The organism is Fusobacteria bacterium ZRK30, assembly GCA_024628785.1.
GTDB lineage: Bacteria > Fusobacteriota > Fusobacteriia > Fusobacteriales > Fusobacteriaceae > Psychrilyobacter.
Genome location: CP102405.1, coordinates 346,030 through 461,372 on the forward strand (window position 1 = coordinate 346,030; position 115,343 = coordinate 461,372).

A 115,343-nucleotide genomic window follows, 5' to 3' on the forward strand; every position below is an offset into this window, starting at 1 on the left:
CGTATTTTTTAGCTTTCTTATTTGCCATTATTACTTTTCCTCCTTATGTGGCTTAAGCGAACTCTCGTCCTACCACTTAATTATCAACAATGTGATATATATTGAAATTTAAAATATCGAATTAAAATTAACCTTCTATTTTGATTCCCATTGATCTTGCAGATCCTGCAATGATACTCATAGCTGCTTCTAATGATCCAGCGTTTAAGTCTGCCATCTTAGTTTCAGCAATCTCTTGAACTTGTGCACTAGTTACTGTTCCAGCAACTTCAGTCTTTGAATTTCCAGCTGCTGATTTGATTCCAGCTGCTTTCTTTAATAAGTCTGATGCAGGTGGAGTTTTTAATACGAATGTGAAAGATCTGTCAGAATAAACTTTGATCTCCACTGGTATTATGAATCCAGCCTTATCTTGAGTTTTTGAGTTGAATGCTTTACAGAATTCCATAATGTTTACACCATGTTGACCTAATGCCGGTCCAACTGGTGGTGCTGGGTTTGCTTTCCCTGCTTGTAATTGTAATTTAATTAATCCGATTACGTCTTTTGCCATTTTTTGCTACCTCCATAATTTCCTTGTGGTTTTAATGATTTACTCTCCCACCTTTGAAAAGATCTAGTTATTCTATTAAGACAATACTTTCTTAACTTCATTAACCCCAATCTCTACAGGAGTCATTCTACCAAACATATCTATCATTATTTTTACTTTTCCATGTTCCAAGTCAATACTATTAACTTCTCCAACACTTCCAACAAAACCGCCTTCAAGCAGTTCTACCATATCCCCAATTTCGAAATCTAATATAATCTCTTCCTTAGGTTCAGGCTTTTCTTCTCCCTCTTCTCCTAAGAATCTAAGGATAGTTACTACTTCCTCATCTTCCATAGGGATAGGATCAGATCCAATACCAACAAATCCTGTAACACCGTTAGTGTTTCTGATTACATACCATGCATCAGAATCAACACTATACCATATACCGTCATTTGTCTCTTCTCTAACTGCTTCCATTTCTATCATTACGTAACCTGGAAATAATTTTCTGAAAACGATTTTTTCTTTACCGTTTTTAACTTCTTTTATTTCTTCTTCAGGAACCACAATTCTAAAAACTTTATCTGTTAATTCAAGTGTCTGAATTCTTTTTTCTAAGTCAGCTTTTACTTTCTTTTCATAACTGGAATATGTATGAATCATATACCATTTTTTTTCTATTGTTCTTTCCATAAATTACCCTCCAAAAAAGGTACCTATCATCCTAAGTATCCTCGAAGCTATCACGTCAAAAGCACCTACATAGACACTCACCGCGACACTCATAGCTGCAACAAGTAATGTTGACTTAACAGTTTCATCTTTGTTAGGCCATACAACTTTCTTATATTCAGTCTTAACGTTCTGTAACAAAGTATTCATATTAACCACCTTAAAGTATAAAATGGCAGTCCAGTAGGGACTCGAACCCTAAACCCACGGTTTTGGAGACCGTTACTCTACCAATTGAGCCACTGAACTGCATGTTGTTAAGCTATGTATTTCCAAGAATTACTTCTTAGTTTCTTTATGCATAGTTACTTTTTTGTCCCACTTACAGTATTTTTTTAATTCAATTCTACCATCCGTGTTTTTTTTGTTTTTAGAAGTACTGTAGTTTCTTCTCTTACATTCTGTACATTCCATTAAAATGTTTACTCTCATTTCTTTACACCTCCACTCATCATATCGGAATTGCTATCCTCCCACAACTTAATTGTGGTGCATGAGCCAAAAATTCGCTCACAAACATAGATAATGATATCATACATAATACAAAAAGTCAATAATTTTCAAAGTTTTTTTATATCTTTTTTGTATTATTTTTATGACCTTAAACTCCCCCTTGAAAACCCACGTTTCCTCGTGGTTTCTTATATGTTTTTAGCCTTAAAAATTAAAAGAACCCTTGAAAACATCAAGGGTTCGGAGAGAGTTATGAAAAAGTTACTACTTTTCATGTACACATATTACCACTGTTATCTTAGAACATCCTTAGAAAAAAATTAGTTTACTGTTAATTTTTTTCTTACCAGAAATTATACCCTAAAGTCAGCGACACCATCTCTACATTATCTTTTCCACTGGGATTATTTTTCACTTCAGAGATTGAGTAAAGAAGTTCTCCCTGGAAGGAATCCAAGAATTCTACTCCTACTCCTACAGCTCCGTAGGCGCCTCCGTCAGCTTCAGATTTCCCATGGTAATCTGTACTATCATTTACCACAAAGTTTTTCCCTAGTCTAGCCACTACATAGGGCTTTACAGCTACCGGTATGATATTAAATTTCGCAAATACATATACAGGAGCCAGATCATATCCAATATTTTTTTGATCAGAATTATCATCATATTTTAAGTTTCCATTATAAGCCACACCTGCTCCCAGGTCTACAAAACCTAAGAATCCCTGACTAAGTTCCAACCCGGCATTATAGCCCGGATCTTCCATCTGTTTACTTCCTGTACCTTGAATAACCCCACCTTTTACCCATATGTCTAAAGCCAGAGCATTTAACGACATTGCAGTAAACATCAACACAACTAAAATTCTCTTCATAACTAATTCCTCCTTTTTTTATTTTACTACTATATTCACTATTCTTCCTGGAACGACTATCTTTTTAACTATAGTTTTCCCCTCTGTAAACTTAATCACATTAGGAGCCGCTAAAGCTAAAGCTTCTAATTCTTCCTTTGTAATAGTTCTAGAAACATCCAAAGTTGCTCTCAGTTTACCATTCACCTGAACACCGATCTGTACATCATCAGAGATAGTCAGTTCTTCCACATGAGTAGGCCAAGCCATCTCAAACAGGTGACCTGTTTCTCCTAATTCTGCCCATAATTCATCGGTAATATGAGGAGCAAATGGCGATAACATGATTATCATAGTTCTTACAGTTTCTGTAAATACCTTTTTAGATTCACTGGTTGTTTCTCCATTATCTAATATATTCGCTTTAAAATCCTGTAACTCATTTATAAGTTCCATATTAGCCGCAATAGAGGTATTGAAGTGATAGTTATCCTCGATAGATGCAGTTACTTTTTTAATCGTCTGGTGTAACTTCATAATCACATTTTTATCGGCTTTAGAAACTTTCTCTAAATCTATACTTCCAGTTTCAAAATATCCTTTATTTTCCACAACCATTCTCCAGACTCTATTTAAGAATCTAGATGATCCAGCTAATCCATTTTCATTCCACTCTAACTCTTTTTCCGGTGGTGCAGCAAACATTGTAAATAATCTGGCAGCATCTGCTCCATATTCATTAATTATATGTAACGGATCTACCCCATTATTTTTAGATTTAGACATCTTTTCTACCTTAACAACTAACTCTTCACCTGTAGTTTTAGAATAAAATTTTTCATCCTTTGTCTCAGTTTCGTTCGGGAATAGATATGTTCCTGTACTCTTTTCATAGTATGACGGTCCCAATACCATTCCTTGAGTCAATAATCTCTTAAAAGGCTCATCCGTAGATAATAATCCCATATCTCTAAGAACTTTATGGAAGAATCTAGAATACAACAGATGCATTACAGCATGTTCTACTCCTCCAATATATTGATCTACAGGAGACCAGCTGTCAGCTATATTTTTATCGATTGGTAGATCTGTATTTTTTGGATCACAATATCTTAAGTAATACCAAGATGAATCTACAAAGGTATCCATTGTGTCAGTTTCTCTTTTGGCAGCTCCTCCACACGTTGGACAAGTTGCATTTTTAAATTCTTCTGAAGTTTCCAATGGATTTCCATTTCCTGAGAATTTAATATCCATAGGCAGTTTAACAGGCAGATTTTCATCTGATTCCATTACTATTCCACATTTATCGCAGTATATAGCCGGAATAGGAGTTCCCCAATATCTTTGTCTGGATACTCCCCAATCTTTTAACCTGTATTTTACTGTTCTTTCTCCAAATCCTAGCTCCTCTACATGTTCCGCTACTTTAGTCAGTGCTTCTTTAGAAGGTATACCATCAAATTTATCAGAATTTGTCATTATCCCTTTCCCAACAAATGCATCTTCCATCTCTTTTACATCTATTTTTATCTCTTTTTTAGTTTTCTTCTCTATTGGGTTTATTACCACTTTCATAGGAAGATCATATTTCTTCGCAAAGGCAAAGTCTCTTTCATCATGAGCAGGTACAGCCATAACAGCTCCCGTTCCATAGTTCATAAGTACATAATCCGCTATCCAAAGTTCCACTTTCTCACCATTTATTGGGTTGATCAGGTATCTTCCTGTAAACACTCCATTCTTTTCTTTCCCTTCTGCAGTTCTAGCTATCATATCTTCATTTTTCATAGCTTCTACCGTATCTTTGATCTCAGGTTTTTCAGCCAAAATCTCTGCTACCATCGGATGTTCCGGAGCTATTACACAATATGTTACACCATATAAAGTATCTATCCTAGTGGTAAACATCGGTAATTTCTCCTCAGATCCTTCTAAATTAAAAGATATCTCAGTACCAAAAGATTTTCCTATCCAGTTTTTCTGCATAGTAATTACCTTTTCCGGCCACCCTTCTTTTATCTCTTGGTGTCCCTTTAATAATTCATCTGCATATTTAGTTATCTTAAAGAACCACTGTGTTAAATCTTTTTGAATTACATCTGTGTCTCCATGTCTCCAGCACTTACCATCTTCTACCTGTTCATTGGCTAATACCGTATCACACTTCGGACACCAGTTAACTGTAGATTTTTTTCTATAAACCAAATCATTTTCATACATCTTTTTAAAGATCCATTGATTCCACTTATAATAATCCGGCTTATAAGAAGCTATCTCCCTATCCCAGTCATACGAAAGTCCTAACATCTTTAACTGGTCCTTCATATATTCTATATTCTTTACCGTCCATTCAGCTGGATGTGCACCATTTTGAATAGCTGCATTTTCTGCAGGCAGCCCAAACGAATCCCATCCCATTGGATGAAGGACGTTATAACCTTTCATTGTTTTATATCTGGCGATTACATCACCTATAGTATAATTTCTTACATGTCCCATATGCAGTTTCCCTGATGGGAACGGCAACATCTCTAACACATAATAATTTTCTTTTCCCTCAACTTTATTCTTTGTTTCAAATATTTTTTTCCCGTCCCATGTTTTTTGCAAGTTCTTTTCAATTTCATTAAACATATATTCTCTCATCTACTACGCTCCTACTCTATATTTATTATATTTTTTATTTATATCACAAAGGATTAAGGTAGGTATAAACCTAACTTAATCCTTTATATGTATCCAGCCATAACTCACTTTTTCTTTTTATCCTTTGGATGGCATTATCAACTGCCTTTACTTTTTCACCCATTTTTTCCGCAATCTCTTTATAGGGATATCCCTTCACCATATATCTAAAAACAGAAGTTTCCAGCGGACTCAACTTTCTCTCTAAATAAGTTTTCAATCCATTCATCTGCTCCTTAGACAGGGCCAGTTCTTCCGGGTTATAGGATTGATAAGACTTTAGTCCCCTAAAATATTCTATCTCTCTATTGGTCTCTTTATTTTCATTTTCTATACCAATAGATGTATTCAACGCTTTATTCTTGTTGGAGTTGGCTTTTTTTATAGCCGTAATTATCTGCCTTTTCACACAAATCGTGGCAAAAGTTTTAAATGACGCAGCCTTCTCAGTATCATATGCTCTAATAGCCTTTAATAGTCCAATCATTCCTTCTTGAATAAGATCGTCTCTTTCAGCACCCAGTAAAAAATAGTTCTTGGCATTCATCATAACAAAACCTCTATAGTTTTCCACTACCATCCCTACAGCTTCCTCATTTCCACTTTTTGCTTCCTCTAATATTTCTTCAGTAACTTCAAATCTCGCTCTCTCTCCCAAAATTTTTACCCCCGTTAAAATCCTATTAAAGACAATCTTCTATTAATATTATGATCGATTTTTATTATCGATTTTTTGATATCTCCGATAGTAGAATTCCACCTGCAACCGACACATTCAATGAGTTTATCTTACCTTTCATAGGTATTTTTATTAAAATATCGCAATGCTCTTTTACCTTCTTCCTTATACCAAATCCTTCACTACCTAAAACTAAGGCTGTTTTAGCAGGATAGTTTTCCTCGTGATAATATTTTTTTGCACTCCCTTCTGCACCATAGATCCAGAAATCGTATTTTTTTAACTGATCAATTGTTTCAGCTATGTTTTTTACCTTAATGATACTAACATGTTCGATAGCTCCTGTAGATGTTTTTACCACAGTTTCATTTATCTTTACTGAATTTCTTTCTGGTATTATTATTCCCTTCACACCAAAAATTTCTGCACTCCTGATAAGTGCACCAAAATTTCTAGGATCCTGTACACCATCTAGGATAAGTACAGTAGACTTTTCTTCCTTCACAGCGCTTTCCAAAAACTCTTTAAACGTTATATAGTAGTCATAGTCACTTATATAAGCCACTACTCCCTGAGAATTTTCAATCTTTTTCTTACCTGTCTTGACGATTATATTTTTCTTGCTGGCTTTAGTTTTCAGCTTAGCTACCTGTTCAGGTCTAACTCCTGTAAATATCTCTATATATTCAATATTTACATTAGATTCTATCGCTTCATTTACAGCGTTGATCCCTATTATTTTTTCCATTATTACATCTCCACCTTAATCCTTTCTATATCTGCACCTATCTTTTGCAGTTTCTTCTCTATCTCTTCATACCCTCTGTCTACATGATATATTCTCGTTACTATCGCTTCACCTTTAGCTTTTAACGCTGCCATAATCAGTGCTGCTCCTGCTCTCAGGTCACTAGCCATTACTTCTGCACTACTAAACTCTTCCACACCCTTTATAATAGATACATTGTTATCTATACGAATGTCAGCCCCCATCCTGTTTAATTCCGGGACCTGCATAAATCTGTTTTCAAATATTGTTTCCTTTATCTCACTAGATCCCGAAACCAATCCTAATAATGTCATAAATTGAGCTTGTAGATCGGTAGCAAATCCTGGATGAGGAGCTGTTTTTATAATTACAGGTTTTAAATCCTTCATCTTAGCCTCTATAGTAACCAAGTCACCGTCAAAATTAACTTTTACTCCCATCTCTTCAAGTTTTGCAACAAAACTTCCCAAATGTTCCTTAACAGCTCCTTTAACTTTGATCTTTCCATCAAATAAAACTGAAAGAACCATATAAGTTCCAGCTTCTATCCTGTCTGGCATGATAGAGTATTCCACTGGAGTTAATTTTTCTACACCAACTATTGTAAGTTTCCCTGTACCAATCCCTTCAATTTTCGCTCCCATTGCAACCAAGTAGTTACACAGGTCATCTATCTCAGGTTCTCTGGCTACATTCTCCAAAGTGGTTGTCCCCTCTGCTTTTACAGCAGCCATTATAATATTTTCAGTAGCTCCTACACTTGGGAAATCTAAAACAATATGCCCCCCAACTAATTTTTCAGTTTTAGCTTCTACATATCCATGGGTAATTTCAATTTCAGCTCCTAATCCTTCAAATCCTTTTAGGTGTAAATCTACAGGTCTAGAACCAATTGCACATCCTCCCGGAAGAGACACTTTCGCATTATTTGCATGGGCTAACATAGGTCCCATAACTAAAAATGATGCTCTCATTTTCTTTACCAGGTCATATTCTGCTTCTAAATTAGTTAATCCATTATTTATAATTTTATAGCTGTTGCTCCCAATTTTTTCAGTTTCTAACCCTAGGCTCTCCAATAATTTCATCAAAGTCCCGATATCTCTTAAGTTTGGTACATTATGTAAAATATGAGTTCCTTTTTCTATTATTGTTGCTGTTATTATTGGCAGTGCCGCATTTTTCGCTCCACTTACTTCCAGTGTTCCACTGAGTGGATTTCCACCCTTTATTTTAAAAGCTCCTATCATCTTTATTCATTTCCTCCTAATTTCTTCCGATCTCTACATACCGGACAGTTAGTTCCTAATAATTTATCTATAATATTAAGCCTTTTAAATTTATCTAAATAACTAGGTAATTTGTCCTCAATTCTGAGATAACACTCATTACAAATACTCTTATTTTGATTTTTAGAAAATTCATATCCCAGTCCCACATCTAAAAAATCCTGATCCATATCCCTTACAACCAATTCCTTGTCTTCATTATCTAAAGATTCATTTGAAACCACTATAAGTCCTATATCACCTAAATAGCTGAGACCATCTATAAGTTCATATCTAAAGTCCAGCTTTTCTGCTTCCTTTATATATGGTTTTAGATATTTCAGTCCCACATCTCTCCTTAATTTTAAAAGTTTAGCACGGTCACTTTTCATAGCTTCTATTATTTCCAAATAGATCTCATCTTCCACCAATTGATCTATCTTTAAAGCTATTATTACTCGCTCCCTATATTCATCTAAATAATACTTTTTTTCGTGCTGAATACTATATAATTGATTCATTTTTTTTTCTTTTTCATCCAACAAATCCAAATGATTCATTTCTTTCATAGTTATCATCCTTTTTTTTTAAGTTCAATTATAATTATACCACATTAAGGTCTTTTTTCAATCCTTCCCAACAAATTAGTTATTTTTGATGCCTATTAATTATTCTTTTCTAATATCCACAACAAAAACCATCAAGATTTTAAAATATTATTACTCAATAGTGTATATATAATGTATAATTTAATAAAACAACCTAATGTGGAGGCACCTATGAAAAAATTAATATTTTTATTTATAGTACTATTCAACATCACTTGTTATTCTATCACCATAACAATAATTGGGGAAGATCGATCCCCCCTAAAAGAAGTTATTGCAAATATCAATAATCAAGTTAAAATCAGTGATTCAAAGGGCCACGTCGCCTTCAATATCTCGGAAGAGATCCTAAACATTTCCATCTCCAAAGAGGGTTACAAAGAGGAAGTTCTCACCCTGAAAAAATCCAAAGATGAGGTACAAAACCTTACCCTTGTAATGAAAAAAATAAATACTTCCTATGTTACATTTGAATTTCCTGTAAGCAGTGGATTGATCGAGTATCGCGAGGTCGGGACAAGCAGATACACCAAGGTTCCTTTCTTAGGGGGTTCAAAGTCCATTGAATTTTTATCGGGTACCTATGAATTTATATTTTCAGCAAAGGACTCTAAAAAGAATAAACAAATATTAAATTTTAAAGACAAGTCCGAACATCTCTTGATAGATATCAATATTCCTAAAAACAATTTTTTTATCCTGGGAAATATCTCCAAGAATAAAGGGATAAAGTTCTATAAAAATAATATCGGCAAAGTTGTTCCTCCTAAAGATCTCACTCTTGTAATCTTTAAAAATGGTGAGTTTAAAACAAAAATCAAACTTAAAAACACCTTTGTCCCTGTTGAATTAGAGGATGGAATTTATGATTTTATGATTGAAGGCAGGTTTTATTCCAACCTCTATTTCAGAGGCCTTAAAATAAACTCCTCTGTAAACAAAAATATAGTGATTTCTATTCCATCTGTACAGACTACTATCCGTGGTGTTGTAAAAAATAATGACCAATTTATTGGTGGATCCAAAATTTTATTTACAGATGTCGATAACAATTCCTACGAAACTATGAGTACCTTTGCAGGTGAGTTTTCTATAAATTTACCTCCTCAAAAATATAAAATAACCCTCAATAAACCTGGGTTTGTTTTGAAAAAAAGTCAAAATTTAATATATGACTTCAGTGCACCTAATGAAACTTATAACCTCAACCTCAACACAAGAGAACTTCTCAGTAATGTCGAAGGTCTAGTCACGGATGACAAAGGTATACCTATTTCAAATGCCGATGTTATGGTCAAAAACGGAGATAAAATAATATATTTAAAAAGTGATGACTTTGGAAATTTTTCTACATCCACACTTCCTGGTCTATTGTTTATAAAGGTAGAAAAAGATGGATATAAAGCCTTTGGTGTTGTAACAAAATTAGAGCGTTTTTCCACCCTTTCCGGTTTAAAAATTTCTCTGACGCCATACCTGTCTAATATCTCGGGGATAGTAGGTAATAGTTTTACTCCACTAAGTAACCTCCACCTGACCCTTAGAAATAGCCAGGGAGAAGTTGTGGCCAACACCATTTCTAATCAAAATGGATACTACGAATTTTCTGACATCAAGATAAATAACAACTATTTTATCAGTGTAGGGGTACAGTCCTACAAATATTATTATTCTGATGTTTTTACCCTGACAAAGGATGACATAATAAATAAAAATATTATCCTGCAGGGTAGAAAGATCCGAGTCCATTTAGAACTTTTAAGCAGTTCTAATACACCACTCCGTAATCAGGAAGTCATTGTAGAAGGTACAGTTTATAAGACTGATACCAACGGTTTCTTATTATTAGAGCTTCCTGAAAATAAAAAAAATATAGACATACAAGTAAAGTCCTATGGCTATCAAAAACAGATCGATCTAAGTACCATGTCTACAAATCCAAATCAATTGACTTTAATCATCAAATAATAATTAGAGAGGTGACCTATTAGGTCACCTCTCTTTTAATTTTTAATCTTCTTCTATTCCCATATTTGCTACTCCATTTAATTTTAAATCAGCAAATATTTTATCTGAATCTCCATAGGTCAACTTATAGTATCCTGCTGCTGCAATCATCCCGGCATTGTCGGTACATAATTTCATAGATGGATAAAAAACTTCTATTCCCTCTGATTTTGATCTCTCCAACAGCTCTTTTCTCAATAATGAGTTAGCCGCTACTCCCCCTGCTATAAGGATATTTTTAACCCCTTTTTCCTTGGCTGCTTTAATTGTTTTCTTACACAATATGTCCACTACTCTATTCTGAAAAGCCGCTGCTACATCGGCAGGATTATACTCCTCTTTTTTCATATTCATCTTATTTACATAGTTTATAACAGATGTTTTTACTCCTGAAAAACTAAACTCATAACCTCCAACCTTGGGTTCCGGCATAGGAATCTTATTACTATCCCCCTCATATGCCAATTTATCTATTACTGGTCCACCAGGATATCCTAATCCCATTACTCTTGACACCTTGTCATAAGATTCTCCTACTGCGTCATCCAGAGTTCCTCCCAGATTAAAGAATTTATGATTTTCATCGATATATATTATATTTGTATGGCCTCCAGATACTACTAATGCAATTGCAGGAAGTTCTACCTTGTGCTCTAAAAAGTTAGCATAGATATGTCCCTTTATATGGTGTACCGGTATTATCGGTATATCTCTTCCATAAGATATCCCTTTGGCAAAAGAAATCCCCACTAAAAGTGCTCCTATAAGACCAGGTGCATAGGTTACTGCTATATAATCTACATCATCCAGAGTTATCCCGGCTTCTTTTAAACTAACTTCCATTATCGTCGCTATATTCTTAATATGGTGCCTCGAAGCTATCTCAGGGACAACTCCTCCATATTCTTTGTGTATATCTATCTGTGATGAGATATGATTGGACAACATCTCCTTTCCATCTTTCAAGACTGATATAGACGTTTCATCACACGATGTTTCTATTCCTAATATAATCATTTTTTCTCCCTTGTATCATCTCTATTTTATTTTTTCCTCAAATTTATATCAAATCGAAACCTATTTTTTGCAGCAAATATTTTATCTGATTTTTATCAACTTTTTTTATAGCTATCTTTCCCATTTTTTTTTCAAACATAATATTTTTATCCTCTTTTTTATCATCGTACATAAGCTGTGCTTCTCCTATTCTTACCTTAGGAAATTCAGCTTCTTCTATATATACAAAACTAGTTTGATGTTTGTTAAAATCACATCCGGCATGGAGAGTCCCGTGAGCTTTTCCATAAACAAATATATTTTTCCTGCTCTGTACATATGATCCGGGATTCAGGTTTCCTAATATCACTACATTGGTCTCTGAATTAATTTTTTCCCCTGACCTTAAATTTCCATAATGAAATTTATAATCAACTTTTTTCTCCGCCACCTTATTTGATTTATCAGCTTTTTCCAGTGATTTTAAACTTACAGTAGATTCTATTATTTTTTCTAACTGTAATATTTGACTCTCACTAAAATTTGAATTTATTATCTTATAAAATTTTAACGTCTTCAGTAATTTATAGTTTTTTATAACTATACTTTTTAACTCTACCTCTATCACCTCAAAAACTGTAGTTGAAGGTATTTTTATTCCTACTAAATTTCCTGATATATTTAATTTTATCTTCTCCATACCTCCTCCTATTTTATTTAAAGATATATTTTTTCACTTTATATTCTATAACTCCATTTAACCCTTTGTCAATACAATTTTTTTTAGGCTCGATTCAATATATTTCAATATGTGTCATATATTATTTTTTAAAGGATTTAATCTTTTAAACGGTATAGTATAACGATCAAATTTATTTTTAGGAGGTAAAGTTATGAATTACGTAGATTATTTTTCTACTCTTTTTATCACTTATGGAATTAAACTTCTCTACGCTCTATTAATATGGGTTGTTGGAAAGTTTATCATCAGTAAATTAATGCTGTTGGTAGACAAGAAAATGGAACTCGCTCATACTGAAATTACGTTAAAGAAATTTTTACATTCTATAGTTAATACACTTTTTTATACTTTTTTATTTATTATTATCATCTCTACACTGGGGATCCAAACAGCATCCTTTATAGCAGTACTAGGTGCAGCTTCTTTAGCTATTGGATTTGCACTTCAAGGCAGTTTAGCTAACTTTGCTGGCGGAGTATTAATTATTCTCTTCAAACCATATAAAATTGGAGATTATATCGAAGCTTCTGGAGTTGCTGGAACGGTTATTGAAATTCAGATTTTTGCTACTCTTTTAAATACTGTAGATAACAAAAGAATTGTTATTCCCAATGGAAAATTATCCAATGATACCCTTGTAAATTACTCTAAAAACCCAGTTAGAAGGGTCGATATTGTATTTGGAGTAGGTTACAACGATGACATCGAGAAAGCTAAATCAGTTCTTGTTGAAATTGCAAATTCACAGGAAAAAATATTAAAAAATCAAAAAGCTTTTGTTGAAGTTGTCGAATATGGAGATTCATCTGTTAACTTAGTATATCGGGTTTGGTGTAATACTGCAGACTATTGGGATGTTTATTTCTATTCTATGAAAATGGCAAAAATTGAATTTGATAAGGCTAATATCTCTATTCCATATCCACAAATGGATGTACATGTAGAAAAATAAAATTATTCTTCAAACAAAAAATCAGGGATTTTCCCTGATTTTTTTATTTCTTTATCTATGTTATAATTTATCTATATTAAATTACAACAAAGGAGAGAGATATGGCAAAAATAAAAACAATAATTTTTTCTACCATACTTGTTATGGCGTTTTTTTTTATCTTTAAAAATAAAGATGATTTTTTTTCCAAAAAAGAAACAATCAATAAGACAGAGTTATCTTTACCATCTACTATGTATATTTCAGAATTGACAACTTTAAGGGAGAATATCGATGGAAAACCTAAAAATTCGTTGATAATGGGTACTTCAGTAAAAGTTTTAAAAACCGAAAAAAATTGGGTATATATATCTACTGATAAATCTGATTATAAGGGATGGGTCGAGCAAAAATATCTCACTGAGGTTAGATTAGAGGATAAAGATATATTTCAAACTATCAAAGTCTTAACTGATATACCAGTAGATAAAGATGGAAATGAAGAAATAGATCCGGATCCAAATAATAGTGACCAAAGATTTATAAAGAAGATGGTAGATACAGATTTCAATATCAAAGAACTATATCAATTAGGAGATGTGCAATTTAAATCTATTCAAAAACAGCTCTATAAAAATAACCCTAAAGGAAACATCAAGGCTATTTATATCTCCCTCAATGGAATGTATCATGTAGATGATTATATTGATTTGGCTAAGAAAACAGATATCAATGCATTTGTTTTAGATATAAAAAATGATCATGGAAGGATATTATTCGAGTCCCCTACAGCACGAAAAGTTTTAGGAGATTCCTATATTCGTCCTAGGATAAAAGATATTGAAACCTTTATAGAAAAACTAAAGAAAAATAATATCTACCTTATCGGGAGGATCTCTACCTTTAAAGATGAAGCATATGCAATTTCCAATAAAAATGATGTCATCTTAGATAAAAGATATAACCGTGCATATCAAAGTTCAGACAAGATCCCGTGGTTATCAGCTTACAATAGAAATGCCTGGTACTACAATGTAGAGTTGGCAAAGGAAGCTGCTAATTTCGGATTCAATGAAATTTTATTTGATTATGTCAGGTTTCCTGACAGGGTACAGAACCTGGAAAAAAATTCAAAATTAGTCTATAACAACACCTATTCAGAAACAAAATCAGAAGTTATACAAAGATTTTTAAAATACGCCCATGATGAACTGTCTAAAAAAGAAGTTTATACAGCTGCATCTGTTTTCGGCCAGATTGGTATCTCAAAAAATGATGAAAATATCGGTCAGCATTGGGAAACTGTCTCCAATGTAGTTGATTTTATAAACCCTATGGCTTATCCTTCCCACTATGCAAAGGGAACATATGGACTAAAAAACCCAGATAACAATCCATTTATACTCTTAAATAATTATACAAAAGATGTGATTTTAAGAAATAATAATTTGGAAAATCCCGCTATTATCGAAACATGGATTCAGGGATTTAGTGCTCCTTGGATTAAAAATCATAGAAGTTATAAAAAAGAGGAATTAAAAGAGCAGATAAAAGCTCTTAAGGTAGAAGGTTTAAACAGTTATCTTGTTTGGAATGCATCCAGCCGTTATTATTGGGATGGTTTAAAATAAATAGTTTCGAAGGTTAAAGACCATCTAACCAGATGGTCTTTTTTATTTGTTACTAATGAGTGAGTATGCTCTAACCTTCTTTTTATTTTTGATAGTATACATAAAAAAAGATCTATCGATAAAATCGATAGATCTTTTTTATATAAATCAGAATAGGATCTGATTAAATTTTATTTGGTGGAGATAAGCGGGGTCGAACCGCTGACCTCCGCAGTGCAAGTGCGGCGCTCTCCCAACTGAGCTATATCCCCTGAATAAAAAAGACTTGGCAAGTTCCTATCCTCCCAAGGGGCTGCCCCCTAAGTACTTTCGGCGTTTACGGACTTAACTTCTGGGTTCGGAATGTGACCAGGTGTACCCCCGTAGCTTTTCTTACCAAGCTTACTTTCTTATTGAATATTGTTAAACATTCAAAACTATATAATAATGTTTCATAAATTAACTTTCTAAAAATCATTTTCTTTAGGTAAAGTGTTCGTCATATTAGTATTGGTCAGCTAAAGACTTCACAGCCCTTACACCCCCAACCTATCAACCTCCTAGTCTCGAAGGTGACTTATCAATGATAGAATACTTATCTCTGAGTTGGCTTCCCGCTTAGATGCTTTCAGCGGTTATCCATTCCAAACGTGACTACCCAGCTATGCCATTGGCATGACAACTGGTACATTAGAGGTTTGTCCATCCCGGTCCTCTCGTACTAAGGACAGATCTCATCAATATTCTTACGCCTACAGTGGATAGGGACCGAACTGTCTCACGACGTTCTGAACCCAGCTCACGTACCGCTTTAATGGGCGAACAGCCCAACCCTTGGGACCTTCTCCAGCCCCAGGATGCGATGAGCCGACATCGAGGTGCCAAACTTTGCCGTCGATATGGACTCTCGGGCAAAATCAGCCTGTTATCCCCGGGGTAGCTTTTATCCGTTGAGCGATGGCCCTTCCATTCGGAACCACCGGATCACTATGTCCTGCTTTCGCACCTGCTCGATGTGTCTATCTCACAGTCAAGCTCCCTTATGCCATTGCACTCTTCGGTTGATTTCCATCCAACCTGAGGGAACCTTTGAACGCCTCCGTTACTCTTTCGGAGGCGACCGCCCCAGTCAAACTACCCACCTAGCACTGTCTCCATGATTACACATCACAGATTAGAATCAAAATGTTATATGGTTGGTATTCCACCAGCGACTCATATACAGCTAGCGCCATATAATCACAGTCTCCCAACTATCCTATACACATAACATCTCAACCCAATACCAAGCTATAGTAAAGCTCCACGGGGTCTTTCCGTCCTACTGTAGGTAACCGGTATCTTCACCGGTAGTACAATTTCACCAGGCCTCCCGCCAAGACAGCATTCGAGTCATTACACCATTCGTGCAGGTCGGAACTTACCCGACAAGGAATTTCGCTACCTTAGGACCGTTATAGTTACGGCCGCCGTTCACCGGGGCTTCAATTTGAGTCGCTAAACCCTCCTCTTAACCTTCCGGCACTGGGCAGGTGTCAGCCCATATACATCGCCTTTCAGCTTAGCATAGACCTGTGTTTTTGCTAAACAGTTGCTCGAACCTCTTCACTGCGGCCATCAAAAGCTCAAAATCGCGTGTATTTATCACCTTTAATGGCACCCCTTCTCCCGAAGTTACGGGGCCATTTTGCAGAGTTCCTTAGCGAGAGTTAGCCTGTACGCCTTAGATTTCTCATCCTAACCACCTGTGTCGGTTTACGGTACGGGCACTATAATTCTCAATAGAAGCTTTTCTCGGCAGCGTGGGATTTGTACCTTCGTGTTCATTACAAACACTCCGCATCACACCTCAGATCTAAAACCGTGGATTTTCCTGCGGTTCCATCCTACATGCTTACACAGACATATCCAACAGTCTGCGCACATACCCTTCTGCGTCCCTCCATCTCTCAAACAAATTACAGTGGCGCAGTAATATTAAACTGCTTTCCATTCGCCTACGCAATCTAGCCTCGGCTTAGGTCCCGGCTTACCCAGAGAAGACAAGCTTTACTCTGGAAACCTTGGTTTTCCGGCGAGAGGGATTCTCACCCTCTTTCTCGCTACTCATTCCTGCATTCTCACTTCCGATACCTCCAGATTGGGTTACCCCTTATCCTTCAACGGCCTACGGAACGCTCTCCTACCAGTCTACACATAGTGTATACTCCACAACTTCGGTTTATATCTTAGCCCCGTTACATTGTCGGCGCAGAGACTCTCGACCAGTGAGCTATTACGCACTCTTTAAATGTATGGCTGCTTCTAAGCCAACATCCTGGTTGTTTCAGAATCTCCACCTCCTTTCCCACTTAGATATAATTTGGGACCTTAGTTGGTGGTCTGGGCTGTTTCCCTTTTGACCATGGATCTTAGTACCCATAGTCTCACTCCTGATCTCTTGAAATATGGTATTCGGAGTTTGATTGATTTCGCTAAGCAATATGCCCGCTAGACCATTCAGTGCTCTACCCCCATATTTAAACAATCAAGGCTGCACCTAAATGCATTTCGGAGAGAACGAGCTATCTCCTGGTTCGATTGGCTTTTCACCCCTATACCTACCTCATCCCCCGGCTTTTCAACGACGGTGGGTTCAGACCTCCACTGTGTCTTACCACAGCTTCATCTTGGACAGGCATAGATCACCAGGTTTCGCGTCTACAACCAACGACTAATTCGCCCTATTCAGACTCGGTTTCCCTTCGGCTCCGTTATACTTAACCTCGCCATTGATCGTAACTCGCAGGATCATTCTCCAAAAGGCACGCCATCACACGCCCGAAGGCTCTGCTCTGACCGCTTGTAAGCACACGGTTTCAGGTTCTATTTCACTCCCCTCCCGGGGTTCTTTTCACCTTTCCCTCACGGTACTATTCACTATCGGTTAGTAAGAGTATTTAGCCTTACGAGATATGGTCCTCGCTGATTCACACAGGGTTTCTCGTGTCCCGTGCTACTTGGGATTACAGTGACTTGCTAACATAAGTTCCCTATACAGGACTATCACCTTCTACGGTTGAACTTTCCAGTTCATTCTAGTACCTTTGTTAGTCAAGCGCATACCTTGCAGTTCTGCCGCTCTGTATCCCACTACCCCCAACAAGCAACGCCTGCATGCTATCACACTTGTTCGGTTTGGGCTCTTCCCCGTTCGCTCGCCGCTACTTAGGGAATCGTTTTTACTTTCTCTTCCTCGGATTACTTAGATGTTTCAGTTCATCCGGTTCCCGTTTCCACACTAGTTCTTCAAACTAGTAGGTTTACCCATTCGGAAATCTAAGACTATTACGCTCAATTGCAGCTTGTCTTAGCTTATCGCAGCTTATCACGTCCTTCATCGGCTCTTACTACCAAGGCATTCTCCGTGCGCCCTTAATTTCTTAACCTATTATTAAAATAGAATTTTAATATTTTTTGCTTAATTTGTTTTTAGAATTTTTGAAATCTAATTATCGTTCAGTTATTTCTAACTCTTCGTTAATTATTGTTACACTCTCGTGTAACTGAAGATCTAATAAAATTGTTAATTTATTATTTCATTACTATATAGTTTTCAATGTCCAACTGGTATTTTCTCTCAAAAAAGAGAACATTACCAAATAAATAGAGAAAGAGCAGTATAAATATTCTTTATGTAATACCATTTGCATGGTCTCATAAAGTGCTCCTTAGAAAGGAGGTGATCCATCCGCACCTTCCGGTACGGATACCTTGTTACGACTTCACCCCAATCGCTAATCACACCTTAGGAACATCCCTCCATAAATGGTTAGGCCTGCTACTTTAGGTGCAACCAACTCTCGTGGTGTGACGGGCGGTGTGTACAAGACCCGAGAACGTATTCACCGCGACATTGCTGATTCGCGATTACTAGCGATTCCAACTTCACGCAGTCGAGTTGCAGACTGCGATCCGAACTAAGATTGGCTTTCTGAGATTTGCTCCACGTCGCCGTATTGCTGCTCTCTGTACCAACCATTGTAGCACGTGTGTAGCCCAGCACATAAGGGGCATGATGACTTGACGTCATCCCCACCTTCCTCCTGCTCGTCGCAGGCAGTCTCGCATGAGTCCCCAACTTAATGATGGTAACATACGATAGGGGTTGCGCTCGTTGCGGGACTTAACCCAACATCTCACGACACGAGCTGACGACAGCCATGCACCACCTGTATCAACGTTCCACCGAAGCGGCACCAAGTCATCTCTGACGAGTTCGTTGTATGTCAAGTGCTGGTAAGGTTCCTCGCGTTGCGTCGAATTAAACCACATGCTCCACCGCTTGTGCGGGTCCCCGTCAATTCCTTTGAGTTTCACACTTGCGTGCGTACTCCCCAGGCGGTTCACTTATCGCGTTAGCTTCGGCACAGAGGTTCGACCCCCTACACCCAGTGAACATCGTTTACGGCGTGGACTACCAGGGTATCTAATCCTGTTCGCTCCCCACGCTTTCGAGCTTTAGCGTCAGTATCTGTCCAGTGAGCTGTCTTCACTATCGGCATTCCTACAAATATCTACGAATTTCACCTCTACACTTGTAGTTCCGCCCACCTCTCCAGTACTCTAGCCTGCCAGTTTCAAACGCAATACGGAGTTGAGCCCCGCATTTTCACATCTGACTTAACAAGCCGCCTAGACTCGCTTTACGCCCAATAATTCCGGATAACGCTTGCGACATACGTATTACCGCGGCTGCTGGCACGTATTTAGCCGTCGCTTCTTCTGGTGGTACCGTCACTTTCTTCTTCCCACCTGAAAGCACTTTACAATCCGAAGACCTTCATCGTGCACACAGAATTGCTGGATCAGACTTTTGGTCCATTGTCCAATATTCCCCACTGCTGCCTCCCGTAGGAGTAAGGGCCGTGTCTCAGTCCCCTTGTGGCCGTTCACCCTCTCAGGCCGGCTATCCATCGTCGGCTTGGTAGGCCATTACCCTACCAACTACCTAATGGAACGCAAAGTTCTCCTCCAGCGCATATAGCTTTCATAAGTTCTTGATGCCAAGATCTCATAATATCCGGTATTAGCTAACCTTTCGATTAGTTGTCCCAGTCTGAAGGGCAAATTCTTTACGCGTTACTCACCCGTCCGCCACCGTACTATCTTCCGAAGAAGAATTCCAGTCGACTTGCATGTGTTAAGCATTCTGTCAGCGTTCATCCTGAGCCAGGATCAAACTCTACATTCAAATTTATATCCTAACTTCATAAATGAAGTTTAGCTATCTATTAAAAGATAATTATTTTTATAGTGGTTCATTCCACTGTACACCTTAATCGATTGTTTGAAAACAAAGTTTCAAACGACAATTGAGTTTTTAATTTACACTTTCTTTCTCTATTTAATTGCTAATGTCCTATTAAATGTCTCGCTTCAAGTCGCTTTCGCTTTCCCTCGCGGACAAGAAGAAGTATACCGCGTTTACAAGTTTTCGTCAACACTTTTTTGGTTTTTTTATTGAATTTTTTTCCAACATTTCCCAAAATAGACGTTAAAACACGAACACCCTCTATTTACATCTGTTTTTATTGACTTGCAGCCAATAAAACACATATGTTATCACTTGAGAAAACATAATAATAATAATATTTCTCCTCAACATCAAAATAACTTTAACGTTATTTAAACAGGAATTTTATCTTGAGTTTATACAAGTAAACAATATTATAGTAAATGAAAAATCTTAGAAAAATCAAAAACTATAAATAAAAGATCTCCTAATTGTACTGTTAATACAATCAGGAGATCTTTTATTTATACTACGCTTCTTTCAACACTGTTTCTTTTTTGTTATTTTTGTCCATATACACACTTAATATTCCCGCTAAAACCGTCGGAATCACCCATGCAAATCCAGCTGATGATAAAGGAATACTATTATATATACTATCTATAATTTGCATATCTGTCCCTTCTGATGCAACCTGTAATATAGAAACTAAACCTGAAACTATTATTGTATTTTTCCTAATAGGTCCCTCTAATATCCCGGCTATTCCTACAAAGATCAATACAATCGTTATTGGATAAAGGATAGCTAATATCGGTTCTGCTACTCCTACTATTCTATCTACCCCAAAGTTAGCCATGAATGCTGATATAGCACAAGATATATAAGCTACCTTCTTATAACTAAATCCATATGTATCCAAGAAAAATTGTGAAACTACCATAGTTAAAGCTGTGGCAGTAGATAAACACGCTACCGTTACACAAACTCCAAAAATTAAGTTTCCATATTGTCCAAGGAACATATTAACAAAATTTGACACTAATGCTGATCTGCTTATATCTGCCGGGAAATACTGATTTCCTGTAGCTCCTAAATAAAATAATCCCATGTAGATAACCAGCAAACCTGTTCCAGTTACAATACTTGCTTTTTTTATTATTTCTGCTTTCTCACTCTTTTTATTGTAACCTCTAGCTCCTAAATTAGATAAGATTACCATACTAAATAATCCTGCCATTATTCCATCCATTGTCTGGTACCCCTGTGAAAATCCGAATCCAAACGGATTTGTATCCAGATGAGGAGTTCCTGGAGCTCCAATTTTATTTGTAACCCCCATATAGATGATTGACAGAGTTATAACCACTATTGTAGGAGTCAGTATCTTTCCTATACGATCTATTGCTTTAGATGGATTAAGAGCTATATAAAGAGTCAATCCAAAAAATATCAATGATACAACTACAGGGCTCAGATTGAAACCTCCTAAATTTGGAACTATACCCAATTCATAAGCAGTTGCAGCTGTTCTAGGCGTATTTGTGAACACTACTGAAGTCATTAATAATAAAGAATACAGTGTAAAGAATAATTTTGATACTCCCCCTGAAAAAGCCTTAAAGCTTCCTACTTTATTCATTGTTAAAACACCCAATACAGGTAGTCCTATTCCTGTTAACGCAAACCCAAATGCCGATGGCAACCAATTTTCTCCCATTGAAAGTCCTACACTAGGTGGAAAGATCAAATTCCCTGCTCCAAAAAACATTGAAAACAATGCCATTCCTACTATTAACCAATCATAATTTTTTTTCATTTTTCCCCCTAATAATTTTATGTTTTATTAATTTAATTTCTTCTTAAGTTTGGTGACACTTTATCAAACATATTGACCTAATGATAATTTTTTATCCCTAATGATCAACACATTCTCAAAAATAAAAATTAATTATCATTATAATACATTATTTTTCATAAAAAGTCAACAATTATGTACTTTTTTATAGTTTTATATTCAATTTCAGTCCAATAAACACCACAATTTGATAATAATTTATTATTATCAAATTGTAAAAAATAAAAGAAGATAAAAAAAGGAGATAACCAAATGGTTATCTCCTCTCTATATAAAAGTTGTTGAACTCTTACATCTAGTCATAAGAAATACTAATTACTTAGTGATTTGTCCTACTACACCTGATGCTACTGTTCTTCCACCTTCTCTTATTGCGAATCTTAATCCTTCTTCCATTGCGATTGGATGGATTAATTCTACTGTCATTTCAATGTTGTCTCCAGGCATTACCATTTCTACACCTTCTGGTAAATGTACTGCTCCTGTGATATCAGTTGTTCTGAAGTAGAATTGTGGTCTGTATCCTGTGAAGAATGGAGTATGTCTTCCACCTTCCTCTTTAGTTAATACATATACTTCTCCTGTGAAGTTTGTATGTGGATTGATTGTTCCTGGATGACATAAAACTTGTCCTCTTTCTACGTCTTCTTTCTTGATTCCTCTTAATAATGCTCCGATGTTATCTCCAGCTTGTCCTTGGTCTAATAACTTTCTGAACATCTCTACACCTGTACAAGTAGATTTTACAGTATCTTTGATTCCTACTATTTCAATCTCTTCTCCTACTTTTACTACTCCTCTTTCTACTCTTCCAGTTACTACTGTTCCTCTACCTGTGATAGTGAAAACGTCCTCTACTGGCATTAAGAAAGGTTGGTCAATTGCTCTTTCTGGAGTTGGGATGTATGAATCTACTGCATCCATTAATTCCATGATCTTGTCTACCCATTGTTGCTCTCCATTTAATGCTCCTAATGCAGAACCTGTTACTACTGGTGCGTCATCTCCGTCGAATCCGTACTCAGTTAATAATTCTCTTACTTCCATTTCTACTAATTCTAATAATTCTTCGTCGTCTACCATGTCAGCTTTGTTTAAGTATACGATGATGTAAGGTACTCCTACTTGCTTAGAAAGTAAGATATGCTCTCTTGTTTGAGGCATTGGACCGTCAGCTGCTGAAACTACTAAGATAGCTCCATCCATTTGTGCTGCTCCAGTGATCATGTTCTTTACGTAGTCAGCATGGCCAGGACAGTCAACGTGAGCGTAATGTCTTGCTGCTGTTTGGTACTCGATATGAGCCGTGTTGATAGTGATTCCTCTTTCTCTTTCTTCTGGTGCTTGGTCGATGTTAGCGAAATCTACTCTTTCTGCTAATCCAGCGTCTGCTAATACTTTTGAGATTGCTGCTGTTGTTGTTGTCTTTCCATGGTCTACGTGACCTATTGTTCCAATATTTACATGTGGTTTACTTCTGTCAAATTGCTCTTTTGCCATTGTTAAAGCCTCCTAAAAATTTTAATTTATTTATTTTAAATTACCCTGAAGCGTCTGGGAACCCAGACACTCAGCTGTTATAGTCATTAATAATAATATTAAATCAAGTTCATTACTCTATGTTTATGAAAAAAGAAATATTAGTTTCTCTCTTCCATTATTGTTTTTTGGATAGCTGCTGGAACTGGTAAGTATTTCTTGAATTCCATTGCATAGTTTGCTCTTCCTTGAGATTTAGATCTTAAGTCAGTTGAGTATCCGAACATTTCTGATAAAGGAACTTCAGCTTCAATGATTCTAGCTCCGTTTCTTTCAGTCATTCCAAGAACAACTCCTCTTCTTGAAGAAACATCTCCAATTAAGTCTCCCATGTACTCTTCAGGAGTAGTTACTTCTACTTTGAATACAGGTTCAAGTATAACTGGGTTACACTCTCTAGCTGCTTTCTTCATTGCCATTGATCCTGCAATTTTAAATGCCATCTCGTTTGAGTCAACATCATGGTAAGATCCATCATATAATGTAACCTTAACATCTTCCATTGCGTATCCAGCGATAACTCCGCCTTCAAGTGCTTCCTTACAACCTTTTTCAACTGCAGGAATATATTCTCTAGGGATTGCTCCACCAGTAACTTTATTCTCAAATGTGAATCCTTCACCTGGATTAGGGCATACTCTGATCTTAACGTGTCCGTATTGTCCTCTTCCACCTGATTGCTTCGCATATTTCATGTCAGTATCAGTTTCAGTTGTGATAGTTTCTCTGTAAGCAACTTGTGGTTTACCTACGTTTGATTCTACCTTAAATTCTCTCTTCATTCTATCAACTAGGATATCTAAGTGAAGTTCACCCATTCCAGAGATGATAGTTTGTCCAGTTTCTTCGTCTGTTTTAACTTGGAAAGTAGGATCTTCTTCAGCAAGTTTGCTTAAAGCGATACCCATTTTTTCTTGGTCAGCCTTTGTTTTAGGCTCAACAGCTACTGAGATAACTGGCTCAGGGAATTCCATTCTTTCTAAGATGATAGGGTTAGCCATATCACATAAAGTATCACCAGTTGTAGTATCTTTAAGACCTACTGCTGCTGCGATATCTCCACAGTATACTACTTCTATCTCTTCTCTTTTATTTGCATGCATTTGTAGGATTCTTCCTACTCTTTCTTTTTTACCTTTTACAGAGTTTAATACATATGAACCTTTTGCTAAAGTTCCAGAGTATACTCTGAAGAAAGATAATCTTCCTACGAATGGGTCAGTCATTATTTTAAATGCTAACGCAGCGAAAGGTTGGTCATCTCCAGGCTTTCTTTCCATTGCTATAGTCTCATCTTTAACGTCAGTACCTGCGATTGCACCGATGTCTACTGGTGAAGGCATGATGTCAACGATTAAGTCTAATAATGGTTGAACTCCTTTATTTTTAAATGCAGTTCCACATGTTACAGGAACGATTTCATTTGCAATTGTAGCTTTTCTTAATCCAGCGATTACTTCTTCTACAGTTAACTCTTCTCCACCAAAGAATTTTTCCATTAATACGTCATCTGTCTCAACGATAGATTCGATCATGAATTCTCTAGCAGCTGTAGCTTCTTCTAATAATTCTGCTCTGATGTCAACGATTTCCATGTCTTGACCGTCTTTAGTATCTAAAGGCCACTTCATTTCTTTCATTGTGATTAAGTTAATGATTCCTTCGAAGTTCTCTTCTGCACCAATTGGTAATTGTACAGGAACTGGGTTAGATCCTAACTTTTCTTTGATGTCGTTTACACACATCTTGAAGTCTGCACCTGTTCTGTCCATCTTGTTAAAGAAAGCCATTCTTGGTACGTTATACTTGTCAGCTTGTCTCCAAACTGTTTCAGATTGTGGTTGTACTCCATCAACTGCAGAGAAAACTGCAACTGTTCCATCTAATACTCTTAATGATCTTTCTACTTCTACAGTAAAGTCCACATGTCCAGGTGTATCGATGATGTTTACTCTATGATTTCTCCAGAAACAAGTTGTTGCTGCTGAAGTGATTGTAATTCCTCTTTCTTGTTCTTGCTCCATCCAGTCCATAGTAGCTGCACCGTCATGTACCTCTCCAATTTGGTGAGTTACACCAGTGTAAAGTAAGATTCTCTCAGTTGTAGTTGTCTTACCAGCGTCGATATGAGCCATGATTCCAATATTTCTAGTTTGATCTAAAGAAATTTCTCTAGCCATTATGGTATTCCTCCTCGAACGTTTATATATATATATATGAAAAACTAAGTTAAAATCAACTTAGTTCTTACCACTTGTAATGTGCGAAAGCTCTGTTTGCTTCTGCCATCTTATAAGTATCTTCTTTTTTCTTGATAGTTGCACCTTCGTTGTTAGACGCTGCGATTAATTCGTTAGCTAATCTTTCAACCATAGTGTACTCTTTTCTGTTTCTAGTATAAGTAGTTAACCATCTTAAAGCTAATGCTTGTTGTCTAACAGGTCTTACTTCTACTGGTACTTGATAAGTAGCTCCACCAATTCTTCTTGATTTAACTTCTAATGCAGGTTTGATGTTCTCGATAGCTTTCTTGAAAGTTTCGTATCCCTCTTCACCTGATTTTTCCTTTATTAAATCCATAGCTCCATAAAAAATAGACTCTGCTAAAGATTTCTTTCCATCTAACATGATAGAATTTATAAATTTAGTTACAACTTTATCTCCATATCTTGAATCAGCTAAAACGTCTCTTTTAACTGCTGCTCTTCTTCTTGACATATTTTTTTGCACCTCCTAATTTGTTTAAATAATTATCCTTTTTTTACTCCGTACTTAGATCTTGATTGCTTTCTATCTGCTACTCCTGCAGTATCTAAAGCTCCTCTAATTACTTTATATCTTACACCTGGTAAGTCTTTTGTTCTTCCACCTTTTAAAAGAACAATTGAATGCTCTTGTAAGTTATGTCCGATTCCTGGAATGTAAGCAGTAACTTCGATTCCGTTAGTTAATCTTACTCTGGCAACCTTTCTTAAAGCTGAGTTTGGTTTCTTTGGTGTAGAAGTATAAACTCTTACACAAACTCCTCTTTTTTGTGGGTTTCCTTTTAATGCTGGTGATGTTTTAGAAGACTCTAAAGTCTTTCTTCCTTTTCTTATTAATTGGTTAATAGTAGGCATCTTTACCCTCCTTTTCTTTTTTTCTCATCATCTAAATAATTTGAAAATTAATTTTATTTCACAACTAGATTAGTATATCAGAGTTTTAAAACTACGTCAATACTTTTTTTGATATAATTCTAATAAAAATAAGGCTAGAATTGCGAACCACAAGGCAGTGTGGTCTTTATAAAATAAGAGCTAGGATAAATACCCCAGCTCTTAAATATTTTTATATTTTTTTTAAATATTTTTTACCATGATTAAACAAGGATTATCTTCTCCCCATATTTCTTTTATTTCTTCTAATGGAAGGAAACCTACTGACCTATAAAATTCTCTAGTTTTAGAATAAGCTTCATTATCTAATGATTCTCCTACTGTTTTCACCATAAGAAGTTTATATCCCTCTTCTTTCAAATCTTCTACTATTTTTTTCATCACTATTTTCCCATATCCTCTATTGTGATATTTCTCTAATATTCCATTCACATAAAGCTCTGCTGTATATTGATTGTTTCTTTTAATTGAAAAAAAACCTATATTTTCTTCTCCTAGATTTAATAAATAAAATTTCTTTCCTTCTAAATTATCTACATAATTCAACAAAGAATCTTCCTTCCCAAACCATTCATAAAGATCTTTCAACACCTTTAAAGCAAGCCTTCTTTTAATTTCTAAATTTTCTATAACCTCTATAGTCATAATTTTTTCTCCTTTCACTCCAACCTAAATGATTATAGTCAAATCAAAAATAGAAAAGTTCACTTTAAGATTCTCTGATTTAAATTGACAACTCGTATATATAAATCTATTATTCCTTTGGTATTTTCTTGTAAATATATCTCATATCCGGAAGCTCAACAGTATAATAATGAACCCATATATATACATGATTAAAAAAAGCAACTAAAATTGCAGCTTTGGACAACAACAATAATCCCGGTAAATAAAGAATTGCTAAACCAAAAATGTACATCCCATTATTGGTATATCTAAAAATTCCCTTCTTAACATAGGGGACGTCATATCCTTTATCGAAATGATCAATTCCAAAAGCCCTCTCAAATGTAAAATATTTTTTCACAGAATAAAAAAGGTATATTACAAAGGGGGTAATAACCACTGCAATAATATGCATATAGATTGGGTTAATATCCAGAGTCTTTCTATTGCTGAATGCTAAAACTATAACAGTAATGAACCTTAGCACAAAAAGAATTGAAAAACCAGCTGCATAAATTTTAAATGCTTTTTTCAATCCAAATTTTCTTGTAAATATCCTTGTATAAAGCTCCAAACGCCAAACTATAAAAACATATATCTGATGTATAATTGGTATCAATATAGCTATCCAAAACCACCTATTGGTGCTTACACCAAATAGAGATCCTCCAATGATCCCCTCATCACAGTTTATTATAACCTGAAGGACAATCACTGCAATGATTATTGATATTAAGTGCCATACTTGATTTTTAAATATTTTCTTATACATCTATATTTCATCTCCTTCTATAAAGCCTCAGGAATACTCTATGTAAACTAAATATTACATTTTTAACCTTTCATATTCTTTCTATAAATCCACTTTTGAATCAACCGCTATTCTAAATATCATCTTTGGCGTCTAATTTTTTCCCTTTATAAAATTCACATTTAAAGTTGAAAAATCCATATCAAAATATCCTTCTAAAAAACTCCACTATTTCATCCCTGAATCCCCAGCTGAGAAATATCGTCATCTTGTTCATAGCCAAAAGTGTTCCCATTATAATAAGAATTACTCCGCTGACTTTGTCTGAAAATAAAAAGTTCTTCTTTATAAAATCCAGTTTATTAGTTTTATCCATAAATAGTGCAAAGATTATAAAGGGCACTCCCAGTCCAAAAGTATAGATCCAGATATAAAACATCCCCATCCATACGGTGTTTGCACCTGCCAAATATGACATCACTGTAAATAGGACAGGTCCCATACAAGGGGTCCATCCAAACCCGAAGGCAAAACCGAAGAGGTAGGATGTCCCTATATTTCTCCGGATAAAGTTAAAATTCATCCTAGTTTCAGAGTACATCTTAGTTATCTTAAAAATCCCTGTCATATGAAGACCCATTATTATTATTCCACCAAAAACCATATTCAATATGTTGTTTCCAATGAGTTTACTGGCAAGGTTAGTAAAATTAAAAAGCAGTATCTGCAAGGCTGAAAATGCAGTTCCGAATCCCAGTATAAAAAATAATGTATGAAGGATAACTTTAAACCTCTGCTTACCGCTATGCTTTTCTCCCAATACTATTCCACTTATATATGAAAGATAGCTAGGCACCAAGGGAATAATACAGGGAGCCAAAAAAGTCCCCATCCCAGCAAGAAAAACTATCAATATATTTATTTCCATATTTTTCTCCTTTTTTTACTAATTCATACCTGCTGTACTACCAACCGGCCAAATCAATTCCTCCAAATCCTCTGCTTTTAACTGGCTCCAGTCTAAAGCCCCGTGGATTCTCTCTAAAATTATCCCGTTTTTATCTACTATATAAGTTGTAGGCACAACTCTTATTAAAAATTTTTTCGATAAGATCTGATCCACATCAAAATAGTGGGGAAAATCCATAGGATTATCCGCAAAAAACTTATCCACAGCTCCTCCATCGTCATCGATCATTACAGACACTACATTTATCTCATCTTTATTTTCATTATAAAATTTATTTAACAGAGGTTTTTCCACCTTACAGGGAGGACACCAGCTGGCACCAAAATTGTATATAGTAATCTTTCCCAGATATTTTTCTGAAGTCCCCTCCAATTCCCCATTTGTGCTATATAGGTTTATAACAGGGAATTTATTTCCTGTCTCCAACCCTTCTTTTGCACCAAAAGATAAAACACCAACCAGCAGCAACAATATAAATATTAATTTTTTCATAAATGCCCTCCTTTTTGTCACGAATTACACAGATTATCACGAGTGAACTTTTTAGTTTTTTCTTTACCGTAGATTTTTCATACCATCACTTAAAAATAGAACCACTAAATACTCCTAAAAAACATTCAATGCAGAGACGCAAAGCTCGCTGAGCTACACAGAGTTTTATTATCCGTATCTTTGGTGTCATTCGCGGTAAAAAAACTTAAAGTCCTTTTAATTCCTCTAACTCCTCATTGATCTCTTCCCATTCATCCATCTTTAACATTATTTTTTCGTCCATCTCATCCAATTCTACCTGGAGATCCATTAACTTATCTATCTCATTTTTTATTCCAGCATCATTGTGCAATTCCTCTATTTCAGCCTTCTTTTCCTCTAATTTTTCAATTTCTTTTTCTACTACTACAAACTTTCTCTCCAAATTAGAGGTCCTATTTTTCCTTCTTTTTTGTTCCTCATAGTCCCTATTGACTTCCTTTTCCTTTTTAGGCTCGGTAGATTTTTTCATATATTCCTCGTAGTTTCCATCGAACACACTGCTGCCTGTAGGAGTTATCTCGTATATTTTATTTACAACACTTTCCAAAAAGTGTCTGTCATGGGATACAACTACCAAAGTCCCATCATAGTCTTCCAACGATTCTTCCAATACTTCCCTTGCATAGATATCCAAATGGTTTGTAGGTTCGTCCATTATCAATAGGTTAGGTTTATTCAAGATCAACTTCATCAACGCTATCCTGGATTTCTCCCCTCCACTGAGGTCATCTATACTCTTAAAGATCTCATCCTCTGAAAATAAAAATCCCCCTGCAAGTGTCCTGGCCTGCTCCTCTGACAATGGATAGTTATACATCAGTTCTTCCAAAATATTCTGTTTCCCTTCTAAACCTGTATGATTTTGGTCATAGTATCCGATATCTAACTTTTCTCCTAACTCTACTTTACCACTGCTCTGTTTTTCCAGATCATTTATTATCCTAAGTATAGTAGATTTCCCTACCCCATTGGGTCCCATTATCCCTATCTTATCTCCACGATATATATCTAGGTTGATATTTTTAAAGATCTCTTTCTCTCCAAAAGCCTTGGATAAATTAGTAATTTTTACTACCTTGTCAGTAGTAACTCTTTCTATTTCAAACTTTAATTTCATCTTTCTCATATTTACAATGGGATCTCCCATCTTCTCCATACGATTTAGGAGTTTTCTTCTACCCAATGCCTGTTTAGTCTTTATGCCACCCATATATTTAGTGATATAGTCTTCCATTTTTTTTATCTTATCCTGTTCCTTTTCAAATCTTTTTACTGCCCCTGTAAGATATGCTTCTTTTTGAATGGTATATTCAGTAAAGTTACCCTTATATAGATTTATAGTTTTATTCTCAATTTCAAATACCCTGTTAATTACATTATCTAAAAAATATCTGTCATGAGATATCAAAATAAAGGCTTTATTATATGAATTTAAATATCTCTCTAACCACTCAATGGCATTTAAGTCCAAATGGTTTGTAGGCTCGTCTAATATCAATAATTCTGGTTCATCCAATAATATTTTCCCCAAAGCTACCCTTGACTGCTGACCTCCACTGAGATCATCAACTTTCTGTTTCCATAGATGTTCAGGAAAATTCAGACCATTTAAAATCTGCTTCACCTTATATTCCACTGCATAGCCGTCTTCTTGCTCATATCTGGTGTTTAGTTTTGCTAGTTCCTCCATAATACTGTCAAAATTATCCATATCAGTAGCTAACCTTTCATTCAACAATTGGATCTTTTTATAGTCCTCCTTCAGGTGTGAATATACACTCATCAACTCATCGAATACTGTGTTTTCCAAATTCAAATCAAAGTTTTGAGACAGGTAACCAATCCTTAAGTTTCCCTTTTTTCCAATCTTACCCATCTGTTTAGTTTCAAAACTTTCATCGTGGGTCTCCATCCCCATAAGGATCTTTATCAAAGTGGTTTTCCCAGCTCCATTAGCTCCTACCAATCCTATCTTATCCTTTTCATCTATTGCAAAGTTTATCTTTTTTAATAAAGTTTCCCCTGTAAACTGTTTCCATAAATCTGTAACACTAAGTATCATAATTCTTCTTCTCCTTACCCTATTTAAAGTATTTATATTTTTTTATTCCATTATATCATATAAATTTAGGTTTCTATTATTTTTACATCTATGTTATACTTTCCTTATGATTTAAATAAAGAATGGGAGATAATATTATGAATATAAGAGATTTTATTAATAGAGAAATTACATATGAAGAAGCTATGGAACTTACTAATATAAGTGGCAGCAAGATGATGGAGTTATTTGCTGTAGCCAATGAAATAAGGGAAAAATATTGTGGAAATAAGATCCATACCTGTACGATTTCCAATGCAAAATCAGGAAGATGTGAGGAGGACTGTAAATTTTGTGCTCAGTCAGCTCACTACAATACCAATATCACCAGTTATGAACTAAAAGACAAGAAAACCCTTTTAGACGAATATACCAGAGCCGAAGAATTGGGCAGCTCAAAATTTGGGGTAGTTACCTCTGGTAGAAGTATCAATAAGGGAACCAGTGAATATGATGATATAAAGGAATTTTTAAAAACGGCTAAAGTTTCTGATAACGATGTAGACCTATGTTGTTCTATCGGGCTCTTATCTAAAGAAGAATTAATGGAGTTAAAGGACGCTGGGATCACCAGATTCCACAGTAACCTCCAGACATCTATTAAGTCATACAATGAAATAGTAGCTACAACTCACGGGATTGAAAACAGGTTAAAAACTATAAAAGCTGCCAAGGAAATAGGATTAGATGTGTGCAGCGGAGGAATAATAGGGATGGGAGAATCTTGGGAAGACAGGATCGACATGGCATATACCCTAAAGGAGTTAGGAGTAGATGGAATTCCTGTTAATATTTTGAACCCTATTCCTGGAACTCCCCATGGAGATCGTAAACACCTGGCTATGGATGAGATCTTAAAAACTATCGCTATATATAGGATAATATTTAGAGATAAAGTCATCAAAATAGGTGCCGGCAGGGAAGGTATTTTAAAGGACTTTATGGGAATGGCATTTATGTCCGGTGCTAACGGAATGTTGGTTGGAGGATATCTCACTGTAAGAGGTAGAAGTGCACAAGAAGATTTTAAATTTATTGAAAATGTTAAAAAGATGTGGAAATAAAAAAAGCAATGTGACGTTGTATCCAGACAACCACAATTCATGTTTTTATAAACTTTTATTCATTTTATCTTAAGATTCTTAGATTATCTAATAATCTCTAGAAGCATTGGTGATGCCACTTGCTGGTATAATTTACTAGATAATAAAAAAAGGAAATTCATTACGGATTTCCTTTTTTTTACTTTATCATATTTAATTTTATAGTTTAGTATGAGTTATATAATAAAAATAGCATGATCGCCAAAAATAAAAGTTAGAATTATGTACTTTTAAGAGTCAATTTATTCGAACCTATAACACTTCTTTACTTTTTATAGAAAATATAGTAATATTTTTAGTGGGTATTAAAAATATTTAATACACAATTAACGTTTTATTATTTTTTTAGGAGGAAATGATATGAGAAAAGCATTATTAGGATTAACTTTGTTGACAACTGGTTTAGTTGCCAATGCTGAGCATTACTCTCAAGATGTAAATAAGAACGATAACTTATTTTTCAATTTTAAGGTTATGCAAGGTTTAGATCAAAAAAATCCAGGTGGACAAAAAAATGACACTTATTTAGAGTTAGAATTTGGTGGGAGAAAGGGAATCATGGACCTCTATGGTTATGTAGACTTAAAAAATGTATTTGGTTCTACAGACAACGACTCTTACAATGGAGATAACTTCTTTGCAGAGATCAAACCTAGATTCTCAATCGACGGAATGACTGGAAAAGACCTGTCAATCGGGCCATTTAAAGAATGGTATATCTCTACCTGGATCAAAGCAGGAGATAACTCTTTTGATGAAGATGGAAATGGACAAGGCGGATTATGGCATAACGGAATTGGTCTGGGTACCGATGTGGAAGTTCCTTGGTTTGGAACTACCGGATTAAGTTTATTGGCAGTATATAAAAAGGAAGATTTGGGTTCTAGAGCACAAGGACATTGGGACGGGTATTCATTACAGTGGAACTGGTTTAAGCCATTGCACTTCTTTGAAAACGGATCATTTGTATCTTACCAGGGATATGTTACATACGATTTCGGTGCAGACGAAATCGCTAAAAATCCAGGAAGAACTAAGGATTCATTACAATGGTACAATGGATTCTACTGGCATAACAACGACTGGGCAATCGGTTACGGGTTAAAAGTATTCAACAATATGGCTAACTTTAAGGATGGGGAGGCTCCATTTGGTTCAACAGAAGATACCAGTGGTGTAGGTCACTACTTCGATATTGGGTATAAGTTCTAAAGATTATTCATTGATCTATATAGATATAACAAAAGGGTGATTCATAGGATCACCCTTTTTTAATTTTATCTGAATATTATATCCATTACTTCTACCTGAATCAAATATATAATATGTTTAACCTTATATATCATCCCCCGTCTGTCTCCTCCAACTTCAATGAGTTTTTCTTTAATAGATTCAGCAGGTTCCGCCTCTCTCAACAATTTAAAACTATCTACACCTACTTTATAGACATTTCCCTGTTCTGTAGTCAATATCAAACTTTTCTCATCCTTTGTAAAGGCTACTGCCTCATATTGATTTATTCTAAAATCCCATTTTAATGGATGATAATACACTTTCCCATCAAAAAAATTAGTATTTTTTTTATTTCTTTTAAACATATAGATCCCTTTATAGGTATTGAAGACCATGGTCATCTCATCCCTTGAGATATCAGCACCAGTTGCTGCATCCATATAGTTAGCCATTTTAGATCCGCTTGAAAATTTAAATTCCCCTACATAGTCCGCTATGTTAACCCTTCCTGTATCGACATTTTTATCCATCAAACGGTACATTACGGTTTTTCCGTATTCTTTATTTAAGATATAGATACTCTTATCCCCATAGAATACAGCTTCATTGTTTAGCTCTTCCCCACCTGGGAATCTAAATGTTATCTTATCTATATCATTTTTTTCTACTTTTTTCTGACCTGACTTAGGTTCTTCAAATCTGTAAAAAACAAAATCTCTCCGAACAAGGTTATCCCCGGTATCCGCCACTATTAAGTTTCCACTTTTATCCTTGGCAATATCACCCCAATCCAGGTTGGTTACCCCATCTAAAACTACCTCGTGATTGTCTCTTACTCCATCACTGTCAAATCTAAAACCATGGATACTGGTTCTGGGAGTCTCACCATAATCTACCGAATCTCCGTGGGTCCAATAATAATCTTTTTTATCCCCTGATAAGATTATACCTGAGGATTCCTCTATCCCCATATTCAATATATTAGCTACAGCTTCTGGTCCATTTTCCCTGTTGTATAAGACCTCTTTCCTTACTTGTCTGTATTGAAAAATTGCAAATAATAAAACTATCCCTAGAAATGTTAAAATAATTTTTCTAAATATATGTCTGTTCTTTTTCCTTAACATATCGGCCCCCTTCGGCAGTAATTTTTATTCATTATAACTTAAATGCCAGACTTGTGCAAAAATTCTTTAATAAAAAAATTATATAATAAAAAAGCGACAAGGCCGAGACCTTATCGCTTAATTTCAATCAATTATAAAACTTCAATGTTTGAAGCTTGAGGACCTTTTGCACCTTCAGTTACGTCGAAAGTTACTTCTTCCCCTTCTTTTAAAGTTTTGAATCCTTCTTTGTTGATTTGAGAGAAATGTGCGAAATAATCGTTTCCATCCTCACCTTGAATAAATCCAAATCCTTTTTCTTCGTTGAACCATTTAACTGTACCTTTTAACATGTGTTGTACCTCCGTGTATTTTTTTCAGATAGAATCCTAGAATCCCATTAAATACAAACACACTTTGGTGGTATTAATGAAAGTTCTGCTTTAAGCCATCTGTTTCTTCAATCAAGTATATTCTATTTATAACCTTTTGTCAATATTATCTATGCCAATATTTTCCTATGGTTTTATTTTTTTTTCTAAATTCACCTTATTTTTTTCGTATAAATTAAATGCTCAATTCCATTATAATTTTTTTTCTCACTCAATAAAAAACCAAAGTTAAGAAACATCTTCTTAGAGATGTCATTTTCCTCTAAAATATAAGCTACAATCAATTTTACATCTTCTTTTTCTGTTTTTAATTCCTTGATAGACCTTTCTACAAAAATTTTCCCCAGCCCTTTACCTCTATTTTCTTTATCCAGGTATATGCTGATTATAGATATCTCTCCATCTATCTCATATCTTATCTGACCTATAACTTTTCTTTTTGGGTCTTTTATAACATAGATAAGATAATATGGAGATTTAAGCCAAAATTCATACCATTTCTTATGTTTTTCCAACTCTTCTTTTTCCGAATTAAGAGAATACTTTTTTACAAATTCCCTGTGGAGTAGATTATATATTCCGACAATATCGTCTTTTGTTGCTTTACTGATTATATAATTTCCTTCCAAATCTCTACTCCTCCAAATTTAGCTTTCCTTATTGTCACTATAGATGATTATACCACATTTTTTTTAGGAATATAATTTTAAAATATTTCATAAAATAATTAGAAAATGTTAAACTAATCATAAATCATAACTATTAAATCTAAATCTTAGGTAAATTTATGCAAATTGGAAAAGATATTTCATCCTTGTTTCCAGTTTAAAAATGGGATTAGTTCCTGTTATGGTTGCTATCATTGGATTTGTTTTAGATAAGGTCGATATAAAAATCATTGCAATTACATTGGTTTCAATCTCTTTTACAATACAATATTATTTTGTGAGATCAAAAAAATTAAAATTAAGATATTATCAATGATTCTAAACTTGAATTGTATAATTAAATGCAACAAAAAAAATTCATAAATATTTCCTTGGTATAATGTAAGTGCGACCAAACATTAAAGGAGTATTTATGAATCATAAACATTTTACCATTGAAGAAAGAGAAAGTATATTTAAATTTTTAGCGCAAAAAAAATCAATTAGTTTTATTGCAGCTAAATTAAAGAAAAATAGAGTTAGTATTTATAGAGAAATTAATAGAAATTCAGTTGATGGTGAGTACACTCCTAATAAAGCCCAGTTTTTATACAAAAAAAGAAAACAACTTTGTGGAAGAAAGCACAAATTAAGAGATTCGATCCTTTTGGTAGATATTCAAGAAAAGTTAGAATCAGGTTGGAGTCCAGAACAAATATCAGGAAGAGCTAAATTAGACAACCAATATTCTATTTCATTTAAAACAATTTATAGAGCAATATATCTTGATTTTCTTACGGAGAGTCCTAAATACCTTTTAACTAGAAAAGGCAAACAAAAGCCTAGAGGATTGAAAGAAACAAGGGGTAAAATCCCTAATAAAAAGATGATAGAAGAAAGGTCTGAAGAAGCGAATGATAGAAGTGAGATTGGTCATTTTGAAAGCGATACTATCGTTGGCGCAGGAAAAAAGGTGCTATGATGACTTATGTTGATAGGAAATCAAGATATCTTGTAGCGGAGCTAATGATTAATAGAAAATCAGATACTTTTAATGAGGCAACAATAGAGAATTTTAAATATATACCTAAAGAATACATAAAAACATTTACATCGGATAACGGGAAAGAATTCTCTAAATTTAAAGAATTAGAGGAAGCATTAGGTATTAAAGCTTATTTTGCTAACCCTTATCACTCATGGGAGAGAGGAACAAATGAGAATACAAACGGTTTATTAAGGAGAACTTTCCCTAAAGGGACTATTTTTAGTAAGATAAAGAGATGTGAATTTTATAAAGCGGTAAACAAAATTAATAATAGACCAAGGAAGTGTTTAAATTGGAAAACCCCAAAAGAAGTATTTTGGGGTGAAATTGAAAAGTGTTGCATTTAATTTGACAACGTAAGAAATAAAAAACCTAGGAAAACTTATATTTTCCTAGGTTTTTTATTTATTTAATTATTATCAGTTCCTTAGTTGTATTGTTTAAGATTTCATATCCGTCTTTTTTCACCACTACATCGTCTTCGATCCTTACTCCTCCAAATCCATCTATATAGACTCCAGGTTCAATAGTAATAACCATATTTTCTTCCAAGATAAAATCTTCAGATTTTCCAGATACATTTGGTAACTCATGAATTTCAAGTCCTACACCATGACCCAATCCATGACCAAAGTTTTCACCGTATCCCTTAGACGTTATATGATCTCTTGCGATCTTATCCAATTCTCTGGTACTTACTCCTACTCTTACTGCATCTATTGCTTTTAGCTGTGCTTCTAAAACCGTATTATAGATATCCAGATGTTTCTCACTGGGCTGATCTCCAAAATAAACTGTTCTCGTCATATCTGAAGCATACCCCTTATAAAAACATCCAAAATCAAATTTTACAAATCCATCTCTGTCTATTTTTTTCTCACTGGCTACCCCATGAGGCATAGCAGATCTATAGTTAGAAGCAATTATTGTGTCAAATGACGGCCCCTCTGCTCCTAATTTTTTCATCTCATATTCTAATTCTGTTTTTATATCATTTTCTACTGCACCTTCTTTTATTAAAGGAAGTATCTTAGCAAAAGCTTCATCAGCTATATCTGCAGCTTTTTTAATATTTTTGATCTCTGCATCTGTTTTTACCATTCTAATTCTTGTAAAATTATCTCCCAAAGAGATAAATTCTACATCTTTAAACTTTTCTACATATCCATTGTAAGCCGATAAAGTTATATTTCTATCCTCTATCCCTAGTTTTACTATATTTTCATCCTTTAAAATTTCAGAGATCTTATTTTCTGCCGGTCTTTCGATTACAACCACTTCAAATCCGTTAGGAATTACTTCTTCATTAGCCTGGGCTACATATCTGAAATCAACAAAAAAATATTTTCCTTTTTTAGTTGCCAGCGCTATACCTGTTGTTCCTGTAAATCCTGTAAAATATCTTAAATTTACAAGGTCTGTTATCAATATACCATCTAATTTTTTCTCTTCCATCAATTCTCTCAACTTCATCATTTTCCCCCTATTTATTTTGTTCTCGATTATAATCTTACATCATTATAGGATTTATAGCAATATGAAAAACCAACGTAACGTTACATCCAGTGAAGAATAATTCATATATTTAATTTTTTTTATCGATTCCATAAATTTTATCTCAAAATTCTTAGATTATGTAATAATCTTTAGAAGTCTTGGTGATGCTCTTTGCGGGTATAATTTTATATACTATAAAAAAAGAGGAGTTTGACAGCTTTCAGCCATCAAACTCCATTTTTTTTTAGTCATTTTCCCAATCTTGTGATCTAGTTACTGCTTTTTTCCAACCTTTATACATCATTTGTTTTTTCTCTTCCTCTAACTCAGGTTCATATAATCTATCTAAACTCCATCTTTCCATTATTTCATCTTTGTCATTCCAGAATCCAACAGCAAGACCAGCTAGATAAGCCGCTCCTAAAGCTGTAGTTTCAGTTACTTCAGGTCTGAGTACCTCTGCTCCTAAGATATCCGATTGAAATTGCATCAAGAAGTTATTTGCAACTGCTCCTCCGTCAACTTTTAAGCTAGCCAATTTAATTCCTGAATCCTCCTGCATAGCTTCTATAAGATCCTTACTTTGGTATGCTATAGCTTCTAAAGTTGCTCTTATGATATGGTTTCTATTAGCTCCACGAGTAAGACCTACAATACATCCTCTTGCATACATATCCCAATATGGAGATCCCAGTCCTACAAATGCAGGTACTACATAGACACCATTACTATCCTTTACTTTATTGGCAAAATACTCAGTATCTGCTGCATCTTTAATTAGTCCCATCTCGTCACGAAGCCATTGTACCGATGCTCCTCCTACAAACACACTTCCTTCTAAAGCATATTCTACTTTCCCATCAATTCCAATGGCGATAGTAGTCAACAATCCATTTTTAGATTCCACCATCTCTTTTCCTGTGTTCATCAATAAGAAACACCCTGTACCATAGGTATTTTTTGCTTCCCCAGCTTTAAAACAAGCCTGTCCAAATAACGCTGCCTGCTGATCTCCTGCTATTCCGGCAATAGGAATTCTGAATCCACCTTTACCACCCAGGTTAGTTTCTCCATAGATCTCACTTGAATTCTTTACTTCTGGTAACATAGATTTTGGTACATCTAGTATTTCCAATAATTTTTCATCCCACTTTAATTCTTTTATATTAAATAACATAGTTCTAGATGCATTTGTGTAGTCGGTCACATGAGCTTTTCCATTAGTTAATTTCCAAACTAACCAACTGTCGATAGTTCCAAAAAGTAACTCTCCATTTTCTGCTTTTTCACGGGCTCCCTCTACATTGTCTAAGATCCACTTTACCTTAGTTCCACTAAAGTAAGCATCCACCACTAATCCTGTATTTTTTCTTATATAGTCTTCATGTCCATTTTCTTTTATCTCATCACAGATAGAAGCTGTTCTTCTACACTGCCATACTATAGCATTATATACTGGTTTTCCAGTATCTTTTTCCCATACTACCGTTGTTTCCCTTTGGTTTGTGATTCCAATACTTGCTACTTCTTCAGGCTTAATTCCTGTTTTAGCCAAAACTTCTGTCAACATTGAACTTTGAGTAGCCCATATTTCCATTGGATCGTGCTCTACCCATCCTGCTTTAGGATATATTTGAGTAAATTCTCTTTGAGAAGATCCCACAGTATTACCGTTTTTATCAAAAATAATTGCTCTTGAGCTTGTAGTTCCTTGGTCTAATGCTATAACATATTTCTTTGCCATCTTTTTAAGCCTCCTATTTTTTAGTTATTAAATACTCCGATCTCTTCCTCGTCATTCTCTAATTCATAAGCTGATTTAGGTAGATTTTTTGAGATTACTTTATCATACACTAATCCCCCAACCTGTGCTCCTACTATTGGTCCTAAGATTGGCACCCAGAAATATGGATTTGCCAAACCACCTGTAAATGCTACTTTTCCCCATCCTGCTAAAAATGCAAATAACTTTGGCCCAAAATCTCTAGCCGGATTCATTGCAAACCCTGTAAGCGGTCCCATAGATGCTCCAATTACTGCAATTACTATACCAACTAAGATAGCTGATGTATGTCCTTTAGGAGCACCATTTTGGTCATCTCCAACTGCAAAAATTGTCATCATAAGTACTGCTGTTATTACCACTTCCACTACAAATGCTTGAAAGTTATCTATATGTGGATTTGGGTATGTAGAAAAAATTCCTGCTGTAGATAAACTTTCTACACTTCCTCTGATTATACCATGAGCTTTGTCATAAGCTACAAATAGATGTCTGTAAAGGAAATAAACTAATCCTGCTGATGAAAAAGCTCCTAAAATTTGAGATACAATATAAGGTAAAACCTTAGATTTTTCAAATCCTCTACGAGTCATTAATGCCAAAGTTACTGCTGGATTTAAATGTGCTCCTGATACTCCAGCCGTTACATATATTGCCATAGTTACACCTAATCCCCAAACGATACTAATCTCCCATTGTCCCATGTCCACACCTGCTACTACCAGTGCCGCTACACAACCTACTCCAAAAAATATTAGAATTCCCGTTCCCAGAAATTCAGCTAAACATTCACCTATAATTCCTTTACTTTTCATCCACAAACCCCCTTTATTTATAACGATACAACTGTCAAAACTTCGTCAAAAATTATAAATCCAACAAAAAAGAAGATTAAAAAATGTATCCCTTTAACAGGATAGTAATTAATCTTCTCTCGGTCTCTAAGATTTATATTTCTTTCTACTAAGAGAATACCTTTTTATTTTTATAATGTCAAGTTTTTGCTTCATTTTTAAACATAAAGTTTGCTTATGAAACGTTTCACAAACTCCATATCTCTGATTTAGTTGTAGATATGCCTATAGCTCCGGCTTTTAGTGCCAAGATAACATCCTCTTTATCCATTATTATTCCACTTGCTATTAGAGGACATTTATAGTTATATAAGAATCTTTTTATTAATTTTGGCATAGCTCCTGGTAGGATCTCTACGATATCTGGTTTAGTTGCTCTAGCGTATTTTAAACTGTTTTTATATGAGATAGAATCCAATATAAAAAACCTTTGGATTGTCAGTAATTTTCGTTTTTTAGCTTCCTTAATCAAAGCTGATTTAGTACTTATAATTCCGTCCAATCTTGTCTTTTCATTTAAATAGTCAAGTGCATCTACTGTAGGAGACATCCCATCGATCAAATCTATATGTACAAAAACTGTCTTACCTGTTTTCTTTATTTTTTCCACCATTGTCTCAATGGTTAATATAGTTGATTTCAAGAGAAAGATTACCTCTATATCACTATTTAAAGCTTCTCTCAATGTTTTTTCATCCTTTACCGCTGCTATTATTGGATTTAACTCCAATTTTTCAATCAATCCCATCTCTTCCTCCTACATATTTTCCACTAAATTTGTAACCCATTTTTTTGAAATAACTCTCCTGATACTAAAAATAAATTTTATAACTTCCTCACTTCCGGCCAGCCCATAAACTATATAGATAGGCAGCCCCAAGGTCAATCCTCCATATATTACAAGTGGTATTCCCACTAGCCAAAGTGCTGTTATATCTAAGACCAAACAATATTTTACATCTCCTCCAGCCCTTAATATTCCTACTACTGTAGTTGCTGTAAAACTTTTAAACGGTGTCAGAACTGCCAACATATAAGTGGTTTTTACCACTAAGTCATAAACCTCCACCTCTAAATTATAAAAACTCAACAAAGGTTTTATAATTATAACCATTATTACTCCTGTTACTATTCCTATATAAACAGATATCTTCCCCAATAGATATGCATATTTAATAGCCTCTTCCTCTTCTTTTTCTCCAATTTTATATCCTATCATTACTGCCGTTGCACTGGCAATACCAAAGAACCCTGTAAATAATATTTTGGCAATACTATCCACAATATTTATTACCGCTACCGACTCGGTACTCATTCTGGCGTATACCATGGCATAAGCAGTCATTCCAAGAGCCCAAAGCATCTCATTTGCTATAACCGGTGCAGTGGTCAGGATAAATTTTCTCAGAAATTTTTTATCAATTTTCACCATCTCTTTTATCTTACAGGCTAATGGATATTTATTTTTGTATACTAAAGTTACTATTATTGTCATCTCTATAATTCTGGCAATCAAAGTAGCTATTGCAGCTCCCTCTATCCCTAGTTTCGGAAATCCTAAATTTCCAAATATTAATACATAATTAAAAAACACATTAACTATCAAGCTGACTACACTGGTATAGACACCTAATTTCAAGATCCCTACACTCCTAAGCTGGATTCCATACACCATGGATATTGCTGTTATTATATATGACCAACTTACTATCTTTAAATACGAGGCTCCTAAGTTTATTACCTCTATATCCGGTGAATATATCTTTATCAAAATTTTTGGAGCAAATTGCCCACCTGCAAAAAAAGTTGCGCCTACAAATATACTGGCTATAAGAGCTATTCCCAATACCTTATATAAACTTTTTTTATCTTTTTTTCCCCAAAATTGCGACATAAAAACCGCAGATCCACTATTAATTCCATATAATAGGAGTGCCATCAAAAACATTATTTGATTGGCTAATCCCAAGGCAGCCAACTTAGTTGCGCCTAGCTTTCCAATCATAAATACATCTGCCATATTTACCGAGGAGGAGATCATACTCTGCATAGCTATGGGGACAGCTATAGTTATCAATTGCTTATAAAACTTTTTTTTACTTTCCATTCCTTTTCTTTCCCCCTTTAGATCTATAGATTTTAAACTCATAAAATATAATTAAGGATTAGCTGTTATTTATTATATCACATAAAATATTATTACTTTTGTCTTTTTATTCCCCTTATAATTTTTTCCTATTTTTCTATAAATTATAAACAAAAAAAGCCATCAAAATTAATTGATGACTCCGGTATTTATATTGGTTATGGTGCGCCACACAGGGTTTGAACCTGTGACAACTCGATTAAAAGTCGAGTGCTCTACCAGCTGAGCTAGTGGCGCATATTTTTACAAAAAATAAAAAAGACTTGGCAAGTTCCTATCCTCCCAAGGGGCTGCCCCCTAAGTACTTTCGGCGTTTACGGACTTAACTTCTGGGTTCGGAATGTGACCAGGTGTACCCCCGTAGCTTTTCTTACCAAGCTTACTTTCTTATTGAATATTGTTAAACATTCAAAACTATATAATAATGTTTCATAAATTAACTTTCTAAAAATCATTTTCTTTAGGTAAAGTGTTCGTCATATTAGTATTGGTCAGCTAAAGACTTCACAGCCCTTACACCCCCAACCTATCAACCTCCTAGTCTCGAAGGTGACTTATCAATGATAGAATACTTATCTCTGAGTTGGCTTCCCGCTTAGATGCTTTCAGCGGTTATCCATTCCAAACGTGACTACCCAGCTATGCCATTGGCATGACAACTGGTACATTAGAGGTTTGTCCATCCCGGTCCTCTCGTACTAAGGACAGATCTCATCAATATTCTTACGCCTACAGTGGATAGGGACCGAACTGTCTCACGACGTTCTGAACCCAGCTCACGTACCGCTTTAATGGGCGAACAGCCCAACCCTTGGGACCTTCTCCAGCCCCAGGATGCGATGAGCCGACATCGAGGTGCCAAACTTTGCCGTCGATATGGACTCTCGGGCAAAATCAGCCTGTTATCCCCGGGGTAGCTTTTATCCGTTGAGCGATGGCCCTTCCATTCGGAACCACCGGATCACTATGTCCTGCTTTCGCACCTGCTCGATGTGTCTATCTCACAGTCAAGCTCCCTTATGCCATTGCACTCTTCGGTTGATTTCCATCCAACCTGAGGGAACCTTTGAACGCCTCCGTTACTCTTTCGGAGGCGACCGCCCCAGTCAAACTACCCACCTAGCACTGTCTCCATGATTACACATCACAGATTAGAATCAAAATGTTATATGGTTGGTATTCCACCAGCGACTCATATACAGCTAGCGCCATATAATCACAGTCTCCCAACTATCCTATACACATAACATCTCAACCCAATACCAAGCTATAGTAAAGCTCCACGGGGTCTTTCCGTCCTACTGTAGGTAACCGGTATCTTCACCGGTAGTACAATTTCACCAGGCCTCCCGCCAAGACAGCATTCGAGTCATTACACCATTCGTGCAGGTCGGAACTTACCCGACAAGGAATTTCGCTACCTTAGGACCGTTATAGTTACGGCCGCCGTTCACCGGGGCTTCAATTTGAGTCGCTAAACCCTCCTCTTAACCTTCCGGCACTGGGCAGGTGTCAGCCCATATACATCGCCTTTCAGCTTAGCATAGACCTGTGTTTTTGCTAAACAGTTGCTCGAATCTCTTCACTGCGGCCATCAAAAGCTCAAAATCGCGTGTATTTATCACCTTTAATGGCACCCCTTCTCCCGAAGTTACGGGGCCATTTTGCAGAGTTCCTTAGCGAGAGTTAGCCTGTACGCCTTAGATTTCTCATCCTAACCACCTGTGTCGGTTTACGGTACGGGCACTATAATTCTCAATAGAAGCTTTTCTCGGCAGCGTGGGATTTGTACCTTCGTGTTCATTACAAACACTCCGCATCACACCTCAGATCTAAAACCGTGGATTTTCCTGCGGTTCCATCCTACATGCTTACACAGACATATCCAACAGTCTGCGCACATACCCTTCTGCGTCCCTCCATCTCTCAAACAAATTACAGTGGCGCAGTAATATTAAACTGCTTTCCATTCGCCTACGCAATCTAGCCTCGGCTTAGGTCCCGGCTTACCCAGAGAAGACAAGCTTTACTCTGGAAACCTTGGTTTTCCGGCGAGAGGGATTCTCACCCTCTTTCTCGCTACTCATTCCTGCATTCTCACTTCCGATACCTCCAGATTGGGTTACCCCTTATCCTTCAACGGCCTACGGAACGCTCTCCTACCAGTCTACACATAGTGTATACTCCACAACTTCGGTTTATATCTTAGCCCCGTTACATTGTCGGCGCAGAGACTCTCGACCAGTGAGCTATTACGCACTCTTTAAATGTATGGCTGCTTCTAAGCCAACATCCTGGTTGTTTCAGAATCTCCACCTCCTTTCCCACTTAGATATAATTTGGGACCTTAGTTGGTGGTCTGGGCTGTTTCCCTTTTGACCATGGATCTTAGTACCCATAGTCTCACTCCTGATCTCTTGAAATATGGTATTCGGAGTTTGATTGATTTCGCTAAGCAATATGCCCGCTAGACCATTCAGTGCTCTACCCCCATATTTAAACAATCAAGGCTGCACCTAAATGCATTTCGGAGAGAACGAGCTATCTCCTGGTTCGATTGGCTTTTCACCCCTATACCTACCTCATCCCCCGGCTTTTCAACGACGGTGGGTTCAGACCTCCACTGTGTCTTACCACAGCTTCATCTTGGACAGGCATAGATCACCAGGTTTCGCGTCTACAACCAACGACTAATTCGCCCTATTCAGACTCGGTTTCCCTTCGGCTCCGTTATACTTAACCTCGCCATTGATCGTAACTCGCAGGATCATTCTCCAAAAGGCACGCCATCACACGCCCGAAGGCTCTGCTCTGACCGCTTGTAAGCACACGGTTTCAGGTTCTATTTCACTCCCCTCCCGGGGTTCTTTTCACCTTTCCCTCACGGTACTATTCACTATCGGTTAGTAAGAGTATTTAGCCTTACGAGATATGGTCCTCGCTGATTCACACAGGGTTTCTCGTGTCCCGTGCTACTTGGGATTACAGTGACTTGCTAACATAAGTTCCCTATACAGGACTATCACCTTCTACGGTTGAACTTTCCAGTTCATTCTAGTACCTTTGTTAGTCAAGCGCAGACTTTGCAGATCTGCTACTCTGTATCCCACTACCCCCAACAAGCAACGCCTGCATGCTATCACACTTGTTCGGTTTGGGCTCTTCCCCGTTCGCTCGCCGCTACTTAGGGAATCGTTTTTACTTTCTCTTCCTCGGATTACTTAGATGTTTCAGTTCATCCGGTTCCCGTTTCCACACTAGTTCTTCAAACTAGTAGGTTTACCCATTCGGAAATCTAAGACTATTACGCTCAATTGCAGCTTGTCTTAGCTTATCGCAGCTTATCACGTCCTTCATCGGCTCTTACTACCAAGGCATTCTCCGTGCGCCCTTAATTTCTTAACCTATTATTAAAATAGAATTTTAATATTTTTTGCTTAATTTGTTTTTAGAATTTTTGAAATCTAATTATCGTTCAGTTATTTCTAACTCTTCGTTAATTATTGTTACACTCTCGTGTAACTGAAGATCTAATAAAATTGTTAATTTATTATTTCATTACTATATAGTTTTCAATGTCCAACTGGTATTTTCTCTCAAAAAAGAGAACATTACCAAATAAATAGAGAAAGAGCAGTATAAATATTCTTTATGTAATACCATTTGCATGGTCTCATAAAGTGCTCCTTAGAAAGGAGGTGATCCATCCGCACCTTCCGGTACGGATACCTTGTTACGACTTCACCCCAATCGCTAATCACACCTTAGGAACATCCCTCCATAAATGGTTAGGCCTGCTACTTTAGGTGCAACCAACTCTCGTGGTGTGACGGGCGGTGTGTACAAGACCCGAGAACGTATTCACCGCGACATTGCTGATTCGCGATTACTAGCGATTCCAACTTCACGCAGTCGAGTTGCAGACTGCGATCCGAACTAAGATTGGCTTTCTGAGATTTGCTCCACGTCGCCGTATTGCTGCTCTCTGTACCAACCATTGTAGCACGTGTGTAGCCCAGCACATAAGGGGCATGATGACTTGACGTCATCCCCACCTTCCTCCTGCTCGTCGCAGGCAGTCTCGCATGAGTCCCCAACTTAATGATGGTAACATACGATAGGGGTTGCGCTCGTTGCGGGACTTAACCCAACATCTCACGACACGAGCTGACGACAGCCATGCACCACCTGTATCAACGTTCCACCGAAGCGGCACCAAGTCATCTCTGACAAGTTCGTTGTATGTCAAGTGCTGGTAAGGTTCCTCGCGTTGCGTCGAATTAAACCACATGCTCCACCGCTTGTGCGGGTCCCCGTCAATTCCTTTGAGTTTCACACTTGCGTGCGTACTCCCCAGGCGGTTCACTTATCGCGTTAGCTTCGGCACAGAGGTTCGACCCCCTACACCCAGTGAACATCGTTTACGGCGTGGACTACCAGGGTATCTAATCCTGTTCGCTCCCCACGCTTTCGAGCTTTAGCGTCAGTATCTGTCCAGTGAGCTGTCTTCACTATCGGCATTCCTACAAATATCTACGAATTTCACCTCTACACTTGTAGTTCCGCCCACCTCTCCAGTACTCTAGCCTGCCAGTTTCAAACGCAATACGGAGTTGAGCCCCGCATTTTCACATCTGACTTAACAAGCCGCCTAGACTCGCTTTACGCCCAATAATTCCGGATAACGCTTGCGACATACGTATTACCGCGGCTGCTGGCACGTATTTAGCCGTCGCTTCTTCTGGTGGTACCGTCACTTTCTTCTTCCCACCTGAAAGCACTTTACAATCCGAAGACCTTCATCGTGCACACAGAATTGCTGGATCAGACTTTTGGTCCATTGTCCAATATTCCCCACTGCTGCCTCCCGTAGGAGTAAGGGCCGTGTCTCAGTCCCCTTGTGGCCGTTCACCCTCTCAGGCCGGCTATCCATCGTCGGCTTGGTAGGCCATTACCCTACCAACTACCTAATGGAACGCAAAGTTCTCCTCCAGCGCATATAGCTTTCATAAGTTCTTGATGCCAAGATCTCATAATATCCGGTATTAGCTAACCTTTCGATTAGTTGTCCCAGTCTGAAGGGCAAATTCTTTACGCGTTACTCACCCGTCCGCCACCGTACTATCTTCCGAAGAAGAATTCCAGTCGACTTGCATGTGTTAAGCATTCTGTCAGCGTTCATCCTGAGCCAGGATCAAACTCTACATTCAAATTTATATCCTAACTTCATAAATGAAGTTTAGCTATCTATTAAAAGATAATTATTTTTATAGTGGTTCATTCCACTGTACACCTTAATCGATTGTTTGAAAACAAAGTTTCAAACGACAATTGAGTTTTTAATTTACACTTTCTTTCTCTATTTAATTGCTAATGTCCTATTAAATGTCTCGCTTCAAGTCGCTTTCGCTTTCCCTCGCGGACAAGAAGAAGTATACCGCGTTTACAAGTTTTCGTCAAGGATTTTTTTGTTTTTTTATTGTATTTTTCCCAAACTTTTCCTAAAAGAGGATTAAAAAACGAACAAAACCTTCTACACCAACCTATTTTATTGACCAACAGCCAATAAAACACATCTGTTATCGAACGTTTAAAAATTTTAAGACAATTCTTATAATAAATATAATTCCAACACTACTTTAAATTGTAATGAGGGGTTTTAATACCATTTTCTCCAAGTTCAGGTTTAATTGATTTAAATTTTGAATCTTTAGATTAGGAAAACTGTAGATCTAATTTTTCATAAATAAAGAAATTGTTAAATCATAAGTATATATATACTTAATTTAAACTCTTCTAAAATTTGCGACAAAACTTTAATTAGAGATCAACTCCAAATCGTTCTTCCTATCTATAATAATTAAGAGGAGTTCAAGGAACAAGTAAAATAATCATAAAGTTGGACAAAGCACCATAACCTAAATTATCAAATAAAAACTACTGATCTTTTATTTTAATATCAATACTATGTTATTTTCTAATTTTATAAATGATTTTTGATTTAATCACTTATATAGGTTAGTAGATTATAATATCATTAATATCTATTGATTAACTTCATAATACAGCTTTTTATAACACTGACAGATTATAATCTGTCATTTCAGCTTTCTATACATTAAGCCAAAACTAATCAATAGTCTTTAAATGGAAAGTTTTTATCACACTTAATTCTTTTTTCCTTAATATCATCAAATGAAATACTTTCTTCAATCTTAAAAAAATTCTCAGAATATTTTTACCCTAATATTTTATTAATCTATTGTTAACACCATAAACAATTTTATTTATTCTATTTTCGAGTTTTATAACAATTTAAAGTTATATAATTTTTTTGTTTTTAGAATTCTAATATTCTCCCTAAGAATAAATCTAAAAAATCAGTATGGACCAGCAAGAAAGACAAAAAAATTTAATTCCTATCTGAGATTAAGCTAATATTAGAAATTAAGCCTCCCCCTCTTTATTCTAAAAATAATTATAAATTGTTATCAAAAGTAAAATCAAAATTTGTGTCTCCACGTTAGGTTAATTGCCATTGCATATATATAGTAAACAAAACTAATCGCGATTAGTTTGTTTTTTTGCGACGACATCTAATCGCGATTAATAAAAAATAAAAAAATAAAATAAAGTGTTGACAAAACACGAGAAATGTAATAAATTAGTACTAGATAAAACAATTGAATACAAAATCGGACGAAGGTATGTGGAGAGCCTCTAGAAAATTAGAGCACCGAAGAAGTAAAACTTTCAGGTTTTCACTCATGAGTGAATAAGTACACCTACTGGACGAACCTCTGGAGAGACTTTTAAATAAGTCACCGAAGGAGCAAACCTAATTTAGGCGAATCTCTCAGGTAAAAGGACAGCGGAAATATAAAAAAACACGAAAAGTTTATTTTTTTATTTTAACCAATTCTTAATTCAGAGGTCATACAATAGTATGACCTTTTTTGATATATTTTGCTTTTTTAAACAAAACTTAAATATTATAAATTCTATAAAATTATGATCCCTCAGTTGACTCTAGAAGGTTTTCATTTTTTCAATCTAGCTTTTATAAATTTATAAAAAACTAAATAATAAAAACTACTAACATAATGGTCTATCAAAAAAATAATCTATCAAACTTAAACATTATTTCTAATGCAAAAGTTCAATAGATTATAATTAACTATGCTTGTATCATATTTCTTGATTCTTTCTTCGCTTTAATCGCAAGGAAGATTGTTGACATTAAAAATCCACCAGCTATACCACCTATCATAGCAAATAACATAGCTAACGCAACAGTTCCAGCTGGATTAAATGCAAATGGAGTAAGTAAACCAGGGATAGGAGACGCAGTTCCCGGAGCATCAGCAATAATATTAAAATATGCAGCAGATAAACCTGCAAAAGCTCCACCAACAAAACTAGAACTGAATATAGGTACTGGATTGGCTGTAACTATGTCAGCTTGTGTAAGAGGTTCTAACATCATTGAGATAGCCTTACTTTTACTTCCTAATTTAAGTCTATAGAATGTTATACCGTTTGCGAAACAACCACCGAAGCAAGCGACACATGCTATTCCCATAGGAAGCCCTGTCAAGCCTAAAATAGCTGTAAGAGCCATGGAACTGAGAGGAGCTGTACAAATAACCTTGATAAGCCCTCCTAAAAGAAGTCCCATAAGTATTGGAGATTGGTTGGAAGCGTTTAATATCATTTCTCCTAATTGATTAAGAGTAATAGTAACAACAGGTGAAACCGCTTCTGCGATAAATCTTCCTAGAGGAGCTAAAACAAGTACACCAACAATAGTGTCTACTCCTTCAGGTAAATATTTTTCTAAGATTGGAACTAAGAATGAAAGGGCATATCCTACGATAAATCCTTCTAAGATTCCCATTCCAGAGAGTGCGAGACCAGTAGCTAGAGCAAATACAGGATTGATACCAAGAGCCAGCATAACCAAACTTCCTGATGCTACGCCTCCCAGACCACCTACGATGCTACCTACATTACCTAAAAAAGCAATACCAAGCATATTTCCTGAAATAAATTTGTGTAAAGCTTCGACTAAAAAAGTAGCGACTGCAGCGTTTGCTAAACCACTCATAGCTTTTTGACCATTTGGTGCTTTAAGACTGAATGCTGAAAAACATGATAGTGCCAATAATAGTAGTGCCATTCCTTTTAACATTTCCATTGTATAAATTCCCCCTAAAAAACATTGAACGATATTTGTGAAAAATTTCACCATAATCCGAATGATTCACACGTAAACAAAATAATTCTTATTAAACCTTGGTTTTGAGCCGTTTGATTATTTAAATAATTGTGAATCTTATAATTTATAACCTTTTAATGGACGTTTGTCAATTAAATTCTAATCTTTTTTTGAAAACGGTGTATTTAAAGCAACTGTTTTGTTTCGTTTCAAAACTCATTTTTTGATTTTTCCTAAAAAAATAAAAAAAATTAATTTCTAACAACATTTAAGTTATACCATCGATTGAATCACCTCTTAAATAAAGGGATGATAAAAATTAGAATAACATAATATATGTTTGTATACAAAACAAAAAGTAAAAAAATTAACTTTAGTGGTTGACTTTTTTTTATAAAAGGAGTATAACTAAATTGGAAATAGACGAGACGCTGGTGTGCTTACCGATATTAAAATCGAGTTTCAATATTAAGTTATTGTAGGTGGGTTCGATTCCCTCATAATTCCATCAAATTAAGTGTCAATATAATCAAAATAAATAAAAATTAAAAAGTATCTATATCTATTGAATACTTTTTATTTTTTTGGAAAAAAATGTGAAAAAGAGAACAACTGCTCTTGTTTAGGAGGGAAAAATGAAATTTAGAATAATAACTAACAATCCTTTGGTTAACTTAAAATATAAGGATCTGTACCCTATGGATTACCATGAAGATGCTACCTTTTTAGAAACAATGGAATTCACAAGATCAAAAGTTCACATTGGTCATGAAATTTTAACTCATCCATTGACAGGGAGTATCAAACCTGGGGAAACACCTTTTAAATCAATAATAATATCTGAAGAAGCCACTAAATTAAACTTTGATTCTTTGAAGCTTATCGAGGATGCAATCATAACTACTAAAAAATTTGTCTTAAAGAGAGAGTGGACAGACAAAATTATAGGTGACTTCAAATTAATCGATTGCGATATCATTACTAGTGGTATCGAAAGTATAACTCAAAATAATTAAATAAAATATATATATATCAGGAGGGTACAATGTCAAAAATATACGACCTTATAGTAATAGGAGCAGGGCCAGCAGGATTATCATCGGCTCTATATGCAGGAAGATCAAAATTATCTACATTAGTATTGGAAAAGAGTAAAACAGGAGGACAGATTGTTATAACTCATGAAGTAGCAAACTATCCTGGATCTGTAAGAGAAGCTACAGGACCATCTCTAATCGCTAGAATGGTAGAACAAGTTGTAGAATTCGGTGCAGAGATCAAATCTGACGATGTAATAGATGTAGATTTTTCTGGAGACATCAAAATTGTTAAAGGTGAAAAAGAAGAATATAAAGCTAAATCAGTTATTATAGCAACTGGAGCTACACCTAGAAAGATGGGTTGTCCTGGAGAAGCTGAATTTACTGGTAAGGGAGTTTCATACTGTGCTACATGTGATGCTGACTTCTTTGAAGATTTCGAAGTATTCGTAATCGGTGGAGGAGACACAGCAGTTGAAGAAGCAATGTACCTAACTAAATTTGCTAGAAAAGTAACTATAGTACATAGAAGAGATGAATTAAGAGCAGCTAAATCTATTCAAGAGAAAGCATTTAAAAACGACAAGTTAGAATTTATGTGGGATTCAACAGTTGAAGAATTAAAAGGTGACGGAATATTAGAAACAGCAGTATTCAGAAACTTAAAAACTGGAGAATTAACAGAATTCAACGCTGATGAAGAAGATGGAACATTTGGATTATTCGCATTTGTTGGTTATGTACCACATTCAGATACATTCAAAGGTCATATCGAAATGGATGACTGGGGATATATCAAAACTGATGACGAAATGAGAACAAATGTAGAAGGAGTATTTGCAGCAGGAGATATCAGACCTAAAGCACTTAGACAAGTAGTAACAGCAACTGCTGATGGAGCAATCGCAGCAACGTTAGCTGAAAAATATATGGAAGAAAAATTTTAAGGAGGATCAATTTATGTTAGTAGTAGATAAGGGAACATTTGAAGAAGAAGTACTAAATGCAGAAGGTTATGTATTAGTAGATTATTATAGTGACGGGTGTGTACCGTGTAAAGCGTTATTACCTGAATTAGAAGTAATAGCTGAAAAAAATGCTGATAAAGCTAAATTCGTAAAATTAAACACAAGTAAAGCAAGAAGAATGGCAATAAAGCAAAAAGTATTAGGATTACCTACAATTACTTTATATAAAGGTGGAGAAAAAGTAGCAGAATTAACAAAAGACGATGCAACAGCTAAAAACATAGAAGCTATGTTAGCTGAAAACATCAAGTAGATATTTTGGCAATAATCAAAGTTTATTTTATAATAATTTAAGGGGGTGTGATATTTGCGTTTAGAATTAGGAGAAATTAATATTTCAGATATAAAATTTGCAGATGTCTCAAAAGTAGAAAACGGTGTTTTACATGTAAATGCGGAAGAAATTAAGGCAATTGTTTTAGAGGATGACAGAATCATTGACGTTAAACTTGAATTAGCAAAGCCTGGAGAAAGTGTTAGAATTACACCTGTTAAAGATGTAATCGAGCCTAGAGTAAAAGTTGGAGGAAAAGCTGGTATTTTCCCTGGAATGATCTCAAACGTAAAAACTGTTGGAGAAGGTAGAACTCATGTATTAAAAGGGTCTGCAGTAGTAACTTGTGGTAAAATTGTTGGATTCCAAGAAGGAATCATCGACATGACTGGTGTTGCAGCAGATTATAGTCCTTTCTCAAAGTTAAATAACTTATGTATGGTTATCGAACCTAAAGAAGGAATCGAATCACACGCTTATGAAGCAGCTGCTAGAATGGCTGGATTAAAAATCGCTGCACACTTAGGTAAATTAGGAGAAAATGTTACTCCTGATAATATCGAAGTATTCGAAACTAAACCTTTATTAGAGCAAGCTAACGAGTACCCTGAGTTACCAAAAGTAGCTTATGTATACATGTTACAAACTCAAGGTCTTTTACATGATACTTATGTATATGGTGTAGATGCTAAGAAAATAGTACCAACTATCTTATATCCAACTGAAGTTATGGATGGAGCTATCTTAAGTGGTAACTGTGTATCAGCTTGTGACAAAAATACAAGTTTCCATCACTTAAATAACCCAATCATCAAAAACTTATACAAGCAACATGGAAAAGAAATCAACTTCATGGGAATCATCATAACTAACGAAAACGTATACTTAGCAGATAAAGAAAGATCATCTGACTGGACAGCTAAATTTACTAAATACTTAGGATTAGATGGTGTAGTAATCTCTCAAGAAGGATTCGGAAACCCTGATACTGACTTAATCATGAACTGTAAGAAAGTAGAAGCTCAAGGTGTTAAAACAGTTATCGTTACTGACGAGTATGCTGGTAGAGATGGATCATCTCAATCATTAGCAGATGCAGACGTAGCAGCTAACGCAGTAATAACTGGTGGAAACGCTAACCAAATGATAACTTTAGCTCCAATGGACAAAGTTATCGGAATGTTAGACTACACTGATACATTATCAGGTGGATTTGACGGTTCATTAAAAGCTGACGGAACTATCGAAGCTGAGATCCAAATAATCACTGGTGCAACAAACGAATTAGGATTCAACAAATTAACAGCTAAAATGTACTAGTTTTAATTAATAAAACTTCTATAAGGATAGCGTTTAAAAAATCAATAAAACAATTAGGAGGCATCACATGTTTAATTATGAAAATAAAAAATTAATCATCGTCGGAGATAGAGACGGTGTACCTGGAGAAGCTATAAAGGAGTGCGCTGAGACAATGGCAAACGTAGAAGTAATATTTGCTTCTACAGAATGCTTTGTCTGAACGGCTGCTGGAGCAATGGATTTAGAGAATCAAAAAAGAATTAAAGATTTCGCAACTGAATATGGACCAGAAAACTTAGTAGTTATATTAGGAGCAGCAGAAGCAGAGGCATCTGGATTAGCTGCAGAAACAGTAACAATGGGAGACCCTACATTCTCAGGAGTACTAGCTAACGAAGCGTTAGGATTAACAGTATTCCACGTATTAGAAGATCAATTCAAAGGTGCTGTAGATGCAGACAAATTTGAAGAGCAAGTAGGAATGATGGAAATGGTATTAGAAGTAGAAGAGATCGTAGAAGAAATGAACGAAATCAGAGGAGAAGGTTGTAAATACCTTTAATTTCTCGCAAAACTTGTAATAACTGAACCAACAACAAAAATAAAAATAACTAAAAAACTAAGAGATCATATTCAGAAACCGTGTCCTATGCAAGGCACACACAAAATCTTTAATTAAAATAATTCTCAGAAAAAATCCATTGAACATATGGCTCAGGTGAGCCTATATAATAGAAACAAAAGTAACAAATTTAACAAAATCAATTATCAAAAATTTATAATATAAACTAGGGATTTAATAATCCCTGGTAATACAATATCGATGCAAGATAGTCTTAATTACGGGGGATTTGAATGAATAAAATAAAAGTAGTTCACTATATAAATCAATTCTTCGCCGGAATTGGTGGAGAAGAAAAAGCTGATATCAAACCTGAATTCAGAAATGAAGTTGTAGGTCCTGGTTCAGCTCTTATGCAACAATTTGGTGAAGAAGCAGAAATCGTAGGAACAGTAATTTGTGGAGATTCTTATTTAAATGAGAATGTTGAAGAAGCTACAAAAGAAATATTAGAAATGGTAAAAGCTGCAAAGCCTGACTTATTTATCGCAGGACCTGCTTTCAACGCAGGAAGATACGGAGTTGCTTGTGGAACTATTGCAAAATCTGTAAAAGAGGAATTAGGAATTCCTGTAGTTACTGCTATGTACATTGAGAACCCTGGTGTAGATATGTACAGAAAAGATCTTCATATTGTTTCTACAACTAACTCAGCAGCAGGAATGAGAAAGGCTATAAAGCCATTAGCAGCTCTTGCTTTAAAGTTAGGTAAGAAAGAAGTTGTTGGATCTCCAGCTGAAGAAGGATACCATGTAAGAGGAGTAAGACAAAATTACTTCGCTGAAAAGATCGGTGCTGAAAGAGCAGTAGATATGTTAGTAAATAAATTAAAAGGTGAGGAATTTGTAACTGAATATCCAATGCCATTATTTGATAATGTTGAACCTGGAAAGGCAATCAAAGATTTATCAACTGCTAAAATAGCATTAGTTACTTCTGGTGGAATGGTTCCTTCTGGAAACCCTGATAGAATTGAAGCTTCATCAGCTCAAAAATATGGTAGATATGAATTAGACAACATGGGAGAAACTGCTCATGGAGGATTCGACCCTACATATGCTAACGACAATCCAAACGTAGTAGTTCCTACAGATGCTTTAAGACAATTTGAAGCTGAAGGAGTAATCGGATCTATCCATCCTTACTACTATTCTACAACAGGAAACGGAACTTCAGTAAAGAACTCTAAAGCGTTCGCAGCTGAATTCACAAAAGAACTAGTTGCTGCAGGAGTAGACGGAGTAATCCTAACTTCTACATGAGGAACTTGTACTCGTTGCGGTGCAACGATGGTAAAAGAAATAGAAAAGAGTGGAATACCTGTAGTACATATTTGTACTGTAGTTCCTATCTCTCTAACAGTAGGAGCTAACAGAATAGTTCCTGCAATAGCAATTCCACATCCATTTGGTGACCCTGCATTATGTGCGGAAGACCAAATGAAAATAAGAAAAGACATAGTTAAAACAGCTTTAACTTCTTTAACTACTGAAGTTACTGAACAAACAGTATTCCAAGTTTAATAATTAAACTTAAATAAGGGGAAGAGTTATTGTCTCTTTCCCTTATTTTTTATAACTTTAAAAATAAATAAATATAATAATAAAAATCGGAGGAATAAAAGATGAATTTTGCAGTTTTAAAAGGAGCAGCATATTGTTTAGTGCATACTCCAGACATGATCTTACACAATGGAACTACTCAAACAGTTGAAAAACATACTAACCCGGATTCTGAATATTTAAAAAATATCAGAGACAGCTACAGAACTTATGAAGAAGTAGTAAACTACGGACCTAACCAAACTTACATCGGAAACCTTACTCCTGAAAAATTAAAAGAAGTTGGAATGCCATTCGTAGGTAAAAATATTGAAGGTTCTTCAAACAAAGGTAAATTTGGAGAGATCTTAGCTCAAAAAGAATTTATCGTAATGGTTAAATTAGCTGACGTTTTCGACTTAGTATTATTAGAAGAAAAATTCTTAGCTGACGCAGTAGAAGCATATAGAAACTATGAGTTCTATTCAGAAGCTGACGAAGCTCAATTAAATAAAGGTCATGAATTCTCTGTAATCGAAGCTTTAGTAAATGAAGAGGGAGCAGAAGGGTTATACCATGAAGATAAATTAGTTGGATGTGTAAAAAGAGCCCATGATGTAGACTCTAACTTAAGTTCACATGTAATATTTGAAAACTTAGTTGTAAAAGCATCTGGAATCTTAGCATTTAAAAACTTAATTGCAAGAAACAACATCGATCCTACAACTATCGACTATGTAATCGAATGTTCAGAAGAAGCTTGTGGAGATATGAACCAAAGAGGTGGAGGAAACTTCGCTAAAGCTATCGCCGAAGCATCTGGAGCAGTAAATGCAACTGGATCAGACCTTAGAGGATTCTGTGCAGCACCTACTCATTCATTGATCAACGCAGCATCATTAGTAAAAGCTGGAACATACAAGAACGTTGTAGTTGTTGCAGGTGGAGCTACAGCTAAGTTAGGAATGAACGGTAAAGACCATGTTAAAAAAGACTTACCTATCTTAGAGGATACATTAGGAGCATTCGCTATCTTAATCTCTGAAAATGACGGAGTTAGCCCGGTAATCAACACTGATTTCGTAGGTAGACATACTGTAGGAACAGGATCTTCACCTCAAGCAGTTATCTCATCATTAGTAATCGAGCCATTAGAAAAAGCTGGATTAAAGATTACAGATGTAGATAAGTACTCAGTAGAGATGCAAAACCCAGATGTTACAAAACCAGCAGGAGCAGGAGATGTACCAGAAGGAAACTACAAGATGATCGGAGCTTGTGGAGTTAAGAAAGGACATATCGAAAAGAAAGCTATGAAAGATTTCGTTGTAAATAACGGAATGGTTGGATGGGCACCTACACAAGGTCATATCCCTTCAGGAGTACCTTACTTAGGATTTGCTATGGATGAGTTAACTAAAGGTGACTTAAACAGAGTAATGGTAGTAGGAAAAGGATCATTATTCTTAGGAAGAATGACTAACTTATTCGATGGTGTATCTATCATGGTAGAAAGAAACACAGGTGTTACAGAGGAAGCAGGATCAGTTTCTAAAGATGAAATTAATACAATGATTGCAGAAGCTATGAAAAACTTTGCCTCTCAATTCTTAGGTTAAGGGGGGATTTCTTATGTCTTTAGATATTAAACAAATGATAGGTGAAACTTTTTTAGATATAGCCAATGCCATGGAAACAGGGTCGTTTGGTAAGAGAATATGTGTAGGAATAACTACAATAGGTAGTGAGCATGGAGTAGAAAACATCGTTAAAGGTGCAGAAAAAGCAGCTTTAAGTGGTGACTTTGATGTAGTTTTAATTGGACCTAAGGTAGAGACAGCTTTAAGAGTTGTAGAAGCTAACACTGAGGAAGAAGCGCATAAAAGAATGGAAGAATTAATCGATTCAAAAGAGATCAATTCAGCTGTAACTATGCATTACAGTTTCCCAATAGGTACTTCTACAATAGGTAGAGTAGTAACACCTGCTTTTGGAAATGACATGTTAATAGGAACTACAACAGGAACATCAGCTACTAACAGAACAGAAGCTATGTTTAAAAACTCACTTTATGGAATAGCAACAGCCAAAGCAATTGGAATAGCTAATCCTAGTGTTGGAATCTTAAACGTAGACAGCTCAAGAGCTGTAGAAAGATCTCTTAGAAAATTAGCTGACAACGGTTATGCAATTAACTTTGGTGAATCTAGAAGAGCAGATGGTGGAACAATCATGAGAGGAAACGACCTTTTAATGGGATCATCAGATGTAATGGTAACAGATAGTTTAACTGGAAATATTCTTATGAAGATGTTTTCTTCTTACTCAACAGGTGGAAGTTATGAAGCAAACGGATATGGATATGGTCCAGGAGTATCATTTGATATGAAGAGAACTATATTAATCTTATCTAGAGCATCAGGAGTACCTGTAGTAGAAGGAGCAATAAAATATGCTGCACTATTAGGGAAAAATGATCTTGCTGCAATAGTAAGCAAAGAATATGAGATGATAAAAAAAGCAGGATACGAAGAGATCTTAGCTGGTTTTGTTGAAGCACCTAAAAAACCAGTAGAAGAATTTGTAAAGCCTGAAAAAGAAGTAGTAACAGCGCAAGTATCAGGGATAGATATCATGGACTTAGATGATGCAGCACTAGAACTTATGAGAAATGGGATCTATGCAGAAGCAGGAATGGGTTGTACAGGACCAATCATCTTAGTAAATGAAACTAACAAAGAGAAAGCAATTGTTATCTTAGGAGAAAATGAATATATCGCAGTAGAAAAAACAAGCTGCTAATATTTAATCTAAAGAGAAGTCATCAATTTATTGATGGCTCCTTTTTTTATGTCTTGAAATCCCTCTTCTTCTTTCAACTATAGCTTGTCACTCCAATATCAGAAATCTCCTATAAAATAAGAACACCATATATGATCCTCATAGGGAGTAATTTTCATATTTTATCTTAAAAATGCTCGTGTCTCTGGTTATTCTATTAAACTCAAAAGTTTCATCGAACTAGCACCTCTATAAGACCTCCCTCTAGGAAACCAGGATCTCTTGGCTTTTACCTACTAAGACAAGATGGCTTTAGCTTTAGCTTCGGTTTCTCTCAGTTGAGATTCATATTTAAAATTAATTTTGATACTCATAAAATCTCTATAAAAATGAGGAGTCAGAACCTTCATGAATTTTGGTTGCTACAAATATTTAAAGAATATGGATTGTTTTCTCCCTTTATTTTTGATAGTATACATAAAAAAGAGCCATCAACATTAGTTGATGACCCTTCTTCCTCTTTGAATTTCTTCAAAAAATAAAAAAGACTTGGCAAGTTCCTATCCTCCCAAGGGGCTGCCCCCTAAGTACTTTCGGCGTTTACGGACTTAACTTCTGGGTTCGGAATGTGACCAGGTGTACCCCCGTAGCTTTTCTTACCAAGCTTACTTTCTTATTGAATATTGTTAAACATTCAAAACTATATAATAATGTTTCATAAATTAACTTTCTAAAAATCATTTTCTTTAGGTAAAGTGTTCGTCATATTAGTATTGGTCAGCTAAAGACTTCACAGCCCTTACACCCCCAACCTATCAACCTCCTAGTCTCGAAGGTGACTTATCAATGATAGAATACTTATCTCTGAGTTGGCTTCCCGCTTAGATGCTTTCAGCGGTTATCCATTCCAAACGTGACTACCCAGCTATGCCATTGGCATGACAACTGGTACATTAGAGGTTTGTCCATCCCGGTCCTCTCGTACTAAGGACAGATCTCATCAATATTCTTACGCCTACAGTGGATAGGGACCGAACTGTCTCACGACGTTCTGAACCCAGCTCACGTACCGCTTTAATGGGCGAACAGCCCAACCCTTGGGACCTTCTCCAGCCCCAGGATGCGATGAGCCGACATCGAGGTGCCAAACTTTGCCGTCGATATGGACTCTCGGGCAAAATCAGCCTGTTATCCCCGGGGTAGCTTTTATCCGTTGAGCGATGGCCCTTCCATTCGGAACCACCGGATCACTATGTCCTGCTTTCGCACCTGCTCGATGTGTCTATCTCACAGTCAAGCTCCCTTATGCCATTGCACTCTTCGGTTGATTTCCATCCAACCTGAGGGAACCTTTGAACGCCTCCGTTACTCTTTCGGAGGCGACCGCCCCAGTCAAACTACCCACCTAGCACTGTCTCCATGATTACACATCACAGATTAGAATCAAAATGTTATATGGTTGGTATTCCACCAGCGACTCATATACAGCTAGCGCCATATAATCACAGTCTCCCAACTATCCTATACACATAACATCTCAACCCAATACCAAGCTATAGTAAAGCTCCACGGGGTCTTTCCGTCCTACTGTAGGTAACCGGTATCTTCACCGGTAGTACAATTTCACCAGGCCTCCCGCCAAGACAGCATTCGAGTCATTACACCATTCGTGCAGGTCGGAACTTACCCGACAAGGAATTTCGCTACCTTAGGACCGTTATAGTTACGGCCGCCGTTCACCGGGGCTTCAATTTGAGTCGCTAAACCCTCCTCTTAACCTTCCGGCACTGGGCAGGTGTCAGCCCATATACATCGCCTTTCAGCTTAGCATAGACCTGTGTTTTTGCTAAACAGTTGCTCGAATCTCTTCACTGCGGCCATCAAAAGCTCAAAATCGCGTGTATTTATCACCTTTAATGGCACCCCTTCTCCCGAAGTTACGGGGCCATTTTGCAGAGTTCCTTAGCGAGAGTTAGCCTGTACGCCTTAGATTTCTCATCCTAACCACCTGTGTCGGTTTACGGTACGGGCACTATAATTCTCAATAGAAGCTTTTCTCGGCAGCGTGGGATTTGTACCTTCGTGTTCATTACAAACACTCCGCATCACACCTCAGATCTAAAACCGTGGATTTTCCTGCGGTTCCATCCTACATGCTTACACAGACATATCCAACAGTCTGCGCACATACCCTTCTGCGTCCCTCCATCTCTCAAACAAATTACAGTGGCGCAGTAATATTAAACTGCTTTCCATTCGCCTACGCAATCTAGCCTCGGCTTAGGTCCCGGCTTACCCAGAGAAGACAAGCTTTACTCTGGAAACCTTGGTTTTCCGGCGAGAGGGATTCTCACCCTCTTTCTCGCTACTCATTCCTGCATTCTCACTTCCGATACCTCCAGATTGGGTTACCCCTTATCCTTCAACGGCCTACGGAACGCTCTCCTACCAGTCTACACATAGTGTATACTCCACAACTTCGGTTTATATCTTAGCCCCGTTACATTGTCGGCGCAGAGACTCTCGACCAGTGAGCTATTACGCACTCTTTAAATGTATGGCTGCTTCTAAGCCAACATCCTGGTTGTTTCAGAATCTCCACCTCCTTTCCCACTTAGATATAATTTGGGACCTTAGTTGGTGGTCTGGGCTGTTTCCCTTTTGACCATGGATCTTAGTACCCATAGTCTCACTCCTGATCTCTTGAAATATGGTATTCGGAGTTTGATTGATTTCGCTAAGCAATATGCCCGCTAGACCATTCAGTGCTCTACCCCCATATTTAAACAATCAAGGCTGCACCTAAATGCATTTCGGAGAGAACGAGCTATCTCCTGGTTCGATTGGCTTTTCACCCCTATACCTACCTCATCCCCCGGCTTTTCAACGACGGTGGGTTCAGACCTCCACTGTGTCTTACCACAGCTTCATCTTGGACAGGCATAGATCACCAGGTTTCGCGTCTACAACCAACGACTAATTCGCCCTATTCAGACTCGGTTTCCCTTCGGCTCCGTTATACTTAACCTCGCCATTGATCACTCGCAGGATCATTCTCCAAAAGGCACGCCATCACACGCCCGAAGGCTCTGCTCTGACCGCTTGTAAGCACACGGTTTCAGGTTCTATTTCACTCCCCTCCCGGGGTTCTTTTCACCTTTCCCTCACGGTACTATTCACTATCGGTTAGTAAGAGTATTTAGCCTTACGAGATATGGTCCTCGCTGATTCACACAGGGTTTCTCGTGTCCCGTGCTACTTGGGATTACAGTGACTTGCTAACATAAGTTCCCTATACAGGACTATCACCTTCTACGGTTGAACTTTCCAGTTCATTCTAGTACCTTTGTTAGTCAAGCGCATACCTTGCAGTTCTGCCGCTCTGTATCCCACTACCCCCAACAAGCAACGCCTGCATGCTATCACACTTGTTCGGTTTGGGCTCTTCCCCGTTCGCTCGCCGCTACTTAGGGAATCGTTTTTACTTTCTCTTCCTCGGATTACTTAGATGTTTCAGTTCATCCGGTTCCCGTTTCCACACTAGTTCTTCAAACTAGTAGGTTTACCCATTCGGAAATCTAAGACTATTACGCTCAATTGCAGCTTGTCTTAGCTTATCGCAGCTTATCACGTCCTTCATCGGCTCTTACTACCAAGGCATTCTCCGTGCGCCCTTAATTTCTTAACCTATTATTAAAATAGAATTTTAATATTTTTTGCTTAATTTGTTTTTAGAATTTTTGAAATCTAATTATCGTTCAGTTATTTCTAACTCTTCGTTAATTATTGTTACACTCTCGTGTAACTGAAGATCTAATAAAATTGTTAATTTATTATTTCATTACTATATAGTTTTCAATGTCCAACTGGTATTTTCTCTCAAAAAAGAGAACATTACCAAATAAATAGAGAAAGAGCAGTATAAATATTCTTTATGTAATACCATTTGCATGGTCTCATAAAGTGCTCCTTAGAAAGGAGGTGATCCATCCGCACCTTCCGGTACGGATACCTTGTTACGACTTCACCCCAATCGCTAATCACACCTTAGGAACATCCCTCCATAAATGGTTAGGCCTGCTACTTTAGGTGCAACCAACTCTCGTGGTGTGACGGGCGGTGTGTACAAGACCCGAGAACGTATTCACCGCGACATTGCTGATTCGCGATTACTAGCGATTCCAACTTCACGCAGTCGAGTTGCAGACTGCGATCCGAACTAAGATTGGCTTTCTGAGATTTGCTCCACGTCGCCGTATTGCTGCTCTCTGTACCAACCATTGTAGCACGTGTGTAGCCCAGCACATAAGGGGCATGATGACTTGACGTCATCCCCACCTTCCTCCTGCTCGTCGCAGGCAGTCTCGCATGAGTCCCCAACTTAATGATGGTAACATACGATAGGGGTTGCGCTCGTTGCGGGACTTAACCCAACATCTCACGACACGAGCTGACGACAGCCATGCACCACCTGTATCAACGTTCCACCGAAGCGGCACCAAGTCATCTCTGACGAGTTCGTTGTATGTCAAGTGCTGGTAAGGTTCCTCGCGTTGCGTCGAATTAAACCACATGCTCCACCGCTTGTGCGGGTCCCCGTCAATTCCTTTGAGTTTCACACTTGCGTGCGTACTCCCCAGGCGGTTCACTTATCGCGTTAGCTTCGGCACAGAGGTTCGACCCCCTACACCCAGTGAACATCGTTTACGGCGTGGACTACCAGGGTATCTAATCCTGTTCGCTCCCCACGCTTTCGAGCTTTAGCGTCAGTATCTGTCCAGTGAGCTGTCTTCACTATCGGCATTCCTACAAATATCTACGAATTTCACCTCTACACTTGTAGTTCCGCCCACCTCTCCAGTACTCTAGCCTGCCAGTTTCAAACGCAATACGGAGTTGAGCCCCGCATTTTCACATCTGACTTAACAAGCCGCCTAGACTCGCTTTACGCCCAATAATTCCGGATAACGCTTGCGACATACGTATTACCGCGGCTGCTGGCACGTATTTAGCCGTCGCTTCTTCTGGTGGTACCGTCACTTTCTTCTTCCCACCTGAAAGCACTTTACAATCCGAAGACCTTCATCGTGCACACAGAATTGCTGGATCAGACTTTTGGTCCATTGTCCAATATTCCCCACTGCTGCCTCCCGTAGGAGTAAGGGCCGTGTCTCAGTCCCCTTGTGGCCGTTCACCCTCTCAGGCCGGCTATCCATCGTCGGCTTGGTAGGCCATTACCCTACCAACTACCTAATGGAACGCAAAGTTCTCCTCCAGCGCATATAGCTTTCATAAGTTCTTGATGCCAAGATCTCATAATATCCGGTATTAGCTAACCTTTCGATTAGTTGTCCCAGTCTGAAGGGCAAATTCTTTACGCGTTACTCACCCGTCCGCCACCGTACTATCTTCCGAAGAAGAATTCCAGTCGACTTGCATGTGTTAAGCATTCTGTCAGCGTTCATCCTGAGCCAGGATCAAACTCTACATTCAAATTTATATCCTAACTTCATAAATGAAGTTTAGCTATCTATTAAAAGATAATTATTTTTATAGTGGTTCATTCCACTGTACACCTTAATCGATTGTTTGAAAACAAAGTTTCAAACGACAATTGAGTTTTTAATTTACACTTTCTTTCTCTATTTAATTGCTAATGTCCTTTTGTTGGCTTCAAAGATATTTCTCTGATGCACAAGAAGAAGTATACCGCGTTTACAGCTTTTCGTCAAGGATTTTTTTGTTTTTTTATTGTGTTTTTTCAAAACATTTCCCAAAACAGACATCCAAACGCAACTCTCCTCTTTTCACCCTTATTTTTATTGATTTACAACCAATGAAACAGATATGTTGTTTAGTGAAAAATATTTATTTTTCATTTGATCTTCTTCTTCACTTCGATAACTAAAACGTTATTTTATTCAATAAATTTTATTAACTTCCCACAAAGAAGTCAATAATAATAGATAAAAATTTTAGAAAAACCAAAAAAATTTAAAATAAAAACCTCCTACCTGTAATAGTCGCACAGTTAGGAGGTCTTTATTTATTATATTTTATTTTAAGGAAAGAAAGAAATGAAAAAATATTACTATTTTCATTTGCTTATACTTATCAGACGCAGCAAGTTTTAAAAAAGTTTAAATTTTTTTATTTTATATTGTAACCTTAGTTTCCTCCGCCTTTTGCTTCTTCAAAAGACCTCCTTCATAATTATCTAAACAGCTTTTCACCTCCTTAGACAACAAGACTATACCTACAAGGTTAATTACCGTCATCAATCCTATTCCAAAATCTGCCAAAGACCAGATAAATAAATTCTGCTGAATACCACCTTGAAATAACATCACCAACACCAAAATTTTAAACATATTTTGAAAGATATCTCTTTCAGATAAAAAGATTATATTATTTTTAGCATAAAACATGATCCCCAATACTGTACTAAAGGAAAATAAAAATAATATAAGTGCTATAAATATAACTCCCCAATCTCCTACATGGTATCTAAAAGATTCTTGTAAAAATTTCATTCCCGTTAGATCTGTTTTATCTATATCTGCTAATAACATTACAAAAGCCGTGGCACTGCATATTAATATGGTATCCACAAACACTCCCAGAGCTTGTAATAAACCCTGCTTCGCCGGATGATCCACATCTGCTGATGCTGCTGCACTAGGAGCACTCCCACTCCCTGCCTCATTAGAAAACAACCCTCTCTTTATTCCAATCATTATAACAGCTCCTAAACTCCCTCCCACTGCCTGTCTGATTCCCAAAGCCTGTGAAACTATCTCTGTTATAAGTCCTGGTATTAAATTAATATTCTTTATCACTATAAACAATACTACCAGTAAGTACAGCGCAGACATAAGGGGAACTAATTTCGACAAAAGCATAGATATCTTATCTTTTTTTCCAAAGATAACTACCCCTGTCAACATTATTAAAACTATAGCCACCATAAGTTCATCGGTTCCAAAAGCTACCTTAAAAGATTCTGTTACAGAGTTTGAAACGACCTGCATCACTCCAGCCCAACATATCAATGCAGATATCACAAACAACACTCCTAACCATTTTTTACCTAGCCCTTTATGTAGGAAAAACGCCGGCCCTCCTACAAATTTACCGTCTTTAGTTTTTTCTCTGTAGATAACAGCCAAAACAGTTTCTGCAAAGGCTGAAGCTGCACCAATTACAGCCATTACCCACATCCAAAAGATAGATCCTGCTCCACCTATGGATACCGCTGCCACAACCCCTACTAAGTTACCAGCCCCTACCCTGGAAGCCGTGCTGATACAAAAAGCTTGGAAAGATGTAATCCCTTCACTTTTTTCTTCATTATTTGACTTCACCAAAGATATCATATGTTTAAATAATCTCAATTGAACAAACTTCGTCTTTATACTAAAAAACAACCCTGCTCCTATCAACATCCAAACCAATACATTTTTCCCCCATAAAACTCCATTTACAAAGCTTATAATATTTTCCATTACAACCATCTCCTCACAATAAAACACAATATAAAAAAGCCCAAGGACTACACCTTGAGCTTCACTTAAAAAAGTTTAACTACTAAAGATGCAGGCCACCAAAACAAACCTGCATCTATCGCTTATATGCGATGACCCAGATTTAATAAATAATAGTAGTAATAGTAGTTAAATTTAAATTTCATATCATTCTCCTTAGTTTATTTAATAAAAAAGCAACGTGACGTTGCATCCAAACAAGCGTAAACTTATAATAATTCCCCTAGATAATAAAAAAAGTCTATAGGTAAGTACCCATAGACTAAAATAACATCTCTTGATACAAATCCATCTCACTAAACTTATAGTAATACAAAATGGATTCGCATATAATTCTAATTTAAAGAATTAATTCAAATCCTGTTTCCTATAATAATAGTAATATAGAGTTGTAATAAAGTTTGATTTATTCACTTTTTATTCCTCCGAACAATTTATTATTTAATAAAATAATATCATTGTTTTTATTTTTATTCAAGATGTTTTTACCATAATTTTATTTTTTAATTTTTTCAAAATAAAAAAAATTCTCCTAATTATCAGAGTATTTGTATACCTGATAATTAGGAGATTAGTTTCATCTATTCAACTTCTGGCTTCTCTTCCCTCTTACTGTCTATAATCTTCTTCTTTTCTTTAGTCAACACACCTTTTATCTTCTCTTTAGCTTTATCTATCTCAGTGTATAATTCTCCACCTTTAGTTTTAGCAATGTATTTATTTCCCTTGGTAGTTACAATAACTTCTACACCATATACTTTTTTGTCTTCATATTTTAAAACAACTTCAGTCTCATCTATATGATTAAAGTACGTCTCCAATTTACCAAATCTCTTCTCTGCATAATTTTTGATTCCCTCTGTTACCTCTAAGTGTCTTCCTCTTATTGTCGTTCTCATAAAAATCACATCCTTATTAGTTTGTCCTCATGCTAGTAATACAAATATACGACATAATTTTAACAAAATCAATAGTTAGAGCAAAGAAAGACTCACCAGGAAGAGTGGTCTAAACAAAAAAAACATATAAAAAGAGGAAGATTTCTCCCCCTCTTGATCTTTCTATTTAATTATTTACCGCAGTTACAGTTACCACAGTGACTAGCTATAGAATCTATTCCTGGTAAAACTTTCCCTTCTAAATACTCAAGTGAAGCTCCTCCACCAGTAGAGATATGTGTAAACTTGTCAGCGAATCCTAAGTCGATTGCTGCTGTTGCAGAATCTCCTCCACCGATAATAGTGATAGCTCCGTCTAAGTTGGCGATAGCTTCACAAACTCCAATCGTTCCTTTAGCAAAATTAGACATTTCGAATACACCCATTGGTCCATTCCATACTACAGTTTTAGCTCCTGCTAATGCAGATTTAAATAACTCCACTGATTTAGGTCCGATATCTAATCCCATCTCCCCTTCAGGAATTTCATTTACAGAAACAACTTGGTGTCCTGCATCATTTGAGAATTCTTTTGACGTAATAGTATCTACAGGTAATACTAATTTATCTCCTGCTAATTCCATTAATTCCTTGGCAAGATCTAATCTATCTTCTTCACATAATGAAGACCCGATATTTAATCCTTTTGCTTTTAAGAAAGTAAACATCATTCCTCCACCGATAATTATCTTATCAGCTTTTGGAATCAAGTTTTTAATTACAGAGATCTTATCAGAAACTTTCGCTCCACCTAAGATTGCTACTAATGGCTTTTGTGGTGCATCCACTACTCCACCAATGAATTTAATTTCTTTTTCCATTAAGAATCCCGCTGCAGACTCTTCAACGTTCGAAGCAATTCCTACATTTGAAGCATGCGCTCTATGAGCAGTTCCGAATGCATCGTTTATAAAAACGTCTCCTAAAGAAGCCCAGTATTTCCCCAGTTCAGGGTCATTTTTAGATTCTTTCTTACCATCGATATCTTCAAATCTAGTATTTTCAAACATCATGATCTCTCCATCTTTTAATTCTGCTACTGCCGCTTCTAATTCTGTTCCTCTAGTTTCAGCAACAAACTTAACTTCCTTACCTAATAATTCAGATAATCTTACAGCTATTGGTGCCATTGATTTTCCAGCTTTATCTTCCTCTGTTTTTACTCTTCCTAAATGAGAGAAAGCTATAACTTTTCCACCTTGCTCTAATACATATTTAATTGTATCAGTTGCAGCAACTATTCTGTTGTCGTTTGTGATCTTCCCATCCTTCATAGGAACGTTAAAATCCACTCTCATCAATACTTTTTTACCGTTTAATTCTAATTCATTTACTATTTTTTTTGCCATTCTCTTAACCCCTCCATAAATATAATTACTGCCTTTAAACGCCTAAGAAATATAACACTTCTCTCTAAAAAAAATAGCGGAAACCAATGCTCCCGCTATTCTATTTATTCTATTATATAATTACTTTGCTAATTGAGCAAATTTCTTACAAGTTCTGATTAATTGAGCTGTATAAGACATCTCGTTGTCATACCAAGTTAAGATTTTTACTAATTGCTTTCCATCTACAGTCATTACTTTTGTAGATTGAGCATCAAACCATGATCCGAATTGGATTCCGATACAGTCAGAAGATACGATTGGCTCTTCAGTATATCCTAAAGTTTCATTTGCTGCTGCTTTCATAGCTGCATTGATCTCTTCTACAGTTACGTTCTTATCTAACTCTACTACTAAGTCAACACAAGATCCTGTAACAGTTGGAACTCTTACTGCTCCACCATCTAATTTTCCTAATAATTCAGGTAATACTTTTCCTACTGCTACTGCTGCTCCTGTAGATGTAGGTACCATGTTAGCTGCTCCTGCTCTTCCTCTTCTAGCGTTGATATCCTTTGGATGAGGTGCATCTAATATGTTTTGGTCATTTGTGTATGCATGGATAGTTGTCATGAATCCTTTTACTAATCCAAACTCTTTGTTTAATACGTTTACAACTGGTGCTAAACAGTTAGTTGTACAAGAAGCTCCAGATATGATAGTTTCTTCTCCAGTTAATACGTCATCGTTTACGTTGAATACAACTGTTTTAAGATCTCCTGCTGCTGGTGCAGAGATAACTACTTTTTTAGCTCCTGCATCTATATGTGCTTGAGACTTTTCTTTAGATACATAGAATCCAGTACATTCTAATACTACATCTACATCTAATGCTTTCCAAGGTAAGTCTGCTGCATTTCTTTCAGAGTATATTTTAATTTCTTTCCCATCTACTACTATTCCGTTTTCTGTAGCTTCAATTGAATCCATCTTGAATCTTCCTTGAGCTGTATCAAACTTTAATAAGTAAGCTAAAGTTCTAGGGTCCGTTAAGTCGTTTATTGCTACTACTTCAAATTCAGGGTTATCTGCCATTAATCTGAATGCTAATCTTCCAATTCTACCAAATCCATTTATCGCTATTTTTACTGCTGCCATAGTTTTATTCCTCCTAAGATTTTTTTATTTTACACTATAAATATATCTTAAATTTCTAGAGTTTGTCAACGGAACGTGAGTATTAATTTTGCAACAATTCTTGGTCTATTTTTACCCTATCACCTCCCCTTTCACAATTCTCTCCATGTCATCAGGTAAAGTTGTCGTTACAGTTTCCTCTTTCCCAGTGTCTGGGTTAGTAAAGATTAATTTATAAGCATGCAGAAGCTGTCTTTTAACACTATCAACCATTCCCCCATAGAGCTCATCCCCTAATATCGGATGTCCTATAGATGATAGATGTACCCTGATTTGATGGGTTCTTCCTGTAAACAACTCCACCTCTAGAAGGGTTAAGTTTTGATCATCCATCCTCTTTAAAACCTTCACTCCTGTTTTTGCAGTTTGACCTCCATCCTCTACTGAAAGTAATTCTCTTTTCAGCGAATCTCCTACACGACCAATCGACTCCTCTATAACAAACTCTTCTTCTTTAACTATTCCCTTAACTATTGTTTGATAATACTTCTTCACAGTGGCTTTCTCTTTGTTTTGTAAAAATGCCTGGGCAAATCCATTTTTAGCTACCACTATAATTCCAGACGTATTCATATCTAACCTGTTATAAAATCTTGGGACTGTAATTTCCCCTGTCTGTTCCTTCATATAGTGTACTATCCCATGAGCCAAAGTTTTATCCACCTTCTTTTTAGTGGGATGAACTATCAAATACGGCTCCTTATTTAATATAATCAGGTTCTTATCCTCATACACTATATTCAGATCCATTTTGATAGGCTCGATGTTTGTTCCTTTATTATGTTCTTTTACCAGCAACCTATTTAATTTTCTTACTTTTTTATTAGGTTTTACTTTTTTTCCATTCAAAAAGATATCAATCTTCCTCATACTTCTACTAGAATAACCCAAAACTTCCTTTAAATAATCTCCAACTTTATATCCATGATATTCTGGTTCAATTATATATTTTTTCATTATTTCTCCTTTTCTGTAACTTTAATTTATACTTATTACTTCTATCTATTATAACATAATAATAGAAAAAGGAACCCAAAGATTCCTTTTCTACACATTTCACTATAAAGTTTTTGTTTATTTCAGATTTATTTTATTTTCTCTTATAATTCCCTTTTCTACCATAATCAACCTCATACTTATCTTCTATCTCTTTTCTATACTTCATACCCTCTAATCTTCTCTTAGCTTTCAAATCTGAAATCTCTTTATTTAGTCTCTCCACACCTTTCCAGTCTACCTTAGATGCTGCTAATTTTTTCTCCAATTCCAGCTCTTTTCCCCTGATCTCCAAACTTTCTTTATAAGTAACTTCTCTTCTTCCCTGCATCATTTCAAACATTTCTGCCCTATGCTCTTCACTTAAATTACTTTCATTCCACATCATATATCCATTTCCACTACAATTGTAACCACCATTTCTATTTCCTCTGCCCATCATATCCCCTTCATTATAATGCCCATAAGCTCCAAAGGATATGGCTGATATCAACAATAACCCAACAATTATTTTATTTCTCATTTTAATCCTCCTCCTTTTTATACTCTCTCTTACATATATATTGTACTTTAGTTTTGTGAAAATTATGTGAAGAGGAAACGTGACGTCGCATCCATACAGGTAGAATTTCCTATAAAAAAAAAAGAGTCTTTAAAGACTCTTTTAGTTAAATATTCTTTGAAAAAATCCCATTTTTTCAATTGAATGATTGATTTTTAGTTCACTTTTTAAATAAGTTTTACCATCTATTAACACCTTATACTCTCCAACTACTGTCCCTGCTGCAACAGGAGCTTTTATATCTTTTTTCATCGTTACCTGTTTTTCTATCTTCCTATTTTTAGCCATCAGCTTAGTATAGTTGTTCTCAGCATAAAAATTAACTTCTGATTCTACACCATCTTTAACCTTTAGTGTCCCCAATTTTTCCCCACGAACCAAAAGATCTATATAGCCATAATCAATATAGAATTTATTCAAATCTTCTAGTACAACTGTATCACGGGTCTTTTCATCTGGCGACCCAAATACAATCTCTATCATATTTAAACTATTCTTTTTGGAAACAATAGAGATATTATATCCTGCCAAACTATGATGTCCGGTTTTTATCCCATAGATCCCATCTATCCCCAATAATTTATTTCTGCTTTTAAATCTCTGCTGACCGTTTCTTATGCCGGCCTCCTTCATAGAAGCAATCTTCATATAGTCATCATTTTTTAATAGTTCCATAGATAGTTTATAGATATCATTTACCGTAGATACATCCATCTCTGTTCCCGTCATATGAGGAGGCAACCCTGCTGGAGTATAATAGCTGGTATTTATCATTCCTAAAGATTTTGCTTTCTCATTCATCCTCTCTACAAATCTATCTAAATCTCCATTCCCTACATAATACGCCAGAGAATATGCTGCATTATTGGCAGAATAGATAGCTGTTGCTTTAACCAGATCTCTTACACTAAGCCTGTCTTCCACAGTCATCCATATCCTGCTCCCGCCAATTTTCCTTATATCATCTGGGATGTCTACCATATCATCCATAGATATCTCGCCCTTAGATATAGCATCATAGGTAACTAATATCGTCATCATCTTAGTAACAGAAGCCAACGGGTAGATCTTTTCTCTATTGACACTATTTATTATTTTACCGTCTGATGTCCCCAATAATTTTGCTGTAAATCTGTCTCCCTGCCCAAAACTCAATATACCTACAATTAAATATATTCCTATAACAATTTTTTTCATCTTATTCACTTCATCCTTTTTCTCTTATATTTTATTAATTAATACGCTTTTTAGATTAGAGTATTATAGCATATATTAAATAAAAAAGGGATAGTTTCCTACCCCAAATAAAATCATTATTTTTTAGACATATAGTCTTCTATTGCTGCTTTTATAGCTTCTTCAGCCAACACAGAACAATGTACTTTTGCTGCCGGTAAACCATCTAAAGCTTCTACAACAGCTTTGTTAGTTACCTGTAATGCTTCCTCTACAGTTTTATTTAAGATCATCTCTGTAGTTACTGATGATGATGCAATAGCTGAAGCACATCCAAATGTTCTAAATTTTACATCTCTGATTATACCATCTTCTATCTTTAAGAAGATCTCCATCATATCTCCACAAGAAGGGCTTCCTATCTTTCCATATCCATCAGGATTTTCAATTACTCCAACATTTCTAGGATTCATAAAATGATCCATTACTTTTTTTGTATATTCCATCTATCGTCACTCCCCGTCTTTTAATTTATTTTTTAAGTTGAAATTCATTCCAAAGCGGCGAAATCATTCTTAATTTCTCTATCACTTTAGGAGCTTCCTCTATTACATATTCTATCTCTTCACGAGTATTAAATTTCCCTAACGAAAACCTGATAGTTCCGTGAGCATCTACAACTTCTATCCCCATTGCCAACAACACATGGGAAGCCTGTAGATCATCTGAAGAACATGCTGATCCCGAACTTACTGCTATCCCCTTATAATCAAGTCCCAATAAGATTGACTCTCCTTCTAGATGTCTAAAACTAACACTTGAAGTTCCTGGAAGCCTAACTGCTTCTTTACCATTTATTTTAATTTCCGGAACCCTTGTGACCATCTCTGTTTCAAAGAATGCTCTTAACTCTTCCTCTTCCTTTATCTTTTCATCCATATTTGTAGTAGCTAGTTCCAATGCTTTAGCCATTCCTACTACACCTGCCAGGTTAGTTGTTCCAGGTCTGATTTTTCTCTCCTGTCCTCCACCTGTGATAACTTTTCCCAATCTGATTCCGTTTTTAACAAATAATCCAGCCGTTCCCTTTGGACCATTAAATTTATGACCTGAAAAACTCATTAGGTCCACTCCTAATTCCTTAGGATAGACAGGTATCTTTCCAACCGTTTGAACAGCATCTGTATGAAATACAATCTTGTTCTCACGAGTTATCTTAGATATCTCCTCTATAGGCTGCACTACTCCAGTCTCGTTGTTTGCATGCATAAGAGTAACTAAGATCGTTTCCTTCCTGATAGCTTTTTTTAACTCCTCTACAATTACTACACCGTTTTTATCAACAGGTATATAAGATACTTCAAATCCCTCTCTCTCTAGATCTTGACACGTATTCTTAGCACCTGGATGTTCAATAGCACTTGTAATTATGTGATTCCCTCTTCTTCTATAAGCTCTTGCTATACCTCTTATGGCTAAATTATTACTTTCTACCCCTGTTCCAGTAAAAATTAACTCTGATTTCTCTATCTTTAATATATTTGAAATAGTTTCTCTGGCCGAATTTAAAGCTTTTCCAGCCTCTTGTCCAAAACTGTGCATACTGTGAGCATTTCCATATACCTCACAAAAATAAGGCAACATTGCTTCCAATACTTTTTCATCTGTTTTTGTTGTAGCGTTGTTGTCTAAATAAACTCTTCTCATAGCTTCACCCCTTATTCTATATACCCTATATTACCATTGTTTAGTTTTTATGTCAACATATTCCTTGGCATTCCAAAGGTTTGATCGTCGAAACTTTTAAGACCTTACTATCCCTATCCTACCTGTGGTCAGCTGTTATTTTTCCCCTCTTTTTTTAATTTTTTTCTTCCAAAATTACAAAAAATATTTATTTCACATCTACCACATTGAGGCCTTCTAGCCACGCACACATCTCTTCCCTGCAAGATCAAATAATGCGATATATCTATCCAATATTCTTTAGGCACCATCTCCATCAATTCCCTTTCAATAATTATAGGATTATCTCCCTTAACAAGACCTATCAAGTTAGTCAGCCTCTTCACATGGGTATCTACTGTTACCCCTTCAGCTAATCTCCACACCTCTCCTCTGACAACATTCGCCGTTTTCCTGCCTACTCCTGCTAAAGCAACCAATTTATCCATCTCTTGTGGAACCTTTCCGTCATATTTTTCCAGCAGGATCTCGCTGGTCCTTTTTATATTTTTAGCTTTATTTTTATAAAATCCCGTACTCTTAACCAGAGCTTCTATTTCTTCTAACTCCATCTCTGCAAACTGTTTCGGAGTGTTTATACCTTTTTTTCGAAACATCTCCTCAGTCACTATATTTACCCTCTTATCGGTACACTGGGCTGACAGGCTCACAGCTACCAATAGTTCAAAGGGAGTCTCATATTTCAGTGCACACTCTGGATTCCCAAATTTTTCATGGAGTACAGCTATTATTTTTTTAACTTTTTGTTTTTTTGTCATAACTCTCCTTTCTTTTAGTGACTCTTGGCCAATTTTAAAATTTATAGTATTTTCAACATTTTTTAACTATTTAAATTAATTCCCACCTTTTCTCTGGCTGCAAATATTCCAAATCTATATTTTCATATATTTCATTTTCCACTGTATTTTCCATATCTATCTCCATTTCCTTTTCCTCATATATCCTCTTTATTAATTTTACATGGGGTTTAGGTCCTGTAGAGTGCCAGAGGGTATAATTAAAGTGTTTTGATGTTTCAGGAATCATATGAATAGATATTCCACTCTTCAATAAAAATTCATAATGATTTCTCCGCTTTTCGACTCCACTATATTTAGAAACTATTTCTAACACCTTTAGTTCCAGCTCTTTTAAATTTTCAACATCTATTTTTTTATCTTCATTTTTTCCCACTACTATATCTATATCCCCTATATCTATCCTCTTTCTTCTCAGGCTTCCAGTAACTTCACACCTATAATCATATTTTTTCAGGTATTTTTCCACCTTTTTATACTCTTTCATAGCAAACCGATAATCAAACCTCATCTTATTTCTCCTTAATGCTTTTTTTTAGTTTATCACAAAAAAGCCCTACCTCAAAATTTGAGATAGGGCAGCAGATAAATTAAAAATAAAAAAAGCTTACCAAATGTAAGCTTTTTTTCATCAATAATTCAATTGACACATATAGTCTTAAAAAGGGGGGCTTAAGCTCTACATGGATGTTCAAAGTCTCCCTTGAACTAATATAAGTATACTAGAGATCCGAAAAAAAGTCAACCTTTTTTCGAACATTTTATAAAAAAAATTCTATTTCTACACACAACTCCACTTTAAAATGTACTGTTTGCATACAAAACATTATTTTCGCATTTTAAACGTTATAAAGCTTTATTCAAAGACTAAACTTTACTTCCACTATTTTTAAATAAAAAAATACCTGCAAATTTGCAGGTACTTTTTTTATTCTGTCTTTTCAAATTCCAGCTTTTCAAACTGGTCTTTTCCTACTGCACATGGCGGACAAGTCCAGTCTTCCGGTACGTCTTCCCACTTTGTTCCCGGTGCTACCCCTGAATCAGGGTCTCCTAATTCTTCATCATACACATAACCGCATACCAAACATACCCATCTGTCCATATTCCCTCCAACTTTCTATTAATAGTTTATAGAACTACATCTTTTCGAATTGGTCTTTTCCTACTGCACATAGCGGACAAATCCAATCTTCCGGTACGTCTTCCCACTTTGTTCCTGGTGCTATCCCTGAATCAGGATCTCCAACTTCCGGATCGTATACATAACCACATACTATACATAACCATTTATCCATATATATTCCTCCTAGTTTTAAGTTATAAGTTACTCATTATTATATTACTCTATAATTTTAATTTTTCCTAATAATTATTTTCTTTAATCTCAAAATGACTTTGCGGATGAAGGCATGCAGGACACAACTCTAAAGCTTCCTCTCCTTCATGTACAAATCCACAATTTCTACACTTCCATCTAACTACACTTTTCTTTTTAAATACACCATTCTCTTCTAAGTTTGCCAGTAATTTTAAATACCTAGCCTCGTGCTCCTTCTCTACAGCTGCTATATTTCTATATGCTGCTGCAACGTCAGGAAACCCTTCTTTTTCTGCAACTTCTCCAAAATGAGGATATAACTCTGTCCACTCCTCATTTTCCCCGCATGCTGCATTTTTTAAATTTTCCTCAGTAGTTCCCACTTGGTTCGTTGGATAAGCAGCTGTAATTTCCAAGTCTCCCCCCTCTAAGAATCTAAAATATCTTTTGGCGTGTTGAACTTCATTATCTGCAGTTTCTAAAAAAATTGCTGCAATTTGCTCATACCCCTCTTTTTTAGCCTGCTTAGCATACATCTTGTATCTGTTGGTAGCTTGTGATTCACCAGCGAAAGACTTCAGTAAATTTTTTTCTGTTTCAGTACCTTTAATTGTCATAAATACCTCCCCTTACGGCTTGTAGCCGCATATTAAATTGATAATATATAAAGATAAAATTAAACTAATTTAAGCGTTTTCCTGTGTAGAATCTACAAATACCCTGTTCTGCATCTCTCTGTCCATCATAAACAAACCTGTTCCTTTGCCCTCAACCATCTTTAACTGCTCCAGCACAGAGGATACGTGAGCTTCCTCTTCTACCTGCTCATTTATATACCATTGAAGCATATTTATAGTCGCATAATCTTTCACCTCATGGGCTACTCCTAAAACTTCGTTGATGGATTCAGTTATAAACTTTTCATGTTTATAGGTATCTTCAAATACATCTATAGGGTCTTTCCACTCCACTTTTACAGCTGCTATTTCAGCTAATACAGCCCTTTCTCCCCTCTCTAATAAATAATCAAAAAGTTTTAATGCATGGGACATCTCCTCTTGATACTGCACCCTCATGTAGTTAGCAAAACCTGGTAAATTTTTAGAAGTAAGATAAGCATTCATCGATAGATACAGATGTGCAGAATACATCTCCTTATTAATTTGCTCATTTAAAATTTCCAGCATCCTTTTATTCATTGCCATTTTTTATTTCCTCCTAAAATTCAAACTAAATATAACTTTAATGAAATTACCTCTTTTAAAATCAATATAATTTTTATAAAGCACTTTTTTCTATACCAGCTTACACATTTTTTTCCTTTTTTTATCTTTATATAGTTAATAAAAATAATTCCCCATTAAAAATGAAGAATTATCTTTTTATTGTTCTACGAACATTATTTTTTTTTCTTTAAACATTCACCGCATACGCCTTTAAAATAAAGATGGTGTTCATTTATCTGAAAATTATCAAGTTCAGGAATATTTATTTTATCCATCCCTATATTAAGATCGCTGACCTCTCCACATTCATCACATTTAAAATGTCCATGTATACTTGTATCAGCATCATATCTAGTTTCATTTTCTTCTACTAAAATTACTATAGCAATCTTCTTTTCTACGAACAAATTTAATGTATTATATACTGTAGTTTTAGATAAAGTTGGTATTTCTGGAGCAAGACTCTTATACATCATATCTATTGTAGGATGGTTTTTATTTACTATTAAGTATTCGAAAATTTTCATCCTCTGATAAGATGGTCTTATATCATGACTTTTTAAATATGAACTTATTTTTTCTATATTTAACTTCATTTCTACCTCCTTTTAGATTGATATTTTGTAATGATTTCATATATAATTCTATTATATTTTTATTGTTTTGTCAACAAAATGATTTTTTTGCTATATTTCCCTGGCAAAATAAAGTCTGTCTACACCCTTTCCGTATTCATCCTTTAACATCTCTTTCATCTTAAATCCCAATTTTTTATATAGTTCTATAGCTGGTTTATTTTCCAAAGAAACTGTGAGCCCTATTTTTTTTATCTTATTTTCTCTAAATACTTTTACAGACTCTTCCAGGAGTTTTTTACCATATCCACATTTTCTATATTCTTTCTTTATGGAAAGTCCATATAAAAATATCTCGTCACCATCAAAATCTCTAATATATTCAGCTATTCCTATAACCTCATCTTCTATAACCAATACAAACACTTTTCCATATCGGATGATCGGCTTCAAGATCCATTCATCTACTCCGCCACTTACTCCAAAAACTTCTTTTTCAACCTCTATAATTTGCTCTATATATTTTTTATCTTTTGCTTCTATCTCCAAAAATTTCATTTTTTATCCCCCTAAAATAACCGCTAACTAATAGTTTATCTCATACAGATATAAACCTGATCCATCTACAACTATCTTTTCATCTTTAGGGTCAGGATTTTCTAATTTTTTTAACAGATAATCACAGGGTCTTTCATTAAAATACACAGCCAGAGAACTCCCTACCATTATCCTGATCTGTGTCTTTAGAAAAGCATTTCCTTTTATGTAGATCCCTATCTTATGGTTATCTTTCTTATAACATCTTATCTCAAAAATTTCCCTTACAGGATTGTTTCCACCACAATCCGTCATTCTAAAGCCATCGAAGTTATGTCTGCCTAAGAACACCTTCATTATAGCATATAGCTTATCTACATCGATTTTTTCTTTGACCTTAGTTAGATATCTAGTTTCAAACACACTTCTTTTGTGAGTCAATATAAATTCATAGGCTCTTGTCTTTGCTGAAAACCTGGAATGAAATTCCATATCTACATCTTCAACCTTTAATATTTTAATGTCTTTAGGAGTAATATTGTCAAGAGCATAAACCAGCCTATTCGCCGGGATTTTAGAATCGGTAACAAAGTTAGAAACTTGTTCAACTGCATGGACTCCTCTGTCAGTCCTTCCTGAACTTATTAAGTTTATCCTTTCCCTTATTATCTTATACAAACCTGATTCAAGTTCCCCTTGTACAGTTCGTCTATCTGGTTGTCTCTGGAATCCAAAAAAATCACTTCCATCATATTGGTAAACAAGTTTTATATTTCTCATTTTTTCATCTCCTAGATAAGGTTTTAATTTTATAATAAAAGGCATCTCTTTCTTAAAAAAAAAAAACTCTAGAATAAATTCTAGAGTTTAAAACTTTAACATGGTGCGGAGGGGGGGACTTGAACCCCCACGTCGAAGACACTAGATCCTAAGTCTAGCGCGTCTGCCAATTCCGCCACCCCCGCGTATGGATGGTGCGCCACACAGGGTTTGAACCTGTGACAACTCGATTAAAAGTCGAGTGCTCTACCAGCTGAGCTAGTGGCGCATAAATATAAAGTTTTTAAAATTGGGGTGGCTGACGGGGCTCGAACCCGCGACAACCAGTACCACAAACTGGCGCTCTACCAACTGAACTACAACCACCACATTTTGGAGCGGGAAACCAGGTTCGAACTGGCGACATTCAGCTTGGAAGGCTGACGCTCTACCAACTGAGCTATTCCCGCGTATCTTGGTATATTTTATTAAAATGGTCGGAACAATAGGATTCGAACCTATGACCCCCTGCTCCCAAGGCAGGTGCGCTACCGGGCTGCGCTATGCTCCGTTATTATCGTCCTCTCACGACAAGAATAATAATATCATAATAAAGATAAAGAGTCAACACTTTTCCACACTTTTTTTTTATTTTTTTCAAAAAATTTAAAATTTAAAAAAAAGAAGCCACTATGTGGCTTCTTTTAAAGGATTAATTTGCCTTTGGTAAAGCTATTTTTTCTCCTGCAAAAATTATATCCGGGTTTGTGATCTTTTTATTTTCTTTTAAGATTTCATCCATATCTATTCCTGTTTTTTCAGAAATTGATCTCAATGTATCCCCTGATTCTACTGTATATACTGAATCATCTGATACTTTTTTATCCATATTTTCAGTAATCTCTTCCTTACCTGCAAACACTCTTCCGTCTATAGTAGTATGAGTGATTCCATTAGCTTTAATATACTCTCCTAAGATCTCTTCAATACTCTCATATTCATTCACTGTCTTCTTTCCTTTTAAAGAGGCATACTTATCCCCACCTACAGCCATAAAGTCGTTTGTAGCTATCTTATAAGTTCTAGTTAGGTCTAATTTTTCTCCATTGTTAAATGTAACATCATAAACTTTATTTCCTACTTCGTTCATTGGATCAAATTTAAATGTAAATCCTGCTACATGCGGGAACGCTCCTCTAGCATCTGGATAAGATTGCACACCATTTTCAATAGCATCTTTTAGATCTTGACCAGTTATCTCTTTTACTACTACATAGTTTCCAAATGGTAATACCGATATGATATTTCCTCTAGTAATTGTTCCTTTTTGGATAGAAGCTCTTATTCCACCACCATTAGTTATAACACCTTCAGCTCCTGTTTTTGTTAACATAGCTTCTGTAATCATATCTCCTAAGTTAGTTTCTCCAGCTCTTACATCATTTCTTTCACCATCTAAAAGTACAGGAGTCTCTCCAACAACTACAGATGTAATCTTTTCATTCTCTGTATTTACTTCATTTATAATTGCTGTTACAGCAGGATCTTCTTCAACATTTTCCATTGCATATTCTTTAGTAAATAATTTTGCTGTCTCAACTTTTGATCCATCTTTACCTAATTTAACTGTTACTTCTCCTAAGTTCTTGTCATAGAATCCTGATTGAACAATAAGAGTTTCTTTTACCTTCATACCTTCTTCTAGAGTAGTGTGACTATGCCCGTCTACGATTAGATCTATTCCGTCTACTTCTTGAGCTAATTTAATACTTGTATAAACTGAATCTTCGTCTATACCTAGATGTGAAAGGGCTACGATATAGTTTACTCCTTCAGCTTTTAAAGCTTCTACAGACTCTTTAGCTGATGCGATAGGGTCATCAAAGGTAACAGCCTCTACATTGGTAGGATTAGTCTTATACGCTGTCTCAGGAGTTGCTAAACCAAAGATTCCTACTCTCACACCATTCGGTAAAGTTTTGATTGTGTATGGTTTAAATGCTTTTTCTCCTGTATCTTTATAAGTAAGATTTGATACCAATACTGGAAAGTTCATTGTATTTTGTAATTTTTCAATTCTATCCAATCCATAGTTATAGTCATGATTTCCTGTTGTCATAGCGTCATAACCCATTTCATTCATAACTCTTACAACTGATGCTCCCTTAGTTAAAGCTGCAAATACAGTTCCATGAATTGTATCACCTGCATCTAAAAATAATACATTAGGGTCTTCTGCTCTGGTTTGCTTAACCATAGTACTTACTCTGGCTAATCCCATTCCGTCATATTTACCTGCATCTACCCTTCCATGAATATCGTTTACATGCATTACTTTAAACTCTACATCTTCATTTACAACTAACTTCTCAGTTGCCACTACATCTACTTTGTCCCCTGCTACTTTACTAGGTTCATCTGTTTTTGTAGTTTTTCCACATGCCACCACTAAAAGTAACATCATTGCCGATAAGATCTTAACAAATTTTTTCATCATCATTTTTTCCTCCCTATTTATATATATATTTAAAAGGTACAGATAAATTCTGTACCTTTTTAAATTTAATTTGCAGGAATTACTAATTCTTCCCCAACCATTATTATATCTGCATCTTTTATATTTTTATTCTCTTTTAAAATTTCAGAAATTTTAAGATCAAATTTATTAGCTATTTCTCCTAAAGTATCTCCAGCTTTAACCGTATACGATGCAACTTCTTCTGCAACGACATAATCCTTTAAATTGATAGATTTAACATTAACTGTTCTTCCATCAGCTGATCTAGGAATAACTATCTTCCCTTCTCTGATCATCTCATAGATAGCATCTCTTTCTGGATAATCTAATTTAACGCCAATTATTTCCCAGTTGTTATGTACAATAGGATCTAATTTTCCATTTTTTTCTTCCTTTGTATATTTGATAATTAGATCTCTTATTCTTCCTGCATCTTGCATAGTTTCATAAGAATCATAATATTTATCTTCAGGTTTTACCCATCCATTCTTAGTTAATGTACCAAATCTATAGTTATTTACCGCCACCTTATAGATCTTAGCCAGGTCGATAGCTTCACCGTTAATCGTTGGATCTACTACTCTATTTCCTGCATCTTTAGACAGGTCAACTTTATAGTTTACCCCTGCAAACATATCATAGTTATAGCCTCTTACATCTTCATTAAATGAGATAGTCACATCCCCTTCATTCCAAGTATTATAATATGACATAGACCACTCCATAAACTTAAGTAAATTTTCACCAGTCATATTTACTCCAACTAAAGTGTTTGCATATTTATAGATATTAGCCACATCTTTATTATGGAAATTCCCTGCTTTTAAGTTAGCTTCCGCCTTAAAGAATGCCGCTGATGATACATCTGCTCCTGCATATTTCAATTGTACATCATTTATTAGATCTATAACAGCATTTGGCTGTAATTGAGCTGTAGGCATAGTAGTTACCTTGTCTTCACCAGTTATAAAATCCGGTCTGGCTATAAATGTTTCACTAACTTCTCCAATCACTGTATTTGCTACAGCTTTAGCCTGATCATCTACATATTTAAATTCGTCTAATATCTTTTGATCTGCTTCAATTGTTTTAGTCTGAATATTTTCTACATCTATCCCTTTAACAACCCATTTCCCTTCTTCTTTCTTCACATGAATATCAGCTTTAGATACTGCCCAACCTGCAAATCCAGGTTCTACAATTGGAGTGTTATTTATATTTTCAACATATTTAGCATGCTCATGTCCACCAAATATAACATCAAATTCAGGTACTTTGTTAGCCAGATCATAGATCCCGGCTCCACCATATTCATCTTCTCTTCCCATATGGAAAGATCCAACCAAGATATCATACTGACCGTCTAATTCTTTTACAGTTTCCTGTACAGATTTCAATATTTCATTGAACTCCAACCCTTTAAAGTGACTAGGAGAAGATGATTCCCACATAGGTACATATGGAGGGATAACTCCTACTACAGCTACTCTGGCTCCATTTACATTAAAAATTTGATATGGATTTACATAGTTTGATCCATCCTTTTTATTTTTAATATTAGCTGAAAGTACAGTTCCGTTAAAGTTTGATATATTTCTCTCAATGAACTCTTTTTCAAAGTTAAATTCGTGGTTTCCTAAAGTCCAAATATCATAGCCTATACTGTTCATAGCTTCTACCATTGGATGCACTTCAAGGTCATTAAATAATTCCGATGAGTTATCCTGAACTGTATCTCCATCATCCATCAATATCATATTTGGGTTTTCTGCTCTTAAAGAGTTAACGATAGTTGATACTTTGGCTAAACCTGCATCATCATCTTTACCGTCTATTGCATAATCATAAGGATAAATTCTGCCATGTACGTCTGAAGTTGCTGCTACTCTGATAGTCTGTTCCGCTACCTCTTCCTCACCTTTAACTATAACTTCATGGGTTACCACCCTCTCAGTCATCTCCATTTTTACCGGTTCTTTCTTTTCTACCGACACATCATTTGAATTACAAGCCATAAAAACACTTGTTATCAACGCTGCCATTAAAAACTTTTTCATCTTTCCCTCCTTGTTTTTTATATTAAAATTTTATTCTACAACTAATTTTTTTCTTTTTTTGAATAGTCCGCCTTTTTTTCTTATCAGATAGACAGAGATACTGGCTGTTATAGGAACTGTCAAAACTATTCCTATACTTCCGGATAAGGCCTGAATCAACTCTATTGCTATCACCGGCATATTTATAAACTGCTTGGTATTCATCTGAAATCCCCAAATCATAAGCATGAGATTCAACGAACTTCCGGTAAAAGCCAGAATCAATGTATTGGTCATCGTCCCCATTATATCTTTTCCTATATCCATAAGTGACATAAAGAGGTCATCCAGATGAATATCCGGATTTCTTTTGCATAGTTCATTGCATGACGATGCAATAGACATGGCCACATCATTGATAGCCCCTAAAGATGCTATCAATATAGAGGTAAACATAAGACCGTTTATCTTCACATGGTAATCCGCTGCCAGATATAAGATCTGTTCACCTTTTTCCATATGGATTCCTGTTAATTTAGCTAAATTCCCAAATATGTAGGAGATTATTCCAGAGATCATTACCCCTGCAATAGTTCCCAGAATAGCCGAATAAGTTTTCCTGTTAAAATCACCTATCAATAAAAATGTTACCACTGTTATTATTGAACATAATAATATTGCCCAAGGAATAGGGTTGCCGCCCCGAAATATAATAGGGATAAGAATAAATATTATAACTACTCCTGTAAATACAAGGGACAATATCGATTTGATTCCGCTTAACCGTCCAAAAACAATTAAACTTAAACAAAATAAGCCAATCAATACATAAATATACCGATCCATCTTATAGTTATAGAACCATACATGTTCCTTCCCGTCTTTTTCTCTAATCGTAAATATCGCTTTCATTCCTGGTTTCGCAAATATATTATGCCTGTTGCTTAACACATTTATTACACTGTATATCTGATCTTTATGCAATCCTTCTAATATTTTAACCTCTATCTTTTGTTTCCCAACATACCTTCCTGGGATCAATGGATCCGGGTTTATAGTTTCTTCCTTTATGGATAAAACTTCTCCATCTACAAATTCATAGTTAAAATATTTCTGTACTCCGAAATTTTTATTTACTGCCAGCGATGTATAAATTATCCCTATAATAGATAAAACTACCATAACTATCAATATTTTTTTATGCTTTGTCATCCTAAAATCATCCTTTTTTCGTCATTTAAAAACATTTTTTTATTTTTTCACATTGTATTTAAGTATAAACTAAGCTACTACTTTTTTCAAGTTTTATAAAAAATAAAATAACAAAAAAAGCCATCAAAATTAATTGATGACTCCGGTATTTATATTGGTTATGGTGCGCCACACAGGGTTTGAACCTGTGACAACTCGATTAAAAGTCGAGTGCTCTACCAGCTGAGCTAGTGGCGCATATTTTTACAAAAAATAAAAAAGACTTGGCAAGTTCCTATCCTCCCAAGGGGCTGCCCCCTAAGTACTTTCGGCGTTTACGGACTTAACTTCTGGGTTCGGAATGTGACCAGGTGTACCCCCGTAGCTTTTCTTACCAAGCTTACTTTCTTATTGAATATTGTTAAACATTCAAAACTATATAATAATGTTTCATAAATTAACTTTCTAAAAATCATTTTCTTTAGGTAAAGTGTTCGTCATATTAGTATTGGTCAGCTAAAGACTTCACAGCCCTTACACCCCCAACCTATCAACCTCCTAGTCTCGAAGGTGACTTATCAATGATAGAATACTTATCTCTGAGTTGGCTTCCCGCTTAGATGCTTTCAGCGGTTATCCATTCCAAACGTGACTACCCAGCTATGCCATTGGCATGACAACTGGTACATTAGAGGTTTGTCCATCCCGGTCCTCTCGTACTAAGGACAGATCTCATCAATATTCTTACGCCTACAGTGGATAGGGACCGAACTGTCTCACGACGTTCTGAACCCAGCTCACGTACCGCTTTAATGGGCGAACAGCCCAACCCTTGGGACCTTCTCCAGCCCCAGGATGCGATGAGCCGACATCGAGGTGCCAAACTTTGCCGTCGATATGGACTCTCGGGCAAAATCAGCCTGTTATCCCCGGGGTAGCTTTTATCCGTTGAGCGATGGCCCTTCCATTCGGAACCACCGGATCACTATGTCCTGCTTTCGCACCTGCTCGATGTGTCTATCTCACAGTCAAGCTCCCTTATGCCATTGCACTCTTCGGTTGATTTCCATCCAACCTGAGGGAACCTTTGAACGCCTCCGTTACTCTTTCGGAGGCGACCGCCCCAGTCAAACTACCCACCTAGCACTGTCTCCATGATTACACATCACAGATTAGAATCAAAATGTTATATGGTTGGTATTCCACCAGCGACTCATATACAGCTAGCGCCATATAATCACAGTCTCCCAACTATCCTATACACATAACATCTCAACCCAATACCAAGCTATAGTAAAGCTCCACGGGGTCTTTCCGTCCTACTGTAGGTAACCGGTATCTTCACCGGTAGTACAATTTCACCAGGCCTCCCGCCAAGACAGCATTCGAGTCATTACACCATTCGTGCAGGTCGGAACTTACCCGACAAGGAATTTCGCTACCTTAGGACCGTTATAGTTACGGCCGCCGTTCACCGGGGCTTCAATTTGAGTCGCTAAACCCTCCTCTTAACCTTCCGGCACTGGGCAGGTGTCAGCCCATATACATCGCCTTTCAGCTTAGCATAGACCTGTGTTTTTGCTAAACAGTTGCTCGAATCTCTTCACTGCGGCCATCAAAAGCTCAAAATCGCGTGTATTTATCACCTTTAATGGCACCCCTTCTCCCGAAGTTACGGGGCCATTTTGCAGAGTTCCTTAGCGAGAGTTAGCCTGTACGCCTTAGATTTCTCATCCTAACCACCTGTGTCGGTTTACGGTACGGGCACTATAATTCTCAATAGAAGCTTTTCTCGGCAGCGTGGGATTTGTACCTTCGTGTTCATTACAAACACTCCGCATCACACCTCAGATCTAAAACCGTGGATTTTCCTGCGGTTCCATCCTACATGCTTACACAGACATATCCAACAGTCTGCGCACATACCCTTCTGCGTCCCTCCATCTCTCAAACAAATTACAGTGGCGCAGTAATATTAAACTGCTTTCCATTCGCCTACGCAATCTAGCCTCGGCTTAGGTCCCGGCTTACCCAGAGAAGACAAGCTTTACTCTGGAAACCTTGGTTTTCCGGCGAGAGGGATTCTCACCCTCTTTCTCTCGCTACTCATTCCTGCATTCTCACTTCCGATACCTCCAGATTGGGTTACCCCTTATCCTTCAACGGCCTACGGAACGCTCTCCTACCAGTCTACACATAGTGTATACTCCACAACTTCGGTTTATATCTTAGCCCCGTTACATTGTCGGCGCAGAGACTCTCGACCAGTGAGCTATTACGCACTCTTTAAATGTATGGCTGCTTCTAAGCCAACATCCTGGTTGTTTCAGAATCTCCACCTCCTTTCCCACTTAGATATAATTTGGGACCTTAGTTGGTGGTCTGGGCTGTTTCCCTTTTGACCATGGATCTTAGTACCCATAGTCTCACTCCTGATCTCTTGAAATATGGTATTCGGAGTTTGATTGATTTCGCTAAGCAATATGCCCGCTAGACCATTCAGTGCTCTACCCCCATATTTAAACAATCAAGGCTGCACCTAAATGCATTTCGGAGAGAACGAGCTATCTCCTGGTTCGATTGGCTTTTCACCCCTATACCTACCTCATCCCCCGGCTTTTCAACGACGGTGGGTTCAGACCTCCACTGTGTCTTACCACAGCTTCATCTTGGACAGGCATAGATCACCAGGTTTCGCGTCTACAACCAACGACTAATTCGCCCTATTCAGACTCGGTTTCCCTTCGGCTCCGTTATACTTAACCTCGCCATTGATCGTAACTCGCAGGATCATTCTCCAAAAGGCACGCCATCACACGCCCGAAGGCTCTGCTCTGACCGCTTGTAAGCACACGGTTTCAGGTTCTATTTCACTCCCCTCCCGGGGTTCTTTTCACCTTTCCCTCACGGTACTATTCACTATCGGTTAGTAAGAGTATTTAGCCTTACGAGATATGGTCCTCGCTGATTCACACAGGGTTTCTCGTGTCCCGTGCTACTTGGGATTACAGTGACTTGCTAACATAAGTTCCCTATACAGGACTATCACCTTCTACGGTTGAACTTTCCAGTTCATTCTAGTACCTTTGTTAGTCAAGCGCAGACTTTGCAGATCTGCTACTCTGTATCCCACTACCCCCAACAAGCAACGCCTGCATGCTATCACACTTGTTCGGTTTGGGCTCTTCCCCGTTCGCTCGCCGCTACTTAGGGAATCGTTTTTACTTTCTCTTCCTCGGATTACTTAGATGTTTCAGTTCATCCGGTTCCCGTTTCCACACTAGTTCTTCAAACTAGTAGGTTTACCCATTCGGAAATCTAAGACTATTACGCTCAATTGCAGCTTGTCTTAGCTTATCGCAGCTTATCACGTCCTTCATCGGCTCTTACTACCAAGGCATTCTCCGTGCGCCCTTAATTTCTTAACCTATTATTAAAATAGAATTTTAATATTTTTTGCTTAATTTGTTTTTAGAATTTTTGAAATCTAATTATCGTTCAGTTATTTCTAACTCTTCGTTAATTATTGTTACACTCTCGTGTAACTGAAGATCTAATAAAATTGTTAATTTATTATTTCATTACTATATAGTTTTCAATGTCCAACTGGTATTTTCTCTCAAAAAAGAGAACATTACCAAATAAATAGAGAAAGAGCAGTATAAATATTCTTTATGTAATACCATTTGCATGGCCTCATAAAGTGCTCCTTAGAAAGGAGGTGATCCATCCGCACCTTCCGGTACGGATACCTTGTTACGACTTCACCCCAATCGCTAATCACACCTTAGGAACATCCCTCCATAAATGGTTAGGCCTGCTACTTTAGGTGCAACCAACTCTCGTGGTGTGACGGGCGGTGTGTACAAGACCCGAGAACGTATTCACCGCGACATTGCTGATTCGCGATTACTAGCGATTCCAACTTCACGCAGTCGAGTTGCAGACTGCGATCCGAACTAAGATTGGCTTTCTGAGATTTGCTCCACGTCGCCGTATTGCTGCTCTCTGTACCAACCATTGTAGCACGTGTGTAGCCCAGCACATAAGGGGCATGATGACTTGACGTCATCCCCACCTTCCTCCTGCTCGTCGCAGGCAGTCTCGCATGAGTCCCCAACTTAATGATGGTAACATACGATAGGGGTTGCGCTCGTTGCGGGACTTAACCCAACATCTCACGACACGAGCTGACGACAGCCATGCACCACCTGTATCAACGTTCCACCGAAGCGGCACCAAGTCATCTCTGACGAGTTCGTTGTATGTCAAGTGCTGGTAAGGTTCCTCGCGTTGCGTCGAATTAAACCACATGCTCCACCGCTTGTGCGGGTCCCCGTCAATTCCTTTGAGTTTCACACTTGCGTGCGTACTCCCCAGGCGGTTCACTTATCGCGTTAGCTTCGGCACAGAGGTTCGACCCCTACACCCAGTGAACATCGTTTACGGCGTGGACTACCAGGGTATCTAATCCTGTTCGCTCCCCACGCTTTCGAGCTTTAGCGTCAGTATCTGTCCAGTGAGCTGTCTTCACTATCGGCATTCCTACAAATATCTACGAATTTCACCTCTACACTTGTAGTTCCGCCCACCTCTCCAGTACTCTAGCCTGCCAGTTTCAAACGCAATACGGAGTTGAGCCCCGCATTTTCACATCTGACTTAACAAGCCGCCTAGACTCGCTTTACGCCCAATAATTCCGGATAACGCTTGCGACATACGTATTACCGCGGCTGCTGGCACGTATTTAGCCGTCGCTTCTTCTGGTGGTACCGTCACTTTCTTCTTCCCACCTGAAAGCACTTTACAATCCGAAGACCTTCATCGTGCACACAGAATTGCTGGATCAGACTTTTGGTCCATTGTCCAATATTCCCCACTGCTGCCTCCCGTAGGAGTAAGGGCCGTGTCTCAGTCCCCTTGTGGCCGTTCACCCTCTCAGGCCGGCTATCCATCGTCGGCTTGGTAGGCCATTACCCTACCAACTACCTAATGGAACGCAAAGTTCTCCTCCAGCGCATATAGCTTTCATAAGTTCTTGATGCCAAGATCTCATAATATCCGGTATTAGCTAACCTTTCGATTAGTTGTCCCAGTCTGAAGGGCAAATTCTTTACGCGTTACTCACCCGTCCGCCACCGTACTATCTTCCGAAGAAGAATTCCAGTCGACTTGCATGTGTTAAGCATTCTGTCAGCGTTCATCCTGAGCCAGGATCAAACTCTACATTCAAATTTATATCCTAACTTCATAAATGAAGTTTAGCTATCTATTAAAAGATAATTATTTTTATAGTGGTTCATTCCACTGTACACCTTAATCGATTGTTTGAAAACAAAGTTTCAAACGACAATTGAGTTTTTAATTTACACTTTCTTTCTCTATTTAATTGCTAATGTCCTATTAAACGTCTCGCTTCAAGTCGCTTTCGCTTTCTCTCGCGGACAAGAATAAGTATACCGCGTTTACTACTTTTCGTCAAGACTTTTTTTTATTTATTTTTATTTTTATTTATTTAACCATCTCTACCCCTAATTTTAATCTTAATTAAAACTAAGCTTAATACGTCCTTTCGTAATTAGACGACCATAAAAAAAGAACCTCTAAATTGATGCAAAGTTAACTTTACATCAATTTAGAGGTTCTTATAAACTTCGGGGTTAATTTAATTGTTGATTTTCTTTACCAAAAGTCCCTTCTTTTTCCTGTTCTATAGATAACTCCAAAAATGTTCTGGTTTTTTTTCTATAATTTTCTAAATCTACACCTTTTACTACTTTATTATCTTTTTTATTTAAAAGTTTGTCTTTTTTCCCGATTATATCCTCTATATAGATATAATCTTTATCTATAACACCTACATACTGAGTGTCAACTACATAAGCAAACTCTTTTTTATTATCTTTTAAAAATAAATTTTGTCCCCATGTAGAATGTTCATATTTACCACCTAATATCCCCATAAGAGTTGGTAATATATCTGCTTGGGAACCCAAAGCTTCTATAACCTGAGGTCTTATCAATTGTTTATTAGGACTCCATATTAATAGTGGATTAGTAAATTTTTTCCAATCTATTTCAACTGGCACACTCCTATTTGCCCCATGATCTGCCACAAATATAAATATAGTATTTTTAGCCCATTCTTCGTTCTTGACAGAATCTGTAAACCTGCCAATGGCATAGTCTGCAAAAGCAACGCCATCATACTTTTTATACATCATTGGATACTTTTTTCCACTATGAGTTTTGAATTTTTCCGGGACATCATAGGGCGAATGATTACTTAAGGTAAATACTTCTGTAAAAAAAGGCTGTTTCATCCTCTTTAGATCATAACTCATCTTATCAAAGACCTTGTCATCAGGGACTCCCCAGGCGATAGTTCTATCCTCTCTGGAAAAACTTTTTACATCGGATATTTCATCAATACCACTCCTTACTAAAAACGCCTTCATATTGTCAAATTCAATATCTCCACCATAATAGAAACTGGTGTTATACCCACGATTTTTTAATATATCAGGGATAGAGTAAAAAGTTCTTCTGCCCACTATAGATTTTTTTATCAAAGCTTGTCCATAACTAGACGGGTATCCAGTTATCGCACTGACTACTCCTCTATTAGACCTTTTCCCAGTGGAGTAAATATTTTTAAAAATAATTCCCTCTTCAGCCAACTTGTTATAGTTAGGTGTTAGATCTGGTTCGAACCCCAAAGCTCCTATATTTACTCCCATAAAACTCTCCATAAGAACCATCACCACATTAGGCTTTATTATAGGTTTTTGTGTATCAGTAACCCTTCTCAATATATTTTTTCCAGGCAGATAGGTATCCTGTGACTGAGTCAGATAACCCCTCATATTAGTTTTTAGCTCCTCTGAAGAAAATCTCTTTTTTACAGAGTCAGCATTGCTTGATTTCATGTTCCTGTTTACATCCACCGACTGCAATAGTGCAAATACCCCATTAAGTGCTATTTGGTTAGCAAAATAATTCTGAGAGAACTCAGCCCTTCCCCATGTAAGGGTAGCCCCTGTTATTCCCCCTCTGGCACTTATTACAAAAATAGGTACAGCCACAATAATAACTATAGAAGATTTTATTACCTCTAAAAAATTAAATTCTAGATTCCTATTACTCACCTTATTAAAATTAATTATTGAACAAGCGGTATAGATTATAACCGTCAACAAAATCCATAGAATAATCTTTATAACAGGATATTCCACCCAAAACGTTGACCAAATTTCATGCATATGACCTGTATATCCAAAAACTGTAATATCAGCATGATGGGTAAACGTATTATAATACCAGATATCCAATATCATTATAGTAAAGAAAATAAGTCCTATTATAAAAGAATACAGATGGTGTAAACACCTACCAATTATCCCCAATCTTATTACAGACAAAACTTTATATAGAATATATACAGCTAACGACCCTAAAAGAATATAGGAACTCAGAGCACTGTCAAATATCAACCCATATTCAAAACTTCCGATATAATCCCTGAGATCTCCTCTTTCTTTTAAAGGAATGTTTACATATACAAATAATAATTTATTTATCGTTATCAAAATTAAAAGCAACAAATACTGATAAACTATATACTTAACTAATCCAACTTTTTCTTTTACCATCTTAATTTTTCTCCTATTCTTTAACCTAAAAACTCAGAAAAAACAAAGTTAATGCTGCCTGGGTATTAATATTATGCCTCAGCCCCTGTTTCAACTCTATCAATTTTTCTGTGTATTTAGGAGTTTTTAATCTCACTATGAATATATGCATCAATTCTTCAATTATCTTTCTCTCATGAGATTTATTTTCTACCAGTTTATCATCCTGTAAAGTAGATAACAAGTCAAAAACTATAGAAAGTTTTTCTGATTTTTTTATCCTTCCTATATTATATATATAATCGTCTATTCCCTTTAATAGGTTGATCTTATATTTTAAAGTTTTTTCTGCAAGATGTAAATTGAGATCCTCACCTAAGACAGAGTAAGATCTAATCTCATTGAGATCAAACCTTTCCTCCTTCCACTCCAATATTTCTTCCATATTCCCCATAAAAAAATCATATACTTTCTCAGTCACCCCTAAAGCTTCAGCAGAGGGTTTATCAATCTTTACCACAATAGATCTGGATAAAATAGTCGATAAAACATTTAAAGTATTAGATATAAGGATAAAAAATGTTCCCTTAGGAGGTTCTTCCATTATCTTTAAAAGAGCATTTGCAGAATATTTATTCATACTCTCAATATCCTTTATAATAAAAACTTTTTTTCTTCCCTCATAACTAGAACTGGAAGCCTTATATATGGTATTTTTTATCTTATCTATCCCTACTTTGCTCTCTCCCTGTAAAAGACCAACAATCTCCAGGTCGGCATAGTTTCCATGTTTTATCTTTTTACAGACTTCACAGACACCACAATAGTTATTTTCTAACTCCGGGCAGTTCATAGCCATGGTGAATGATATCGCTAATCCCAACAGATCTATTCCCTTATCCCCGTAGAAAAGATAGGTCCCCGATTCCTTATTTTGTTTCAATTCATTTTTTAGAAATGATTTTACTTCATCTCCAAAAATCAAACTATTAAACATTATCTTTCAGCCTTCTCAATTTTTCTAAGAACAGCTAGTTTATCCAGGGCCAATCCAGCTCCTAGCACCACAGATTCCAAAGCATTGTCAGCTAAAACTACATTTAAAAGGGTGTTTTTAGCCAGCAGTTCCGGGAAGTTTCTAATCTTCGATCCTCCACCTGCCATAACTATCCCCTTATCTACTATATCAGCTGATAATTCTGGTGGTGTTTTTTCCAATACCTGCTTAACACTGGTTACTATAGCATCTAAGGAATCTTTTATGGCATCCAATACTTCACTTGAACTTATCTCTAATGGTTTTGGTAATCCAGTCATAAGGTCTCTTCCTTTAATTATCATCGTTTCATCCTCTTCTAAAGGAATTGCAGTACCTATCTTGATCTTAATCTCTTCAGCAGTTTTTTCCCCGATCAACAGATTATGTCTTCTCTTTATATATTTAATGATATCCTCATCGAAGTTATTTCCTGCAATCCTAATAGATTTACTTACAATAGTTCCTCCCAGTGAAATTACAGCTATATCTGTAGATCCTCCACCAATATCTACTATCATATTTCCCTCAGGTGCCGAGATATCTATCCCTGCTCCTAAAGCCGCCGCTCTGGCTTCCTCTATTAAATACGCTCTCTTTGCTCCTGCTGAAATTGCAGCTTCCAATACAGCTCTTTTTTCTACTCCGGTTACTTCAATAGGGACACAGATCATTACTTCTGGCAACACCATATTTAACTTACCGAATACTTTCTTTATAAAATATTTTATCATCGCTTCTGTTATATCGTAATCAGCTATAACTCCCTCTCGGAGTGGTCTTACTGCCATTATATGATCAGGCGTTTTCCCTAACATATCCTTTGCTTCTTTTCCTACTGCTAAGACCTTCTTTGTTTCTCTGTCTACAGCTACTACAGATGGTTCATTCAAAACAATCTCTTCTTTTTGCTTATTGTATACCAATGTATTTGCAGTTCCAAGATCTATCCCTATACTCTTTTGAAATTTAAAGCCTGGAAAACTCATATTAAATTTAAATTTACTTTTTTTCTTCATCTTTTTTTTCTCATCTCCTTTTTTAATATCATTTTCTTCTGCCTGTATAGGGAACTCATTAGTTTCCCCCTCCATTTCTATTCTTTCCTCTTCCTCTGGTATCACGGAATTTGCCCGCTTGTTCTGCATCATTATTTTTTTATTTCTCATCATTTTTCTTTTCAAATACATAATTTTCTATAATTCCCTCTATTATATCTTCCCTTTTATTTATATAACACATGGCAATCAACGCTTCAAATGCTGTTGCGTTTTTATATTCCTTCATAGTACATGATTTTGGAAAAGTTGAAATTTTTGAATTTCTGGCTCTTCTGGCACAAGCTCTATATTCATCTTCTAATTCATCTACGATACTTAAATATATCTTACTCTGTGCCACAGCACTTACGTGAGCCTTGACCAATTTATTTAGATCTTTTACTTTAAGATTTCTTGCTATAAATTTTTCCCTAAGTCTCAGTTCCCATACAGCATCTCCTAAGTACGCCAGCGCTAATCCATTTAATTCCTTTATTCTTATATTGTCCATGTAGTTTTTTCCCTTCCGTCCTTTATTTTTACACCAATCTCAGCCATCTTATCTCTAATTTCGTCCGATAAAGCAAAGTTTTTATCTTTTTTAGCAGTTTTTCTCTGTTCTATTAAAAATTCAATTAATTCAACAGTTGAATTTTTTGTACTTTCTCCTAAAGGATTTTCTATCCCAATTTGTTTTAGGAGTTCCGTCAACTCTGTAGTCAGGTCTTTGATCTGCTTTTCAACTACGATCTCCACTCCTAATACATCTATTAAAGTTGTTTTTATAAATGTATACACATCTTTTAAGACTTCCTTCCCTGCATTACTCAGTTTCTGCTCCATAGATTTATTAGCTTCTTTTATAAGTTCAAATAATACACCTATAGCCTGGGCAGTGTTGAAATCCTCATCCATAGCTTCTACAAATCTTATTTTAGAACTCTCTAAAACAGCCTTTAATTCCATCCCGTCACTGCCATCAACTGAATTTTCAGTATCTAATTTTTCCAGCATAGCCAGCATACTGTTTTCAATCCTGTTTATTGCACTCTTAGCCATATTTAATTCTATTTCTGAAAAATCAATTGGTTTTCTATAATGAGATGAAAGCATGAAAAATCTAACAACTTTCCCTTCATAATCCTCTAAGATTTCACGAAGCAGGAAAAAGTTCCCTTTAGACTTAGACATTTTTTCCCCTTTGATGTTGATGTATCCATTATGAATCCAGTATCTGGCATAGTCTCCACCATAAGAACATTTTGATTGAGCTATCTCGTTTTCATGATGGGGGAATATAAGGTCCTGTCCTCCACCATGGATATCAAATGATGCTCCTAAATATTTTTCACTCATTGCACTACACTCAATATGCCATCCCGGTCTACCTTTACCCCAAGGTGATCCCCAAGAAAGTTCCCCTTCTTTTGCTGTCTTCCACAGAGCAAAATCCACAGACGATTTTTTTATGTCGGTGATCTCTATTCTGGCTCCAGCTTTTAAATCTTCAATTTTTTGCCCGGATAATTCACCATAGTTTTCCTTATATTTCTCTACATCAAAATATACATCTCCGTGAGATTCATAAGCGTATCCCTTACTTTCCAATATCTTGATAGATCTTATCATCTCTTTGATATGGTCGGTAGCCTTAGGTCTTATCATCCCCTCTTCCTTTAGGTTTACTTTTTTTGTATCTTTTAGATAAGCTTCGATATATTTGTCAGCTATATCTTTTACCGTTACCCCTTCAGCATTAGCTTTTTCTATCATCTTGTCATCTACATCTGTAAAATTTTGTACATATGTAACTTTATAATCTCTATATTCAAAGTATCTTCTCACTGTGTCAAAAAAGATAGCAGGTCTTGCATTTCCTATATGGATATAGTTGTATACTGTTGGTCCACAAACATACATCTTCACCATACCAGGTTCTATAGGAATAAATTCTTCCAATTTTTTAGTAAGTGTATTGTGTATCTTAATCATTTTTTTCGCCCTCCATCCTATTATATATTTCAAGTAACTCCCCATCTGTTATGGTTGTTCTTATTTTTATCTTATTTTTTTCTACTTTTCCTCCCATATCCACGTATATATCCCTTAATATAGGGTTGTATAATCCTAGATTTAAAGATATATTCATAAATTCATCCTCTTTGGGAGTTATTGATCCCTCTGACATAATTCCGTTATAGTAGATAATATTTTCTTTTATCTCTATCGTTTCCCCGTTGCCAAGGATATATTTATCTCCTTCTTTTTTTGCAAAGATCTCGATGAGTTTCTTAAAGTCTTTTACCTCTTTCACAGGGAGGAGCATTTGATTTTTAGCGTAATCATAGACCATCTCTCCATCTACTTTGTCCATATAGTCTTCAAAGTCTTTTCCTGTAAACATCTTCACCAAAGATAACATTGAGTTTATTTCTGAATTTACATTTCTTCTCATGAATACGGCCAAACCTCTAAAATCAGTATTAGTGATATATATCTTGTCCTTGCCCATATATTTAGCAAATTTTCTATCCTTTTGCTCTATCCCATTAAGATATTTTGAAAATTCCAAATCACCATATAGGTATCCATTCATAGATAATTCATTTTTTTCATAATCCACATTTATCTTTATAGCATCTAACCCTTGAGTTAACCCTTCCAAATCTATTACTGCTTCCCCTAAAGTATCACCTTTCATCTTAGAAGATATATTTTTATTTATCTCTTTTTTTACAAGTAATTTCATGTAGTCAGATAGTTTCATCACATCATCCGATATAAAATAATACCCTTTGTAGTTAGTCATATAAATTTTTTTATCCACATCATAATCTTCCTCAAGCTGTTTTTGATACACCTCTTTTAGAGAAAAATAATTTTTTCCCAGATCATCAAAATATTCCCCCTGTTTAAATTTAGCAACAGGATATAACCACCCTAGGTTTATAACCATTATCTCCTTGTCCTCACCTTGATTTCCATCGTCAGAATCGTTGTAATAAATAAGGTCCAATCCCTTTATATATTTCGTCCACTTTTTAGCCTCTTCAAGGTCTGTCTGGGTAGCTTTTTCATATAACTCATAGTAAGAGTTTACTTTCTTGCTGTTCAGATCTCCAACCGATATAACTGCTTTACTTTCCTTTATTACCAGCCTCTCGTGGGACAGTTGAAAAGTCAATAGATAAAAAACTAGCAATATTACTACTAAAACTACAGCGCCTATTATATTCTTTAATATTTTATTCATAATATAACCCCCGTGCCTAACGGCAAACTTAAAACTAATAAAGGTAAATTTTCAATTTTTTATCATTTTATTAATTATCCATTTATTCTTTTTAAACTTTTCATAACCAATCCTGGTTTTTCATCTCTCATCACAGGGTTATTTATCCTGGATCTTCTCAAATCTCTCTTATCTAACTCCACTACTATCATTTCCTCTTCAAAACTTTTAGCTTCACCTAAAACATCCCCATTTGGAGAATATACCCTGGATCCCCCAAAAAAATTTACCCCATCTTCATATCCTACCCTGTGGGCAAAGATATAAAAACTTGTGAGTAATTTAGAGTAAGTCTTCATCATCTCATCCCAAGTCTGGTTAGGAGACAATTTTGACTCTTGAGCTCCCCTTGACGGACTGTTTGCCAAGGTAAATACATAGTCAGCTCCATCCATACTCAACACATAAGGGTTTGAAAGATGCCAGGCATCTTCACATATCAAAATACCAAATCTACCAAATTTCGTATCAAATGCTTTTATTTCATTTCCAGACTTTAAATATCTTCCCTCATCAAAAAGACCATAGGTAGGCAGATATACTTTTCTGTGAGTATGCTGCAACTTTCCATCCTCTAAATAGAAGGCTGAATTATAGTAATAGTAATCCCTGCTTTCCTCTATACCACCAAACAAAATACTTATCTTTTTGCTCAGCTCATAAAACTCTTCTGGGATCCCTGCCACATCATAGGTCAACTCTTCCAGGAGGTACCCGGTCAAAGATAGTTCCGGAAAAACTACCAGTTCCATGCCTTTTTTTATAGCACTCTCTATATATGATATCATCTTTATCTTATTTTTCTCTACATTCCCAAGTGTTGGATTTATTTGTGCTACTGCTAATTTCATGCTCCACTCCTTTTATTTTGCCGCTAATTTATATTTTCTTTAGAAAAAATTAATAGGTCTTCCGGTGTAGTTATTTTTATATTTTCATAACTCCCCAAGATAATCCCCACAGATCCTCCGGCTTTTTCTACCAAAGATGAATCGTCTGTTCCTAAAAACTTTTGTTTTTTCGCCTGTTCATAACTACTGTGCAGGATTTCACCTCTAAATACCTGAGGAGTCTGGGCTGCAAAAAGCTGATCTCTTTTAGGAGTCTCTACTACCTCACCTTTTGAATTCACTACCTTTATAGTGTCTTTTACAGGTACTCCTACAACTATACCATCCAAATTAGTTTCCTTCATGAGTTTAGTATAAGAATCTTCTATATATCTATCCTCTATAAATGGTCTTACTCCATCCTGAACTCCAATTATACTCTCTTTTGGAAGGTACTCCAATGCATTATAGATAGAATCCTGCCTTTCCTTTCCACCACTAACCACATCTATTACCTTATTTATTTTAAATGTTTCACACATCTTTTTCACTTCAGAAATATATTCTTTATTGGTTACAACTACAATTCCTGTTACCCTGTGATTTTTTTCAATCACTTCCAGAGTTTTTATAAATATTGGTTTTCCGCCTACCTCTAAAAACTGCTTGGGGTAGTCGAGTCCCATCCTCTTTCCAACTCCTGCTGCTGCCACTATATAATAATAATCTATTTCAGCGTTACTACTGTGCATCCTAATCCACCTTCATTCATATTTGCATCTCTAAAACTGGCTACATATCTACATGTTCTAAGATATTCCTGGATTCCCTTTCTTAGTTGTCCAGTTCCCTTTCCATGAACTACCTGAATATCAGTGTATCCATTCAATGTAGCTCTATCCATATAGTTTTCCAATTCATTTATTGCTTCATCTACCATCTGACCTCTCAGGTCGATCTTGTAGGTAGCGCTGCTTCCTTTATGGCTGTGCATCTTAGTGTATGTTTTTTTCTTCTCATCCTTCATTATTCCTATATCTTCTAGTGAAACTACCATCTTTAGGATTCCTGCCTGTACTTGAGCTTGATCCTTATTCATAAATAGACGAAGGATAACTGCGTGCTGTTTTAAACTCTTTACAAAGACCTTGTCTCCTACCCCGTAAGATATCTTTCTGATAACTTTTGGTTTCATCATTAATTTTCTCTTTTTCTCTTCTACCATGGAGTTTCTAAGCATATTCAAACTTTTTTGAACATCCTTTACCTCGGCTTTTTTATTGTCTTCCCTTTGAATCTTGTCAACCAGAGCTTTTGCCTTAGCCTGCATATTTTTCATCATCTGTTCCGACTCTTTATATGCTTTTTCCAGTATCTCTTCTTTTTCTTTTTCCAATGTTCTTACTTTTTCAGCATACTGTTCCTTTAGCTTTTCAGCTTCAGACTTTAACTGTTTTACCTCTTCATTGGCTTTTTCCAGTTCATCTGATTGTTCCTTTATATTAGTTATCATTCCCTCTACTTTTTTATCCTCATCGCTGATATAACTTTTGGCTTTTTCAATCACTTCAGGAAGTATTCCCAATCTTTTGGCAATAGTCAGAGCATTACTCTCCCCTGGAATTCCCATGAGTAATCTATAAGTAGGTGACAGTGTCTCAGGATCAAATTCCATAGATGCTGTTTCAATCCCATCCTCGTTGTATCCATGAGCTTTTACCTCACTATAATGGGTAGATATCATTGATTTGCACTTTTTTTCCTTGAGATAATCTATCACTGCCATGGCAAACGCCGATCCCTCTATGGGGTCTGTTCCTGAACCTAACTCATCTAGTAATACTAAACTTGCCTTAGTAACTCCTACCAGGATAGTTTGAATATTTTTTAGATGTGCCGAAAAAGATGACAGATTCTGTTCAATACTCTGTTCATCACCTATATCAGCATAGACACCACTAAAGTACCCTATATCTGTTTTATCACTGGCTGTAATCGGTATTCCGGATAACGTCATCACAGTCAATAATCCTGCTGTTTTTAAAGCTACTGTTTTACCACCGGTATTGGGCCCTGTAATCAATAGACTATTATAATTTTTTCCTAATTCAAAAGTTAAAGGCACAACTTCTCTGGGATTGATCAATGGATGTCTTCCCTCTACAATGGAGATATATTCCCTCTGATTTAATTTAGGGATTATACATTTATTATCCAATCCATAACTACACTTAGCATTTAAATAGTCTAAAACTAAAAGAGTTTCTCCTACTTCCATCAACCCATCTAGATTAGCTCTCAGATTGTCAGTAAGTCTCAATAGGATCTTCCTTATCTCCTCTCTTTCCCTTACCTCTAGTTCTCTCATCTTATTGTTCAGTGAAACCACACTTATAGGCTCTATAAATACTGTCTGCCCGCTAGATGACCTGTCATGCTCTATTCCTTTAATCTGACCTTTAAAATCCGTTTTTACAGGTATTACACTTCTACCATCTCTCACCGTTACTATCTTTTCTTGGATAGCCTTGGCATATGATGGATTTGAAATAAGATCATCAAATTTTCTTTTGATGTTGTTTTGAATTAATTTTTTACTATACCTGATATCTTTTAGATCCAGAGAGGCTGTATCTTTTATTTCTTTCTGGTTATCGATAACTGCCTCAATCAACTCTTCTAGTCCCTTATATGTAGGTATATCTTTAAACCTCATATAGAGTCCTCTGTATTTCCCCTCTAATTCTTCAAATTTAGTTTTTATCACTCTGAATACCCTTAAATTTCTGGCAGTATGATAGAGATCCTCTACATCTAAATAAGTTCCTATAAGACTGGTTTTCTTTAAATAGACCAATATATTTTTTATCTCCGACAGTTCAATACCACCGTCATACTTCAGCATGTCCATAAAATCTTGTACATTCTCTAATTCTTTCTTTATACTATTTATATCTTTCATAGGAATAACATCTAATATTTTCCCCTTAGTTTCATCCAAAATAGCATATTCACTTATGTTTTCCTTTACCTTATCAAATTCCAATACGCTTAAACTGTGTTCATTCATTTTACTACCTCTTTATTATTCGACTTTTATCTATATTTATACATTCTATTATATCATAAGAGTTTTTTTTTTTACAGAAAACTATATCTTTATTGTAGAAAAAACCTTGCTTTTTTACTTGCTTTATGCTAAAATTTAAGCCGATGTTTTAATAAAGAGGAGGTGCAATATAATGAAAAGATGTGAAATCACTGGTAAAGGTATGACTTTCGGACACAGTATCTCTCACGCTCATAACATGAACAAGAGAATATGGAAGCCAAACTTACAAACAGTTAAAGTTGAAATCAACGGTCAATTAACTAAAGTAAAAGTTTGTGTTAAAATGTTAAGATCTTTAAAAGCTGCAGATTCAGTTGAAGTTGCTAGAATTTTAAAGAAAAATGCCGCTACTTTAAGCCCAAGAATAAACAAGGTTTTAAGCAAGTAATAGCATAAAAAAAGACAGCCATTAAGGATCTGTCTTTTTTTATTTTTTGTAAATAATATTTTGTATATTCCAGACTATCTTGATAAAATAAATTATCATTCCATAATAGATGAATCATTTATAGTAAGGAGGGAGCTCTATGAACTATGTTATTCCAGCATTGTTATTTTCAGGAATTTCTATGTTTTTCAATGGTTATACCATTAGATATTTAAATCTGTCTCAATTGATCAGAGATTTTCATAACCAGCCGGACAAAAATTGTAATATCAAAGCCCAAATTTCAAATTTTAGACTACGGGTAAAATATATTAAATGGATACAATTTTTTTCTGTATTTTCATTGTTTTTGGCTACCCTTTCTACATTTACTATTTTTTTTGAATATATTCAGATAGGATGGATTTTATTTACCACTTCCATCATTAGTTTTTTAATATCTCTCATTATTTCTGCCCTAGAAATTAAAATTTCTACAATAGCTTTAAACATTTCCTTAAAAGATGGAGGCGGTCCAAGATGCAGTTAACACTTACAACACCGGCATTAATTTTTTCTACCATTTCACTCCTGCTCTTAGCCTACACAAGCAGATTTTTGGCCCTAAGTAATCTTATCAGGTCACTGCATAACCAGGCAACCCAGGAGGTAAATAGAGCCGGTATCCTTATGCCTCAAATAGAGAATTTAAAGTTAAGGATAAAAATTATAAAAAATATGCAATTAATAGGAATTTTTTCCCTGTTCTTCTGTGTCTTTTCCATGTTTTTAATATTTTTGCAACAGATTATCTTAGCAGAATTCGTCTTTGCCGGGAGTTTGATCCTACTGATGATCTCCCTGACTCTTTCCGCTATAGAGATAAATATCTCTGTAAAAGCATTGAATATAGAGTTGAGCCAGTGTATAGGGGATTCATGTAAATTGGTCAAATAAAAAGCAACGTGACGTTGCATCCAAACAGGCATAATCTAGATTTTTATAATCTTTTATTTATTCCGTAGATTTTATTATCTGAATAATTAAAAAAATCGAGGAAATTCCTCGATTTTTATTTTTTATCTATTATTTTCATTATATCTTCAGCACTGATATTCCTCATACAATTAAAATGATCTTTAGGACACTTTTTATCTCCGTGTAATGAACACGGGGAACATGGTTCATTACCATAGATCAAAACTCCTAACTCATCATATTCAAACATATTTGGATCTGTAGGGCCGAATATCACATAGGACTTTGTCTTAACTCCCCGGCCGATATGAAATGGTCCCGAGTCATTGGTCACCAAAAATTTTGCCCCTGCTAACAATGCTCCACTCTCTTTCAGACTCAATTCACCAGCCAGATTTATACAGATATTCCCACTTATTTTATTGATATTTTCACATTCTTCCTTCTCTTTAGGACTTCCAATCAGGATTACCTCTGCTTTATATCTTTCCTTTATCAATTGAGCTAATTTACCAAATCCTTCTATAGTCCATTTTTTAGTATTTTTAGAAGCTCCTGGTGCAAATACCACATAATTTTTATAGTTTTCTACTTTTTTTTCATCCTTTTTAGAAAAATTAAACTCTAAATCTTCTCCATTATAGTCTATCCCTAAAACTTTGAAAGCATCAAAGTAATTCTTCACTATGGTATTATCAGCTCTATATTTAATCAATCCAGATTTTACAAGGATAGTTTTATATAATGATCTTTTTATATACCTGAAAGTTTTCTCTCCCAAAAAAAATGTAATCAATCTAGATCTTATCTTAGAGTGCAGATCAAACACATAATCATAGTTATTTTCTTTTAATAATTTTGAAAAACGCCTTATATTTTTTATTCCGTCATCTGTATCTTTTTTAAAGATAATCAGATTATCTATATTAGGGTTCCCCTCTATAGCATCTTTAAATTTGTCCAAAACTATAAAATCAATCTTTAAATTTTTATTTTTTTCCTTTAATTTTTTTAGGATTGGGGTGGTCAATATAACATCCCCTATAGAACTCAGCCTTATTATTAATATCCTCATTTTTTCCCCCAATCTATATTACACTAGTTTTTTATCATTTTATTATACCATAATTATCATTCAAAATAAAAAAAACCTAGTCGGAACTCCGACTAGGCTTACTAATTTTTTTATACTAACTCCACTTCTTCCCTTGTCTCTGATACTGTTTCTACTGATTTACCTACAAATCTTACAGTAAGTATAGTAGCTAGTATAGATATAGGCAATACTACATAGATAGATACTCCCATTCCAACTGGCAGATATCCAAATAATATTGTGATAGTTCCTACCGCAAGTGCATATACAATTTGAGTTTTTACATGCTCTATATGATCACATTCAGCTCCCATAGATGAAAGAATAGTCGTGTCAGATATTGGTGAACAATGATCCCCGAAGATAGCTCCTGTAAGAACTGCTCCTATACTCATGATTATATATGATGATAATGTTTCTCCCGATAATCCAGCAGCTCCACCGATAGCATTAGCTAATGGTATTGCCAGCGGCATCAATATTCCCATAGTTCCATATGATGTTCCTGTAGAAAAAGCAATTACTGATCCCAAGACAAATATGATCGATGGCAGAATTGCTTTTGGTATAGTTCCAGCCAATGCGTTTACCAGGTATACAGATGTTCCTAATTCCTTTATCAGAGATGTCAATGACCAAGCTAATAATAAGATAACTCCTGTGATCACCAATGATTTCATCCCATGTACCCAAGTGTCGATAGCCTCTGAAAACTTAAATATTTTCTTAGATATCCCCATAACGATAGCTACGATGGATGCGAATAATGCTGCCTGGAATATTACCAATGAAGCATCTGCATTTCCGAAAGTTTCTCTGATAGCATAGAACGACAATGGAGAATTATTTACAGTCTCTAGTACCGCTCCCTCTAAATAACCTTTTCCATTTAGATAGAAACCTACAAACGAACCTATGATCAATACCATAATTGGTATGATAGCGTTCCATATGTTAAGCACTACTCCCTCTTTAGGAGCTATCATTGCCGCTTCTTCCGGACTGACTTTAGCTGCTGAACCACTTGTTACCTGACCAGTTGTTCTGGCTCTTCTTTCAGCTTTAGCCATAGGACCAAATTCTCTCAAGAAATATGCTGTAGATGCTACAAATACCAACATCAAGATATTATAAAATCTATATGGAATTGTCTGTACAAAGATACTGTATGCATTTATATTTTCCATCCCTATAAGTGAATATCCGTCTTTTATTACCGATATCTCATATCCTACCCAGGTAGAGATAAGAGCTATTCCTGCAATTGGAGCTGCTGTTGAATCTATTATAAATGCTAATTTTTCTCTCGATATTCTCATCTTGTCTGTTATAGGTCTCATAATCGGTCCAACAATAAGTGCATTAGCATAGTCATCAAAGAAGATAAATAACCCCATAACCCAAGTGATCAATTGAGCTGACCTGGGAGTTTTAGCTCTTTTAGCCAAGGATTCTGCTACGGCTCTTGCTCCTCCCATCTTAGAGATCAATGCTACCAATCCACCGATAGTTAAACACTGTAAGATTATACCTGCATTCCATGAGTCTGCCATAGATCCGATGATTCTATTAGTTATATCAGAAAATCCTCCAATTAAACTAAACAGATAATTTTTCCCCTGAGTTATCCCCAATAAGAACGACCCCGAATAGATTCCTATAAACAACGACAAAATTACGTTTTTAGTAATAAAAGCTAACGTTATAGCTATAACCGGCGGTAGAAGTGTCCACACTCCTAAATTTAACGCTGTCTCTGATGAATCCGCTCCAAACCCTAAACTACTCATAACTCCTAATAACAATACAATTATTATACCTCTCATATCTTTCCTCCTAAGTATTTTGAAGAAAGGAGATCTTTTAACTCAAAAAAAGAGTTATCGGATCTCTACCGATAACTCTAATTTATAAACCTATAATTATGTATAATAGGTTTTTATCTTAAAATCATTCGACAGCTCCCCATTATCTTCTGATAATGACAGTACTACAGATATTATCCATAGTCCCAACTTAAGATTTCGACAAATCTTAAATTTCGGCAAAACTTCCTTTCTTTTGGTTTCAAAATCTATCCGACTCCTCCAAAATACTCTTAAGGTTTGCAACCTCTATCTTCATTCATATATTTTTATGTTGAGACTAGTATATCCATTTCAGTTATATTTGTCAAACATATTTTTTTATAATTTTTATTTTTACTGCTATTTTTTAACCCTGCAATACTGTCTGGAATTAAGAGTTTGCAAGGTATTTTATCATCCGCAAAAGAATAAATAAAATACTATTTTATTTTTACTGCAACCCTGTTTCCTAAGATTCCTCCACCTACTAAAGCAGCAAAGAAAACCCATCCAGATAGTGAGAAGTTTGCAATTGGAGTATATAATGCTCCTACGTTACAACCATTTGCAAGTCTAGTTCCAAGTCCCATCAATATTCCACCCATAGCATATAGAGCTGCTTGTTTGAATGTAATTTTGATTTCGCTTGTTGTTGTACTCTTAAACGTTCCAGCTAAAAGTAAGCAAATTACTGTTCCTACCATAATTCCAACGTTTTGAACATTGATTGGGTGATTGAAAAATGGCATTGTATAGAATTTTACTGGGAAATTTGTAAAGTTAGATAATGATTCTGGTGATATTCCAAATATCATTAAGAATCTTCCGAACCACCATCCGTAAGGTGTAGAAGCTCCCCAACCGGCTTTAGTTACGCCCATTAATAATGTGAATATAACAGCTATTACCGATGCACCTACTTTCATAGACCATGGTGTAACAAATAATCTTGTATATGTTTCTTCACTTAATAATTTGAACTCTTTATTACTATCTTTATCTTGTGTAACAATTTTAACTTGCTCTATTTCACTGGGTACCCCTGTAAAAGTTCCAGATACTCTTCTAGATGATTCATATTTTTTAGATAAGTATACTACAATTCCACAAAGTAATGAAGTTAATAAAACCGCTCCTAAATATCCATCTAATCCATCCCATTTGAATAGATCCGGGAAATAAACTCCATTATATAATTTTGCACCTGTTTCAGATGTAAACCATGATTTTCTAATCCAGTCTGTTGGAATTCCAGCCTCTGTTACCCAAGCAGCAGCTCTTTGGAAAGGGAATCCTAAGAAAACACCCATACCAAAGAAGATAAGAGTAATGAATCCTCTTGAAAATCCTGTAACAACGTCTGTTAAAACTCCTGATGCACAACAAACTGAGAATGTCATACCAAATCCAAACATAATTCCACCAAGGATCAATCCAGAGTTAACCTGGTTTACCCAAAGATCGTATGAACTGGCGTCTGCATTATATAAAAATGCTGCCGACAAGATAGATGTACCTAAGAACATATAAGCTAATATTCTCATTAATTTTGTTGAACCTGTATTATAAGCTCTATTTACTGATCCTGCAAACCCCATAAATCCTCTAGTCAATGCATATCCAAATCCTGCTCCTGCTAATAATCTAAAAAATAACATTGAGCTTCCCAGCATTGTTTTTCCTACAATTAACATTAGTATTAGTACTATTAATCCTGCCAAATTTTGACCCTTTTTCATTTTCAAACCTCCTAAAATAATAATTAAATTTTGTATTTTTTTTCACGTTATATATCATAAAATTTAAGAGGAAGGTTTCCTTCCCCTTATTTATTTAAACCAGTTTTTTTATTAGAACTTTGTATTTTCTAAAGTTGCACAACAACCTACACAGTCACCGATCATAATCTCTTCCCTTGTTTTATCGTTGTAACAAGATACCTCTTCATACATCTTTACAAATTCATAACTTCCTGCAACGTTTTTAACGTCATAACCATTTGCCTGAAGCATCAATGTCATATTATAACTTCTTTCACCTGTTCTACAGTGAACATATACTGTCTTTGTTTTATCCAGTTCATCTAATCTCTCTCTCATAACACTCATAGGAATATTTACAGTTCCCTTTATATGTCCTGCCTCGTATTCACAAACTTCTCTAACATCAATAACCTGCTCTCCTGCTTTTAATAGGTCATATACTTCCATAAATGTTACCTGCTTAAATGCACCTTCGTTTAAGTTTGAACCTATGTATCCAATCTTATTTACTACATCTTTACCTGTTCCAAATGAAGGAGCATAAGTTAATTCTAAATCAAATAGATCCTCTACTGTCATACCGGCTTTTATTGCAGTGGCTATTACGTCTGCCCTCTTGTCCGGTGCTCCTGCTGCTGCAAATTGAGCTCCTAATACTTTTCCAGTTTTCTTTTCAAATAAAAGTTTAGAGAATACCAAGTGTGCTCCCGGCATTATTCCTACTATTCCTGGAGGTGCTGCATATACTACTTCATAATCGATCCCTGAATCTTTTAACATCTTTTCAGATAATCCTGTAGAAGCTATGTTCATATCAAATAATTTAACTACTCCTGATCCTATATAACCATTGTTTTTGATCTCTCTACCGCTTATTCTGTCAGCAATTAATCTTCCTTGCTTATTAGCAGGACCTGCCATTGCTAATGGACATAAGTTTCCGGTTAACTGGTTTCTAACTAAGATTGCGTCTCCTGCTGCATAAACATCTTCTGCTGTTGTTTCATAGTTATCATTAGTCACTATATACCCTCTATCAGTTAATTCTATCCCTGAATCTTTTAAGAATCCAGTAGATGGTCTTACTCCTATAGCTAAGATTACTCCATCAGTTTCTATCTCTCTTCCTGATTTTAATAATACTTTTTTAGTGTCAAATCCTTCTACAAGGTCTTCTAAAACCACTTCGATTCCATGCTTAACCATTTCAGCCTGTCCGAAGTAAGATATCTCTTTATCTACAAATGGAATTATTTGATCAGTTCCCTCTACTAAAGTAACTTCTATCCCTGCTTCTCTTAAATTTTCAGCAGCTTCTAACCCTATGAATCCTCCACCTACTACAGTGATATGCTTAGGGTTTTTAGCTTTTACAAACTTCATTATCTTAGAGACATCAGGGACTGTCTTCAATACGAAGTTATCTATCTTATCTAATCCTTTAAACGGAGGTACGATGGCGTCTGCTCCAGGGGATACTACTAGTGCGTCATATTTTTCAGTGGTTACTTCTTTAGTTAAAGTATTTTCAACTTCAATTGTTTTAGCCTCTGTATTTACAGATACAACATTGCTGTTTACTCTTGCATCTATTTTATACTGACCTTTAAATTTTTTCGGTGTCATTAATATTAATGTTTCTTCCTGCTCAACTAAACCAGAGATATGATATGGTAAACAACAGTTTGAAAATGATACTACCGGACCTCTTTCAAACATTATTATTTCTGCATTTTCATCTAATCTTCTTGATCTTGCTGCTGCTGATGCTCCACCTGCTACTCCACCTACTACTAGTATTCTTTTGCTCATTGTACTCCTCCCGCTTTCTATTGTATTTTTTTTCACATCTATATCAAGTTTTTCTAATTTACTATACCCGGTACTAGTATAGCAAATTAGAAATAGAGAGTCAAGTGTATTTACTTACTTTATGCATCTTTATCTCGATTTGGTTCATTCTTTTCTCTTTTAGTACTCCAAATCACTCAAAAATACTACTGATAGTACTGATTTTTTTTATTTATTTTTCATCTATTACTGCAGTATTCCATACAATAAATGTTATTTCTAGAAATTTTTAACAATCTTTAAGATTAATTTTTAATTTTCATTAAATTGACAGAAAGTAATCCCGGGGTTATAATATCTTTATTATTAAAATCTAATTTACGAGGTATTTATTCATGAAAAACGAAACTATAACAACTATATACAACTCTATTACTCCTCAAGAAACAAAAAAACTGATAACAAAGGAAAATGATCTTGTTATCATCGATGTGAGGACTGAAAAGGAATTTTTATACGAAGGAAGGTTAGATGGTGCTATCTTGATAGACTTTGAAAAACCACGTATCTTCAAAAGAGAAATTAAAAAACTAGATAGAAAAAAAACATATCTTATTTATTGTGCTGTTGGACATATAAGCAAAGAGGCTTGTATTGAGATGGCTGATTTAGGATTTGAAAATATCTACGAGATGAAGGGTGGATTAAAATCTTGGCAGCAGGATCTCGACCTGATCTGCACCATCTCAAAGTTGAATGACGAGGAGATAATCGAAGCTAGAAAAAGTATTATTACCAGGTTAAATAAAATTGAGGGTCAAATAAAGGGAATGAAAAAAATGCTCCTAAACGGAGAATATTGCGGTGATATATTAAATCAATCTCTGGCTGTAAAATCAGCTCTTAACAGTACTAACCAAGAGATTATGGAGATGTTTTCCAATGTCTGTATCACATCTGAAGAACACAAGAAAGATTTTTTCAAATATTTGAAAAAATTAATGGGATAAAAAAAAACAAGTGAAAACTTGTTTTTTTTTATTTAAAATAATTCATAGGATTTGTCGGTATTCCATTTTTTCTAATTTCAAAATGAAGGTGGGGAGCAGTTACATTACCTGTTTCACCACTCTCTGCTATCAATTGTTCAGATTTTACACTCTGTCCATTTTTTACCTCTATCTTATTTAAGTGGGCATACCTGGTTTCATATCCATTTAAATGTTTTATTATTACTAAATTTCCATAACCTTTCATCCATCCTGCATAAGTTACTACTCCATTTTCCGCTGCTTTTACAGGTACATAATTAGCTCGCAGATCCACAGCTCCATGTCCCAAGTATTTTTTCAATATAGGATGCAGTCTCCTCCCATAGGGACTGGTCACCCCTTTCCACTCTACTGGCCAATAAATATTTATTTCCTGCATACTATTATTATTTTTCCTTCTATCATTAGAGAGGTTTATCCTAGGATCTTTTATTATCAACTCTTGGCTTAGGTATATTTTATCTGATTTTAATTTATTGTCGATCTTTACCTGGTCTGCCTTTATTTGAAATTTATTTTCTATTCCAGACAGTGTATCTCCTTTTTTTACCCGATATACAATAAAATTTTCCTTACTTATTAACAGTTTTTCACCTATATTTAGATATTTTCCAATTTGTGGATTATTATAGCTTAACACTCCTAAATCCTGTTCATACCTCACTGCTATCTCCCCTAAAGTATCTCCTTTTTCAACTGTATAATTTATATAATCTTTATTTCCTGCCCCTATTATATCTTTAGAAGCTGCAAAACTCATATTTGAGCCCAGCAAAATTATGTAAAACATCAATAAAATTTTATTCATTTCCAATGTTCTCCCTTTTAGTTATACAAAATAGGAGCCCCTGAGAGCTCCTATTTTTATTTATTTAGTCTTAGTTATTTCTATATCCGTTTCCGCCATTCATGTGGTTGCCATTTCCCATATGCCCATTCTTCATATGCTTTCCACCTGTAGATCCGCAATTACCTCTTGTCCCCTTATGACCCATAGAGATTCCATATTTCCCCTCTATATCACTTCTAAATTTCATACCATCCAATCTCTGCTTAGCTTTCATATCCAATATTTGTTTATTTACTCTTTCTACACTTTTCCAATTTACCTTATCTTCTGCTAATAATTTTTCTAATTCCAATTGCTTAGATCTCATATCTAAACTCTTTTTATAATTAGCTTCCCTTCTGTCCTGCATCATCTTAGTTAATTCTGTTTGTTGATTTTCAGATAAGTTATTCATCATTTGAGTATGGTACGATCCTCTTTGACCATTGTTATTCGTGTTGTTGTGCATATTTCCTGAGTTGTTATTTACTGCTCCAAAAGATAGTGCTGATACCATTAATAAACCTACTATTATTTTCTTTTTCATTTTAATCACTCCCCGATTTAGTTTATTTTACTTTCTTTACATAGATATAATAACCGACCTTTGTGAAGTTAATGTGAAGAATAATAAAATTCTAAAAAAAAGTTCTCCTAAGAGAACTTTTAATTTTTAACCTTTTAATTTTTATATTTTTTCAACCTCTTTTTTGCATCTAATCTATTATGAAAACCGTAGTTACCACTTCTTTTCTTTGCATCTTTCTTCAAATAACAATCTCCATGAATTAAATCCAATATATGAAGTGAATCCAACCCGCCTAATTCCATAGATCCCCTGCATGAACCACAGTAGGAGATAATATGATCTTGGGTAGTATCGTTAACTCTTCTATCTACTATATCTTTATAGAGATTTTCATTTATACAACCTAACATTCCACCTACACCACAGCATCTTGTATTTTCTTTGATGTTATTCATCTCTTCATAATTATAGCCTAATTCCTCCAATATCCATCTAACACTTTCGTGATGTGATCCAATATTTCTTGTAGGACAGGCATCGTGAATATTAAATATTACATCTGAAAGTTCCCCTACTTTCTTTTGATCTTTTGGAATACCTATCTTTTCTTTCATAAGATCCCAATAAGAAATAACTTCCTGAGTTGCATATTCATCATAAGTCATATAACAAGATGGGCATAGTGTTACTATTATTTCTGCTCCCGTGCTGTCAATTTCTTTTTGTACACGAGAAAATCTCTCTTCAAACAACTCTTCTTCTCCAATTATCAGAGTTGGTTTTGCACAGCATTGAAGTACCGCTCCTACCTCTTCTCCTAACACTTCCTTCATATGTAAAAGTGTATTTTCAATATGTTCTGGTAATGATGCAGATACTGTACATCCAGGTACCAATACATATTTAGTTTTCTTTTCACCTTTAATTGTTACCGAATACTTTTTACTGCATTCCAATTCCTGTCCATCATCTAAAGCATCATGTCCAGAAAGTGGTGAAAGACCATCATTAGCTTTTACATAACCTTTTCTCATATCCATAAAATTTTCTCTAATCTTAAAATCATTTGGACATTTTATAGTACATTGACTACACTCATTACATGAATAAGCTATATTCATATCCATTTTTTCATATCCTTTTTCCAAATATTCTTTAAATAGTTCTTTGGGGCATGATGTATATTCTTTCATCATCATACATTCTTTCATGCAAAGTTTACACTCACATTGAAGACATCTGTTCGCTTCTTTTTCTGCCTGCTCCTTTGTAAAAGAAAATTCAACCTCGTCGAAAGATTTTATTCTTTCTGATGGATTCAATTCATTTACAGATACTCTTTCTACTTTTTCAGCCAAATCC

The 115,343-nt window shown here is 35.7% G+C and carries 86 protein-coding genes, 10 tRNA genes, 12 rRNA genes, 1 pseudogene and 2 riboswitches (2 of these 111 only partly in view); of the genes and pseudogenes, 19 read left to right on the forward strand and 90 right to left on the reverse strand.

Going from position 1 to position 115,343, the window contains the following annotated elements; translation table 11 throughout:
• The 12 genes from rplA to NRK67_06670 all read right to left on the reverse strand — a co-directional run.
• A protein-coding gene (gene rplA, locus NRK67_06615) for a 50S ribosomal protein L1 (protein UUV19172.1) crosses the window boundary here: on the reverse strand, positions 1-28 show its start. 683 nt of this gene lie to the left of the window's left edge; only the first 28 of its 711 coding nucleotides appear in the window; its start codon is at positions 26-28; the stop codon falls past the left edge of the window.
• 99 nt (positions 29-127) lie between these two features.
• Entirely contained in the window at positions 128-553 is a 426-nt protein-coding gene (rplK, locus tag NRK67_06620; GenBank protein UUV19173.1) for a 50S ribosomal protein L11, read from the reverse strand.
• Between the two features lie 75 nt (positions 554-628).
• On the reverse strand, positions 629-1,231 hold the full coding sequence (gene nusG / locus NRK67_06625; protein ID UUV19174.1) for a transcription termination/antitermination protein NusG: 603 nt from the start codon (positions 1,229-1,231) through the stop codon (positions 629-631).
• A 3-nt stretch (positions 1,232-1,234) separates the two neighbouring features.
• Entirely contained in the window at positions 1,235-1,420 is a 186-nt protein-coding gene (secE, locus tag NRK67_06630) for a preprotein translocase subunit SecE (GenBank protein UUV19175.1), read from the reverse strand.
• 23 nt (positions 1,421-1,443) lie between these two features.
• Positions 1,444-1,519 (reverse strand) — tRNA-Trp (locus NRK67_06635).
• A gap of 30 nt (positions 1,520-1,549) precedes the next feature.
• The gene (gene rpmG / locus NRK67_06640; GenBank protein UUV19176.1) at positions 1,550-1,702 is read right to left on the reverse strand and encodes a 50S ribosomal protein L33; all 153 of its coding nucleotides are present in this window, start codon (positions 1,700-1,702) and stop codon (positions 1,550-1,552) included.
• Positions 1,703-2,066: 364 nt separating this feature from the next.
• A complete protein-coding gene (locus NRK67_06645) occupies positions 2,067-2,597 on the reverse strand; it encodes an outer membrane beta-barrel protein (protein ID UUV19177.1) in 531 nt (176 codons plus the stop codon).
• A gap of 18 nt (positions 2,598-2,615) precedes the next feature.
• Complete coding sequence (gene leuS, locus NRK67_06650) at positions 2,616-5,225, reverse strand: leucine--tRNA ligase (protein ID UUV19178.1); 2,610 nt, start codon at positions 5,223-5,225, stop codon at positions 2,616-2,618.
• 70 nt (positions 5,226-5,295) lie between these two features.
• A complete protein-coding gene (locus NRK67_06655; GenBank protein UUV19179.1) occupies positions 5,296-5,922 on the reverse strand; it encodes a sigma-70 family RNA polymerase sigma factor in 627 nt (208 codons plus the stop codon).
• Positions 5,923-5,986: 64 nt separating this feature from the next.
• Entirely contained in the window at positions 5,987-6,691 is a 705-nt protein-coding gene (gene rlmB / locus NRK67_06660) for a 23S rRNA (guanosine(2251)-2'-O)-methyltransferase RlmB (protein ID UUV19180.1), read from the reverse strand.
• A gap of 2 nt (positions 6,692-6,693) precedes the next feature.
• Positions 6,694-7,962: a UDP-N-acetylglucosamine 1-carboxyvinyltransferase gene (gene murA / locus NRK67_06665; GenBank protein UUV19181.1), complete on the reverse strand. Its 1,269-nt coding sequence runs from the start codon at positions 7,960-7,962 to the stop codon at positions 6,694-6,696.
• A gap of 2 nt (positions 7,963-7,964) precedes the next feature.
• Positions 7,965-8,549, reverse strand: a complete 585-nt coding sequence (locus tag NRK67_06670) for a YueI family protein (GenBank protein ID UUV19182.1) — start codon at positions 8,547-8,549, stop codon at positions 7,965-7,967.
• 210 nt (positions 8,550-8,759) lie between these two features.
• On the opposite strand from NRK67_06670, the gene NRK67_06675 reads away from it, so the two are divergent.
• A complete protein-coding gene (locus NRK67_06675; protein ID UUV19183.1) occupies positions 8,760-10,556 on the forward strand; it encodes a carboxypeptidase-like regulatory domain-containing protein in 1,797 nt (598 codons plus the stop codon).
• 42 nt (positions 10,557-10,598) lie between these two features.
• Here the strand turns inward: NRK67_06675 and tsaD are convergent, their stop codons facing one another.
• Together tsaD and NRK67_06685 are read right to left on the reverse strand one after the other, a co-directional pair.
• Entirely contained in the window at positions 10,599-11,612 is a 1,014-nt protein-coding gene (gene tsaD, locus NRK67_06680; protein ID UUV19184.1) for a tRNA (adenosine(37)-N6)-threonylcarbamoyltransferase complex transferase subunit TsaD, read from the reverse strand.
• A 43-nt stretch (positions 11,613-11,655) separates the two neighbouring features.
• Positions 11,656-12,291, reverse strand: a complete 636-nt coding sequence (locus NRK67_06685) for a hypothetical protein (GenBank protein UUV19185.1) — start codon at positions 12,289-12,291, stop codon at positions 11,656-11,658.
• A 193-nt stretch (positions 12,292-12,484) separates the two neighbouring features.
• Between NRK67_06685 and NRK67_06690 the strand changes: the two genes are divergently transcribed.
• Entirely contained in the window at positions 12,485-13,285 is an 801-nt protein-coding gene (locus NRK67_06690; protein UUV19186.1) for a mechanosensitive ion channel, read from the forward strand.
• A 101-nt stretch (positions 13,286-13,386) separates the two neighbouring features.
• Positions 13,387-14,895 (forward strand): putative glycoside hydrolase, encoded by a 1,509-nt coding sequence (locus tag NRK67_06695; GenBank protein ID UUV19187.1) that lies wholly within the window; start codon positions 13,387-13,389, stop codon positions 14,893-14,895.
• A gap of 175 nt (positions 14,896-15,070) precedes the next feature.
• Here NRK67_06695 and NRK67_06700 read toward each other — a convergent pair.
• The 14 genes from NRK67_06700 to NRK67_06765 all read right to left on the reverse strand — a co-directional run bounded on the left by NRK67_06700 (position 15,071) and on the right by NRK67_06765 (position 31,690).
• Positions 15,071-15,146, reverse strand: a tRNA-Ala gene (locus NRK67_06700).
• Positions 15,147-15,158: 12 nt separating this feature from the next.
• Positions 15,159-15,275 (reverse strand): 5S ribosomal RNA (gene rrf, locus NRK67_06705).
• 83 nt (positions 15,276-15,358) lie between these two features.
• A 23S ribosomal RNA gene (locus NRK67_06710) occupies positions 15,359-18,302 on the reverse strand.
• Between the two features lie 286 nt (positions 18,303-18,588).
• A 16S ribosomal RNA gene (locus tag NRK67_06715) occupies positions 18,589-20,107 on the reverse strand.
• The 16S, 23S and 5S rRNA genes sit together here with 1 tRNA gene alongside, the layout of an rRNA operon.
• A 571-nt stretch (positions 20,108-20,678) precedes the next feature.
• Positions 20,679-21,968 (reverse strand): branched-chain amino acid transport system II carrier protein, encoded by a 1,290-nt coding sequence (brnQ, locus tag NRK67_06720; protein ID UUV19188.1) that lies wholly within the window; start codon positions 21,966-21,968, stop codon positions 20,679-20,681.
• A gap of 354 nt (positions 21,969-22,322) precedes the next feature.
• Positions 22,323-23,507, reverse strand: a complete 1,185-nt coding sequence (tuf, locus tag NRK67_06725) for an elongation factor Tu (protein UUV19189.1) — start codon at positions 23,505-23,507, stop codon at positions 22,323-22,325.
• A gap of 140 nt (positions 23,508-23,647) precedes the next feature.
• Entirely contained in the window at positions 23,648-25,726 is a 2,079-nt protein-coding gene (gene fusA, locus NRK67_06730; GenBank protein ID UUV19190.1) for an elongation factor G, read from the reverse strand.
• Between the two features lie 67 nt (positions 25,727-25,793).
• Positions 25,794-26,264: a 30S ribosomal protein S7 gene (rpsG, locus tag NRK67_06735; protein ID UUV19191.1), complete on the reverse strand. Its 471-nt coding sequence runs from the start codon at positions 26,262-26,264 to the stop codon at positions 25,794-25,796.
• A gap of 32 nt (positions 26,265-26,296) precedes the next feature.
• On the reverse strand, positions 26,297-26,665 hold the full coding sequence (rpsL, locus tag NRK67_06740) for a 30S ribosomal protein S12 (protein ID UUV19192.1): 369 nt from the start codon (positions 26,663-26,665) through the stop codon (positions 26,297-26,299).
• Between the two features lie 222 nt (positions 26,666-26,887).
• The gene (locus tag NRK67_06745) at positions 26,888-27,349 is read right to left on the reverse strand and encodes a GNAT family N-acetyltransferase (GenBank protein ID UUV19193.1); all 462 of its coding nucleotides are present in this window, start codon (positions 27,347-27,349) and stop codon (positions 26,888-26,890) included.
• A 109-nt stretch (positions 27,350-27,458) separates the two neighbouring features.
• Positions 27,459-28,142, reverse strand: coding sequence for a phosphatidylethanolamine N-methyltransferase family protein (locus NRK67_06750; GenBank protein ID UUV19194.1), 684 nt, complete (start codon positions 28,140-28,142; stop codon positions 27,459-27,461).
• Positions 28,143-28,323: 181 nt separating this feature from the next.
• On the reverse strand, positions 28,324-29,049 hold the full coding sequence (locus tag NRK67_06755) for a cytochrome c biogenesis protein CcdA (protein UUV19195.1): 726 nt from the start codon (positions 29,047-29,049) through the stop codon (positions 28,324-28,326).
• A gap of 18 nt (positions 29,050-29,067) precedes the next feature.
• Positions 29,068-29,583 (reverse strand): TlpA family protein disulfide reductase, encoded by a 516-nt coding sequence (locus tag NRK67_06760; protein UUV19196.1) that lies wholly within the window; start codon positions 29,581-29,583, stop codon positions 29,068-29,070.
• Positions 29,584-29,788: 205 nt separating this feature from the next.
• Positions 29,789-31,690 (reverse strand): ATP-binding cassette domain-containing protein, encoded by a 1,902-nt coding sequence (locus NRK67_06765; GenBank protein ID UUV19894.1) that lies wholly within the window; start codon positions 31,688-31,690, stop codon positions 29,789-29,791.
• A gap of 134 nt (positions 31,691-31,824) precedes the next feature.
• On the opposite strand from NRK67_06765, the gene bioB reads away from it, so the two are divergent.
• Entirely contained in the window at positions 31,825-32,790 is a 966-nt protein-coding gene (bioB, locus tag NRK67_06770; GenBank protein UUV19197.1) for a biotin synthase BioB, read from the forward strand.
• Between the two features lie 399 nt (positions 32,791-33,189).
• Positions 33,190-34,041: an outer membrane protein OmpK gene (locus tag NRK67_06775; GenBank protein ID UUV19198.1), complete on the forward strand. Its 852-nt coding sequence runs from the start codon at positions 33,190-33,192 to the stop codon at positions 34,039-34,041.
• 65 nt (positions 34,042-34,106) lie between these two features.
• Here NRK67_06775 and NRK67_06780 read toward each other — a convergent pair whose 3' ends face one another.
• The 3 genes from NRK67_06780 to NRK67_06790 all read right to left on the reverse strand — a co-directional run bounded on the left by NRK67_06780 (position 34,107) and on the right by NRK67_06790 (position 36,189).
• On the reverse strand, positions 34,107-35,189 hold the full coding sequence (locus NRK67_06780; protein UUV19199.1) for a hypothetical protein: 1,083 nt from the start codon (positions 35,187-35,189) through the stop codon (positions 34,107-34,109).
• Between the two features lie 131 nt (positions 35,190-35,320).
• A complete protein-coding gene (locus NRK67_06785; protein UUV19200.1) occupies positions 35,321-35,521 on the reverse strand; it encodes a cold-shock protein in 201 nt (66 codons plus the stop codon).
• Between the two features lie 191 nt (positions 35,522-35,712).
• Positions 35,713-36,189: a GNAT family N-acetyltransferase gene (locus NRK67_06790; GenBank protein ID UUV19201.1), complete on the reverse strand. Its 477-nt coding sequence runs from the start codon at positions 36,187-36,189 to the stop codon at positions 35,713-35,715.
• Positions 36,190-36,640: 451 nt separating this feature from the next.
• On the opposite strand from NRK67_06790, the pseudogene NRK67_06795 reads away from it, so the two are divergent.
• Positions 36,641-37,602: pseudogene (locus NRK67_06795) on the forward strand (IS30 family transposase).
• 58 nt (positions 37,603-37,660) lie between these two features.
• Here the strand turns inward: NRK67_06795 and NRK67_06800 are convergent.
• From NRK67_06800 to NRK67_06845, 10 genes are all read right to left on the reverse strand, one after another.
• Positions 37,661-38,728 (reverse strand): Xaa-Pro peptidase family protein, encoded by a 1,068-nt coding sequence (locus tag NRK67_06800; GenBank protein UUV19202.1) that lies wholly within the window; start codon positions 38,726-38,728, stop codon positions 37,661-37,663.
• A 268-nt stretch (positions 38,729-38,996) separates the two neighbouring features.
• Positions 38,997-40,496, reverse strand: coding sequence for a glycerol kinase GlpK (gene glpK, locus NRK67_06805; GenBank protein UUV19203.1), 1,500 nt, complete (start codon positions 40,494-40,496; stop codon positions 38,997-38,999).
• Between the two features lie 20 nt (positions 40,497-40,516).
• A complete protein-coding gene (locus NRK67_06810; GenBank protein ID UUV19204.1) occupies positions 40,517-41,350 on the reverse strand; it encodes an aquaporin in 834 nt (277 codons plus the stop codon).
• Positions 41,351-41,576: 226 nt separating this feature from the next.
• Positions 41,577-42,137, reverse strand: coding sequence for a glycerol-3-phosphate responsive antiterminator (locus NRK67_06815; protein ID UUV19205.1), 561 nt, complete (start codon positions 42,135-42,137; stop codon positions 41,577-41,579).
• Positions 42,138-42,146: 9 nt separating this feature from the next.
• Positions 42,147-43,496 (reverse strand): MATE family efflux transporter, encoded by a 1,350-nt coding sequence (locus NRK67_06820; GenBank protein UUV19206.1) that lies wholly within the window; start codon positions 43,494-43,496, stop codon positions 42,147-42,149.
• A gap of 200 nt (positions 43,497-43,696) precedes the next feature.
• Positions 43,697-43,772, reverse strand: a tRNA-Lys gene (locus tag NRK67_06825).
• A gap of 24 nt (positions 43,773-43,796) precedes the next feature.
• Positions 43,797-43,913, reverse strand: a 5S ribosomal RNA gene (rrf, locus tag NRK67_06830).
• Between the two features lie 83 nt (positions 43,914-43,996).
• A 23S ribosomal RNA gene (locus tag NRK67_06835) occupies positions 43,997-46,940 on the reverse strand.
• Positions 46,941-47,226: 286 nt separating this feature from the next.
• Positions 47,227-48,745: ribosomal RNA gene (locus NRK67_06840) — 16S ribosomal RNA — on the reverse strand.
• A gap of 1,580 nt (positions 48,746-50,325) precedes the next feature.
• A riboswitch (glycine riboswitch) is annotated at positions 50,326-50,417 on the forward strand.
• 295 nt (positions 50,418-50,712) lie between these two features.
• On the reverse strand, positions 50,713-51,732 hold the full coding sequence (locus NRK67_06845) for a PTS sugar transporter subunit IIC (GenBank protein ID UUV19207.1): 1,020 nt from the start codon (positions 51,730-51,732) through the stop codon (positions 50,713-50,715).
• Between the two features lie 436 nt (positions 51,733-52,168).
• On the opposite strand from NRK67_06845, the gene NRK67_06850 reads away from it, so the two are divergent.
• The 9 genes from NRK67_06850 (at position 52,169) to grdD (ending at position 60,362) form a co-directional block, all read left to right on the forward strand.
• A tRNA-OTHER gene (locus NRK67_06850) sits at positions 52,169-52,261 on the forward strand.
• Positions 52,262-52,388: 127 nt separating this feature from the next.
• The gene (locus NRK67_06855; protein UUV19208.1) at positions 52,389-52,769 is read left to right on the forward strand and encodes a GrdX family protein; all 381 of its coding nucleotides are present in this window, start codon (positions 52,389-52,391) and stop codon (positions 52,767-52,769) included.
• Positions 52,770-52,798: 29 nt separating this feature from the next.
• Complete coding sequence (gene trxB / locus NRK67_06860; protein UUV19209.1) at positions 52,799-53,740, forward strand: thioredoxin-disulfide reductase; 942 nt, start codon at positions 52,799-52,801, stop codon at positions 53,738-53,740.
• Between the two features lie 13 nt (positions 53,741-53,753).
• Positions 53,754-54,074 carry a thioredoxin family protein gene (locus NRK67_06865; GenBank protein ID UUV19210.1) on the forward strand — a complete coding sequence of 107 codons (321 nt, stop codon included), beginning with the start codon at positions 53,754-53,756 and terminating at the stop codon, positions 54,072-54,074.
• Between the two features lie 54 nt (positions 54,075-54,128).
• Positions 54,129-55,415 (forward strand): glycine/sarcosine/betaine reductase component B subunit, encoded by a 1,287-nt coding sequence (locus NRK67_06870; protein UUV19211.1) that lies wholly within the window; start codon positions 54,129-54,131, stop codon positions 55,413-55,415.
• Between the two features lie 67 nt (positions 55,416-55,482).
• Complete coding sequence (grdA, locus tag NRK67_06875; GenBank protein ID UUV19212.1) at positions 55,483-55,959, forward strand: glycine/sarcosine/betaine reductase complex selenoprotein A; 477 nt, start codon at positions 55,483-55,485, stop codon at positions 55,957-55,959.
• Positions 55,960-56,252: 293 nt separating this feature from the next.
• Complete coding sequence (gene grdB / locus NRK67_06880; GenBank protein UUV19213.1) at positions 56,253-57,542, forward strand: glycine reductase complex selenoprotein B; 1,290 nt, start codon at positions 56,253-56,255, stop codon at positions 57,540-57,542.
• Positions 57,543-57,643: 101 nt separating this feature from the next.
• A complete protein-coding gene (gene grdC, locus NRK67_06885) occupies positions 57,644-59,179 on the forward strand; it encodes a glycine/sarcosine/betaine reductase complex component C subunit beta (GenBank protein UUV19214.1) in 1,536 nt (511 codons plus the stop codon).
• Positions 59,180-59,192: 13 nt separating this feature from the next.
• A complete protein-coding gene (gene grdD / locus NRK67_06890) occupies positions 59,193-60,362 on the forward strand; it encodes a glycine/sarcosine/betaine reductase complex component C subunit alpha (protein UUV19215.1) in 1,170 nt (389 codons plus the stop codon).
• Positions 60,363-60,888: 526 nt separating this feature from the next.
• Here grdD and rrf (NRK67_06895) read toward each other — a convergent pair.
• From rrf (NRK67_06895) to NRK67_07100, 42 genes are all read right to left on the reverse strand, one after another.
• A 5S ribosomal RNA gene (gene rrf / locus NRK67_06895) occupies positions 60,889-61,005 on the reverse strand.
• Positions 61,006-61,088: 83 nt separating this feature from the next.
• A 23S ribosomal RNA gene (locus NRK67_06900) occupies positions 61,089-64,029 on the reverse strand.
• A gap of 286 nt (positions 64,030-64,315) precedes the next feature.
• A 16S ribosomal RNA gene (locus NRK67_06905) occupies positions 64,316-65,834 on the reverse strand.
• 662 nt (positions 65,835-66,496) lie between these two features.
• Complete coding sequence (locus NRK67_06910) at positions 66,497-67,855, reverse strand: alanine:cation symporter family protein (GenBank protein UUV19895.1); 1,359 nt, start codon at positions 67,853-67,855, stop codon at positions 66,497-66,499.
• A 611-nt stretch (positions 67,856-68,466) separates the two neighbouring features.
• Entirely contained in the window at positions 68,467-68,784 is a 318-nt protein-coding gene (gene raiA, locus NRK67_06915; protein UUV19216.1) for a ribosome-associated translation inhibitor RaiA, read from the reverse strand.
• 170 nt (positions 68,785-68,954) lie between these two features.
• A complete protein-coding gene (locus NRK67_06920) occupies positions 68,955-70,172 on the reverse strand; it encodes a phosphoglycerate kinase (GenBank protein UUV19217.1) in 1,218 nt (405 codons plus the stop codon).
• Positions 70,173-70,292: 120 nt separating this feature from the next.
• Positions 70,293-71,309: a type I glyceraldehyde-3-phosphate dehydrogenase gene (gap, locus tag NRK67_06925; GenBank protein UUV19218.1), complete on the reverse strand. Its 1,017-nt coding sequence runs from the start codon at positions 71,307-71,309 to the stop codon at positions 70,293-70,295.
• Between the two features lie 111 nt (positions 71,310-71,420).
• Complete coding sequence (locus NRK67_06930; GenBank protein ID UUV19219.1) at positions 71,421-72,305, reverse strand: RluA family pseudouridine synthase; 885 nt, start codon at positions 72,303-72,305, stop codon at positions 71,421-71,423.
• A 133-nt stretch (positions 72,306-72,438) separates the two neighbouring features.
• On the reverse strand, positions 72,439-72,867 hold the full coding sequence (locus tag NRK67_06935; protein UUV19220.1) for a hypothetical protein: 429 nt from the start codon (positions 72,865-72,867) through the stop codon (positions 72,439-72,441).
• 141 nt (positions 72,868-73,008) lie between these two features.
• The gene (locus NRK67_06940; protein UUV19221.1) at positions 73,009-74,103 is read right to left on the reverse strand and encodes a D-alanyl-D-alanine carboxypeptidase; all 1,095 of its coding nucleotides are present in this window, start codon (positions 74,101-74,103) and stop codon (positions 73,009-73,011) included.
• A gap of 116 nt (positions 74,104-74,219) precedes the next feature.
• Positions 74,220-74,588 (reverse strand): Fe-S cluster assembly scaffold protein NifU, encoded by a 369-nt coding sequence (nifU, locus tag NRK67_06945; protein UUV19222.1) that lies wholly within the window; start codon positions 74,586-74,588, stop codon positions 74,220-74,222.
• 25 nt (positions 74,589-74,613) lie between these two features.
• The gene (locus NRK67_06950) at positions 74,614-75,789 is read right to left on the reverse strand and encodes a cysteine desulfurase (GenBank protein ID UUV19223.1); all 1,176 of its coding nucleotides are present in this window, start codon (positions 75,787-75,789) and stop codon (positions 74,614-74,616) included.
• Positions 75,790-75,917: 128 nt separating this feature from the next.
• Positions 75,918-76,586, reverse strand: coding sequence for an endonuclease III (nth, locus tag NRK67_06955; GenBank protein ID UUV19224.1), 669 nt, complete (start codon positions 76,584-76,586; stop codon positions 75,918-75,920).
• 70 nt (positions 76,587-76,656) lie between these two features.
• Entirely contained in the window at positions 76,657-77,136 is a 480-nt protein-coding gene (locus tag NRK67_06960) for a hypothetical protein (protein UUV19225.1), read from the reverse strand.
• A gap of 417 nt (positions 77,137-77,553) precedes the next feature.
• The gene (locus NRK67_06965; GenBank protein ID UUV19226.1) at positions 77,554-77,730 is read right to left on the reverse strand and encodes a rubredoxin; all 177 of its coding nucleotides are present in this window, start codon (positions 77,728-77,730) and stop codon (positions 77,554-77,556) included.
• 34 nt (positions 77,731-77,764) lie between these two features.
• A complete protein-coding gene (locus NRK67_06970; protein ID UUV19227.1) occupies positions 77,765-77,923 on the reverse strand; it encodes a rubredoxin in 159 nt (52 codons plus the stop codon).
• A 67-nt stretch (positions 77,924-77,990) separates the two neighbouring features.
• Entirely contained in the window at positions 77,991-78,563 is a 573-nt protein-coding gene (locus NRK67_06975) for a rubrerythrin family protein (GenBank protein UUV19228.1), read from the reverse strand.
• Between the two features lie 69 nt (positions 78,564-78,632).
• Positions 78,633-79,145, reverse strand: a complete 513-nt coding sequence (locus NRK67_06980) for a ferritin (GenBank protein UUV19896.1) — start codon at positions 79,143-79,145, stop codon at positions 78,633-78,635.
• A gap of 200 nt (positions 79,146-79,345) precedes the next feature.
• Entirely contained in the window at positions 79,346-79,768 is a 423-nt protein-coding gene (locus NRK67_06985; protein ID UUV19229.1) for a transcriptional repressor, read from the reverse strand.
• Between the two features lie 90 nt (positions 79,769-79,858).
• Entirely contained in the window at positions 79,859-80,305 is a 447-nt protein-coding gene (locus NRK67_06990; GenBank protein ID UUV19230.1) for a GNAT family N-acetyltransferase, read from the reverse strand.
• A 27-nt stretch (positions 80,306-80,332) separates the two neighbouring features.
• A complete protein-coding gene (truA, locus tag NRK67_06995; protein ID UUV19231.1) occupies positions 80,333-81,064 on the reverse strand; it encodes a tRNA pseudouridine(38-40) synthase TruA in 732 nt (243 codons plus the stop codon).
• 101 nt (positions 81,065-81,165) lie between these two features.
• Positions 81,166-81,249: transfer RNA gene (locus NRK67_07000), tRNA-Leu, on the reverse strand.
• Positions 81,250-81,256: 7 nt separating this feature from the next.
• Positions 81,257-81,332, reverse strand: a tRNA-Lys gene (locus tag NRK67_07005).
• 22 nt (positions 81,333-81,354) lie between these two features.
• Positions 81,355-81,430: transfer RNA gene (locus tag NRK67_07010), tRNA-His, on the reverse strand.
• A 7-nt stretch (positions 81,431-81,437) separates the two neighbouring features.
• Positions 81,438-81,513: transfer RNA gene (locus tag NRK67_07015), tRNA-Gly, on the reverse strand.
• A 24-nt stretch (positions 81,514-81,537) separates the two neighbouring features.
• Positions 81,538-81,614 (reverse strand) — tRNA-Pro (locus tag NRK67_07020).
• A gap of 141 nt (positions 81,615-81,755) precedes the next feature.
• Complete coding sequence (locus NRK67_07025) at positions 81,756-83,543, reverse strand: 5'-nucleotidase C-terminal domain-containing protein (protein UUV19232.1); 1,788 nt, start codon at positions 83,541-83,543, stop codon at positions 81,756-81,758.
• Between the two features lie 62 nt (positions 83,544-83,605).
• Positions 83,606-85,618, reverse strand: coding sequence for a 5'-nucleotidase C-terminal domain-containing protein (locus NRK67_07030; GenBank protein UUV19233.1), 2,013 nt, complete (start codon positions 85,616-85,618; stop codon positions 83,606-83,608).
• A 30-nt stretch (positions 85,619-85,648) separates the two neighbouring features.
• Positions 85,649-86,809 carry a YibE/F family protein gene (locus NRK67_07035; GenBank protein UUV19234.1) on the reverse strand — a complete coding sequence of 387 codons (1,161 nt, stop codon included), beginning with the start codon at positions 86,807-86,809 and terminating at the stop codon, positions 85,649-85,651.
• A gap of 161 nt (positions 86,810-86,970) precedes the next feature.
• Positions 86,971-87,046 (reverse strand) — tRNA-Lys (locus NRK67_07040).
• Positions 87,047-87,070: 24 nt separating this feature from the next.
• Positions 87,071-87,187 (reverse strand): 5S ribosomal RNA (gene rrf, locus NRK67_07045).
• An 83-nt stretch (positions 87,188-87,270) separates the two neighbouring features.
• Positions 87,271-90,216, reverse strand: a 23S ribosomal RNA gene (locus NRK67_07050).
• A gap of 286 nt (positions 90,217-90,502) precedes the next feature.
• A 16S ribosomal RNA gene (locus NRK67_07055) occupies positions 90,503-92,020 on the reverse strand.
• Positions 92,021-92,448: 428 nt separating this feature from the next.
• A complete protein-coding gene (locus NRK67_07060; protein UUV19235.1) occupies positions 92,449-94,440 on the reverse strand; it encodes a sulfatase-like hydrolase/transferase in 1,992 nt (663 codons plus the stop codon).
• A 25-nt stretch (positions 94,441-94,465) separates the two neighbouring features.
• Positions 94,466-95,416: an ATPase gene (locus NRK67_07065; protein ID UUV19236.1), complete on the reverse strand. Its 951-nt coding sequence runs from the start codon at positions 95,414-95,416 to the stop codon at positions 94,466-94,468.
• Positions 95,416-96,444 carry a rod shape-determining protein gene (locus tag NRK67_07070; protein UUV19897.1) on the reverse strand — a complete coding sequence of 343 codons (1,029 nt, stop codon included), beginning with the start codon at positions 96,442-96,444 and terminating at the stop codon, positions 95,416-95,418. Before NRK67_07070 ends, NRK67_07065 begins: the two co-directional genes overlap by 1 nt.
• A gap of 169 nt (positions 96,445-96,613) precedes the next feature.
• The gene (locus NRK67_07075; GenBank protein ID UUV19237.1) at positions 96,614-97,006 is read right to left on the reverse strand and encodes a Mini-ribonuclease 3-like protein; all 393 of its coding nucleotides are present in this window, start codon (positions 97,004-97,006) and stop codon (positions 96,614-96,616) included.
• Positions 96,994-98,487 (reverse strand): cysteine--tRNA ligase, encoded by a 1,494-nt coding sequence (gene cysS / locus NRK67_07080; GenBank protein UUV19238.1) that lies wholly within the window; start codon positions 98,485-98,487, stop codon positions 96,994-96,996. The genes NRK67_07075 and cysS overlap by 13 nt, the downstream gene beginning before the upstream one ends.
• Positions 98,480-99,748, reverse strand: coding sequence for a hypothetical protein (locus NRK67_07085; GenBank protein ID UUV19239.1), 1,269 nt, complete (start codon positions 99,746-99,748; stop codon positions 98,480-98,482). Before NRK67_07085 ends, cysS begins: the two co-directional genes overlap by 8 nt.
• Positions 99,749-99,822: 74 nt before the next feature.
• Positions 99,823-100,638 (reverse strand): nitrilase, encoded by an 816-nt coding sequence (locus NRK67_07090; GenBank protein UUV19240.1) that lies wholly within the window; start codon positions 100,636-100,638, stop codon positions 99,823-99,825.
• 23 nt (positions 100,639-100,661) lie between these two features.
• Positions 100,662-101,369: a 2-C-methyl-D-erythritol 4-phosphate cytidylyltransferase gene (gene ispD / locus NRK67_07095; protein UUV19241.1), complete on the reverse strand. Its 708-nt coding sequence runs from the start codon at positions 101,367-101,369 to the stop codon at positions 100,662-100,664.
• Positions 101,345-103,687, reverse strand: coding sequence for an endonuclease MutS2 (locus tag NRK67_07100; GenBank protein ID UUV19242.1), 2,343 nt, complete (start codon positions 103,685-103,687; stop codon positions 101,345-101,347). Before NRK67_07100 ends, ispD begins: the two co-directional genes overlap by 25 nt.
• A gap of 172 nt (positions 103,688-103,859) precedes the next feature.
• On the opposite strand from NRK67_07100, the gene rpmB reads away from it, so the two are divergent.
• The 3 genes from rpmB to NRK67_07115 all read left to right on the forward strand — a co-directional run bounded on the left by rpmB (position 103,860) and on the right by NRK67_07115 (position 105,053).
• The gene (gene rpmB, locus NRK67_07105; GenBank protein ID UUV19243.1) at positions 103,860-104,117 is read left to right on the forward strand and encodes a 50S ribosomal protein L28; all 258 of its coding nucleotides are present in this window, start codon (positions 103,860-103,862) and stop codon (positions 104,115-104,117) included.
• Positions 104,118-104,256: 139 nt separating this feature from the next.
• Entirely contained in the window at positions 104,257-104,646 is a 390-nt protein-coding gene (locus NRK67_07110; protein ID UUV19244.1) for a DUF2721 domain-containing protein, read from the forward strand.
• Positions 104,637-105,053: a DUF2721 domain-containing protein gene (locus NRK67_07115; GenBank protein UUV19245.1), complete on the forward strand. Its 417-nt coding sequence runs from the start codon at positions 104,637-104,639 to the stop codon at positions 105,051-105,053. The genes NRK67_07110 and NRK67_07115 overlap by 10 nt, the downstream gene beginning before the upstream one ends.
• Before the next feature lie 115 nt (positions 105,054-105,168).
• On the opposite strand, the gene NRK67_07120 is transcribed toward NRK67_07115, so the two are convergent.
• The 4 genes from NRK67_07120 to NRK67_07135 all read right to left on the reverse strand — a co-directional run bounded on the left by NRK67_07120 (position 105,169) and on the right by NRK67_07135 (position 111,592).
• Entirely contained in the window at positions 105,169-106,149 is a 981-nt protein-coding gene (locus NRK67_07120) for a glycosyltransferase family 9 protein (protein ID UUV19246.1), read from the reverse strand.
• A gap of 110 nt (positions 106,150-106,259) precedes the next feature.
• Complete coding sequence (locus NRK67_07125) at positions 106,260-107,960, reverse strand: Na+/H+ antiporter NhaC family protein (protein ID UUV19898.1); 1,701 nt, start codon at positions 107,958-107,960, stop codon at positions 106,260-106,262.
• 160 nt (positions 107,961-108,120) lie between these two features.
• A riboswitch (Lysine riboswitch) is annotated at positions 108,121-108,295 on the reverse strand.
• Between the two features lie 162 nt (positions 108,296-108,457).
• Positions 108,458-109,756 carry a YeeE/YedE family protein gene (locus NRK67_07130; protein ID UUV19247.1) on the reverse strand — a complete coding sequence of 433 codons (1,299 nt, stop codon included), beginning with the start codon at positions 109,754-109,756 and terminating at the stop codon, positions 108,458-108,460.
• Between the two features lie 111 nt (positions 109,757-109,867).
• On the reverse strand, positions 109,868-111,592 hold the full coding sequence (locus NRK67_07135) for an FAD-dependent oxidoreductase (protein UUV19248.1): 1,725 nt from the start codon (positions 111,590-111,592) through the stop codon (positions 109,868-109,870).
• Between the two features lie 374 nt (positions 111,593-111,966).
• On the opposite strand from NRK67_07135, the gene NRK67_07140 reads away from it, so the two are divergent.
• Positions 111,967-112,581 (forward strand): metal-sensing transcriptional repressor, encoded by a 615-nt coding sequence (locus NRK67_07140; GenBank protein ID UUV19249.1) that lies wholly within the window; start codon positions 111,967-111,969, stop codon positions 112,579-112,581.
• Positions 112,582-112,609: 28 nt separating this feature from the next.
• Here NRK67_07140 and NRK67_07145 read toward each other — a convergent pair whose 3' ends face one another.
• The 3 genes from NRK67_07145 to NRK67_07155 form a co-directional block, all read right to left on the reverse strand.
• Positions 112,610-113,431 carry a M23 family metallopeptidase gene (locus NRK67_07145; GenBank protein UUV19250.1) on the reverse strand — a complete coding sequence of 274 codons (822 nt, stop codon included), beginning with the start codon at positions 113,429-113,431 and terminating at the stop codon, positions 112,610-112,612.
• A 70-nt stretch (positions 113,432-113,501) separates the two neighbouring features.
• Positions 113,502-113,999, reverse strand: coding sequence for a periplasmic heavy metal sensor (locus NRK67_07150; protein ID UUV19251.1), 498 nt, complete (start codon positions 113,997-113,999; stop codon positions 113,502-113,504).
• A 134-nt stretch (positions 114,000-114,133) separates the two neighbouring features.
• A protein-coding gene (locus NRK67_07155; GenBank protein ID UUV19252.1) for an FAD-dependent oxidoreductase crosses the window boundary here: on the reverse strand, positions 114,134-115,343 show its 3' end. It continues 1,370 nt past the right edge of the window; the window shows 1,210 of its 2,580 coding nt (coding positions 1,371-2,580); the start codon falls outside the window, past its right edge — the gene reads right to left on this strand; the stop codon is at positions 114,134-114,136.

Coding starts and splice junctions, on each gene's coding strand:
- NRK67_06845 (UUV19207.1), bottom strand. CDS start 51,732: ATGGAAATGTTAAAAGGAATGGCACTACTATTATTGGCACTATCATGT.
- NRK67_07030 (UUV19233.1), bottom strand. CDS start 85,618: ATGAAAAAGTTTTTAATGGCAGCGTTGATAACAAGTGTTTTTATGGCT.
- NRK67_06785 (UUV19200.1), bottom strand. CDS start 35,521: ATGTTAAAAGGTACAGTTAAATGGTTCAACGAAGAAAAAGGATTTGGA.
- NRK67_06780 (UUV19199.1), bottom strand. CDS start 35,189: ATGTTAAGGAAAAAGAACAGACATATATTTAGAAAAATTATTTTAACA.
- NRK67_07110 (UUV19244.1), top strand. CDS start 104,257: ATGAACTATGTTATTCCAGCATTGTTATTTTCAGGAATTTCTATGTTT.
- trxB (UUV19209.1), top strand. CDS start 52,799: ATGTCAAAAATATACGACCTTATAGTAATAGGAGCAGGGCCAGCAGGA.
- grdD (UUV19215.1), top strand. CDS start 59,193: ATGTCTTTAGATATTAAACAAATGATAGGTGAAACTTTTTTAGATATA.
- NRK67_06990 (UUV19230.1), bottom strand. CDS start 80,305: ATGAAATTTTTGGAGATAGAAGCAAAAGATAAAAAATATATAGAGCAA.
- rlmB (UUV19180.1), bottom strand. CDS start 6,691: ATGGAAAAAATAATAGGGATCAACGCTGTAAATGAAGCGATAGAATCT.
- NRK67_06670 (UUV19182.1), bottom strand. CDS start 8,549: ATGAAAGAAATGAATCATTTGGATTTGTTGGATGAAAAAGAAAAAAAA.
- NRK67_06920 (UUV19217.1), bottom strand. CDS start 70,172: ATGGCAAAAAAAATAGTAAATGAATTAGAATTAAACGGTAAAAAAGTA.
- leuS (UUV19178.1), bottom strand. CDS start 5,225: ATGAGAGAATATATGTTTAATGAAATTGAAAAGAACTTGCAAAAAACA.
- nusG (UUV19174.1), bottom strand. CDS start 1,231: ATGGAAAGAACAATAGAAAAAAAATGGTATATGATTCATACATATTCC.
- NRK67_06960 (UUV19225.1), bottom strand. CDS start 77,136: ATGAGGTTTGATTATCGGTTTGCTATGAAAGAGTATAAAAAGGTGGAA.
- NRK67_06985 (UUV19229.1), bottom strand. CDS start 79,768: ATGAAGTTAAATATAGAAAAAATAAGTTCATATTTAAAAAGTCATGAT.
- NRK67_07145 (UUV19250.1), bottom strand. CDS start 113,431: ATGAATAAAATTTTATTGATGTTTTACATAATTTTGCTGGGCTCAAAT.
- NRK67_06745 (UUV19193.1), bottom strand. CDS start 27,349: ATGACTATAGAGGTTATAGAAAATTTAGAAATTAAAAGAAGGCTTGCT.
- NRK67_06950 (UUV19223.1), bottom strand. CDS start 75,789: ATGAGAAGAGTTTATTTAGACAACAACGCTACAACAAAAACAGATGAA.
- NRK67_06755 (UUV19195.1), bottom strand. CDS start 29,049: ATGGAAATAAATATATTGATAGTTTTTCTTGCTGGGATGGGGACTTTT.
- rpmG (UUV19176.1), bottom strand. CDS start 1,702: ATGAGAGTAAACATTTTAATGGAATGTACAGAATGTAAGAGAAGAAAC.
- fusA (UUV19190.1), bottom strand. CDS start 25,726: ATGGCTAGAGAAATTTCTTTAGATCAAACTAGAAATATTGGAATCATG.
- ispD (UUV19241.1), bottom strand. CDS start 101,369: ATGCACAGTAGTAACGCTGAAATAGATTATTATTATATAGTGGCAGCA.
- truA (UUV19231.1), bottom strand. CDS start 81,064: ATGAGAAATATAAAACTTGTTTACCAATATGATGGAAGTGATTTTTTT.
- NRK67_07135 (UUV19248.1), bottom strand. CDS start 111,592: ATGAGCAAAAGAATACTAGTAGTAGGTGGAGTAGCAGGTGGAGCATCA.
- NRK67_07120 (UUV19246.1), bottom strand. CDS start 106,149: ATGAGGATATTAATAATAAGGCTGAGTTCTATAGGGGATGTTATATTG.
- tuf (UUV19189.1), bottom strand. CDS start 23,507: ATGGCAAAAGAGCAATTTGACAGAAGTAAACCACATGTAAATATTGGA.
- rplK (UUV19173.1), bottom strand. CDS start 553: ATGGCAAAAGACGTAATCGGATTAATTAAATTACAATTACAAGCAGGG.
- NRK67_06935 (UUV19220.1), bottom strand. CDS start 72,867: ATGAGAAATAAAATAATTGTTGGGTTATTGTTGATATCAGCCATATCC.
- NRK67_06800 (UUV19202.1), bottom strand. CDS start 38,728: ATGAAGTTGAGAGAATTGATGGAAGAGAAAAAATTAGATGGTATATTG.
- NRK67_07070 (UUV19897.1), bottom strand. CDS start 96,444: ATGAGTTTTCCAGGCTTTAAATTTCAAAAGAGTATAGGGATAGATCTT.
- NRK67_07130 (UUV19247.1), bottom strand. CDS start 109,756: ATGAAAAAGGGTCAAAATTTGGCAGGATTAATAGTACTAATACTAATG.
- tsaD (UUV19184.1), bottom strand. CDS start 11,612: ATGATTATATTAGGAATAGAAACATCGTGTGATGAAACGTCTATATCA.
- nifU (UUV19222.1), bottom strand. CDS start 74,588: ATGGAATATACAAAAAAAGTAATGGATCATTTTATGAATCCTAGAAAT.
- raiA (UUV19216.1), bottom strand. CDS start 68,784: ATGAGAACGACAATAAGAGGAAGACACTTAGAGGTAACAGAGGGAATC.
- NRK67_06815 (UUV19205.1), bottom strand. CDS start 42,137: ATGGGATTGATTGAAAAATTGGAGTTAAATCCAATAATAGCAGCGGTA.
- NRK67_06970 (UUV19227.1), bottom strand. CDS start 77,923: ATGGATAAATGGTTATGTATAGTATGTGGTTATGTATACGATCCGGAA.
- NRK67_06775 (UUV19198.1), top strand. CDS start 33,190: ATGAGAAAAGCATTATTAGGATTAACTTTGTTGACAACTGGTTTAGTT.
- NRK67_06695 (UUV19187.1), top strand. CDS start 13,387: ATGGCAAAAATAAAAACAATAATTTTTTCTACCATACTTGTTATGGCG.
- NRK67_07125 (UUV19898.1), bottom strand. CDS start 107,960: ATGAGTAGTTTAGGGTTTGGAGCGGATTCATCAGAGACAGCGTTAAAT.
- gap (UUV19218.1), bottom strand. CDS start 71,309: ATGGCAGCAGTAAAAATAGCGATAAATGGATTTGGTAGAATTGGAAGA.
- glpK (UUV19203.1), bottom strand. CDS start 40,496: ATGGCAAAGAAATATGTTATAGCATTAGACCAAGGAACTACAAGCTCA.
- NRK67_06930 (UUV19219.1), bottom strand. CDS start 72,305: ATGAAAAAATATATAATTGAACCAGAATATCATGGATATAAAGTTGGA.
- NRK67_06975 (UUV19228.1), bottom strand. CDS start 78,563: ATGACAATTAAAGGTACTGAAACAGAAAAAAATTTACTGAAGTCTTTC.
- NRK67_07075 (UUV19237.1), bottom strand. CDS start 97,006: ATGGACAATATAAGAATAAAGGAATTAAATGGATTAGCGCTGGCGTAC.
- NRK67_06980 (UUV19896.1), bottom strand. CDS start 79,145: ATGAATAAAAGGATGCTGGAAATTTTAAATGAGCAAATTAATAAGGAG.
- NRK67_06810 (UUV19204.1), bottom strand. CDS start 41,350: ATGAAAAGTAAAGGAATTATAGGTGAATGTTTAGCTGAATTTCTGGGA.
- secE (UUV19175.1), bottom strand. CDS start 1,420: ATGAATACTTTGTTACAGAACGTTAAGACTGAATATAAGAAAGTTGTA.
- NRK67_06760 (UUV19196.1), bottom strand. CDS start 29,583: ATGAAAAAATTAATATTTATATTGTTGCTGCTGGTTGGTGTTTTATCT.
- NRK67_07035 (UUV19234.1), bottom strand. CDS start 86,809: ATGACAAAGCATAAAAAAATATTGATAGTTATGGTAGTTTTATCTATT.
- NRK67_07085 (UUV19239.1), bottom strand. CDS start 99,748: ATGAATAAAATATTAAAGAATATAATAGGCGCTGTAGTTTTAGTAGTA.
- NRK67_06820 (UUV19206.1), bottom strand. CDS start 43,496: ATGGAAAGTAAAAAAAAGTTTTATAAGCAATTGATAACTATAGCTGTC.
- NRK67_07100 (UUV19242.1), bottom strand. CDS start 103,687: ATGAATGAACACAGTTTAAGCGTATTGGAATTTGATAAGGTAAAGGAA.
- NRK67_07065 (UUV19236.1), bottom strand. CDS start 95,416: ATGTTTAATAGTTTGATTTTTGGAGATGAAGTAAAATCATTTCTAAAA.
- NRK67_06855 (UUV19208.1), top strand. CDS start 52,389: ATGAAATTTAGAATAATAACTAACAATCCTTTGGTTAACTTAAAATAT.
- NRK67_07090 (UUV19240.1), bottom strand. CDS start 100,638: ATGAAATTAGCAGTAGCACAAATAAATCCAACACTTGGGAATGTAGAG.
- rpsG (UUV19191.1), bottom strand. CDS start 26,264: ATGTCAAGAAGAAGAGCAGCAGTTAAAAGAGACGTTTTAGCTGATTCA.
- NRK67_06910 (UUV19895.1), bottom strand. CDS start 67,855: ATGGTTGTAATGGAAAATATTATAAGCTTTGTAAATGGAGTTTTATGG.
- brnQ (UUV19188.1), bottom strand. CDS start 21,968: ATGAAAAAAAATTATGATTGGTTAATAGTAGGAATGGCATTGTTTTCA.
- NRK67_07140 (UUV19249.1), top strand. CDS start 111,967: ATGAAAAACGAAACTATAACAACTATATACAACTCTATTACTCCTCAA.
- NRK67_07060 (UUV19235.1), bottom strand. CDS start 94,440: ATGGTAAAAGAAAAAGTTGGATTAGTTAAGTATATAGTTTATCAGTAT.
- NRK67_06675 (UUV19183.1), top strand. CDS start 8,760: ATGAAAAAATTAATATTTTTATTTATAGTACTATTCAACATCACTTGT.
- NRK67_07115 (UUV19245.1), top strand. CDS start 104,637: ATGCAGTTAACACTTACAACACCGGCATTAATTTTTTCTACCATTTCA.
- murA (UUV19181.1), bottom strand. CDS start 7,962: ATGATAGGAGCTTTTAAAATAAAGGGTGGAAATCCACTCAGTGGAACA.
- nth (UUV19224.1), bottom strand. CDS start 76,586: ATGACAAAAAAACAAAAAGTTAAAAAAATAATAGCTGTACTCCATGAA.
- NRK67_06965 (UUV19226.1), bottom strand. CDS start 77,730: ATGGACAGATGGGTATGTTTGGTATGCGGTTATGTGTATGATGAAGAA.
- bioB (UUV19197.1), top strand. CDS start 31,825: ATGAATATAAGAGATTTTATTAATAGAGAAATTACATATGAAGAAGCT.
- NRK67_06865 (UUV19210.1), top strand. CDS start 53,754: ATGTTAGTAGTAGATAAGGGAACATTTGAAGAAGAAGTACTAAATGCA.
- NRK67_06645 (UUV19177.1), bottom strand. CDS start 2,597: ATGAAGAGAATTTTAGTTGTGTTGATGTTTACTGCAATGTCGTTAAAT.
- NRK67_07150 (UUV19251.1), bottom strand. CDS start 113,999: ATGAAAAAGAAAATAATAGTAGGTTTATTAATGGTATCAGCACTATCT.
- NRK67_06750 (UUV19194.1), bottom strand. CDS start 28,142: ATGTATAAGAAAATATTTAAAAATCAAGTATGGCACTTAATATCAATA.
- NRK67_06690 (UUV19186.1), top strand. CDS start 12,485: ATGAATTACGTAGATTATTTTTCTACTCTTTTTATCACTTATGGAATT.
- cysS (UUV19238.1), bottom strand. CDS start 98,487: ATGATTAAGATACACAATACACTTACTAAAAAATTGGAAGAATTTATT.
- NRK67_06940 (UUV19221.1), bottom strand. CDS start 74,103: ATGAAAAAAATTGTTATAGGAATATATTTAATTGTAGGTATATTGAGT.
- rpsL (UUV19192.1), bottom strand. CDS start 26,665: ATGCCTACTATTAACCAATTAATAAGAAAAGGAAGAAAGACTTTAGAG.
- grdC (UUV19214.1), top strand. CDS start 57,644: ATGAATTTTGCAGTTTTAAAAGGAGCAGCATATTGTTTAGTGCATACT.
- rpmB (UUV19243.1), top strand. CDS start 103,860: ATGAAAAGATGTGAAATCACTGGTAAAGGTATGACTTTCGGACACAGT.
- NRK67_07025 (UUV19232.1), bottom strand. CDS start 83,543: ATGATGATGAAAAAATTTGTTAAGATCTTATCGGCAATGATGTTACTT.
- NRK67_06685 (UUV19185.1), bottom strand. CDS start 12,291: ATGGAGAAGATAAAATTAAATATATCAGGAAATTTAGTAGGAATAAAA.